This window comes from Bradyrhizobium sp. 195 (assembly GCF_023101665.1).
Lineage (GTDB): Bacteria > Pseudomonadota > Alphaproteobacteria > Rhizobiales > Xanthobacteraceae > Bradyrhizobium.
This window is the reverse complement of the sequence record NZ_CP082161.1, coordinates 5,407,077-5,517,101: the sequence shown is the minus strand read 5'-3', so window position 1 is coordinate 5,517,101 and position 110,025 is coordinate 5,407,077. Positions and strand designations below refer to the sequence as shown.

115 protein-coding genes, 3 tRNA genes and 1 pseudogene (2 of these 119 running past the window's edge) are annotated in these 110,025 nt (G+C 64.2%); 72 read left to right on the top strand and 47 right to left on the bottom strand.

Features of this window, described 5'->3' with window-relative positions; genetic code table 11:
- Positions 1 to 473: the 5' portion of a molybdopterin-containing oxidoreductase family protein gene (locus IVB26_RS25820; protein WP_247967973.1), read on the bottom strand. It extends 1,699 nt beyond the left edge of the window; 473 of the gene's 2,172 nt are visible here — the first part of the coding sequence; the start codon lies at positions 471 to 473; the stop codon falls past the left edge of the window.
- 195 nt (positions 474 to 668) lie between these two features.
- Here IVB26_RS25820 and IVB26_RS25815 point away from each other — a divergent pair, with 195 nt between their 5' ends.
- Positions 669 to 1,568, top strand: a complete 900-nt coding sequence (locus tag IVB26_RS25815) for a helix-turn-helix domain-containing protein (RefSeq protein WP_247967972.1) — start codon at positions 669 to 671, stop codon at positions 1,566 to 1,568.
- 191 nt (positions 1,569 to 1,759) lie between these two features.
- Here IVB26_RS25815 and IVB26_RS25810 read toward each other — a convergent pair whose 3' ends face one another.
- Positions 1,760 to 2,467, bottom strand: a complete 708-nt coding sequence (locus tag IVB26_RS25810) for a hypothetical protein (RefSeq protein ID WP_247967971.1) — start codon at positions 2,465 to 2,467, stop codon at positions 1,760 to 1,762.
- Positions 2,468 to 2,688: 221 nt separating this feature from the next.
- On the opposite strand from IVB26_RS25810, the gene IVB26_RS25805 reads away from it, so the two are divergent.
- On the top strand, positions 2,689 to 3,018 hold the full coding sequence (locus IVB26_RS25805) for a DUF6949 family protein (protein WP_128920939.1): 330 nt from the start codon (positions 2,689 to 2,691) through the stop codon (positions 3,016 to 3,018).
- A gap of 87 nt (positions 3,019 to 3,105) precedes the next feature.
- The gene (locus IVB26_RS25800) at positions 3,106 to 3,636 is read left to right on the top strand and encodes a gamma carbonic anhydrase family protein (protein ID WP_247967970.1); all 531 of its coding nucleotides are present in this window, start codon (positions 3,106 to 3,108) and stop codon (positions 3,634 to 3,636) included.
- 278 nt (positions 3,637 to 3,914) lie between these two features.
- Here IVB26_RS25800 and IVB26_RS25795 read toward each other — a convergent pair whose 3' ends face one another.
- Complete coding sequence (locus IVB26_RS25795; protein ID WP_246922284.1) at positions 3,915 to 4,079, bottom strand: hypothetical protein; 165 nt, start codon at positions 4,077 to 4,079, stop codon at positions 3,915 to 3,917.
- Positions 4,080 to 4,174: 95 nt separating this feature from the next.
- Between IVB26_RS25795 and IVB26_RS25790 the strand changes: the two genes are divergently transcribed.
- The gene (locus IVB26_RS25790) at positions 4,175 to 4,504 is read left to right on the top strand and encodes a hypothetical protein (protein ID WP_247967969.1); all 330 of its coding nucleotides are present in this window, start codon (positions 4,175 to 4,177) and stop codon (positions 4,502 to 4,504) included.
- Positions 4,505 to 4,608: 104 nt separating this feature from the next.
- Positions 4,609 to 4,959, top strand: a complete 351-nt coding sequence (locus IVB26_RS25785; protein ID WP_247967968.1) for a hypothetical protein — start codon at positions 4,609 to 4,611, stop codon at positions 4,957 to 4,959.
- 175 nt (positions 4,960 to 5,134) lie between these two features.
- Here IVB26_RS25785 and IVB26_RS25780 read toward each other — a convergent pair whose 3' ends face one another.
- From IVB26_RS25780 to IVB26_RS25755, 6 genes are all read right to left on the bottom strand, one after another.
- Complete coding sequence (locus IVB26_RS25780; RefSeq protein WP_247967967.1) at positions 5,135 to 5,629, bottom strand: hypothetical protein; 495 nt, start codon at positions 5,627 to 5,629, stop codon at positions 5,135 to 5,137.
- A gap of 178 nt (positions 5,630 to 5,807) precedes the next feature.
- A complete protein-coding gene (locus IVB26_RS25775) occupies positions 5,808 to 6,539 on the bottom strand; it encodes an aspartate/glutamate racemase family protein (protein ID WP_247973276.1) in 732 nt (243 codons plus the stop codon).
- Positions 6,540 to 6,556: 17 nt separating this feature from the next.
- A complete protein-coding gene (locus IVB26_RS25770; protein ID WP_247967966.1) occupies positions 6,557 to 7,435 on the bottom strand; it encodes an ABC transporter permease in 879 nt (292 codons plus the stop codon).
- 3 nt (positions 7,436 to 7,438) lie between these two features.
- Positions 7,439 to 8,398 (bottom strand): ABC transporter permease, encoded by a 960-nt coding sequence (locus IVB26_RS25765; RefSeq protein WP_247967965.1) that lies wholly within the window; start codon positions 8,396 to 8,398, stop codon positions 7,439 to 7,441.
- 4 nt (positions 8,399 to 8,402) lie between these two features.
- Positions 8,403 to 9,692 carry an ABC transporter substrate-binding protein gene (locus IVB26_RS25760; RefSeq protein WP_247967964.1) on the bottom strand — a complete coding sequence of 430 codons (1,290 nt, stop codon included), beginning with the start codon at positions 9,690 to 9,692 and terminating at the stop codon, positions 8,403 to 8,405.
- A gap of 42 nt (positions 9,693 to 9,734) precedes the next feature.
- Complete coding sequence (locus IVB26_RS25755) at positions 9,735 to 10,721, bottom strand: ABC transporter ATP-binding protein (RefSeq protein ID WP_247967963.1); 987 nt, start codon at positions 10,719 to 10,721, stop codon at positions 9,735 to 9,737.
- 268 nt (positions 10,722 to 10,989) lie between these two features.
- Between IVB26_RS25755 and IVB26_RS25750 the strand changes: the two genes are divergently transcribed.
- Positions 10,990 to 11,697: a GntR family transcriptional regulator gene (locus tag IVB26_RS25750; RefSeq protein WP_247967962.1), complete on the top strand. Its 708-nt coding sequence runs from the start codon at positions 10,990 to 10,992 to the stop codon at positions 11,695 to 11,697.
- 40 nt (positions 11,698 to 11,737) lie between these two features.
- Here IVB26_RS25750 and IVB26_RS25745 read toward each other — a convergent pair whose 3' ends face one another.
- Positions 11,738 to 12,673 (bottom strand): Bug family tripartite tricarboxylate transporter substrate binding protein, encoded by a 936-nt coding sequence (locus IVB26_RS25745; protein WP_247967961.1) that lies wholly within the window; start codon positions 12,671 to 12,673, stop codon positions 11,738 to 11,740.
- A gap of 255 nt (positions 12,674 to 12,928) precedes the next feature.
- Between IVB26_RS25745 and IVB26_RS43225 the strand changes: the two are divergent.
- A pseudogene (locus IVB26_RS43225) lies at positions 12,929 to 13,027 on the top strand (GntR family transcriptional regulator); the annotation flags it as partial.
- Between the two features lie 20 nt (positions 13,028 to 13,047).
- Here IVB26_RS43225 and IVB26_RS25740 read toward each other — a convergent pair.
- The gene (locus IVB26_RS25740; RefSeq protein ID WP_247967960.1) at positions 13,048 to 13,257 is read right to left on the bottom strand and encodes a hypothetical protein; all 210 of its coding nucleotides are present in this window, start codon (positions 13,255 to 13,257) and stop codon (positions 13,048 to 13,050) included.
- A gap of 360 nt (positions 13,258 to 13,617) precedes the next feature.
- On the opposite strand from IVB26_RS25740, the gene IVB26_RS25735 reads away from it, so the two are divergent.
- The 3 genes from IVB26_RS25735 (at position 13,618) to IVB26_RS25725 (ending at position 19,077) form a co-directional block, all read left to right on the top strand.
- Positions 13,618 to 15,150: a metal-dependent hydrolase family protein gene (locus IVB26_RS25735; RefSeq protein WP_247967959.1), complete on the top strand. Its 1,533-nt coding sequence runs from the start codon at positions 13,618 to 13,620 to the stop codon at positions 15,148 to 15,150.
- A gap of 427 nt (positions 15,151 to 15,577) precedes the next feature.
- Positions 15,578 to 17,332 (top strand): CYTH and CHAD domain-containing protein, encoded by a 1,755-nt coding sequence (locus tag IVB26_RS25730; protein ID WP_247967958.1) that lies wholly within the window; start codon positions 15,578 to 15,580, stop codon positions 17,330 to 17,332.
- Between the two features lie 197 nt (positions 17,333 to 17,529).
- Complete coding sequence (locus IVB26_RS25725; RefSeq protein ID WP_247967957.1) at positions 17,530 to 19,077, top strand: FAD-dependent oxidoreductase; 1,548 nt, start codon at positions 17,530 to 17,532, stop codon at positions 19,075 to 19,077.
- A 119-nt stretch (positions 19,078 to 19,196) separates the two neighbouring features.
- Here IVB26_RS25725 and IVB26_RS25720 read toward each other — a convergent pair whose 3' ends face one another.
- A complete protein-coding gene (locus IVB26_RS25720) occupies positions 19,197 to 19,820 on the bottom strand; it encodes a transglutaminase-like cysteine peptidase (RefSeq protein WP_247967956.1) in 624 nt (207 codons plus the stop codon).
- Positions 19,821 to 19,960: 140 nt separating this feature from the next.
- Here IVB26_RS25720 and IVB26_RS25715 point away from each other — a divergent pair, with 140 nt between their 5' ends.
- The gene (locus tag IVB26_RS25715; protein ID WP_247967955.1) at positions 19,961 to 20,164 is read left to right on the top strand and encodes a hypothetical protein; all 204 of its coding nucleotides are present in this window, start codon (positions 19,961 to 19,963) and stop codon (positions 20,162 to 20,164) included.
- Here IVB26_RS25715 and IVB26_RS25710 read toward each other — a convergent pair.
- From IVB26_RS25710 to IVB26_RS25700, 3 genes are all read right to left on the bottom strand, one after another.
- On the bottom strand, positions 20,151 to 20,762 hold the full coding sequence (locus IVB26_RS25710) for a PilZ domain-containing protein (protein ID WP_008140941.1): 612 nt from the start codon (positions 20,760 to 20,762) through the stop codon (positions 20,151 to 20,153). The two genes, IVB26_RS25715 and IVB26_RS25710, sit on opposite strands and share 14 nt — an antisense overlap.
- 69 nt (positions 20,763 to 20,831) lie before the next feature.
- Positions 20,832 to 21,998 (bottom strand): MFS transporter, encoded by a 1,167-nt coding sequence (locus tag IVB26_RS25705; protein WP_247967954.1) that lies wholly within the window; start codon positions 21,996 to 21,998, stop codon positions 20,832 to 20,834.
- A gap of 53 nt (positions 21,999 to 22,051) precedes the next feature.
- Positions 22,052 to 23,248 (bottom strand): MFS transporter, encoded by a 1,197-nt coding sequence (locus IVB26_RS25700; RefSeq protein ID WP_247973275.1) that lies wholly within the window; start codon positions 23,246 to 23,248, stop codon positions 22,052 to 22,054.
- A gap of 522 nt (positions 23,249 to 23,770) precedes the next feature.
- Here IVB26_RS25700 and IVB26_RS25695 point away from each other — a divergent pair.
- The 5 genes from IVB26_RS25695 to IVB26_RS25675 all read left to right on the top strand — a co-directional run bounded on the left by IVB26_RS25695 (position 23,771) and on the right by IVB26_RS25675 (position 28,305).
- The gene (locus IVB26_RS25695) at positions 23,771 to 24,922 is read left to right on the top strand and encodes a zinc-binding dehydrogenase (RefSeq protein ID WP_247967953.1); all 1,152 of its coding nucleotides are present in this window, start codon (positions 23,771 to 23,773) and stop codon (positions 24,920 to 24,922) included.
- Between the two features lie 3 nt (positions 24,923 to 24,925).
- Positions 24,926 to 25,408, top strand: a complete 483-nt coding sequence (locus IVB26_RS25690; RefSeq protein ID WP_247967952.1) for a DUF5680 domain-containing protein — start codon at positions 24,926 to 24,928, stop codon at positions 25,406 to 25,408.
- A 113-nt stretch (positions 25,409 to 25,521) separates the two neighbouring features.
- Positions 25,522 to 27,267, top strand: coding sequence for a serine hydrolase (locus IVB26_RS25685; protein ID WP_247967951.1), 1,746 nt, complete (start codon positions 25,522 to 25,524; stop codon positions 27,265 to 27,267).
- A 7-nt stretch (positions 27,268 to 27,274) separates the two neighbouring features.
- Entirely contained in the window at positions 27,275 to 27,688 is a 414-nt protein-coding gene (locus IVB26_RS25680; RefSeq protein ID WP_247967950.1) for a VOC family protein, read from the top strand.
- A gap of 104 nt (positions 27,689 to 27,792) precedes the next feature.
- On the top strand, positions 27,793 to 28,305 hold the full coding sequence (locus IVB26_RS25675) for a hypothetical protein (RefSeq protein ID WP_247967949.1): 513 nt from the start codon (positions 27,793 to 27,795) through the stop codon (positions 28,303 to 28,305).
- Between the two features lie 22 nt (positions 28,306 to 28,327).
- On the opposite strand, the gene IVB26_RS25670 is transcribed toward IVB26_RS25675, so the two are convergent.
- Positions 28,328 to 28,681, bottom strand: coding sequence for a cupin domain-containing protein (locus tag IVB26_RS25670; protein ID WP_247967948.1), 354 nt, complete (start codon positions 28,679 to 28,681; stop codon positions 28,328 to 28,330).
- A gap of 504 nt (positions 28,682 to 29,185) precedes the next feature.
- On the opposite strand from IVB26_RS25670, the gene IVB26_RS25665 reads away from it, so the two are divergent.
- Complete coding sequence (locus tag IVB26_RS25665) at positions 29,186 to 31,138, top strand: DEAD/DEAH box helicase (RefSeq protein ID WP_247967947.1); 1,953 nt, start codon at positions 29,186 to 29,188, stop codon at positions 31,136 to 31,138.
- Positions 31,139 to 31,212: 74 nt separating this feature from the next.
- Here IVB26_RS25665 and IVB26_RS25660 read toward each other — a convergent pair whose 3' ends face one another.
- Both IVB26_RS25660 and IVB26_RS25655 read right to left on the bottom strand, forming a co-directional pair.
- Positions 31,213 to 31,527, bottom strand: coding sequence for a hypothetical protein (locus tag IVB26_RS25660; protein ID WP_247967946.1), 315 nt, complete (start codon positions 31,525 to 31,527; stop codon positions 31,213 to 31,215).
- A gap of 122 nt (positions 31,528 to 31,649) precedes the next feature.
- Positions 31,650 to 32,156, bottom strand: coding sequence for a GNAT family N-acetyltransferase (locus tag IVB26_RS25655; RefSeq protein WP_247967945.1), 507 nt, complete (start codon positions 32,154 to 32,156; stop codon positions 31,650 to 31,652).
- 146 nt (positions 32,157 to 32,302) lie between these two features.
- On the opposite strand from IVB26_RS25655, the gene IVB26_RS25650 reads away from it, so the two are divergent.
- Positions 32,303 to 32,689, top strand: coding sequence for a COG4315 family predicted lipoprotein (locus IVB26_RS25650; RefSeq protein WP_247967944.1), 387 nt, complete (start codon positions 32,303 to 32,305; stop codon positions 32,687 to 32,689).
- A gap of 13 nt (positions 32,690 to 32,702) precedes the next feature.
- Here IVB26_RS25650 and IVB26_RS25645 read toward each other — a convergent pair whose 3' ends face one another.
- Together IVB26_RS25645 and IVB26_RS25640 are read right to left on the bottom strand one after the other, a co-directional pair.
- Positions 32,703 to 33,833: a DJ-1/PfpI family protein gene (locus IVB26_RS25645; RefSeq protein WP_247967943.1), complete on the bottom strand. Its 1,131-nt coding sequence runs from the start codon at positions 33,831 to 33,833 to the stop codon at positions 32,703 to 32,705.
- 150 nt (positions 33,834 to 33,983) lie between these two features.
- Positions 33,984 to 34,538 carry a PAS domain-containing protein gene (locus IVB26_RS25640; protein WP_247967942.1) on the bottom strand — a complete coding sequence of 185 codons (555 nt, stop codon included), beginning with the start codon at positions 34,536 to 34,538 and terminating at the stop codon, positions 33,984 to 33,986.
- Positions 34,539 to 35,053: 515 nt separating this feature from the next.
- On the opposite strand from IVB26_RS25640, the gene IVB26_RS25635 reads away from it, so the two are divergent.
- Both IVB26_RS25635 and IVB26_RS25630 read left to right on the top strand, forming a co-directional pair.
- A complete protein-coding gene (locus IVB26_RS25635; protein ID WP_247967941.1) occupies positions 35,054 to 35,830 on the top strand; it encodes a rhomboid family intramembrane serine protease in 777 nt (258 codons plus the stop codon).
- 192 nt (positions 35,831 to 36,022) lie between these two features.
- A complete protein-coding gene (locus IVB26_RS25630; protein WP_247967940.1) occupies positions 36,023 to 36,451 on the top strand; it encodes a CBS domain-containing protein in 429 nt (142 codons plus the stop codon).
- Between the two features lie 12 nt (positions 36,452 to 36,463).
- Here IVB26_RS25630 and IVB26_RS25625 read toward each other — a convergent pair whose 3' ends face one another.
- Positions 36,464 to 37,504, bottom strand: a complete 1,041-nt coding sequence (locus tag IVB26_RS25625) for a patatin-like phospholipase family protein (RefSeq protein ID WP_247967939.1) — start codon at positions 37,502 to 37,504, stop codon at positions 36,464 to 36,466.
- A 245-nt stretch (positions 37,505 to 37,749) separates the two neighbouring features.
- Here IVB26_RS25625 and IVB26_RS25620 point away from each other — a divergent pair, with 245 nt between their 5' ends.
- From IVB26_RS25620 to IVB26_RS25610, 3 genes are all read left to right on the top strand, one after another.
- Positions 37,750 to 38,823 (top strand): hypothetical protein, encoded by a 1,074-nt coding sequence (locus IVB26_RS25620; protein ID WP_247967938.1) that lies wholly within the window; start codon positions 37,750 to 37,752, stop codon positions 38,821 to 38,823.
- Between the two features lie 291 nt (positions 38,824 to 39,114).
- Entirely contained in the window at positions 39,115 to 39,396 is a 282-nt protein-coding gene (locus IVB26_RS25615; protein ID WP_247967937.1) for a hypothetical protein, read from the top strand.
- A gap of 1,067 nt (positions 39,397 to 40,463) precedes the next feature.
- A complete protein-coding gene (locus tag IVB26_RS25610; protein ID WP_247967936.1) occupies positions 40,464 to 42,926 on the top strand; it encodes a putative bifunctional diguanylate cyclase/phosphodiesterase in 2,463 nt (820 codons plus the stop codon).
- Here IVB26_RS25610 and IVB26_RS25605 read toward each other — a convergent pair.
- Positions 42,912 to 44,180 carry a serine hydrolase domain-containing protein gene (locus tag IVB26_RS25605; protein ID WP_247967935.1) on the bottom strand — a complete coding sequence of 423 codons (1,269 nt, stop codon included), beginning with the start codon at positions 44,178 to 44,180 and terminating at the stop codon, positions 42,912 to 42,914. The two genes, IVB26_RS25610 and IVB26_RS25605, sit on opposite strands and share 15 nt — an antisense overlap.
- A 63-nt stretch (positions 44,181 to 44,243) precedes the next feature.
- The gene (locus IVB26_RS25600) at positions 44,244 to 44,807 is read right to left on the bottom strand and encodes a nitroreductase family protein (RefSeq protein WP_247967934.1); all 564 of its coding nucleotides are present in this window, start codon (positions 44,805 to 44,807) and stop codon (positions 44,244 to 44,246) included.
- Positions 44,808 to 44,954: 147 nt separating this feature from the next.
- Between IVB26_RS25600 and IVB26_RS25595 the strand changes: the two genes are divergently transcribed.
- Both IVB26_RS25595 and IVB26_RS25590 read left to right on the top strand, forming a co-directional pair.
- Positions 44,955 to 45,257: a type II toxin-antitoxin system HigB family toxin gene (locus IVB26_RS25595; RefSeq protein WP_247967933.1), complete on the top strand. Its 303-nt coding sequence runs from the start codon at positions 44,955 to 44,957 to the stop codon at positions 45,255 to 45,257.
- A 10-nt stretch (positions 45,258 to 45,267) separates the two neighbouring features.
- The gene (locus tag IVB26_RS25590; protein WP_247973274.1) at positions 45,268 to 45,639 is read left to right on the top strand and encodes a helix-turn-helix domain-containing protein; all 372 of its coding nucleotides are present in this window, start codon (positions 45,268 to 45,270) and stop codon (positions 45,637 to 45,639) included.
- 6 nt (positions 45,640 to 45,645) lie between these two features.
- On the opposite strand, the gene thrS is transcribed toward IVB26_RS25590, so the two are convergent.
- Entirely contained in the window at positions 45,646 to 47,688 is a 2,043-nt protein-coding gene (gene thrS, locus IVB26_RS25585) for a threonine--tRNA ligase (protein ID WP_247967932.1), read from the bottom strand.
- Between the two features lie 181 nt (positions 47,689 to 47,869).
- Between thrS and IVB26_RS25580 the strand changes: the two genes are divergently transcribed.
- Both IVB26_RS25580 and IVB26_RS25575 read left to right on the top strand, forming a co-directional pair.
- Positions 47,870 to 49,039, top strand: coding sequence for an MFS transporter (locus tag IVB26_RS25580; RefSeq protein WP_247967931.1), 1,170 nt, complete (start codon positions 47,870 to 47,872; stop codon positions 49,037 to 49,039).
- Between the two features lie 90 nt (positions 49,040 to 49,129).
- Entirely contained in the window at positions 49,130 to 49,507 is a 378-nt protein-coding gene (locus IVB26_RS25575; RefSeq protein ID WP_247967930.1) for a hypothetical protein, read from the top strand.
- A gap of 55 nt (positions 49,508 to 49,562) precedes the next feature.
- Here the strand turns inward: IVB26_RS25575 and IVB26_RS25570 are convergent, their stop codons facing one another.
- Positions 49,563 to 50,879 carry an alpha/beta hydrolase gene (locus IVB26_RS25570; RefSeq protein ID WP_247967929.1) on the bottom strand — a complete coding sequence of 439 codons (1,317 nt, stop codon included), beginning with the start codon at positions 50,877 to 50,879 and terminating at the stop codon, positions 49,563 to 49,565.
- Positions 50,880 to 51,226: 347 nt separating this feature from the next.
- Here IVB26_RS25570 and IVB26_RS25565 point away from each other — a divergent pair, with 347 nt between their 5' ends.
- Both IVB26_RS25565 and IVB26_RS25560 read left to right on the top strand, forming a co-directional pair.
- Entirely contained in the window at positions 51,227 to 52,594 is a 1,368-nt protein-coding gene (locus IVB26_RS25565) for an APC family permease (protein WP_247967928.1), read from the top strand.
- Positions 52,595 to 52,596: 2 nt separating this feature from the next.
- On the top strand, positions 52,597 to 53,811 hold the full coding sequence (locus IVB26_RS25560; protein WP_247967927.1) for a hypothetical protein: 1,215 nt from the start codon (positions 52,597 to 52,599) through the stop codon (positions 53,809 to 53,811).
- Here IVB26_RS25560 and IVB26_RS43220 read toward each other — a convergent pair whose 3' ends face one another.
- Entirely contained in the window at positions 53,812 to 54,021 is a 210-nt protein-coding gene (locus IVB26_RS43220; protein WP_346732833.1) for a hypothetical protein, read from the bottom strand.
- Positions 54,022 to 54,114: 93 nt separating this feature from the next.
- Positions 54,115 to 54,453: a membrane protein insertion efficiency factor YidD gene (gene yidD / locus IVB26_RS25555; protein WP_247967926.1), complete on the bottom strand. Its 339-nt coding sequence runs from the start codon at positions 54,451 to 54,453 to the stop codon at positions 54,115 to 54,117.
- 247 nt (positions 54,454 to 54,700) lie between these two features.
- Between yidD and IVB26_RS25550 the strand changes: the two genes are divergently transcribed.
- On the top strand, positions 54,701 to 55,594 hold the full coding sequence (locus IVB26_RS25550) for a COG3904 family protein (protein WP_247967925.1): 894 nt from the start codon (positions 54,701 to 54,703) through the stop codon (positions 55,592 to 55,594).
- A 130-nt stretch (positions 55,595 to 55,724) separates the two neighbouring features.
- On the opposite strand, the gene IVB26_RS25545 is transcribed toward IVB26_RS25550, so the two are convergent.
- A complete protein-coding gene (locus tag IVB26_RS25545; protein ID WP_247967924.1) occupies positions 55,725 to 56,180 on the bottom strand; it encodes an iron-sulfur cluster assembly scaffold protein in 456 nt (151 codons plus the stop codon).
- Positions 56,181 to 56,422: 242 nt separating this feature from the next.
- On the opposite strand from IVB26_RS25545, the gene folE reads away from it, so the two are divergent.
- The 4 genes from folE (at position 56,423) to IVB26_RS25525 (ending at position 60,453) form a co-directional block, all read left to right on the top strand.
- On the top strand, positions 56,423 to 57,112 hold the full coding sequence (gene folE / locus IVB26_RS25540; protein ID WP_247967923.1) for a GTP cyclohydrolase I FolE: 690 nt from the start codon (positions 56,423 to 56,425) through the stop codon (positions 57,110 to 57,112).
- An 84-nt stretch (positions 57,113 to 57,196) separates the two neighbouring features.
- Positions 57,197 to 57,619, top strand: a complete 423-nt coding sequence (gene hisI / locus IVB26_RS25535) for a phosphoribosyl-AMP cyclohydrolase (protein ID WP_247967922.1) — start codon at positions 57,197 to 57,199, stop codon at positions 57,617 to 57,619.
- Positions 57,620 to 57,833: 214 nt separating this feature from the next.
- Complete coding sequence (locus IVB26_RS25530; protein WP_247967921.1) at positions 57,834 to 58,868, top strand: lytic transglycosylase domain-containing protein; 1,035 nt, start codon at positions 57,834 to 57,836, stop codon at positions 58,866 to 58,868.
- 418 nt (positions 58,869 to 59,286) lie between these two features.
- A complete protein-coding gene (locus IVB26_RS25525) occupies positions 59,287 to 60,453 on the top strand; it encodes a DUF2336 domain-containing protein (protein WP_247967920.1) in 1,167 nt (388 codons plus the stop codon).
- A gap of 237 nt (positions 60,454 to 60,690) precedes the next feature.
- Here the strand turns inward: IVB26_RS25525 and IVB26_RS25520 are convergent, their stop codons facing one another.
- The 3 genes from IVB26_RS25520 to IVB26_RS25510 form a co-directional block, all read right to left on the bottom strand.
- Entirely contained in the window at positions 60,691 to 61,269 is a 579-nt protein-coding gene (locus IVB26_RS25520) for an Hpt domain-containing protein (protein ID WP_247967919.1), read from the bottom strand.
- A gap of 27 nt (positions 61,270 to 61,296) precedes the next feature.
- Entirely contained in the window at positions 61,297 to 61,842 is a 546-nt protein-coding gene (locus tag IVB26_RS25515; protein WP_247967918.1) for a response regulator, read from the bottom strand.
- Between the two features lie 98 nt (positions 61,843 to 61,940).
- On the bottom strand, positions 61,941 to 62,720 hold the full coding sequence (locus IVB26_RS25510) for an NAD kinase (protein ID WP_247967917.1): 780 nt from the start codon (positions 62,718 to 62,720) through the stop codon (positions 61,941 to 61,943).
- A gap of 242 nt (positions 62,721 to 62,962) precedes the next feature.
- Between IVB26_RS25510 and IVB26_RS25505 the strand changes: the two genes are divergently transcribed.
- Entirely contained in the window at positions 62,963 to 64,531 is a 1,569-nt protein-coding gene (locus IVB26_RS25505; RefSeq protein WP_247967916.1) for a S10 family peptidase, read from the top strand.
- Here the strand turns inward: IVB26_RS25505 and IVB26_RS25500 are convergent.
- Together IVB26_RS25500 and IVB26_RS25495 are read right to left on the bottom strand one after the other, a co-directional pair.
- Positions 64,518 to 65,906, bottom strand: coding sequence for a serine hydrolase domain-containing protein (locus tag IVB26_RS25500; RefSeq protein ID WP_247967915.1), 1,389 nt, complete (start codon positions 65,904 to 65,906; stop codon positions 64,518 to 64,520). The two genes, IVB26_RS25505 and IVB26_RS25500, sit on opposite strands and share 14 nt — an antisense overlap.
- Positions 65,907 to 66,014: 108 nt before the next feature.
- Positions 66,015 to 66,557 (bottom strand): tetratricopeptide repeat protein, encoded by a 543-nt coding sequence (locus IVB26_RS25495; protein WP_247967914.1) that lies wholly within the window; start codon positions 66,555 to 66,557, stop codon positions 66,015 to 66,017.
- 251 nt (positions 66,558 to 66,808) lie between these two features.
- On the opposite strand from IVB26_RS25495, the gene IVB26_RS25490 reads away from it, so the two are divergent.
- The 4 genes from IVB26_RS25490 to IVB26_RS25475 all read left to right on the top strand — a co-directional run bounded on the left by IVB26_RS25490 (position 66,809) and on the right by IVB26_RS25475 (position 69,346).
- The gene (locus tag IVB26_RS25490) at positions 66,809 to 67,210 is read left to right on the top strand and encodes a His-rich protein BRANT (RefSeq protein WP_247967913.1); all 402 of its coding nucleotides are present in this window, start codon (positions 66,809 to 66,811) and stop codon (positions 67,208 to 67,210) included.
- Between the two features lie 211 nt (positions 67,211 to 67,421).
- Positions 67,422 to 67,856 (top strand): hypothetical protein, encoded by a 435-nt coding sequence (locus IVB26_RS25485; RefSeq protein WP_247967912.1) that lies wholly within the window; start codon positions 67,422 to 67,424, stop codon positions 67,854 to 67,856.
- Between the two features lie 286 nt (positions 67,857 to 68,142).
- Complete coding sequence (locus IVB26_RS25480; RefSeq protein ID WP_247967911.1) at positions 68,143 to 68,850, top strand: outer membrane protein; 708 nt, start codon at positions 68,143 to 68,145, stop codon at positions 68,848 to 68,850.
- A gap of 253 nt (positions 68,851 to 69,103) precedes the next feature.
- Positions 69,104 to 69,346, top strand: a complete 243-nt coding sequence (locus tag IVB26_RS25475) for a DUF6719 family protein (protein WP_247967910.1) — start codon at positions 69,104 to 69,106, stop codon at positions 69,344 to 69,346.
- Between the two features lie 27 nt (positions 69,347 to 69,373).
- On the opposite strand, the gene IVB26_RS25470 is transcribed toward IVB26_RS25475, so the two are convergent.
- Positions 69,374 to 69,628 (bottom strand): hypothetical protein, encoded by a 255-nt coding sequence (locus IVB26_RS25470; RefSeq protein WP_247967909.1) that lies wholly within the window; start codon positions 69,626 to 69,628, stop codon positions 69,374 to 69,376.
- 303 nt (positions 69,629 to 69,931) lie between these two features.
- Positions 69,932 to 70,291, bottom strand: a complete 360-nt coding sequence (locus IVB26_RS25465; RefSeq protein ID WP_247973273.1) for a hypothetical protein — start codon at positions 70,289 to 70,291, stop codon at positions 69,932 to 69,934.
- Positions 70,292 to 70,430: 139 nt separating this feature from the next.
- Here IVB26_RS25465 and IVB26_RS43035 point away from each other — a divergent pair, with 139 nt between their 5' ends.
- Entirely contained in the window at positions 70,431 to 70,556 is a 126-nt protein-coding gene (locus IVB26_RS43035; RefSeq protein WP_256468857.1) for a hypothetical protein, read from the top strand.
- Positions 70,557 to 70,559: 3 nt separating this feature from the next.
- On the opposite strand, the gene IVB26_RS25460 is transcribed toward IVB26_RS43035, so the two are convergent.
- The gene (locus IVB26_RS25460; protein WP_247967908.1) at positions 70,560 to 70,763 is read right to left on the bottom strand and encodes a hypothetical protein; all 204 of its coding nucleotides are present in this window, start codon (positions 70,761 to 70,763) and stop codon (positions 70,560 to 70,562) included.
- Positions 70,764 to 71,144: 381 nt separating this feature from the next.
- Here IVB26_RS25460 and IVB26_RS25455 point away from each other — a divergent pair, with 381 nt between their 5' ends.
- The 12 genes from IVB26_RS25455 to IVB26_RS25400 all read left to right on the top strand — a co-directional run bounded on the left by IVB26_RS25455 (position 71,145) and on the right by IVB26_RS25400 (position 82,862).
- Complete coding sequence (locus tag IVB26_RS25455; protein WP_247973272.1) at positions 71,145 to 71,858, top strand: class I SAM-dependent methyltransferase; 714 nt, start codon at positions 71,145 to 71,147, stop codon at positions 71,856 to 71,858.
- Positions 71,859 to 71,950: 92 nt separating this feature from the next.
- The gene (locus IVB26_RS25450) at positions 71,951 to 73,783 is read left to right on the top strand and encodes an outer membrane protein assembly factor BamB family protein (RefSeq protein WP_247967907.1); all 1,833 of its coding nucleotides are present in this window, start codon (positions 71,951 to 71,953) and stop codon (positions 73,781 to 73,783) included.
- A gap of 203 nt (positions 73,784 to 73,986) precedes the next feature.
- Positions 73,987 to 74,400 carry a GFA family protein gene (locus IVB26_RS25445; RefSeq protein ID WP_247967906.1) on the top strand — a complete coding sequence of 138 codons (414 nt, stop codon included), beginning with the start codon at positions 73,987 to 73,989 and terminating at the stop codon, positions 74,398 to 74,400.
- A gap of 144 nt (positions 74,401 to 74,544) precedes the next feature.
- Positions 74,545 to 75,414, top strand: coding sequence for an AraC family transcriptional regulator (locus tag IVB26_RS25440; protein WP_247967905.1), 870 nt, complete (start codon positions 74,545 to 74,547; stop codon positions 75,412 to 75,414).
- Positions 75,415 to 75,684: 270 nt separating this feature from the next.
- Positions 75,685 to 76,824, top strand: a complete 1,140-nt coding sequence (locus tag IVB26_RS25435; RefSeq protein WP_247967904.1) for an ABC transporter substrate-binding protein — start codon at positions 75,685 to 75,687, stop codon at positions 76,822 to 76,824.
- A gap of 99 nt (positions 76,825 to 76,923) precedes the next feature.
- A complete protein-coding gene (locus IVB26_RS25430; RefSeq protein ID WP_247967903.1) occupies positions 76,924 to 77,757 on the top strand; it encodes a branched-chain amino acid ABC transporter permease in 834 nt (277 codons plus the stop codon).
- Complete coding sequence (locus IVB26_RS25425; RefSeq protein WP_247967902.1) at positions 77,754 to 78,758, top strand: branched-chain amino acid ABC transporter permease; 1,005 nt, start codon at positions 77,754 to 77,756, stop codon at positions 78,756 to 78,758. The genes IVB26_RS25430 and IVB26_RS25425 overlap by 4 nt, the downstream gene beginning before the upstream one ends.
- Positions 78,755 to 79,501, top strand: a complete 747-nt coding sequence (locus tag IVB26_RS25420; protein WP_247967901.1) for an ABC transporter ATP-binding protein — start codon at positions 78,755 to 78,757, stop codon at positions 79,499 to 79,501. The genes IVB26_RS25425 and IVB26_RS25420 overlap by 4 nt, the downstream gene beginning before the upstream one ends.
- A gap of 61 nt (positions 79,502 to 79,562) precedes the next feature.
- Positions 79,563 to 80,195 carry an ABC transporter ATP-binding protein gene (locus IVB26_RS25415; RefSeq protein ID WP_246922116.1) on the top strand — a complete coding sequence of 211 codons (633 nt, stop codon included), beginning with the start codon at positions 79,563 to 79,565 and terminating at the stop codon, positions 80,193 to 80,195.
- A gap of 42 nt (positions 80,196 to 80,237) precedes the next feature.
- Positions 80,238 to 81,437, top strand: a complete 1,200-nt coding sequence (locus IVB26_RS25410) for a CaiB/BaiF CoA transferase family protein (protein ID WP_247967900.1) — start codon at positions 80,238 to 80,240, stop codon at positions 81,435 to 81,437.
- Between the two features lie 37 nt (positions 81,438 to 81,474).
- Entirely contained in the window at positions 81,475 to 82,215 is a 741-nt protein-coding gene (locus IVB26_RS25405; RefSeq protein ID WP_247967899.1) for an SDR family NAD(P)-dependent oxidoreductase, read from the top strand.
- A complete protein-coding gene (locus IVB26_RS25400) occupies positions 82,215 to 82,862 on the top strand; it encodes a glutathione S-transferase family protein (protein WP_247973271.1) in 648 nt (215 codons plus the stop codon). Before IVB26_RS25405 ends, IVB26_RS25400 begins: the two co-directional genes overlap by 1 nt.
- Before the next feature lie 153 nt (positions 82,863 to 83,015).
- Here IVB26_RS25400 and IVB26_RS25395 read toward each other — a convergent pair.
- Together IVB26_RS25395 and IVB26_RS25390 are read right to left on the bottom strand one after the other, a co-directional pair.
- Positions 83,016 to 83,090, bottom strand: a tRNA-Thr gene (locus IVB26_RS25395).
- Positions 83,091 to 83,256: 166 nt separating this feature from the next.
- A complete protein-coding gene (locus tag IVB26_RS25390; RefSeq protein ID WP_247967898.1) occupies positions 83,257 to 83,751 on the bottom strand; it encodes a hypothetical protein in 495 nt (164 codons plus the stop codon).
- A 283-nt stretch (positions 83,752 to 84,034) separates the two neighbouring features.
- On the opposite strand from IVB26_RS25390, the gene IVB26_RS25385 reads away from it, so the two are divergent.
- Both IVB26_RS25385 and IVB26_RS25380 read left to right on the top strand, forming a co-directional pair.
- Complete coding sequence (locus tag IVB26_RS25385) at positions 84,035 to 84,517, top strand: hypothetical protein (protein ID WP_247967897.1); 483 nt, start codon at positions 84,035 to 84,037, stop codon at positions 84,515 to 84,517.
- 43 nt (positions 84,518 to 84,560) lie between these two features.
- Positions 84,561 to 85,040, top strand: coding sequence for a hypothetical protein (locus IVB26_RS25380; protein ID WP_247967896.1), 480 nt, complete (start codon positions 84,561 to 84,563; stop codon positions 85,038 to 85,040).
- 78 nt (positions 85,041 to 85,118) lie between these two features.
- On the opposite strand, the gene rlmB is transcribed toward IVB26_RS25380, so the two are convergent.
- A complete protein-coding gene (gene rlmB / locus IVB26_RS25375; protein WP_247967895.1) occupies positions 85,119 to 85,949 on the bottom strand; it encodes a 23S rRNA (guanosine(2251)-2'-O)-methyltransferase RlmB in 831 nt (276 codons plus the stop codon).
- A gap of 206 nt (positions 85,950 to 86,155) precedes the next feature.
- Between rlmB and IVB26_RS25370 the strand changes: the two genes are divergently transcribed.
- Positions 86,156 to 86,241, top strand: a tRNA-Tyr gene (locus IVB26_RS25370).
- Positions 86,242 to 86,482: 241 nt separating this feature from the next.
- On the opposite strand, the gene IVB26_RS25365 is transcribed toward IVB26_RS25370, so the two are convergent.
- The 3 genes from IVB26_RS25365 to IVB26_RS25355 form a co-directional block, all read right to left on the bottom strand.
- Positions 86,483 to 87,514: an LLM class flavin-dependent oxidoreductase gene (locus IVB26_RS25365; RefSeq protein WP_247967894.1), complete on the bottom strand. Its 1,032-nt coding sequence runs from the start codon at positions 87,512 to 87,514 to the stop codon at positions 86,483 to 86,485.
- A gap of 96 nt (positions 87,515 to 87,610) precedes the next feature.
- The gene (locus tag IVB26_RS25360) at positions 87,611 to 88,591 is read right to left on the bottom strand and encodes an NADPH:quinone oxidoreductase family protein (protein ID WP_247967893.1); all 981 of its coding nucleotides are present in this window, start codon (positions 88,589 to 88,591) and stop codon (positions 87,611 to 87,613) included.
- Positions 88,592 to 88,647: 56 nt separating this feature from the next.
- On the bottom strand, positions 88,648 to 90,705 hold the full coding sequence (locus IVB26_RS25355) for an ATP-dependent helicase (RefSeq protein WP_247967892.1): 2,058 nt from the start codon (positions 90,703 to 90,705) through the stop codon (positions 88,648 to 88,650).
- 128 nt (positions 90,706 to 90,833) lie between these two features.
- Between IVB26_RS25355 and IVB26_RS25350 the strand changes: the two genes are divergently transcribed.
- Positions 90,834 to 91,424, top strand: coding sequence for a TMEM175 family protein (locus IVB26_RS25350; RefSeq protein WP_247967891.1), 591 nt, complete (start codon positions 90,834 to 90,836; stop codon positions 91,422 to 91,424).
- A gap of 15 nt (positions 91,425 to 91,439) precedes the next feature.
- Here IVB26_RS25350 and IVB26_RS25345 read toward each other — a convergent pair whose 3' ends face one another.
- Positions 91,440 to 91,814 (bottom strand): YciI family protein, encoded by a 375-nt coding sequence (locus tag IVB26_RS25345; protein WP_246927957.1) that lies wholly within the window; start codon positions 91,812 to 91,814, stop codon positions 91,440 to 91,442.
- A 197-nt stretch (positions 91,815 to 92,011) separates the two neighbouring features.
- Between IVB26_RS25345 and IVB26_RS25340 the strand changes: the two genes are divergently transcribed.
- Positions 92,012 to 92,209, top strand: a complete 198-nt coding sequence (locus IVB26_RS25340; RefSeq protein WP_247967890.1) for a hypothetical protein — start codon at positions 92,012 to 92,014, stop codon at positions 92,207 to 92,209.
- A gap of 24 nt (positions 92,210 to 92,233) precedes the next feature.
- Positions 92,234 to 92,437 carry a hypothetical protein gene (locus tag IVB26_RS25335; RefSeq protein ID WP_247967889.1) on the top strand — a complete coding sequence of 68 codons (204 nt, stop codon included), beginning with the start codon at positions 92,234 to 92,236 and terminating at the stop codon, positions 92,435 to 92,437.
- 10 nt (positions 92,438 to 92,447) lie between these two features.
- Here the strand turns inward: IVB26_RS25335 and IVB26_RS25330 are convergent, their stop codons facing one another.
- On the bottom strand, positions 92,448 to 93,161 hold the full coding sequence (locus IVB26_RS25330) for a substrate-binding periplasmic protein (protein WP_247967888.1): 714 nt from the start codon (positions 93,159 to 93,161) through the stop codon (positions 92,448 to 92,450).
- Positions 93,162 to 93,463: 302 nt separating this feature from the next.
- On the opposite strand from IVB26_RS25330, the gene IVB26_RS25325 reads away from it, so the two are divergent.
- Both IVB26_RS25325 and IVB26_RS25320 read left to right on the top strand, forming a co-directional pair.
- Positions 93,464 to 95,869, top strand: coding sequence for an ATP-binding protein (locus IVB26_RS25325; protein ID WP_247967887.1), 2,406 nt, complete (start codon positions 93,464 to 93,466; stop codon positions 95,867 to 95,869).
- 330 nt (positions 95,870 to 96,199) lie between these two features.
- Positions 96,200 to 96,273 (top strand) — tRNA-Gly (locus tag IVB26_RS25320).
- 263 nt (positions 96,274 to 96,536) lie between these two features.
- Here IVB26_RS25320 and IVB26_RS43030 read toward each other — a convergent pair.
- Entirely contained in the window at positions 96,537 to 96,659 is a 123-nt protein-coding gene (locus tag IVB26_RS43030) for a hypothetical protein (RefSeq protein ID WP_256468856.1), read from the bottom strand.
- Between the two features lie 101 nt (positions 96,660 to 96,760).
- On the bottom strand, positions 96,761 to 96,997 hold the full coding sequence (locus tag IVB26_RS25315; protein ID WP_247967886.1) for a hypothetical protein: 237 nt from the start codon (positions 96,995 to 96,997) through the stop codon (positions 96,761 to 96,763).
- Between the two features lie 169 nt (positions 96,998 to 97,166).
- On the opposite strand from IVB26_RS25315, the gene IVB26_RS25310 reads away from it, so the two are divergent.
- Together IVB26_RS25310 and IVB26_RS25305 are read left to right on the top strand one after the other, a co-directional pair.
- Positions 97,167 to 97,427, top strand: a complete 261-nt coding sequence (locus tag IVB26_RS25310; RefSeq protein ID WP_247967885.1) for a hypothetical protein — start codon at positions 97,167 to 97,169, stop codon at positions 97,425 to 97,427.
- Between the two features lie 64 nt (positions 97,428 to 97,491).
- Positions 97,492 to 98,781 carry a c-type cytochrome gene (locus IVB26_RS25305; protein WP_247967884.1) on the top strand — a complete coding sequence of 430 codons (1,290 nt, stop codon included), beginning with the start codon at positions 97,492 to 97,494 and terminating at the stop codon, positions 98,779 to 98,781.
- Positions 98,782 to 98,816: 35 nt separating this feature from the next.
- On the opposite strand, the gene IVB26_RS25300 is transcribed toward IVB26_RS25305, so the two are convergent.
- Complete coding sequence (locus tag IVB26_RS25300; protein ID WP_247973270.1) at positions 98,817 to 100,787, bottom strand: 4Fe-4S binding protein; 1,971 nt, start codon at positions 100,785 to 100,787, stop codon at positions 98,817 to 98,819.
- 179 nt (positions 100,788 to 100,966) lie between these two features.
- On the opposite strand from IVB26_RS25300, the gene IVB26_RS25295 reads away from it, so the two are divergent.
- From IVB26_RS25295 to IVB26_RS25250, 10 genes are all read left to right on the top strand, one after another.
- Positions 100,967 to 101,692, top strand: coding sequence for a biotin/lipoate--protein ligase family protein (locus IVB26_RS25295; RefSeq protein WP_247967883.1), 726 nt, complete (start codon positions 100,967 to 100,969; stop codon positions 101,690 to 101,692).
- 8 nt (positions 101,693 to 101,700) lie between these two features.
- The gene (locus IVB26_RS25290; RefSeq protein ID WP_247973269.1) at positions 101,701 to 102,183 is read left to right on the top strand and encodes a DUF6505 family protein; all 483 of its coding nucleotides are present in this window, start codon (positions 101,701 to 101,703) and stop codon (positions 102,181 to 102,183) included.
- Complete coding sequence (locus IVB26_RS25285; protein WP_247967882.1) at positions 102,176 to 103,183, top strand: DUF6352 family protein; 1,008 nt, start codon at positions 102,176 to 102,178, stop codon at positions 103,181 to 103,183. The genes IVB26_RS25290 and IVB26_RS25285 overlap by 8 nt, the downstream gene beginning before the upstream one ends.
- On the top strand, positions 103,180 to 103,692 hold the full coding sequence (locus IVB26_RS25280; protein WP_247967881.1) for a DUF3305 domain-containing protein: 513 nt from the start codon (positions 103,180 to 103,182) through the stop codon (positions 103,690 to 103,692). Before IVB26_RS25285 ends, IVB26_RS25280 begins: the two co-directional genes overlap by 4 nt.
- A complete protein-coding gene (locus tag IVB26_RS25275; RefSeq protein WP_247967880.1) occupies positions 103,689 to 104,297 on the top strand; it encodes a DUF3306 domain-containing protein in 609 nt (202 codons plus the stop codon). Before IVB26_RS25280 ends, IVB26_RS25275 begins: the two co-directional genes overlap by 4 nt.
- A gap of 132 nt (positions 104,298 to 104,429) precedes the next feature.
- Complete coding sequence (locus tag IVB26_RS25270; RefSeq protein WP_247967879.1) at positions 104,430 to 105,221, top strand: molecular chaperone TorD family protein; 792 nt, start codon at positions 104,430 to 104,432, stop codon at positions 105,219 to 105,221.
- Between the two features lie 30 nt (positions 105,222 to 105,251).
- Complete coding sequence (locus tag IVB26_RS25265) at positions 105,252 to 105,461, top strand: twin-arginine translocation signal domain-containing protein (protein ID WP_247523795.1); 210 nt, start codon at positions 105,252 to 105,254, stop codon at positions 105,459 to 105,461.
- A gap of 11 nt (positions 105,462 to 105,472) precedes the next feature.
- Positions 105,473 to 108,421 (top strand): formate dehydrogenase subunit alpha, encoded by a 2,949-nt coding sequence (locus IVB26_RS25260; protein ID WP_247967878.1) that lies wholly within the window; start codon positions 105,473 to 105,475, stop codon positions 108,419 to 108,421.
- 12 nt (positions 108,422 to 108,433) lie between these two features.
- A complete protein-coding gene (gene fdh3B / locus IVB26_RS25255) occupies positions 108,434 to 109,030 on the top strand; it encodes a formate dehydrogenase FDH3 subunit beta (protein WP_007592757.1) in 597 nt (198 codons plus the stop codon).
- A 36-nt stretch (positions 109,031 to 109,066) separates the two neighbouring features.
- On the top strand, positions 109,067 to 110,025 hold the 5' portion of the coding sequence (locus tag IVB26_RS25250; RefSeq protein WP_247967877.1) for a formate dehydrogenase subunit gamma. 43 nt of this gene lie beyond the right edge of the window; only the first 959 of its 1,002 coding nucleotides appear in the window; its start codon is at positions 109,067 to 109,069; its stop codon lies off the right edge, out of view.

The window sequence follows — 110,025 nt, the reverse complement described above, 5'->3', positions numbered from 1 at the left end:
ACGCCGGGGGTATGCCCGATCGTCATCATGTAGGCGGTGCATGAGGCGGAATCGCAGAACGTGCGCTCGAGCACCGTTGCGCCGAGCTTGTTGAAGAGGGGATCTCCGACGTTCAGTCCGTTGATGATGCCCTGGGTGCCCAGATAACTGTAGGGCAGGATCGCCTGCGCGCCGTGCTCGGCGATAGTGGATGTCCATCGCGATGCGATGGTTTCGAGGGCCTCGTCCCAGGAGATCGGTTGAAACTGTCCGGCGCCCTTCGGGCCGACCCGTTTCAGCGGATGGAGGACGCGCTTGTCGCTGTAGACGCGCTCCTCGTAGTTGTTGACCTTGACGCAGAGCCGTCCGCGCGTGAACGGATGATCGGGATTGCCGCGCACGGCAATCGCCTTGCCATCCTCGACCGTGGTCAGGATGGAGCAGGTGTCCGGGCAATCGTGGGGGCACGCGCCTATTACCGTGGTTCGGGCCATGGATCTCTCCGCCTCCTGATTCAAGACGGCGCCGAGCATGCGGCGCCCGGGCACGCCCTGGCTTTTCCAAACGTGCGGTGTTGTTGTCCCGGACTGCTCTCGGCCCGTGGACGGCTGGTCGGATCTCTGGCATGGTTATTGCCGGACTTAGCAATACCGTTGCCACCACGTCGCGCTATCTGGCGGAGATTCACGATGGGTATGCTTGGCAACTCTGTCGATAAATATGTGACCGGCAGAATGCTTCAGACGTCCAACGACCGGCGGTGGTCGCATCTCCTCGCCGAGCGATGGAGCCATGAGCCCGGCGACCTGCCACCGCAATTGCCGCGCGACACCGAGATCGCAATCCTGCTCCGTGGCAGCTCGGTCGTCGACCGCGAAGGCGCCGGCATGCGGCAGCGCACCTTCGGCAGAAAGGGCACCGTGTGGCTTTGCCCGGCCGGCATCCGTGAGGACTTCATCCGGGTCGAGAACCAGATGCAGGAATGTTTGCATCTCTTCCTTCCGGGCAAGCCGTTCGACGACACCATGCTCAGGGATCTCGACATCGATCCGTCGGGAATCTCGATCCGCTATGAGACCATCGATCAGGACATGTTCATCGAGCATGTCGCGGACCGGATCCTGGCCGAACTCGAACAGGAGACCTCCACCGGCCGGCTCCTGATCGAAAGCCTGGGGCGCGCGTTGTCAGCCCATCTGGTGCACAGCTACTCGGCCACCGCGGTCACGCTGCGGCAGTTCAATGCCGGTCAAAGGCCGCTCGACGCCAAACGGCTGTCGCGCGTGACCGAGTTCATCGATGCATCCGTCGAGCGCGATTTCACGGTCAAGGATCTGGCATCGGTGGCGTGCATGAGCCCGGCGCATTTCTCGCGGAGCTTCAAGGCGGCGACCGGAGTCGCGCCGCATGAATATGTCAGCCGTCAACGTCTCGATCTCGCCAAGCGGCTCTTGTCCACCAGCGATCGTCCGCTGGTCGATATCGCCTATGCCACCGGATTTTCGTCGCAGGCCAATTTCAATCGTGCGTTCCGCAAGTCGGCCGGGACGACGCCGAGCCTTTACCGGGCGCAGAAGCTCCGCGACTGACTCTCGCGTCGGCTGTGAAGGCGCTTCGTCGGCACCCCATGATGACATCATGCCCGTGTTTTGCCCGACGGGTCAAGGCATGATTCGAAAAATACGAAATAGCTTGATGCTGCCGATACTTGGCTACTGTGCATGGGGTTGTTTTCGCGGTTTTTGTTTTAGGTAGCTCGCGGCAGGGGCAGGTTGCCGGCTCAGCCCTTCGGCCCGCGCAGCTGCGCGGTCAGCTTGTCCATCGCATCCGCCACGTCACGCCATTGCGACAGCCAGCTGCGCGGAAAGCGGAAGGTGAGGTCGGCGCCGCCGATGCGGCGTTCGGACAGGCACATGCCGGGCGTCGCAGCATCGCGGGTGCAGCGTGCGGTCAGCACCGGGCTTGCAGCGGAATAGAGGTCCTCGCTGCCGTAAGGGGTGTCGGTGCGGAACATTCGCATCGTCAGGCCGTCCGCGGGCATCGCTGCGGCCTGGTCGAGGTAGCGCGGATAGATCGTGGCTGTCCGCTGTTCGGGGGCGAGCGCATCGTGATGGGCCGCGATCGACAGGAAGATCCGGTCGATCGATTGCACCGCCGCTTCCACCGTGTCGGCGGTCACGTGCTTCGGCGTGCCTGGCGGTTCCAGCGAGGGATAGAGGAAGTCGAGGTCGATGCGCTCCTGCGGTCCGGAGTGCCGCTGGATCTTCATGCGGATCGCGGTCGTCGGCAGGTTGAACAACGTGCCGCCGACGCTCACCGGCAGCTTGTCCGGGGCGTTCGCGCCGCGGGTGCCCCAGGTTGGCCACAGCAGATAGGCGACGAGCCCAACCGCGCATGCCGCGGCAATGCCGCCGAGCACGATCGGGACGACGTGCGCCCGGGTGCGGGTACGGGGGGACCTAAGGGGAGCTGCCGAAAACACCGTCATGAGCTAGCGCAAGTCGAGCCGGACGTCGGCCGGTGGCCGACGAATCAGCGGCGAATATGCCATGCGGCGGCGATTTCGCGCAGCGTTCCCGGCTGCGGGGAGCGGGGACGGCCCTGCGCGTGAGGGGCAGCGCTGTTAACCCTCCCTTAAGGATAATGTAGCGTTAACCAGCACTATTTGTCACAGGAAGGCCTCGCGTTGCGTAAGGGCGGACCGTTCCAATGACACCTGAAGCTCTCAATACCTTCTTCTCGATCTGCATTGGTTTCGCGCTCGCGGGCGCGCTCGTGAACGGATACCAGGCGCTGGCGCAGCGCCCCGCGGGCTTCGGCCTGTTGCAGGACGGCGTGGCGCCGAAGACCTTCGCGGCGGTGCCGTTCCTGGTGTTTGCCGCGCCCTTCATCATCATGCGCAACACGCTCCGTGGCATGCGGGTGGAAAGCCGCCGTGCCGAGTTCGTGATGATGGCGACCCTCATCGCCGGCTTCTGGAGCATGATGAGCGGCACTTTCTTCCTGATGACGCTGCGCGCGGCCGGCGTCCTGGGCTGACGCCCGGCAGGACCGTCCGGCGGGGGCGGCCTTTGCCTCTTCGCCGCCGTTTCGCTATGGCTGAGGTCGACGTGACAGGAGACCCCCATGGCGATCTACGAGCTCGACGGGCAGGCGCCCGACCTCCCCGCCGACGGCAATTACTTCATCGCCGAGACCGCCACCGTGATCGGCCGCGTGCGCCTGAAGCCGGGTGCGAGCGTCTGGTTCGGCGCCGTGCTGCGCGGCGACAATGAGTGGATCGAAATCGGCGAGGGCGCCAATGTGCAGGACGGCTCGACCTGCCACACCGATCTCGGCTTTCCGCTTCACATCGGCCGGAACTGCACGGTCGGCCACAACGTCATCCTGCATGGCTGCACCGTCGAGGAGGGCGCGTTGATCGGCATGGGCTCGATCGTGATGAACGGCGCCCGGATTGGCCGCAACAGCATCGTCGGGGCCGGTTCCGTCATCACCGAGGGCAAGGAATTTCCTGAACGTTCCCTGATCATCGGCTCACCGGCGCGCGTGATCCGCACGCTCGACGACGCCCAGGTCCAGAAGATGGGAAGCGCGGCCAAATTCTACGTCGCCAACGGTCCGCGCTTCACAAAGGGCCTGAAGCGGATCGGTTGACACATCGGCCGTCTCCCGGCCTCGCCGCCGGAACCAATCTATTGAAGAAGTTCGTTCGCTTCGCGCGCGGCACCGACACGCTGACCGTTGCGGAGAAGTCTACAGCAGCAGCTCGAGCCGATCGTCGACAACATCGACAATCCCGCGCGCGGCCGCCGCGTGATCTCGGCCCGTCGGGTACAGATCGGCGGTGCCCACGAAGAGCATGTTCGTGACCATGGTCGAGGACCGGACCGAGAAGATGGTGGCTGCCGTATAACTGCCACGGGAGCGGCGCGTCAGCGCCCCTCGGATTCGGCCGCTTCGATCGCACCTGCGGCCTTCTCGTGGCCGGCGGCCCACAGGGCATGGTCGTCGCTGCCGTCGAGGTAGGGATTGGCCTCAGCCGGAATGTTGTCGCGCGCGGCGCGTTCGCCCTCCGCAAAGGGATCGCGATCGGTCATGGTGATTTGTCTCCTCGGCTTTCAAGCTGACGCGACGGCATTTGTTCCGGAACTGGACTTCGCGGCGGCGGTTGACCGGTAAAGGAGAATTTCCGATGGCCGCATCGTCCGCAACCGCCTCAATCAAGGCCATGATCCTGATCTTCGCGCTCGCGGCGGTGCCGGCCGTCGCCTTCGCGCAGGCGACCGGCGGTTCTGCCGGATCGACCGGAGGCTCTACCGGAAGCTCTGCGGGGTCGACCGGAGGCGTCGCCAACTCGCCGGCTCCTCCGCCCGGCACCAACAGCCTCGGGACGGCTCAATCATCCGGGCCGGGCTCCGGCGTGACCACCGGCTCCGGCTCCGGTGGGGCTGCCGATGCCGCCGTCAACGCCGAGAATCGCATGCTCGACAAGAAGCTCAAGAGCATCTGCCGCGGCTGCTGAATGCTCGCGCGGAAGTGAGACAGTGTGGCTGTCCGGAATGCCCAAGTGACGTTAGCTTGGTCCTGCTTTGATGCGTGGAGCGTGTCCACGCGGAGGATCGAGTGATGTTGCGCAGGATGATGATGGTGGCGCTGGCCGTCGCGGCAATCGGGCTGTCGGCGCCGCAGGCGGCCCAGGCGCGGGGATTCGGACATGGCGGCTGGGGCCATGGTGGCGGCTGGGGCCACGGTGGCCATTGGCATGGCGGCGGCTTCTGGCCGGGTGTTGCAATCGGGGCGGGTCTCGCCGGCGCTGGCTATTACGGCGCCTATTATGGCTACGGCTCCCCGTATTACGGTGATCCCTACTACTATGGTACCGGATACAACGATGGCTATGGCGGCTGTTACGTCGCGCGAAAGCGCGTCATGACGCCGGCGGGCTGGCGTACCCGCCGCGTGGATGTCTGCGAATAGCGTCCCACTAAAAAACAAGGCCGTTGACGCAGTATACCGTCAACGACCTTGCCAGCCCCGGACATTGAAATCGGCTCACGCCATCCGGTGACCGCGAGCATCGCGCGGAATCATCCGGAGGAATGTGATCCAGTTCACAAGTGGCGAAATTAAAGGCCGGCTCCGTGGCGGCCGTTTAGCCGCGGGAGCGCTTGCGCGCGCTGGCATGGACGCGGTGCCGGGCCGGTTTCCTGCGGGTAACCGCGGGCGCTTCAACCTCGGTTGCTCGCGCGCTGGCAAACGATTGCCGCAGGCCGTCGATGGACTCGTTCAGCGATGCGACCTGCTCGGACAGACGCTTGGTGTCGGCCTGCTGCGCCGCCATCAGCCGCTTCATGGTCAGGAGCTGATCCTGCACCACCTGGAGCTGGTCGATCGATTCCTGCTGGGTCGCCTCCAGCCCCTTGGTCTTCTCGACGAGCTGCTCGGACGCCTGGGCGGTCCGCGCCTGGAGCTGCCGCGATGCCACCACCCGGTCGGGCTCGGGTGCTGCGCCGGTATAGGCCCGCCAGATCGCGATCGAGGTCACCCCCGCGATCAGGAGCAGGAGCGCTGCGGCGGTCAGCGCGATGGGCTGGGCGCCGAGACGGAGAAGGGGGTTGGACGGTGTGTCCTGTGCGAGATCGATCATCGCTGACAAAACCCAAATTGAAACTTGGTGAGTGGCGAAGACCGGCAGCCCTGAGGCCACCGGGGCGTCCCGAAAGCGTTACATTTCCGCAAGGAATGGGACCAAAAAGAGGCTGAGGGCAAAAAAACCAGTATTCAGCGGGCCTTGCGGCCCCCAAATGCCCCGACAGGAGCATGGTTCAGGGCTGAAATTGCGAAAACGGCCCGGAATAGGTTTTGGAGCGCGGCGCGGCATAGGGGCCGAGCCGGGAGGTCTTCAGGCCCAGCCGCACCAGTGATTCCGCCAGCGTCACCGCCGCAGCGACGCCGTCAATCACGGGCAGGCCGTGCGTGGCGGCGAGTTCGCTGGCGAGATCGGCCATGCCGGCGCAGCCGAGCACGATGGCCTCAGTGCGGTCGTCACGGATCGCGGCCGTGATCTCCGCGGAGATTTTTGCGAGCGCTTCGGTGTTGCGCTCCTCGAGTGCCAGCACCGGGACTTCGGCAGCACGGACGCGGGTGCAGCGTTCGGCCAGGCCATACTTCTTCAGATTGTGCTCGATCGGGACGATGGAGACGCTGAGAGTCGTCACCACGGCAAAGCGGGCGGCGACCAGGCTCGCCATGTGGAAGCCGGCTTCACCAATGCCGATCACCGGCGTCTTTGCGGCGGCGCGCGCGGCGTCGAGTCCGGTGTCGTCGAAGCAGGCGATGATGTGAGCGTCCGCGCCGTCGCGATCAGCCTCGCGGATGCAGCCGAGCATGCCGGGGACGGCGAAGGCTTCGTCGTAAAATCCCTCGATCGAGACCGGGCCCATCGTCGGCTGCCGCGCGTCGATCACCGTGCCAGGCAGGGCGATGCTGCGCGCCGCAGCGGCGATCTTCGCCGTCATCGACGCGGTGGTGTTGGGATTGACGATGTGCAGCCGCATCGGATCAGACAAGCCCCTTAGACGAGTCCCTTGCCGGCGTCCGAGCCCTTGGCCGCCTGGCGCTTGTTGAGCATGTGGATGGTGCCGAGCGCAAGGCTGATCACCGTGAACGAGACCGCCGAGATCACCGTGCCGAGCGCATAGATGTCAGGATTCGTCACGGTGGTGGTGAGGCCCTGCAGATCCAGCGGCAACGTATTCACCGCCCCGATCGCCTGGCTGGAGCGGGCGAGCTCGTCCCAGGACAGCGTGAAGCCGAACAGGCCGATACCGATCACCGAGGGCAGGATGATCGGCAGCACGACGTGACGGAAGGTCTGCCACGGCGTCGCGCCGAGATCGCGCGCGGCTTCCTCGAGCCGCGGATCGAAGCGGTTGAAGATCGCGAACATGATGAGCAGGCCGAACGGCAGCGTCCAGGTCAGGTGCGCACCGAGCCCGGAGGTGAGCAGGCCCATCGAGGTCTCGAAATTCTCGTTCCAATGCGCCTTGATCAGGTCGTCGATGATGCGGAATTCAAGCGAGATGCCGAGCGAGGTGATGATCGAGGGCACGATCAGGCTCGCGATCGCCGAGTAGAACAGGATGCTCTGCGCCTTGAACTTGCGGCGGAAGGCCATGCCGGCGGCGACCGAGAGCACGACGGTGACAGTCATGACGATGATGCCGAGCAGCAGCGAGCGGCGGAAGGCGGCGCCGAGATCGACGATGCCGGTGCCCTGGAACAGTTTCGCGATCCAGAAGGTCGACACGCCGTTCATCGGGAAGGTGAGGCCGCCCTGCGGCCCCTGGAACGACAGCACGTAGATCGCGATCATCGGGCCGTAGAGAAACAGCACATAGGCCGCGAAGAAGATCGCGAGCACGTAGAACGAGCGCGGGCGTCCTTCCTTCATGCTCTAGAGCTCCTTCTTGATGTCGACGATGCGCGACATCATGGAGATGATCAGGAAGGTGATGGCGAGCAGGATCACGGCGTTGGCTGCCGCCGCAGGGAACTGCAATGCGTTCACGCGCGTCTCGATGATCTTGCCGGCGGCGGCGATCTGCTGGCCGCCCATCACCCCGATCGTGATGAAATCGCCCATCACGATGGTGATGACGAAGATCGAGCCGATGACGATGCCGGGCTTGGCCAGCGGAATGATGACGTTGACGAGGGTCTGGAGGCCGGTGGCACCGGCGTCATAGGCGGCCTCGATCAGCGACTTGTCGATGCGCACCATGGAATTGAAGATCGGCACCACCATGAAGAAGGTGAAGAGGTGCACCAGCGCCAGCACCACGGAGAATTCGGAGAACAGCAGCCATTCCAGCGGATGGTTGATCAGCCCTGTCTTGACGAGGCCGGAATTCACCAGCCCGTTGCGCCCGAGCAGCGGGATCCAGGCGATCATGCGGATCACGTTGGAGGTCCAGAACGGGATCGTGCAGAGCAGCGACAAGCCCATCTGCCAGGTCTTGGACTTGACGTGGAAGGCGAGGAAATAGGCGACCCAGAAGCCGATGAACAGCGTGATGGCCCAGACCAGGAAGCAGAGCTTCAGCGTCTTCACATAGGTCTTTCCGATCGTGCAGAGATCGGGGAGCTGCGCGAGGCAACCCTCGAACGTGTCGGTGTAACCGCGGCCGGAGAAGGCCGGCAGCAGCTGGTATTCGTTGTAATCCCAGAACGAGACGATGACGACGAACACCAGTGGGATGAGGAAGAAGGCGAGGAACACCAGCATCATCGGCCCGGCCTGGAGCCAGGAGATGAAGGAGGGCGACAGGCGCGCCGCCTTTGCGGGGCGCGCCGTCTCCGATCCCCGGACGAGGTCCGGGGATGCCTGTTGCAGGATGTTCTCCGAGGTGTCCATCAGCTTACGCCGCGATGAACTCATTCCACTTGCGGACCATGTAGTCGTTCTCGTCCATCACTGCGTTCCAGCATGCGACGCCGCCCATGCGGTCCTCGTAGGAGCCGCCGTCGCGCACGGAGCCTGCCTTCTCGAGCAGCGAGCCGTCGGGCGCCTTGATGTCCTTCTCGGCCGGCTTGCCTTCCATCCAGTAGGCCCACTCGTAGGGCTCCATGTGCGCCTTCGCGGTGGAGAGTACGGCCGAGTAGTAGCCCTGGCGGTTGAGATAGGCGCCGGCATAGCCTGATAGAAACCAGTTGACGAATTCGTAGGCCCAATCGAGCTTCGCGCCCGACACGCCCTTGGAGACGCAGAAGCCGGAGGCCCAGGAGCGATAGCCTTCCTTCAGCGGCTGGAAGGTGCAGGCGATGCCCATCGATCGCACCTTCGTCACCGCCGGCGACCACATCGATTGAATGACTGTCTCGCCCGAAGCCATCAGGTTGACGCTCTCGTTGAAGTCCTTCCAGAACGCGCGGAACTGACCGGCCTTCTTGGCTTCGGTCATCACCTTCATGGTGAGATCGATCTCTTCCTTAGTCATGTTGCCCTTGTCGGCATATTTGTACTTGCCGGTGGCTTCCACGACCATCGCGGCATCCATGATGCCGATCGAGGGGATGTTGAGGATCGAGGCCTTGCCCTTGAACTCGGGATTGAGCAGCTCGGACCACGAGCTGATCGGACGCTTGATCAGGTCGGGGCGGACGCCGAGCGTGTCGGCGTTGTAGACGGTCGGGATCAGCGTGACGAATTCAGTCGCCGACGTCGCGAACTTCTTGGAGTCCTTGCCTTCGAGATAAAGCACCTTCCAGGGCGCGGTGCCCTGGCCGCCGATCTTCTTGCCGCCGGGCGTTTCTCCCTTGGTGAAGACGGGTGTGATGTTGTCGAACTGCTTGATCTTCTTGGCATCGAGCGCAAGGATGTTGCCCGACGGCACGATCTTCTTCAGCGAGAAATATTCGGTATCCAGCACGTCGAAGGAGTTCGGCTGGGTCATCACGCGCTTGGTGACGTCGTCGGTGGTCGCGGTGATGTATTCAAGCTTGATGCCGGTGTCCTTCAGACACTGCTTGGCGATATCGTCGCCCTCGTTCACGGCGGTGCCGAGATAGCGCAGCACCTTTGCATCGGCCGATTTCACGTAGGGAAAGCCGGTAATGGCGCCGGAGCCGGCGGCAAGGCCGGCAAGACTCGCAGTACCCTTGAGCAGGGTGCGGCGACTGAGGCCGTTTGTCCGTTTGGTCTCGCTCATGTCAGTCACTCCTCTGTTGCGCATTCCATCGATCGATCGGCGCTATTGCAGGCGTTGCGCCTTGGCGGGATCCCAGGTGGCCAGCACACGATCGCCCGGACGGAACGGGTGGACGTCGAAGGTGGCTTCGGGAACGTGGGAGAACAGGGCCGTGCCGTCGTCGAGCGTGAGCGAGACGGCGACATAGGAGCCCTGGTACTCGGTCTGGGTCAGCAGCGCCGGCGCGCCGAACGCACCATTGGTGAACGGCGCGATGCCGAGTTGATCGGCGCGCACGGCGATCAGGTTGCCGGCGTCGCTGAGCACGTTGTGGCCGCCGATGAAGCGCGCGACGAATTCGGTGCGGGGATGGTGGAAGATGTCGCGGGCCGTGCCCTGCTGCTCGATCCGGCCATGGTTCATCACCACGATGTGGTCGGCGAGCGCCATTGCTTCTTCCTGGCCATGGGTGACCTGGATGAAGCTGATGCCAAGCTCGCGCTGCAGCCGCTTGAGTTCACCGCGCATCCTCACCCGCAGGAACGGATCGAGCGCGGACAGCGGCTCGTCGAGCAGGAGGATCTGCGGCTCGGTGATCAGCGCGCGAGCGAGCGCGACGCGCTGCTGCTGGCCGCCGGAGAGCTGCGCCGGCAGCCGGCCCGCATAGGGGCTCATCGCCACCAGCTCCAGCAATTCGCCGGCACGCTTGTGACGCGTCGGCTTGTCGATGCCGCGCATCTTCAAGGCGAAGGCGACGTTGTCGATCACGCTCAGATGCGGAAACAGCGCGTAGGACTGGAACATCATCGCCGTGCCGCGCTCGGCCGGCGGCAAGTCGGTGACGTTCTGGCTGCCCAGGATGATGTCGCCCTCGCTGACTGCCTCGTGGCCCGCGATCATCCGCAGGGTCGATGTCTTGCCGCAGCCGGACGGGCCGAGCAGGCAGCAATAGGTGCCGGCCGGGATCTTCAAATTGACGGTGTCGACCGCCAGCGTCGTGTCATAGCGCTTGGTGACGGCGACCAGTTCGAGAGCGGAGGGAGTGGCCATGGCGTGTCCAAGGAGGGCGGTGCTGCCGCTCTCTCCGCAAGGTCCGTGCCAATCGCCTCGCCTGCTGGCCAAATTGCGAAACTGTGCAGCGGAGTCAGATCGTTAGATCGAATCCGACAGATCCGATCTCCCCGCCACGCGCGGGTCATCTGCACACAAAATGGGCGAAGATTGTATAAAGTTTCGCCTATGATTGGATACAGATCGTCGACTAACATTCGCATTCGAACCTCGTCGATCGAGCCTTCAAATCCAACCCCTCGACCCAATGGCCGCCAAGCCCCGCCCCAAATCCGACGCGCCCGATGCGAGCGATCGCGTCAGCCGCATCCGGGAGGGTGTGACCGCGGCGATCCTCGAGCATCGCCTGCTGCCGGGCACGAAGCTCGGCGAGGATGAGATCGGCGAGATCTACGGGGCGAGCCGTACGCTGGTTCGCACTGCGCTCCAGCAGCTCGCGCACGAGGGCATCGTCAACATCGAGAAGAACCGTGGCGCCTTCGTCGCGCGGCCGACGCCCGCCGATGCCCGCGAAGTCTTCGAGGCGCGCCGCCTGATCGAGCCCACCATTGTCGATCATGCCTGTGACGCGGTGTCGCCGGCCTGGCTCGATCGCCTCCAGCGGCATCTTGCCGAGGAGCGCGAGGCCGAGCTTCGCGGCGACGCCCGCGCCTCGGTCCGGCTCTCCGGCGAGTTTCACCGGCTCATTGCCGAGATGAGCGGCCACAGCATCTATCTCGGCTTCCTGAAGGAGCTGATCGCGCGCTCCTCGCTGATCATCCTGCTCTACCGCCGTCACGACACGCCGGCCTGCGGCACCGACCACCACGCCGGCATCGTCGCCGCGATCCGCAAACGCGACAGAGAAGCCGCGCGCGCGCAGATGCTGTCGCATCTGGACGAGATCGAGGCCGAGCTGTTCCTGAAGGATCCGGCCGCCGACGAGCTGCGGCTCGCCGACGTGCTTGGGGCGTGAGTTCAACGAGGCGTTCGCTTCGGGAGGGCTGCGACCAGAACTATTGCGGCTCCAATCCGAGAGTCTTGATCGATTCGAGCCAGATCGGCCCTTCCTTTTCGTAGAGCGCAACCGAGGATGCGCGATCCATTGCCGGCGAGTCCACTCCGAAGGCATCGAGCAGCTTCTGCACACGCTCCGTCTTGCCGCCTTCGACCATCAGCCTGGCGAGCAGTTCGATCCGGTCGGCCGGTGTAGCGGCGGGCGCCACCAGCGTGGTGAAGCTGGTGAGCTGGAAGACATTGCCGGTGACCCCTTGCTCGACGAATGTTTTGGTTTCGGGAAGCTTCTTCATGCGCACCGGCGTGGGCACGGCAATCGCGCGGCCAACACCGGTATCGAGGACCGGGAGCGCGGCCTGATAGCTGCCGACCGCCGCCTGGATGACCCCGGCTGCAAGATCCTGCCACATCGGCGCTTCGCCGCGGTAATGCACGATGGAAACGTCGAGGCCGAATTGCCGGTTGAGCTCGGCGACCGCAATGTGCGCGAACGAGCCGATACCGTAGGAGCCGGCCGTGACCTTGTTGCTGCGCGCATACGCGACGAACTCTTCGAGCGTCTTTGCGCCGGTCGCCGTATGGGCCACCAACGGCAGATGCCCGGAAGGCGTCACCGCGACGATCGAGAAATCCTTGTCCGGATCATAGGCCAGCGATTTCAGCAGCAGCCGGTTGCCGAGCAGGGTGGACGAGATCGTGTACATCAGCGTGTAACCGTCCGCCGGCGAATCCTTCACCGATTGCGCCGCCAGCGCACCGCTGGCCCCGGTTTTGTTTTCGACAATGACCGGCTGGCCGAGCTTCTGCGAAATATAGTCGCCATAGGCGCGGGCAAAGGCATCAGTGATCCCGCCCGCCGGCGTGGAGACGACGATCCTGATTGTCCGGGTGGGCCAGGCTTCGGCCCAGGCCGTTTCAGCCGCAGCCACCGTCATGCATGCAATTGCGGCAACCAGAATTCTCGCGGGTGTCCGCACGTCGGCTCCCCCTTTTTCCTCGTGTGATTGGGCGGCCGGCGGCCGCCGGACCGAGGTGTCACACGGGCGGGAGGGAGGGTCAAGAAATAGAAAAATCGTTTCATTCCGTGAAATGGCAAACTTCAGTCAGCTGCACGCGCGCCTTGCTTTTCGCCCAGCGCCTCGGCAAGTGCGAAAGCACTTTCTTGATCGGAGGCACGAAGCGACGCACGCCGTCTTCTGATGCTGTCGCATCTGGACGAGATCGAGGCTGAGCTGTTCCTGAAGGATCCGGCCGCTGACGAGCTGCGGCTCGCCGAAGTGCTTGGGGCGCGAGCGAGCCGCATAGCGGCCTATGACGATGAAGATCCTTCGTTTCGTCTGGCGATCTTCAGCACCAACAAACCAGCGCCAAGCACCAGGAAGAGAACGCCAAAGAAGGTCGTGCCGCCGGATTCGAAGGTCACGCCGATTGCGGTCAGCAGGCATCCTACGATGATTGCGAAGAGCCCGCCGAGCTTCTTGATCAGAAAGACATGTCCGTCACTCGTTTGTGCCACCATGTTACGCCTCATGCCTTGATGTGGGGCTGTTCTTCTCTCTTCCGTCCCATGATCCTTCGCAGCCCCTGCATGATCGTACTCCAGCGAAGGCGCATTGCAATCTGGCGTTGATTTCATCTTCGTCGTGGTCTGTTTTTGAATCGAGTTCGATTCATGCGCGACAGTGAGGCTTACACATGTGCCAAATATTCCCGCTGCATCGCGCTCGCGCCGCATCTCTTATGGAGCTGTATGGGAGAGCTGCAGAATCGCTCTTTGGTTGCAAATTGACTTTCTCGAGTTTGCGGAATCAACTGGCGCCGGAACGTCGAGTTCTAGAACGGAGCCGACACAGTTGAATCCGTTCTGCGGAGTGGTGCCATGGCGCGTGCTCTGAATGACGAACAAGAGACGGCCTGCGTCTCGACCGGCCGCCGGCCCGGTCCTGAGACGGTGGGGTTGCTGGTCGACGAGGCTCCGCGACGATTCCAGTCAAATCGCGGCGGAACCAACTCGCAGGTCTGTTTCGCGCCCGCCGCGTACCGAGTGGGCTGCTCCTTGCGCCGCACGGCGCAAAGGGGGCTCTTGCGGGCCGCCGCAGTGCTTGGCCTTGCCAGCGCGATCCTGGGCCTGCCGTCACCGTCCTCGGCACAGCAGGAGTCCACCGTCCTGTTCCGCAACGTCCGGATATTCGATGGCAAGGGTGGCTCGCTCTCCGCGCCATCCAGCGTCCTGGTCCGGAACAAGATCATCGAGAAGATCTCGGCCGGCGAGATGACCGCCTCCGCTCAAATAATCGACGGCGGCGGCCGCGTGCTGATGCCCGGCCTGATCGACGCGCATTGGCATGCGATGCTGGTGCGGCCCACACCGATGGCCGTGCTTGCGGGGGATGTCGGATACAACAATCTGCTCGCCGCCAGCGAAGCGACCGCGACGCTGATGCGTGGCTTCACCACCGTGCGCGACATGGGAGGGCCGAGCTTCGGCCTCAAGCAGGCCATCGACGAGGACCTCGTCGCCGGTCCCCGCATCTATCCATCCGGCGCGATGATCACCATCACCAGCGGTCATGGCGACTTCCGCCAGCTTTCGGACCTGCCGCGCACGATCGGTGGGATGCTCAGCCGCATGGAACGGATCGGCGGCAGCATGGTCGCCGACAGTCCCGACGAGGTCCGGGTGCGCGCGCGCGAGCAGCTCATGCAGGGCGCTTCGCAGGTCAAGCTCACTGCGGGCGGCGGCGTCGCTTCGCCGTTCAGCCCGCTCGATGTCTCCACCTTCACCGAGCCGGAGTTGCGCGCCGCCGTCGAAGCTGCCGACAATTGGGGGACTTATGTCGCGACCCACGCCTACACGCCGGTTGCGATCCAGCGCTCGATCGCAGCCGGCGTCCGATGTATCGAGCACGGTCATCTCATGGACGAGGCGAGCGCGAGGCTGATGGCTGAGAAGGGCATCTGGCTGAGCACGCAACCGTTTCTCGATCTCTCCGCTGCGGCGGCGCTCGGCCCCGCCGAGCAGGACAAGATGCGGCAGGTGGTTACCGGCACCGACCGCGTCTATGCCTTGGTGAAGAAGTACGGCATCAAAACAGCGTTCGGAACCGACATTCTGTTTTCGAAGGCGCTGGCGGATACTCAGGGCGCGATGCTTGCCGCATTGACGCGCTGGTACACGCCGGCCGAAGCGCTGACCATGGCAACGTCGGCCAATGCCGAACTGCTGAGCCTGTCGGGCGCGCGAAATCCTTACCCCGGCCGGCTCGGCGTGGTGGAAGAAGGCGCGCTGGCCGATCTCCTGCTGATCGACGGCAATCCGCTCGACAACATCAGAGTTGTCGAGGATCCCGCGAAGAATTTTGTGGTGATCATGAAAAACGGCAGGATTTACAAGAACACGCTGGCACACTGATGCGCGTCCGCGCGCCCGATCCGTCGAAAGCGAAGCGCTTCCGGTCCGATTTGTTGGGAACCGTCTTTTGCGACGCCAACCGTTGCGATCTCCGGGATGACGGGGTTGCATCGGACTTGTCACAAACTCCGCCCCGTCATCGGACCTGGCTTCTAAGCCCCTACAGAACCAGAAAGAATTTCTTCGGCCTTGAGCGAAGCCCGCTGGTGCGTACATCTCAGTTTCGGGAGCTGCGGGATTCGCCATCGATTCGATCGCTTGCCGGACCGGCTGCAATTTGAGTCGCCACGTCGCTGGATTGTGACAAACCTCGGTAGTGTTGCGCGCGTCGTATGCACGGATCACGCGTGCGACGTAACGACTGTTCTTTGCTTGCGGCTCCGGCTATATGCTGTCGCTCTGTCATCGAACTGTCATGTTACCGTAAATGCTAAAGTCAGATGCTACGCCGGCTCGCAAGACCCCGGGCGCGCCCGATGGGAATCCTGCCCCAAAGGACAACAAGAGAACGCAAGTCGCCGCCGGCTTCCTGAGGCAAATTGAGGACGGCGCGGAACCCGCGAACGTCGAGGGCGCTGTGAGTGATCAGACGCCATCGCAAGACGCGATCCTCGCGCCAACGCAGTCGACCGTGGCCGCACGGCCTGCCGGCGAAATCGAGCTCAAGCTCATCGTCGATGCCGATCGTATGGCGCATTTCAACGCCGCGCCTGTCATTGCGGCGCACGCGCGCAACAAGGGCTCGCGAAAACATCTCAAGTCGGTCTACTACGACACACCGGAACGCGCACTTCGGCGCAATGGCCTCAGCCTGCGCGTGCGCCAGAGCGGTACGCGCTTCGTGCAGACCGTGAAGACCGAGGTTGCTGACGATCCGCTCCGCCGTGGCGAGTGGGAGGCGAACGTGCCGTCGCTTGCGCCCGATCTCGCGCTGGCGATGCCCTTCATTCCGGAGAAGCTTCGCAGCTCCCTCGAAGCGCATCCGCTCGAGGCCGTCTTCACCGCCGACGTCCATCGCCACGCGCGGATGATCGACCTGCCGACCGGCACGGTTGAAGTCGCGTTCGACCAGGGCGAGCTGACGGCCGGCGATCGCTCGCTGCCGGTGAGCGAGATCGAGCTCGAACTCAAGAGCGGCAGCGCGAGCACGATCTATGAGGTCGCCTTGCTGCTTGCGGAGCAGGGGGCGGTGAAGCCGTCGATCCGCAGCAAGTCGGCGCGGGGCTTCGACCTTGCCGCCGACCGGGCGCCGGCGGCGCGTCGTCCGCGAAAACTTCGCCTCGATCCGTCGGTCACGCTCGATGAAGCCTTCGCGACCATCCTGCGCTCCTGCTTCCTTCATCTGCTGCAGTCGCGGCCGGCGGCCGAGGATGGCCGCAATCCGGAAGGCGTGCATCAGCTGCGCGTCTCGCTGCGCCGGCTGAGATCGGCGCTCGATCTGATGCAATCGGTCGGCGCGCTCAGTAATCTCGATGCACTGCGGTCGGAAGCAAAATGGCTGGCGCAAGAGTTGTCCGCTGCGCGCGACTGGGATGTCTTCCGGCTTGAGACCCTGCCGACGATCGCAAAAGCCTGTCCTGCGGTCGCAGGCTTCGATGCCCTCGGCCGGGCTGCGGCCACGGGCCAATCCGATGCCTATCGCAGGGCGCATCATGCGCTCGACGATCGCCGCTGCGCCGTGTTCCTGATCGGCCTCGGTCACTGGATCGAGACGCGGGGATGGCGCAACGATGTTGCCGCCGAAGATCTCGGCCAGCTCGGCGAGCCCGCCGTCAACTTCGCGCAGCGCATCCTGTCGGAGCAATACGCGAAGGTGCTCAAGCGCGGCCGCCGCTTCAAGTCGCTCACGACCCCGCAGCTGCACAGGGTTCGGCTCGCGACCAAGCGGCTGCGCTATCTCGGCGAATTCCTGCTACCGCTGTATGAGGACCGCAAGTCCACGCGGCGGTTCTCGCGCCGGCTTGCCGATCTGCAGGAAGAGCTCGGCGCCTTCAACGACATGGCGGTCACGACATCGCTGCTCGAGGGGCTCGATGCCGAGCCCGGCAGCGCCATTGCCGCGGCGGCGATTGCCGGCTGGCAGGCGCGGGCCTCCGTCGGCGTGCAGCCCGTCTTGCGAAGCACCTGGCGCGATTTCACCGGCGCGCGCGTGCCGTGGTCGCGGCAGACGCAGCAGGACTGATCGCGCATCCCAGAAGAGTTCCGGCCCGGCTTTGAGGGAAGCCTGGCCGCGCGAACCGGTCTGCGCAAGGGAATCTGACCGCGGCGCGCAACTGGTTCTCTTGTGACGACCGATCTATTGCAATGAAGTGTCGCTCGGCAGCGGCTGATAGGAACTCTCATCCTGTCGCCTCGTTTGCTGTGTCGAGGAGCACTGCCATGAATGTACGGGATGAGCACACCCGATCGCTCTGGATGGATGTTTCGGTTGCCGATGCGCCGGCGCTATCCGGGACGTTGAGTACAGACGTCGTCGTCGTCGGCTCCGGAATTGCCGGGCTGTCGGTCGCCTACGAGCTTGCGAGCCATGGACGCTCGGTCGTGGTGCTGGACCGCGGCGGCATCGGCAGCGGGATGACGGCGCGCACCACGGCGCATCTGGCTACCGCGCTCGACGACGGTTACGACGCGCTGGTGAGGGTGCGCGGCCTTGACTGCGCGCAACGCTATTACCAGAGCGTCGCTGCCGCGATCGATCGCGCCAAGGCCATCCAGAGCGCAGAACACATCGATTGCGATTTTCAACGCGTCGACGGTTATTGGGTGCAGGCGCCTGAAACCGCCACCTCCGAGCTGGACGCGGAATTGGATTGCTGTCGCAAGCTCGGAATTCCCGTTGAAAACTGCATCGAGCCAACCCCGTTCCATGCCAAGGGCCAGGTGCGTTCGCTGCGCTTTGCCCGCCAGGCACGCCTGCACCCGAGCAAATATCTCGCCGGTCTGGCGAACGCACTAGGCCGCCGGGGGGCGCGGCTCTACGCCGACACCTGTGTCGAGAGCATCCATCAGCGCCATGACGAGATGGTCGTGACGACCGCCTCAGGCTACGAGATCCACGCCGCCGACGTGGTGGTCGCGACAAACTCGCCGGTCAATGTGCAGGTGGCGATCCACACCAAGCAGGCGCCTTACCGCACCTATGCGTTCGCCGCCAAGATTGCGGCCGGCACGCTGGGCGATGCGCTCTACTGGGATACGCTCGATCCCTATCATTATGTCCGGCTGCAGCCGTACTCTGCCGACGAGGATATCGTGATCATCGGCGGAGAAGATCACAAATCGGGCGAAGCGAACGACGGCGCACAGCGCCTTGATGCGCTCGAGCGCTGGGCCCGCGAGCGGTTGCCGGCTTTGGGCGAGGTCACTCATCGATGGTCCGGCCAGGTGCTGGAGCCGGTCGATTTCGCCGGCTTCATCGGCCGCGCTCCCGGCGAAGAGCATGTCTTCATCGTCAGCGGCGATTCCGGGCAGGGGATCACGAACGGCCTCGTCGCCGGCCTCTTGGTGACGGATCTGGTCACGACGGGCGCGAGCCCGTGGGAAGAGATCTACGCCCCGTCGCGAAAGATTCAGAAGAACATCGGCGAGTTCATCAGCGAGAACATCACGCCGTTGAAGAATTTTGCGGAGTATCTTGCGGCGAGCGAGATCGCGAGCGTCGAACGGCTGCTGCCCGGCGAGGGGCGGCTTGTCCGCAGCGGCCTGAAGAAGATCGCGGCTTGCCGGGACCGCAGCGGACGTTTGCATCTGCACTCGGCCAGCTGCACCCATCTCGGCTGCGTCGTGCACTGGAATTCGCTCGAGCAGTGTTGGGATTGTCCCTGTCACGGGTCGCAATTCGCGCCCGACGGCACCGCGCTCAATGGCCCGGCGGTCGCGCCGCTGGGCGAGGCCGACAAACCCGCCAATCTTGAAGCGGCCGAGTAAGCGGCATTCCCCCAAAAAAGTTGCGCCCAGCCATTGGGGGATGGCTGGGCGCGCGCGAACCGGTCTGGGACGGGGAGGGGTGGGGATGTGACCGGGTCGCGTAACTCGTTATCTCGTTTCTAATCTCTTGCGCTGGCGGTGGAGACCGCCGGTCTGGTATCGCCGAGCGAGACCCAGATGTTGGGATCGCTCTGCGACTGGCGCTTGACGAAGCGGTAGCCGGTCTCGGTCCAGGCAACGACGTTCTCGTTCTGATTGTCGAGAACGAACTCGCCCTTGTCGGTCTTCACCGTCAGCACCGCGTGTCCTTCGCCCTTCTTGTCGCGCACGACGGTGATGAGCAGGGCCTCGCGCGGCCATCCGGCATCGATCAGCATCTTGCGCTTCAACAGCACGTAGTCTTCACAATCGCCGTAGCCGTCGGTCGGCAGCGACCATTTCTCGATCACGCCCCAGTGCTCCTGGTCGGTCAAAGGCTTGACGGTCTCGTTGACCCAGCGATTGACCTTGACGAGGTCGCGCCATGCGGCCTGCGACATCACGATGTCGCGTGCCTGCGTCGGTGCGCCCTGGCACTGGGCGGTATTGTCCGCACAGAACTCGACCCAGCCGATCGGCGCACGCGTGGTGTCGCCGAGGCTCGCGTAGAGCAGACGGCCTTCGCCGGCCTGCGCTGTCGCGCTGATCCCGAAGAGCATGGCGGCCAGCGCCAGCCTCTTCCCCTGTCCCCTGAAGTCAAACATTGCGGCCCCCGTTTCTTGTTGGGACCACATTTCGCATGGAGCTTTTGAGTTGCCGCTAAGTCAGCCAAGTCAAGTCGAGACGAATACAAGTAAAAGGCGCGGCGAATTCGATCTATACTTGAATCGAATTCTCATAAAATTTGAAACAACTGCAATTGATTCAAATTTTATCGATTAACGCGGAAATGCTGGCGGAGCGCCGTTTCCATGCGCAAACGGGCCGCGCGTTAACCCGCGTGGGGCCTCTCACCACGCACGAAAAAGGCGGCGTCCGCATCGCGGAGGCCGCCTTCGAGGCTGGAAATGCAGGCGTTTTGACGTCGTCGCGCTTTACCGCGCGGTAACGCTCTCTTCGAGTGTCTCGATCGGCTGCGCGTGGACGAACTCCAGGGCGAAGCCGTCTTCGAGGTTTCGGACCACGCGGCCCTGAACCCGGCCGAGCAAAACCGTCGATTTCAGCGGCGGCCGGTTCTCCGCGGCGATCGCGGCGCCCGACAGCGAGAGATCGATGATGCGGCAGGTCATCTTGGTGCCGTCCTCGAGGGTCAGCACGGCGATCGGGTTGCGCGGCACGATACGGTCGTGGCGGCGATCCTCGGGCAGGTTGAGGATGTCGCGGTTGGCGAGCCAGGTCAGCTGGGCCGCGAGCTTGTCACGCTTCCTGGGCGTGGCACCGATCGTCATGGCGAAGCCGTTGTCGATGATGCGGGTGATCTTGCCCTCGACCCGGCCGATATGATCGAGATAGGCGACCACGCGGTCGCCGACATTGCCGATGCCGGGGGCCAGCAGCGCCAGCCCGCCCGGCGACATGTTGATCACCTGGCAGGGGAATTCGCGGCGATCGGGCAGCATGTAACGGCCGAGCAGGTGCACTTTCACCCGCTGGAAACGCCGACGCTCCTCAGCGGCCGGAAGAAATTTTTTGTTCGCCAACGCCATTTTCAACACCCGACCCCCCGCCCGGGCGGAGTCCGGAACGACCCTAAGGTGCATAGGGTTAATGCCACGTTAGGATTGGATGCGGCGGAAACGGACAGACACGATGCGCTCGAAAAGCCACATCAAGGGCGGGCAGACCAGCACCGTCAGTGCGCCGACGTCGAGCGCGACCGCGGCACTTCCGGCCGATTTGGCGAGCCGGCCCGCCACCGCCGGGCCCAGCATCATCGCGGCATAGAAGAGTGTGTAGAACACACCCATCCCGATCGCCCTCGTCTCCGGCGCGAGCACGCGGGCGGCCAGGCTCATGATCGGGCCGGCCGGATGGCCGCCGATCAGGCCGATCAGGATGAGGATCATGATCACGGCGTCGGTCCGGGTCAGCCAGGCCAGCAGTCCGGCCACCATGAGGCTGGCCGCGCTCGCCAGCACCAGCGGCCGTTTGAACCGATCGGCCAGATACCCGCCCGCCGGCACCGAGATCACCGACAGCCACATCACGAGGCTGATCGCCGATCCCGCCGCCGCAATGCTCCAGCCGCGCTCGGTCAGCAGCGACGGACCGAACGAGAAGATCATCGCGAAGCCGACATTATAGAGACCCCAGATCATGCCCGCGACGATCACCGCCAGCAGCGCCAGGGGATCGAGCCGGCTGGAGCCGACCGCGCTGGCGGTCGTTGCAGGCGGGGGCTGATAGAGCGTGATCAGCGCGATGCCCATCGCCGTCAGCGCGCCGGCCGCCAGAAACACCGCGCCTGCGCCGTAGGCGGTGCCGATGGCCGGCAGCACCAGGAGCGAGATCGCAACGCCGGCCGGCCATGAGTTGACGAAGATTGCCATCGCGGTTGCGATCTCCTTACCCGCGAACCAATCGGTGGCCATCTTGGTGAGCTGCACCGTCAGCAGCACGCCGCCGGCGCCGGAGGCGAGCCGGCCGGCCAGCTGCCAGCCCCAGACGTCGGTCGTGGCCATCACGAGGCTGCCCGCCGTCATCAGCAACAGTGCGGCGATCGTCGTCGGCCTGTCGCCAAGAGTTCGGCCGATCGCGCCGCCCGGCAGCGCCAGCACGACGCCGGGCGTGAAGTAGAGCCCGATCAGGATGCCGATGTCGGCCAGCCCAACGCCAAAAGTCTGTTGCAGCAGCGGCGCGACCGCGGCCACGCTCTGGAATTGGAATGCGATGGTGAGGCGCACGATGAACAGGATCGCAAGAATGCCCCAGCGATTGCGCAACGCTTGATCTCCTCCAAGCCCTGTGTCGAGCGTGCGGTGGAGAGAGGCCGGAGTCAACCGGCTGTCGTCTTCCCCGCGCGCCGATACAGCAGACACAGCAGCGCCAGCAGCACCGCGGCCGACAGCCCGAGCGACCAGTGGATGCCGATCGCGGCGCCTGATAGCCCGACGGTGATGCCGCTGAAGGCCCGCATCCCGAGCCCCGCCATATTATAGAGACCGACGACGCGGCCGCGGATGTCGTGCGGCGCATTCAGCTGCACCAGGGCCTGTGCCATGGTGTTGAACGACAGCTCGAAGAACCCCGCACAGAACAAGAGCGCGATCGCAACCGGATAGATCGGCACCGCGGCGAAGCCGAGCAGCGCCACGCTCCAGAGCATCGCGAGCGTGATCGCGGTGCGCGGCGTGCCCTTGAGGCGTCCCCAGGATTCGAGCGCGATGCCCGCGAGCAGCGCCCCGGCGGCGTCGGCCGCGAGCAGCACGCTGTAGGAGACGCCGGGATCGCCATGGCCGAGATCGCCGGCGTAGCCCGGCATCTGGGCGTGATAGGCATTGCCGATCATGAATGAGGTGAGGCCCGCGAGCCACGTCATCGCCGTCAGCACCGGCTGGGTGCCGATCGCGCGCATCGTCAGCACGATATCGGCAAGGCCGCGCACGGCAAAGCGCCGCACCGCCACGCTGTTGTCGCGCACCGGCGCCCAGAACAGCCACAGCAGCATCGGCAGATAGAACAGCGTGTTGAAGATGATGCCGTGCGAGGTGCCGAGCGTCAGCATGATCACGCCGCCCACCGCGGGCCCGACCAGGATGCCGAGATAGCGCGCCATCGCATTCAGCCGCACCGCGCTCGGCAGGTCGGCGGGGCCGACGAGGTCGTAGAGCAGCAGCTGGTTCGGCGTCTGCCACAACACGCCGGCGCAGCCATGGATCACCAGCAGCAGCATCGCGTGCCACATCTGGATCGTGTCGGTGATGAAGAAGAAGCCCCATCCGGCGGAGGCCACGATGAACAGCAGCATGCCGCACTGGATGATGCGGCGCGGATCGAACCGGTCGGCGAGCCCGCCGACCGCGACCGAGAACAGCAGAAACGGCAACCAGTGCGACAGCACCGCAAAGCCCGCCAGCGCCGGTGAATGGAATTTCTGGAACACCACCCAATAGCTGATCACATGCTCGATATTGTCCGCCATCATCGCCAGCACATAGGCCATGAACTGGAGGCGGTACGGCACCGACTTCATCGCCGCGAACGAGCCGGACGCAGCGACGGGATTTTTGGGCAGGGGGTTCAAGGGATGACCTGGGTAAGACTATTTGCGGCCTTACACGTTCAGCGGCCGGCGCTCAAGACACTTGGGTGTGCGTGGGCATCTGCCATGCGCTGCCACTACAACCGCCGCCGTCATCCCCGCGCAACCGCGAAGCGGTTGTCGCTGGAGGTGCGCGCTCTCGCGCGCCTCGAAGGATGTGCCGCAAGCGCCTGGAGCCCATCCTTCGAGGCTCACCTCGCAATGCTGACGCATTGCAAGGCTCGCACCTCCAGCGACAACCGCTTCGCGGTTGCGCGGGGATGACGGCGGAGCTTGTGGCAGAGATCCGTAGCCCGGATGAGCGCAGCGATATCTGGGGCCGTCGCTCCCGCATGTCGCTGACGCTCATGCAGGGCTACGAGACTTGCGCTTGGCACGCGCACGCATCTCACATACGCTTCGCCTTACGCCCGCACCAACCATTCATAACAGACGGGCATCGAGGAAATCGCCATGCAACAGATCCGCGTCTGCACCCACGCTGGTCCCGGCTCGGAGCCCGTCATCCGCACCGTGCCGTGGCCGAAGGTCGGCAAGAAGGCCGCATTGATCAAGGTCGGCGCCTGCGGTGTCTGCGGCACCGATTTGCATATCCTGAAGGGTCACTGGCCGAAGCCGCTGCCCTGGCCGTTCACGCTCGGCCACGAGCTCGGCGGCGTCATCGTCGAATGCGGCGAGGAGTTCACCGAGGATTTTATGAGCAAGCCGCTCAAGGTCGGATCAAAAGTCATGATCCCGCCCTTGATGCCCTGCGGCCATTGCTATTACTGCATCCACTATCCCCAGACCGCCAACAAGTGCCTGACGCCGGTCTATTACGGCCGCTATCTCGGCTTCGACAAGGCGCCGCACATGTGGGGCGGCTGGGCTGAATATGTCTATGTCGATCTCGAGATGTTGCCGGGGACCAAGATCTACAAGCTGCCCGACGACATGTCGCTGCGGCTTGGCGCGCTGTCCGAGCCGCTGACCTCCTGCATCCGCGCCTTCAACCGCGCCAGCCGTGCCGGTGGTTTCAGCTGGGGTGATACGGTGGTGATTCAAGGTTCGGGCCCGATCGGCATTTTGGCGGTCGCAGCCGCAAGGGAGATGGGGGCAGGGCGCGTGATCTGCGTCGGTGCGCCGGAGGAGCCGCGGCTGAAGCTCGCGCGCGAGTTCGGCGCGGAGGCGACCGTGAACATCGAAGAGCTGAAGTCACCGCAGGAGCGCATCGCGCGCGTGCGCGAGATCGTCGGCGGCTTCGGGGCCGATCTCGTGATGGACTGCTCGGGCCACCCCACGGCGGGCCCCGAAGGCATCGAGATGCTGCGCGACGGCGGCACCTATGTCGAGATGGGCCAGTTCACCGACGCCGGCTCGATCGACACCTCCTGGCACCGCATCTGTACCAAGGACCTCAACGTGCTGGGATCCTGGGGCTTCACCGGCAACGACCTGCCGCTCGGCGTCGACATGCTGTATCGCACCGCGGGCAAATACCCGTGGCTGAAGATGCAGACGATCTATCCGTTCACGGAAGAAGGCGTCGCGCAGGCGGTGAGGGATGCGATGGCGATGAAGACGGTGAAGTCGACCATCGTGCCATGGCCGGAGCTGGTGGAGTAGAAGGTGCCATCGATCCCGCACGATCTCGCGGCGTTCCTGGTCGAGGCCAAGCGGCGCACCTATGCCGGCCTCGATGACGACGCGACCGTGGCGACGCCGTTGCTTGCCGGCTCAAAACAGCTCGAGCACCGCGCGCCGCCTTTTGCCTATCGCGACATTTATTTCGGGATGGGATTTTTCGTCGGGCAGGAGACCGTGTCGAAGGACGACCGCGTCATCTGGTCGATGAGCTACAGCGGCGGCGTCGGTGCGGAGATCAGGGATCGGGACACCTTCCTCGCGATCTACAAATTCCTGCGCCATGCGCTGCTCGGCGTGCGCGTCGAGCAGCCCTACCGGGGACCGCCCCTGTTCGAGCAGGCCGGCATGGTCTACCGCAACGAGATCGAAGGCGCGCTCAATCGTTTCCGCGGCGTCGAGACGATTGCGCGGCAGGACGGCACCAAGCTCTATGAGCTGCGCTATGGTGGCGGGCTGCTGCGATAAGTCTGCGGGTTCGCGCGACCCTAGCTTCAATTCTCTGCGAAAACGTTTGCCACGTGTTTCTATTCGACGTTGATGAGGTTATGCTGCGCACCTCGGAAGCATTCCCGTGTGCCATGAACATACCTGCCGATATCCCGCATTTCGCTCTCGCGTCTCTCATTCCCGACATCGATCGGCTCGCCGCGGAAGCGATGGCGGTCTGGAAGGTGCCGGGCGCCGCGCTCGCCATCGTCCAGGACGGCGCGGTCGTGCTCACGCGCGCCTATGGCCAGCGCGACGTCGAGGCCGATCTGCCGGTGACGCCGCATACGCATTTCGTGATCTGTTCGATCACCAAGTCGTTCACCGCCACCGCCGTCGCGTTGCTGCACAATGACGGCGTGCTCGACTGGAGCAAACCGGTCCGCGACTATCTGCCGGAGTTTCGCCTCTCCGATGCGGTCGCCACCGAGCGCGTCACCATTCGCGATCTGCTCAGCCATCAATCGGGACTGCCGCGGCACGATTGGGTTCATGTGCCGGGGGACCTCTCGCCGGCCGAGATGCTGCCCCCGATGCGGCACCTCGAGCTAAGCCGCGACATTCGCGCCGCCTGGCAATACAACAACCTCTGTTACAACGTTGCCGGTCTGCTGATCGAGCGGCTGAGCGGGCAGACCTTTGAAACCTTCCTGCGCAGGCGGCTCACGGATCGGCTCGGCATGACAGTGAGTTTTTCGCTGGACGATCTCGAAGCTGGGCCTGAGCCGGCGCGGCCTTACATGATCGACGTCAATACGCGGTTGCCGGCGTTGCGGCTGCCGATCCGCACCACGGCCGCCGGCGCCATCAACACGTCGGTGGTTGATCTGGCTAACTGGATGCGGCTGCATCTCGGCAAGGGCGAATTCGCTGGCGAGCGGCTGCTGCCGGAGGCGCTAATCGGCCAGCTGCACACGCCGCTGACGTTCGTCGCCAAGTCGGAGTTTTCCGAGTTCGGCCACGGGCACTACGCCCTTGGCTTCCAGACCAACGCCTATCAGGGCGAGCGCATCGTCTCGCACAGCGGCGGCTGGACCGGCTGGGGCTCGCTGATGACGCTGGTGCCGGACGCCGGCATCGGCGTGGCCGTGCTGACGAACCGCAGTCCAAGCGAGGTCACATCGATCCTGACCTGCTACATCATCGACCGGCTGCGCGGCCGAGAACCGGTCGATTGGCTCGCGCGCTTCAGCAAGATGCGCGACGACTTCATCGCTCAAATTCCTGCCAACAAGGCGGCGCGCGAGAATTCGCGCCACAAGGACACCAAGCCGGCGCACGAGCTGGCCGCCTATGCCGCCGACTACGCTCATCCCGCCTATGGCGTGATATCGATCCGCGAGCAGGACGGCACGCTGCGCTGGTCGTGGCGCGGCATGAGCGCGCCGCTGTCGCATCGGCATTTCGAGACGTTCATCACGCCGGAGATCATCGGCAAGCTCCACCCGGACAATGTGCCCATCACCTTCCACACCGATCGCGACGGCAATATCGTGCACCTGTCGGTGCCGCTGGAGCCGATGGTCAAGGACATCGTGTTCGAGCGCCGCGCCGCTGGCGATTGCATGGATCCTGCGTTTCGCGCGCGTTGCGCCGGGCATTTCAGGAGCGGTGGCGTGAACCACCACGTGAGTCTCGACGCTGACGGCCGGCTGATTCTGAAGCCCGACTTTCAGCCGGCCTATCGTCTGGAGCCGCAGCAGGGACGCAGGTTTCGTATCGTCGAGCTCGACGGTTTTGCCGTCGAGTTTCGAGGAGACGACGGCAAAATTGATCAGATCGTCTTTCATCAGCCGAACGGCGTCTTCGTCGCTGATCGCGTCGTGGAGCAGGAGTGATACCGCGATGCCACTGCAACCGGGCCAACCGTGCTCCCCCTTCCACGCCATCCGCGCGATCGACTACACCGTCATCTTCGTGCGCGACATGGCGGCGATGCGCAGCTTCTACGAGGGCGTTCTTGCCTTCCCGCTGTTGCGTGAGTTGTCGCCAAACTGGATCGAATACGGCATCGGCAGCAACACGCTCGCGCTCGCACGACCGAGCCGGACCGCGGCCGAGGCACCGACGCCGGTGGGGGCTGCCTCGCTGCAACTGGCGTTCAAGGTGTCCGCAGCCGAGGTCGATACATGCGCCGACGAACTGGTTCGGCAGGGCATTGCGCTGGTATCGCCGCCGACGAACCAAACGTTCGGACATCGCACCCTGTTCTTCCGCGACCCCGACGGCAATCTGCTGGAGATTTATGCGGAGATCTGAGCGGGAGCCGACGCCCAAAAAGTTCCATCTGATTTCCCCGAACTATTCACGCGGAGGTGAAACTTAGGCCCAAGTTCCGGCTTTCACTTCGCGGGAGAGGTGCCGTGAAGCGAATCCTGAAGCCACTTACTTACATCCTGGCTGCGATCTACTTCCTGGTGGATGCGGTTTTCATGGCCGTAGCGAAGCCGATCTCGCGCTGGATCGAGCGGCATTTCCAGTTCAGGCGATTGCGCGCCTGGATCAGGTCGCTGCCGCCATATCCGTCGCTGGCGCTGTTTTCCGTGCCCGTGATCATTCTGGAGCCGGTCAAGCCCGTGGCCGCCTACTTCGCTGCAACCGGGCAGGTCGTGAGTGGCGCCGTGACTTTCATTGTCGGCGAGCTGCTCAAGCTCGTGCTGGTCGAGCGCCTGTTCCATCTCACGCGCGACAAGCTGATGCGAATTCCCGCCTTTGCCTGGGTTTACGGAAAATACGCCGCGGCGAAGGCGTGGCTGCAAGCGACCGAAGCCTGGCGCGCCATCCGAGCGCTCGCCCGCGCGGTCAAGGACGGTGCTGCGCGTGCGAGAGCCAGGCTGGTTGGCAGCTTCAGTAGACTAGCGACCTCCAGGGATTAGGCCGCGCCAAGCGCGCTGCCTGCTATGCGAGCTTGCGCGCGGCTGCGGTTGCCTTGTCGCCCGTGTTTGGTGTGCCGGTGGGTTCGATAAGCATCAAGTGGACCTCCTCGCGCGCCACCGGGCGATGCTCGACCCCTTTGGGCACGACGTAGAGCTCGCCCGGACCGAGCGTCACGGTGCGGTCCCGCAACTCGATGTCCAGACGGCCTTTCAGCACCAGAAAGAAATCGTCGGTGTCGTCATGCTTGTGCCAGGTGAACTCGCCCTTCACCTTCACCACCATCACGTCGCAATCATTGAAGGTCGTGACCGTGCGCGGCGACCAATGATCTTCAAAGGTCGCGAGCTTGTCGGCAAGCGAAATGCTGTCGGCCATGTTTCTCTCGTGGGCGTTTCAGTTGGACAGGATTTGGGATCGAGGGACCGCCGCGACAAGACGCGCCTCGGGTTAATCAGGTGCGTGTGGCGGAGAAGGGGCTCGGTCATTCCCGACAGTGTTTCAACGTCGTCATTGCGAGCGCAGCGAAGCAATCCAGGGTCTTTCCGCTGGGGCAGTCTGGATTGCTTCGCTGCGCTCGCAATGACGGAGTGTATGGCGCGAGAGTCGATCTCTCTCGTACCCGGGCAGGATGCAAGGAGCCCAGCGTCAGACCCGGTCGCGCTTTACCTTAATCAAGGTGGTCGAAAAAGTCCGCTGCAACCTCTGGGACGCGGTTCTCTTTGCGAAGCCATGCATCATAGGCATGGTGATTTCCGAGCGCTTGGCGTAAAGAGCGCCCAGATCAAATCCAGCGTGCGGCCGGGCCGATTGCCCCCCACGCGAGCTCGGGCCCGCCGGTTCACCGTTTGCGCGCCTGAATTAACCAAGGTTCTCCATCCCGTGTCTTTTCCGGCCCTGACCCCGCCGCTCGCCCAAGCTTTGGCCGAGCGGAACTATGATTCACCGACCCCCGTTCAGCTGGCCGTGCTTGCGGACGATGCCAGCGATCGCGACCTCCTGGTTTCGGCGCAGACCGGCTCCGGCAAGACCCTCGCTTATGGCCTCGCCATGGCCAAGGATCTGCTCGGCGATGCCGAGCGGTTCGAGCAGGCAGCCGCACCGCTCGCCCTCATCGTGGCACCGACCCGTGAGCTCGCGATGCAGGTCCACCGCGAACTCGCATGGCTCTACGGGCATGCGGGCGGGCGCGTGGTCTCCTGCGTCGGCGGCATGGATCCGCGCCGCGAGCAGCGCGAGCTGGCGGCCGGCGCGCACATCGTGGTCGGCACGCCCGGCCGGCTCTGCGACCATTTGCGGCGCGGCCGTCTCGACATCTCGGAATTGAAAGCGGTCGTGCTCGACGAGGCCGACGAGATGCTCAATCTCGGCTTTCGCGAGGACATGGAGTTCATCCTCGAGACCACGCCGGAGACGCGCCGCACCCTGCTGTTCTCGGCGACGTTTCCGCGCGGCATCGTCGCGCTGGCCAAGCAGTACCAGCAGCAGGCGTTCCGGATCGAGGTCGCCGGCGACGAGGGCGGGCACGCCGATATCGAGTATCGCGCGATCCGGATTGCGCCCGCCGATGCCGAGCATGCCGTCGTCAACGTGCTGCGCTTCTACGAGGCGCCGAGCGCGCTGGTGTTCTGCAGCACGCGCGATCACGTCAGGCATTTGCAGGCGGCGCTGCTGGAGCGCGGCTTCTCCGTGGTCGCGCTCTCAGGCGAATTGACGCAGAACGAGCGCACCATGGCGCTGCAGTCGCTGCGCGACGGACGCGCCCGCGTGTGCGTGGCGACCGACGTCGCCGCCCGCGGCATCGACCTGCCGAGCCTCGACCTCGTCATTCATGCCGACCTGCCCAACGACGCCGAGGTGATGCAGCATCGCTCGGGCCGGACGGGGCGTGCGGGGCGAAAGGGGACGAGCGTCCTCCTGGTGCCGCCCGCCCGCCGGCGGCGTGCGGAGCTGCTGCTCAATCTCGCAGGGGTCGATGCGGCCTGGGGAACGGCGCCGCAGGCGGACGAAATCCGCAAGCTCGATCACGATCGCATGAAGGACGTGTTGTTCACCGAGGAGACGACGGCTGACGATCTGGCGTTGGCCCAGGCGCTATTGGCCGAGCGGTCGGCCGAGGATATCGCTGCGGCACTGGCGCGGCTTTACCGAGCGCGGCTGCCGTCGCCCGAAGACATCATCGATCCGGGCGAGCGCACGGGCAAGCCGCGCGAGGATCGCGGGCGCGACAGATTTCAAGGCGAAGGCGGCGACGATCGCGCCGCGAGACCGCGATCGAAATCCGGCAAGGCATCGTCGAAGCACGTCATGTCGGAGACCAGCGTCTGGTTCCGTGCCGCGATCGGACGACGCAAGAATGCGGAGGCGCGCTGGCTGCTGCCAATGATCTGCCGCCGCGGCGGCATCGACAAGCGCGACATCGGCGCCATCAAGATCATGGACACCACGACCGAGTTCGAGATTTCCGAGCGGGTCGCGGAGTCCTTTGCCGCAAAGGTCAAGCGTCCGGACAAGGAAGACAGCATCCGTATCGAGCCGATGGCGGACGCGCCGCAGCGACAGGAGCCGTCCGAGCCGCGATCCCATGCGCCGCGTCGCGAGAGGGACGATGGCGATCATCGCGAACGCCGCGACGAGCGTCCGCGCGAGGCCCGTGAATTCAAACCACGCGGCAAGCCACCCGGCGAGCGCGGACCGAGATTCGACGAGGCTCCTTCCTTTGGAAAGAAAAAGAAGCATCGCGACAAGCAGGCCCGCGCGGAGCCCTCGGTCACGCCGTGGCCGGTGAAGGGCGCGCCGGGAAAGAAGCCGAAGAAGAAAAAGCATCGCGGCTGAGCGGCCGCCGTTCAGGACGGCAATGATGCCGCCGGATTGCACCGGCGGCATCATCTGAAAGGTCAGGTGTGAGTTCAGCGGCCGCCACCGCCACCACCACCACCACCACCTCCGCCGCCACCACCGCCACCGCCGCCGGCATCACGCATGGACGAGCTGTAGCGGGGATCGGTCTGCTTCATGTAGGTCGGCGAGGTATCGTTGGCGAGGCGTGCGACGGGGCGGCGTGCGCGGCCCGGGGTCGACGACTCCGCGACGATGCCACAGCTTTCGAAGAAGGCGAATTGGCAGCCATCGGTTCGGTGTTGCGCCGCGTTGGCGCTTGTCGCGGCGAACGCGCTCGTCGCGACGCATGCAATCAAGGCAGCTTTCGACAATGTGAGCTTCATGGATATTCTCCAGCCTCGGTTTGGCGAGACCGGAACGGCTCGCACACACCTTCGACGGAGCCTGACCTGACCCGGTTCGAGGGCGCCGCTTCACGCCCGCGTGAGCCGGCCGGGGAGGGACGTTACGCCGCGGTAAGGTCGCGCAGCATGTATGTCGCGCCTTCGCCATAGGAGGCGAGCTTCGCGCGCAGGTCCGCGTCCGTCGTGGCGGGCCGAAAGCCGAGGCGCTCCCACAACGGCCGCGTCGCGTAGACCGAGACCAGTGCCAGCGTTGCGATGCCTGACGCGCGCGCCAGCTGCTCGATATCGGCGATATAAGCGCGCAGAACGCCGCCGCGAAAGTCCGGCAACACGGCGACGTCGTGGACATAGAGACAATCCGCATCGTCAGGCAATCGTGCGATGAAAGCGTCGAGCGGCGGAATCCGGTGCTGCTTCCAGGGATGCGAAAACCCGTAGCCGGCGATCGCATCGTCGGCGACAAGCACGCGGCAGCCATCGGGATAGAGCCGCATCTTCTCGGCGAACACCTCGGGCCTTTCAGGAAGCCCAGGATGTATCCGCGCCGCGATGGCGCTGATCGCGGCCAGGTCGGATGCGTGCGCGGCACGCCAATGCGGCTTGCTCATGTCTTTCCATCGTTCCGTCTCGGTCGGTCCAGTTTATTCCGCCGCGCCGGCGCGCGCAGCGAAAAATATCTTGGCCGCCGTCTCAGGAATACCAGGCCGCGCGCGGCGTCCTACCCATGCAAGCCAATTGCATGACAGGAGATATCATGACGTCCTCGATCCGCCTCGCGCTCACGCTCGCAATCTCGCTCGCGATTGTTCCCGCCGCCTTCGCCGCGCCGCCGACCAAGACGGGCAAGTCCGACAAGGGCAACGTGCTCACCGATGCCAAGGGCATGACGCTCTACACCTTCGACAAGGATGCGGACGGCAAGTCGGCCTGCAACGGTCCATGCGCGACGAACTGGCCGGTGCTGAAGGCCGAAGCGAGCGATGCGGCCGGCGACGGCTATACCATCATCACGCGCGACGACGGCTCGAAGCAGTGGGCCTACAAGGGCAAGCCGCTCTACACCTTCGCCAAGGACCAGAAACCCGGCGACGTCACCGGCGACGGCTTCTTGAACGGCGCCTGGCATCTGGCGATGCCGTAACGGCGCTCTGCCTTTATCTCGGATATTCGAGCTGCATCGCGACGAAGTCGGCCGTGCGCGGTCCATAGCGCGCGTCGATGGCGTGCAGCGTCTGGTCCAGCGCGCGCGCCGGCGGCAGGTCGACGACGGCCGGCGGGGTCTGCTTTGCCGGCCAATCGGCTGCGACCTTGTCCGGCAGGATGCGAAGACCGCTGCGGCTCGTCTGCGCTTCTGCCGTGGCCGCGAAGGTGAGGGCACGCGAGCGATAGGTGCGCGACCACGCATCGGCTACAAGCGCAAGCGACACCTCGTCGATGCTAGGCGTCAGCGCGATTCCGAGCTGCTCGCGGTTCCAGAGTGCGAGCGTGTTGGCGATCGCCGTCAGCGCGAAGGGGCGTGTGAACTGGAACGCCTCGCTGCGATGGCGGGCATCCCACTGTGCAAGACCGATCTCGCGGGCAACCGCCTCCGCCTTGGCGCGGCCGGCGATGGCCTCGACCAGGGTCAGGGCCATCGGCATGGAGGCGGTGATGCCGGTCGTCGTCGCAACGCCGCGGTCGACCACCAGCCTGCGGTCCGCGACATAGCGGATCGCGGAATGCTTTTGCAGATCGCGCACGGAATACCAGTGCGTGGTGGCCTGCCGGCCGTCGAGCAGCCCGGTGTTGGCAACGACCTTGGCGCCGACGCAGACGCCGATGACGATCGCGCCCTTGCCGGCCTGGCTCTTGATCCACTGCAAGGCCAGCGCATCGTCCTCGCGGCTCATCGCGGGCACGATGACATAATCGGCGCCTTCGGGATGTGAAGCATCAAACTCGGCGGTGGTCGCGTGCGGCTGCACTTTCAGCGCGGGATAGAGTGCGACGGGTCCAGGCTGCGTCGCCAATGTGAGGACGTCAGCGACATCGGCGCGCGCGAGGATGCCGTATGGCATCAGATAATCGGTCGTCTCGGTCATGTCGTTGATGCCGACGATGGCGATCAGCGGGCGTTTGCGCTTCGGCGGCTTCAAGGCCGCCAGCGTCGCCTCGGTCTCGTCCTTGGATATCGCAGGCGCGGTTCCTCGGGCCGGCGAGCCCGGCAGCAGGAACAGCCAGGTTCCGCCGATCACCGCCAGCAATGCCACGCAACCGACGCTCAACGCCAGAATGCGCCATATCATGATGATGTCCTCGTTGCTTTACGCGAGGCGGAAGCTAACCGCTGACAACGACATCAGGAATGACGCAGATCCGGCAAAAACGGTCATCCGCGCGCGCTGATGTGTCGCGCGGCGAGCTCGTCTCGCGCGATGCTGCGCGCGGGCGAGGGACTATCTCAGCCCCTCATACACCATCAGCCCGCGTGCGATCTGCAATTTGCGGATCGCGCGCGGCAAGAGCTTCTCCGGCTGGTGCAGATAGCGCCAGGAGGTGAGGGTGAAGGCTGAAAGCGCGCTGCATTCGTCGTCGAACGGCGCGAGCACGCCCGTCACGCTCACCGGCGTATGCGGGCGGGCGTTGAACGGCAGCAGCAGCAGCTCGAGATAGGCCTTGCTGCCGTCCTCGCGCGCGGCCGTGACGCCGGCGATCGCGCCTAACGCTTCGTCGGCGACGATGGTGGTGATCTCCTCGATCTCGCTGCGGCTCGCATCGTCGAACAGCGCCGCAAAGCTCTGGTCCTTGAGATCACGTCCCGTCAGCGCGCAGACGCGCGTGCCGGCGACGCGGAAGGGAAAGCCGAGATCGGGCTCGCAGGAGAGGACAAAAATGTCGCCGAGCAGGCCGCGAACCGCGGCCGGATCGATGTCGGCCCTGTCGGGGGCCCGCGCAGCGCCGCGCTTCTTGTCCCAATACGCGAAGAACGCGCGGCTCGACGGATGTTTCATGTCTGAACGCTTACCCCGGGGTGCAACCTTCGAAGGGACAGACCTGTCCCGCTTCAGTGCACCCGCGATCCCTTGTGTTGTTGTGCAGGAGGGGATTTGCAGCGTCCATGCCGCAGGCGCGTTTTTACCTCCCTTAAGGCCGTCTTTGCGTCGTTAACGTTAAGTTAACTATGCGCTTTGCACCTCGCGCCCCGCTGCTATGGTGGCCGCAGTCGCAAGCCTCGCCGCTTTCATCCAGGTTCTCGGCGGGGCCTGTACACAGGGCGTCAAACAGTTTGGTCACGGAGCCGCGGGGAGGGGTGGGGATACACCTTCATTCCTCCGGTACCGGAAAGGCCGACACGGACAGGCAGGGCTTTCCCAGGGCCCTGCCTTTTCCTTTTGTGCACTTGCGCAAGGCTGGCAAAGGCGACTATCTGCAAGCGTGTTGCCCCGGTCGCGCTGAAAGCGAAGCTGCCTTGGATTCCTCTCAAGATTCTCCGCCGCAAGGCCCTCAGCAAAATCCTCAAGCAGAGGTGCCGGCGGTCATCGAGGAGGCTCCGCGCGAGCCGGTCCTGACGCTGCCCACGGCGCTGACCGCCTATATCGTCCTGCTGGCCGTGATCCATCTGCGGGTGCTGCTGCCGCCGGAGATCGAGAACTGGACCATCGACGTCTTCGGCTTCATCCCGAAGCGCTACGATTCTTCGCTGCTTAATCTGGAGATTCCCGGCGGCACCGGCGCCAAGGTCTGGACCTTCGTCACCTATTCGCTGCTGCACGCCAATCTGACCCATCTCGGCTTCAACGTGCTGTGGCTGCTGCCGTTCGGCAGCGCGCTGGCGCGGCGTTTTGGCGCGATCAGGTTCTTCCTGTTTCTCGCGGTGACGGCGGCGGCCGGCGCGCTCGCCCATCTCGTCACCCATGAGCACGCGGTGGCGCCGATGATCGGCGCCTCGGCCTCGGTGTCCGGCGCAATGGCAGCCGCAATTCGCTTCGCTTTCGTCCGCGGCAGCTTCCTGTCGTTCAACCGTTCGGACGCCGATACCGCAGCAAAGGTTCCGGCACTGCCGCTGTCGCGCGCGCTGCGCGACGGGCGGGTGGTCGGCTTCCTGGCGGTGTGGTTCGGCGTCAACATCATTTTCGGCGTCGGTGCGATCGGCGTCGATTCCGAAACCACGAGCGTCGCCTGGCAGGCGCATATCGGCGGCTTCTTTGCCGGCCTGTTGCTGTTCGCCCTGTTCGATCCCGTGCCGCGCGTGCGAAGCGATGCTGCGGATGCGTCATCACAGGACGTTTCAGACCGTATTTGAAGCGGCGCTTGCGGCACGGCCCGAATTCATCCATCATTCGCGTGAAGAATGTTCCGAAGCGACAAGCCCATAGAGGCCGCGCTTCGCAAAGCGCACGAGCGTGAAACCGGCGCTGAAACTGTTAGTTGAAGACTCGAAGAACAAGTCCGGACCCGCCCGAAGGCGGACGGATCCGATTCTAGGGAGGCAACAATGACGGTACGTTCCATTCTCAACACCAAGGGTCACCAGATCATGAGCGTCGAGCCGGACGCGAAGCTGGCTGCCGCAGTCAAGCTGCTCGCCGACAAGAAGATCGGCGCGGTGCTGGTGATGAACCAGAGCCGGCTCGAAGGCATCCTGTCGGAGCGCGACATCGTCCGCGTGCTCGGCGAGCGCGGTGCGGGCGTGCTGGAGGAGCCGGTCGCCCAGGTCATGACCCGCAAGGTCGTGACCTGCAAGGAGACCGACACGGTCGCCGAACTCATGGAGATGATGACATCAGGCAAGTTCCGCCATCTGCCGGTGATCGACAACGGCAAGGTGGTGGGCCTCATCTCGATCGGCGACATCGTCAAGCGCCGGGTCCAGGAATACGAGTCCGAGCAGGAAGCCCTGCGCGACTACATCAAGACGGCCTGACGGGCATCCGCCTCACTCGTCCGCTTTTGGCGCGTGACCCGCGGGCGCCGGCGCGAGCACCTCGATCGCCTCCTGGATCGACTCCAGCGCGCGCTCGGTGGCGCGCGCACCGTGGGCGATCAGGTCCTCGTAACGGTGGAAGTCGAACCAGCCGAACTGGCCGACCCGCGGCGTGATCAGGAGGTCCGGCGGGTCGCCGGCGAGCCGAGCGCGCGTGATGCGGTCCTGCATGATGTTGAAGGCGTCGACCATCACCGAGGAGATGCCGGGCCGGCCGGCGCCGCCGAAGAATTCGCGCTTCATGGTCTTTTCGGGCGAGAACAGGCGCGGGAAACGCCGCTTGGCCGTCGGCTCTGCGGCGTCCGGCGCGACCGCGGTGGGCACGGCGCCATGCGCATGGATGGTCGTGGAATGGGTGAAGATGTCGCTGGAAAGATTTGCGGCGATGACGATTTCGGCGCCGAGCGCGCGGGCGGCGGAGACCGGAACGGGATTCACCAGTGCACCGTCGACCAGCCAGCGGTCACCGATCAGCACCGGCGCGAAGATGCCGGGCAGCGCGTAGGACGCGCGCATCGCATCGACCACACGGCCGCGCGTCAGCCAGATCTCGTGGCCGGTGCGGACCTCGGTCGCGACGCTCGCAAACTTGATCGGAAGGTCCTCGATCCGGACTTGTCCGATCGCCTCCTCGAGCCGGGTTGCAAGCTTCTCGCCGCCGAGCAGGCCGGAGCCGTTGAGGCGGATGTCGAGATAGCCGAGGATGTTGCGCATGCCTTGCAGGCTGCGCCCCCAATCTTCGAACGTATCGAGCCGGCCGGCCGCATGGAGGCCGCCGGCGACGGCGCCAATGGAGGTACCGACCACGACGTCGGGCACAATGCCGTTGGCAAGCAGTGTCCTGAGAATCCCGATATGGGCAAAGCCGCGCGCCGCCCCGCCACCAAGGGCAAGGCCAATCACCGGCCGGCGGATGCTGCCCAAGCCGACTTTTTCACCGGCTTTTTCGCCATTGGAGCCGTTCGCGCCCCGACCCTTCAAAATATCCAGCACCGAAAACCCTCCCACCCGGGCCAGCCCTCACACCAGAGTAGGCGCCGTATTTCAGCTCCGCCATAACCAGGGTGAAGCATGGTTTATACCGTTCGGGACGCAGGGGGCAGCAGTGTGGCGAGGGCCGGTCGTCGCCAGCCCAATCACGCAGGCGTCAACCGGGTTCCAAAGAACCTCCTGGGACCGTATTTCCTGGGGGGGGCAGAGGCTTGAATTTGCCGCGTTTTCGGTGAAAAGCAGGGGGCATGACACGCGGGGGTGACGGCATCATCGGATGGCGGCGCAGCGGCAGGCTGCTGCCGGCGCTGATCCTTGCTGCGTGCCTCGTTATCTCAGGCCAAAACGCTGCGCAGGCGCAGCTTTTCTCCGATCGTCCGCCGCCGGTGCCGCCGGCTTCGGTGCCCGACCCCGGCGGGGCCATCAATCTGGCGCCTCCCTCCGGGCCAGGCGCCGGTCCCCCGAGCCTGCCGCCGACCCTGATGCAGCCGACGACCCCAAGCATGCCGCCGCCTGCCGTCGCGACCGTGCCGCCGGCCGCCCCACTCAACGCGGCCGCGCCCGGACAGGGCGTGCTGTCGCTGACCGCGAAATACGGCAAGGACGCAGCCCCCATCACCAGCGGCCTGGTCTGGCGCGTGTTTGCCGACCTTCCCGATGAGAACGGCACCTTCAAGCTGATCCGCGAGGACCGCAACGCCACGCCCAACATCGTGCTGCCGCCCGGCAATTACGTCGTGCACGTCGCCTTCGGCCTCGTCAGCGCGGTACGCACCGTCAGCCTGAAGGCCGAGACCGACCGCGAATCCTTCGTGCTGCCGGCCGGAGGCCTGCGCATCGAAGGCCGGGTCGGCACCAGCCGCATTCCGCAGAACCAGATCTCGTTCGCGATCTACAAGGGCAGCCAGTTCGAATCCGGCGAGCGCGCCTCGCTGGTGCCGAACGTCGCCGCCGGCGACGTCGTGCTGCTGCCGGAGGGCACCTACTACATCATCTCCAACTATGGCGATGCCAATTCGGTGGTGCGCTCCGACATCCGCGTCCAGGTCGGCAAGCTCACCGACGTCACCATCACCCACCGCGCCGCCGTGATCACGCTCAAGCTGGTCAGCGACAGGGGCGGCGAGGCGCTCGCCAACACCGCCTGGTCGGTGCTGACCCCGGGCGGCGACGTCATCAAGGAATCGATCGGCGCCTTCCCGCGCGTGGTGCTCTCCGAAGGCGAGTACCGCGCCATCGCCAAGAACGAGGGCAAGGTCTACGAGCGCGGCTTCAACGTCGTCAACGGCGTCGACGGCGAGGTCGAAGTCGTCGCGCGGTAGGACGCGGGCCTCAGTATCGGCCGCGGCGATACGCCAGACTTCGCGCCTTGCACGATAGTTCTCAGCTGGCGCACGAACGTGCATCTCCCATTACCGCTGTCGCCACCACGCGCGCCTTTCTCCTTGTGCTCGGCTTCGAAGACTTTGTCAGCGCTACCAAACGGCTCTTGGGACGGACGAAAACACCACTAGCGAGGGCTTATTCCAGGCAATCGGGACTTGGCCACAAGCCGGTGCAAGATACGTATTTCCGATAATCAAATTCATTCTCTTTCCATCCTGCTGCGCTATATGTCGGGCATCCATCTAACGGAGGAGGCCGGAGCAGGCTTGTGCGTCTGCGAGACCGGCAAGGGGCAGGGGACCAAGCTCGGCGGCATGTTCGAAGTGATCCTCACCAGGCGCAAGCGGTTTGGCTGGCGATGGCAGGTGTGCGACCAGTCCGGCAAGATCTTTGCCGATGGTTTCGAGCGCACCCGGCCGTCCGCCAAATATCATGGCGAGCGCGCGTTGTTCTTCCTGTTGTCGCAGGCTTACTTGCGCAACCGCTCCGCCGCGTCCAGCGAGGACTAGCGGCGGTCCCAGCTCCGTAGCTCCGTAGCCCGGATGGAGCGAAGCGCAATCCGGGTGTCTCGTTCCGCACGGATGGAATCCCGGATTACGCTTCGCTTCATCCGGGCTACAACATATCGCGTTGCCTGACGGGCAAAACACCCAAGATCGCGGTCAACGCGCGGCGGCGAAAATATTCCACTTTACCGAAATTCGGAAATGACGTATGTGTCGCGGCAACCCGGCCCAAGGAAGAGGGGCGTATCGCGATCGTCACGAACGCGGGCCGGGCCGCGGTGGACGCAGGTGACATCGGCGCGATTGGTTTCGCAGGGCGGAGAGCCGTGAGCGAAACGTTTGCGCACACGACCGGTGTGATCGGCGTACGGCAAAATCGTGTGGTCCTGACGCCCGGGGTCTGTGCGTCAAGTCTCAGCGGTGATGTGGCGGCCCAACCGGGCACGCGCATCGATCATCCGCAAGGCGACGGGGGCAATAGTGCATCGCTCCCCGAGGAGAGCACGACATAAGCCGTCAAACCACTGCGCAGGGAAGGCCGGTTGTTTGGCTTCACCTGTATGCCGCTGTGCAATTTTTGCTACTGCTTTCGCACAGTGGACCGCGGGTGCCAGCCGGCGCCCGGTCTTCCCTGCGCTCTCTTTCATTTGAGGGTGAAGCGATGAAGCAAAGCTCGGGCGAATTGAGCCGCGAGGATGCGAAGCTGCGTCCGGGAGACGTAGGATGGGTAGAGCACTTGCGAAACCCATCATCTTTCAACAGGAAGGAGTGTTGATGGGTTTCGCTTCGCTCTACCCATCCTACGAGCTGTCGCGCGACACTCCCCCCGTTACGCGCCGAACGCAACTCTCAAGCCTCGGACGCCGCGCAGCAACACCAAGAGCAGTGCAGCGCGTGCGGGACGCGAGAAGCATCGCCTTCGCACGACCGTCATAGTCTCTAACGCGCACTAACCAACGCCCGACTTAAAACTGTCATAATCGCCAAATGGAACCCGCGCCTGCGCGCTTTTTACACGTCGTTAAGTGCGCCTGCATTGGATGCGGCGGGAAAGTGCGTTGGGGACTGCCATGAATGCCGCGAAGAAGATGCCGGGAAAACCGGCCGCCGAAATGTTTGACGACATCCCGGTGCTTCAGCGCAAATGGCGTGCCGCGCTGAGGCCGGGCGATCGGCTGCCGCGCTACGAGGATGTGATGCTCGGCAGCCTGGGACGGCTCGCCGATCACATCGCGCTGCTGAGGAACGACGACACGCTCGAACTGTCGCGCAGCGGACGCTACGTGCAGAAATGGCTGGGTGAGGAGCGCTGGGATATCCCCGTCGCCGAATTGTCGCCGGATTGCGCCACCGCGCTGTCGGAAGCCGCGACGATCGCGCTTGCCAACGGACAACCGCATCAGGCCAGCGCGCATTGCGTGCGCGACGGCATGGTGCGGACCTACGATGTGCTGGCGCTGCCGACCGCTTCGCGCTGGGGCGCCACGCTGGTCGGCGCCTATATCAACGAGCGCGGCACGCAGTACAATCTCCTGGACGCGATCTTCGCCTCGACCGACGACGCGGTGGTCTCGCTGGCGACGCTGCGCGACGCTGGCGGCAAGCCGTTCGATCTTCAGGTCGTGCATCACAACAACAGCGCGGGCGCGCTGCTGAAGGTTGCGACCGGAAGCCTGTTGTGGCGGCGAATTGGCGAGGGGACCACGCTGCTGGCCTTGCCCGAGATCATGGACTTCCTGCTCAAGGCCGTCGCGGGCGGCCGCGGCGAGCAGCTCGAGATCGAGAGCGAGGGCCGGCACCTCCGCCTCAGTGCCACCGCCTTCGCCGACGTGGTCTCGCTGACGATCTCCGATGTCACCGCGTTGAAGCGGCGCGACGCCTCGTTCCGCCTGCTGTTCGACAGCAACCCGATGCCGATGTGGGTGTTCGACGCGCAGACCAAGGAGTTTCTTGGCGTCAACGACGCCGCGGTCCAGCATTACGGCTACAGCCGCGCCACCTTCCTGCGCATGAAGCTGCATGAGATCTGGCCGGAGGACGAGTGGGACAGCCACGCTGAGGCGCTCGAACGCGTCGGCGATGCCTATCATTCCTCGCGCAACTGGCGGCATCTGCGCGCCGACGGCAGCGAGATCGAGGTGCTCACCTTCGGCCGCCGCGTCGCCTTCGACGATCGCGACGGCTATCTGGTCGCGGTGGTCGACATCACCGAACGGCGCAAGGCCGAGGCGCGCATCGCGCACATGGCGCACCATGATGGCCTCACCGACCTGCCGAACCGCGAATATTTCCAGGAGCGCCTGAAGCAGGCGCTCGAGCAAGTGGCGGGAAAGCGGGTCGGCGTGCTCTATATCGATCTGGACCTGTTCAAGAACATCAACGATTCCTTCGGTCATCCCGTGGGCGACCGCCTGCTCAAGCACGTCGCCGAACGCCTGACCAATGCGGTTCGCGGCGCCAATCTGGCGGCCCGGCTCGGCGGCGACGAGTTCGCGGTGATCCTTGCGGCGGACGTCTCGCCGAACGAGGCCAGCGCCTGCGCAGGCCTGCTGATCGACATGCTGAAGGCGCCCTATGATCTCGACGGTCAGGAGATGGTGATCGGCGCCAGCATCGGCATCGCGCTGTCCCCCGGTGACGGCACGACGCCGGAAGAGTTGATGCGAAATGCCGACATGGCGCTATACCGGGCGAAGTCCGACGGCGGCGGCGTGCATCGTTTCTTCGAGCGTGAGATGGACCTCCAGGCGCAGAAGCGCCGCGACATGGAGCTCGACCTGCGTCGTGCGTTCGCCAATGGCGAGTTCGAGCTGCACTACCAGCCGCTGGTGTCGATCGCTTCCGACCGCATCTCCGGCTTCGAGTCGCTGCTGCGCTGGCGTCATCCGGACAAGGGCATGATCTCGCCGGCGGAGTTCATCCCGGTCGCCGAGGACATTGGCCTCATCACCCAGTTGGGGGAGTGGGTGCTGCGCGAAGCCTGCGCCGAGGCCGTCAAATGGCCTGCCGACGTCAAGGTCGCGGTCAATCTGTCGCCGGCGCAATTCCGCAGCCGCAACCTGGTTCAGGTCGTGATCTCGGCGCTGGCGCAGTCCGGCCTGTCGCCGAGGCGGCTCGAGCTCGAGATCACCGAGTCGATCTTCCTGGCCGAGACCGATGCCAATCTCGCCATCCTGCACCAGCTCCGCGAGCTCGGCGTCAGCATTTCCATGGACGATTTCGGCACCGGCTATTCCAGCCTCAGCTACTTGCGCAGCTTCCCCTTCGACAAGATCAAGATCGACCGCTCCTTCGTCAAGGATCTGGCGCAGCGGCCCGATTGCGGCGCGATCGTGCGCGCGATCTCCGGGCTCGGTCGAAGCCTCAACATCACCACCACCGCGGAAGGCGTCGAGACCGAGGATCAGCTCGATTGGCTCCGCGCCGAAGGCTGCAACGAGGTGCAAGGCTTCCTGTTCAGCGCGGCGCGGCCTGCCGCGGAGATCGCAACGCTGCTCGCCGATTTCGGCCAGCGCGCCTCACGGGCGGCGTAGCCCCTCGGGGTAGCAGTCGTAGACCAGTGCCTTGAATGCGGGCGTGATGCGGCCGCGCTCGCTCTGGGTCTGCTGCATCATCACGTAGACCATGTCGAGCTTGGGATCGACGCCGAACAGGGTGCCGCTGCCACTGTCCCACTTCAACTCGCCGAGCGAGCCCGGCGGCGGCGGTTTCGCGTTGCCGGGATCGGTGCGAACCGCAAGGCCGTAGCCATAGCCGAAGCCATCACCCGGGAAATAGAAATAGTCGCGTCCGACGCCGGAGCCGGGTCCGACATGATCCGTCGTCATGGCCTTGAACGCGGCGGGGCTCAGATAGCGCTTGCCCTCGAACTCGCCGCCGTTCAGCAGCATCTGCGAAAAGCGCTGATAATCGGTGATGGTCGAGAGCAGGCCGCCGCCGCCGGACTGCCATTCGGGATGGTCGAGGCGGTCGCGTTCGGCCGCGAGCAGGATGAAATCGTTCGGCAGTGGCCGCGCCATCCGCGCCAGCTCGTCCTCGGTCGCCAGCGCGAATTTGGTGCTGTTCATGCCGAGCGGATCGAAGATGCGTGCTTTCAGGAATTCGTACAGCGTCTGGCCCGAGATGATCTCGATGACGCTGCCGAGCACGTCGGTGGAATGGCCGTACCGCCACAGCGTTCCCGGCTGCCGCGCCAGCGGCAGCTTGGCGATGCGATCGGCGAATTCCCTGTTGTTGAATTGGCCTTCGAAAATGTTGGCGGCCTTGTAGGCCTGCTCGACCCATTTGCCGCCGATATAGTCGTAGCTGATGCCCGAGGTATGCCGCAGCAGATCCTCGATGTTGACGGGATGGACGGGCGGCACGAGGTCGAGCTCGAGCTTGCCGTCGGGCAGGGTGACCTCGAGGCCGACCTTGGTGTCGGCAAACAGGGGGACGTATTTCGACACGGGGTCCGTGAGCGCGAGCCTGCCCTCGTCGATCAGCATCATCGCGCCAAGGCACGTGATCGGCTTGGTCATGGAGTGGATGGCGAAGATCGTATCGGGCGTCATCGTAAGGCCCGTCCTGGTGTCGCGCACGCCGAAGCTCTTCAGGTAGACCGGCTTGCCGTGCTGCTGCACCAGGATCACGGCGCCCGGCAGACGACCGCTTCCCACCTCGTTGTCGAAGAAGGCCGTGATGCGGTCGAGCCCTTCGGACGAGGGGGCGGGGATGTCGGCGGCCCGGCTTCGGGCCATCGCGCCGGCGAGCAGCGCGGCTCCGACCAGAAAATCACGACGCTTCATCCGGCCTTCCTCCCTCGGCGGGATCAAAGCCGCAAGACGTCGCAGGCGTCAACACAACATCGATTAAAAACGCGTCACGATTTCCGACAGGGACGGTCGCGGACGGTCTTCGCTGGGCTTGGTCGGCGTGCCGATATGGACGAAGCCGGCGAGCTTTTCGTCCGGCTTGAGGCCGAGTCCGTCGAGCACGTCCCGATCGAAGGAGAACCAGCCGGTCAGCCAGCAGGCGCCGTAACCGAGCGCGGTCGCGGCCGTGACGATATTCATGGCGCTGGCGCCCGCCGACAATTCCTGCTCGAACGCCGGCACCTTCGGATGCGGCTTGGTGAAGCTGACGATGCCGATCACCAGCGGCGCGTCGGTGAGGCGCTTGCGCTCGATCTCGATGTCGGCCGCGGGCGCGCCGGGATTCTTCCGCACAAAGACCTTCGCGATCACCTCGCCGGCACGCTGGCGGGCATCGCCCTCGAAGATGATGAAGCGCCAGGGCGCGAGCTTGCCGTGGTCGGGCACGCGCGCGCCGATGGTGAGGATCGTTTCGAGCTCGGCCGCCGAAGGGCCGGGCCCGGTCATCTCGCGCGGCTTGACCGAACGGCGGGTCTTCAGGAGTTCAATGGCATCGGGCACTGCGGAGTCCTTATGGCTTGGTGTTCTCGCCCGGAGATAGGCTCGGCAGAAGACGAATGGAAGGGATTTTAGAGGGATTATGAGGTCTGCTGGCGTTCCGGCAAGAAAGTTATGGTCCCAAGGTGGGACTATGCTAAGATGAATTGAATGAGGATCATAGCGCTCAGCACGATCAAGGCATTTCTCGATCGGGCAGGCGAGGTCTCCGATGCTCGTGAACCCCTGATGGCCTGGTTTCGGCAGGTAAAGCAGGCCGATTGGGCGAAGCCCGCCGACGTCAAGAGAGATATCCGAACCGCCAGTGTCCTCAAGGATGGCCGCGTCGCCTTCAACGTCGCCGGCAACAAATATCGGATCGTGGTCTGGATCAACTACCCATATCGCGTGGTTTATATCCGTTTTGTTGGAACACACCGACAGTACGACGCAGTCGATGCGCAAACTATTTAGGAGGTCGATGATGGAAATCGCGCCAATCAAGTCTAACCGAGACTATCGTCGCGTGCTCAAGGAGATCGAGACGTTGATGAGCGCGCGCCGGAACTCGCCTGAGGGCGATAGGCTGGACGTGCTTGTGACGCTCGTGGAGGCGTGGGAGCGGAAGCTCTACCGGCTGGACCTTCCAGATCCGGTCGAAGCCATCAAGTATCATATGGAACAGAGCGGTCTGCAGCCGAGGGACCTGATTCCCTTTATTGGCAGCCGCAATCGGGTTCACGAAGTGCTCAACCGGCGGCGCGAATTGACGCTCAGCATGATCAGACGTCTACATGAGGGACTCGGCATTCCCGCCGAGTCCCTCATCAAAGTTGGGCAAGATAGAGCCGCGTGAGCGCCGTCAGACGGCTTCCCGCATCCGCCGGACATCCGGCGGTGTCGCCTCGTCGACAAGGGCGGCGATCGCCTCGGCTGTCGTCATCACCTTCTGGCCGTCGCTGCCGAGGCGGCGGACCGAGACCGAATGCGTCTCGGCCTCTTTCTTGCCGACCACGAGCAGTGCGGGAATCTTGGCCAGCGAATGCTCGCGGACCTTGTAGTTGATCTTTTCGTTGCGCAGGTCGATCTCGACCCGCAGCCCCGCGCGCCGCGCCTGTTCCATCACCACCTTGGCGTATTCGTCGCCTTCCGAGGTGATGGTCGTGACCACCGCCTGCACCGGCGACAGCCAGAGCGGGAAGTTGCCGGCATAATGTTCGATCAGGATGCCGATATAGCGCTCCATCGAGCCGCAGATCGCCCGGTGCACCATGACAGGCGGTTTCTTGCCGCCGTCGTGGTCGATGTAGAACGCACCGAACCGCTCCGGGAGGTTGAAGTCGACCTGGGTGGTGCCGCACTGCCAGTCGCGGCCGATGGCATCGCGCAGCACATATTCGAACTTCGGCCCGTAGAAGGCGCCTTCGCCCGGGTTGATCTCGGTCTTGATGTGATTGCTCTGCGTCTGGATCTCGCGCAGCACCGTCGCCATCACGCGTTCGGCGTGATCCCACATCTCGTCCGTGCCGACGCGCTTCTCCGGCCGGGTCGAGAGCTTCACCGTGAGATCACCGGTGAAGCCGAAATCGGCGTAGGTCGACAGGATCAGGTCATTGATCTTCAGGCATTCCGCGGCGAGCTGGTCCTCGGTGCAGAAGATGTGCGCGTCGTCCTGGGTGAAGCCGCGCACGCGCATCAAGCCGTGCATGGCGCCGGAAGGCTCGTAGCGATGGACCACGCCGAACTCGGCGAGGCGCAGCGGCAGGTCGCGGTAGCTCTTCAGGCCATGCTTGAAGATCTGCACGTGACCGGGGCAGTTCATCGGCTTGAGCGCAAACCAGCGCTTGTCCTCGGCCTCGTCGCCGGCCGACTGCGCCGCGAACATGTTCTCGCGATACCAGCCCCAATGGCCCGAGGTCTCCCACAGCGCCTTGTCGAGGATCTGCGGCGCGTTGACCTCGCTGTAATCGCCGGTCAGGCGCCGGCGCATATAGGCGATCAGCTGCTGGAAGATGGTCCAGCCCTTCGGGTGCCAGAACACGACGCCCGGACCTTCCTCCTGGAAGTGGAAGAGGTCGAGCTCGCGCCCGAGCTTGCGATGGTCGCGCTTTTCGGCTTCCTCGATCTGCTTGAGGTAAGCGTCGAGGTCCTCCTGCTTGGCGAAGGCCGTGCCGTAGATGCGGGTCAGCATCGGATTGTTGCTGTCGCCGCGCCAATAGGCGCCGGCCACCTTCATCAGCTTGAAGGCGTTGCCGACCTTGCCGGTCGAGGTCATGTGCGGGCCGCGGCACAGATCGAACCAGTCGCCCTGGTAGTAGATCTTGATCGGCTCGGTGCCGGGAATGGCGTCGACCAGCTCGACCTTGAACGCCTCGCCCTTGTCGCGGAACACCTGCTTGGTCTTCTCGCGATCCCAAACCTCTTTCGTGAAAGGCTTGTCGCGCGCAATGAGCTCGCGCATTTTCTTCTCGATCGCGGCAAAGTCTTCCGGGGTGAACGGCTCATTGCGGAAGAAGTCGTAATAGAAGCCGTTCTCGATCACCGGACCGATGGTGACTTGCGTGCCCGGCCACAGCTTCTGCACGGCTTCGGCCAGCACGTGCGCGCAGTCATGGCGGATCAATTCGAGCGCGCGCGGATCGTCGCGGTTGACGAACTCGAGCTTGGCGTCGGCCTCGATGGGGTCGTTGAGGTCGGTGAGCACGCCGTCGAGCGCCATCGCGACCGTGCGCTTGGCCAGCGACGGCGAGATGCCCTTGGCGATGTCGAGGCCGGTGATGCTCTGGTCGTATTGACGCTGGGCGCCGTCTGGGAAGGTGAGGGTGACTTTGGCGGCGGGGGTCACGGGCTTCAGATTGGAGAGGCTGTACTGGAATCCGGACTCGGATTTCGGCTGGTCGGTCATTGCTTTACTCCTGAGGCTCACTCCTGCGAACGAGCGCAGGTAAGCGGGAACGAGCGATATATCAGGGGATTCGGCCTGCGCAATCCGGCAATTCCAAGAAAATCGGCGCAGAAAGCGGCGCGCGCGAACTATTTCCCGTGGGCCCTTTAACCGGCCGGACGACTGCTCTACATGCATCTGCATGGAAAGTGCACGCGCCCGGCGTTTCGCGCCAACCGCCCTGATGCTCGGCAATCTCGTCACCGGCTGCTCGGTGCTGGCCCCGGCGGGCATGCTGCCGGAGCTGGCGAGCGGGCTCGACGTCAGCATTCATGCGGCCGGGCTGCTGATCACCTTCGGCGCGGTGACGCTGTGCATCGGCTCGCCGCTGACGGCTTGGCTGACCAGTCGCATCGATCGGCGGACGTTGCTCACGACGACGCTGGCGGTGCTTGCGCTCGGCAATCTCGCCTCGGCCTTTGCGCCCGACTATGCGAGTCTGCTCGTCATCCGCCTGGTCATGCTCGCGGTCGGTGCGCTCTATACGCCGCAGGCCGCCGGCACGGCGGCGTTGATCGTGCCGGCGAAGCGGCGCGGCAGCACTATCGCCTATATCTTTCTCGGCTGGTCGCTGGCTGCCGCCGTCGGCCTTCCCCTGATCACCTTCATCGCCAGCCGCTATGGCTGGCGGGCGGCCTACGGTGAGATCGGCGCGCTTGGTTGTCTCAGCTTCGTGCTGTTGCTGCTGCGGCTGCCGGCGGGCCTGAAGGGCGCTCCGGTGGATTTGAAGACCTGGCGCGAGGTCGGGCGCAACAGGACGATTCTGCTGCTGCTTGCGGTCACCATGCTGCAAATGTCGGGGCAGTTCGTGGTGTTCACCTTCATGGGCCCGCTGCTCAACAAGCTCACCGGCGCCGGCCCCGATGCGATCGGCATGGTGTTCGCGCTCTACGGCGTTTGCGGCTTCCTCGGCGTCGTCATCGCCACCCGCATTGTCGACACCTGGGGTCCTTATCGCACCTCGCTGCTGTTCACCTGCCTGCTGCTTGCGGGGATCACGGGCTGGGCGCTCGGTGCGGGCACGCTTGCGTTCATGACGGCCGGGGTTGCTGTCTGGGGCCTCGGCTTTGCCTCGACCAATTCGATGCAGCAGGTGCGGCTGGTCGCGTCCGCGCCGGGGCTGGCGTCGGCGACCGTCGCACTCAACACCTCCGTGCTCTATATCGGTCAGGCGGTCGGCTCCGCGCTCGGCGGGCTGATGTTCGCCCGCGAGCTTCTGCATACGCTCGGCTTCGTTGCGGTCGGTTTCGTCGCGCTGGCTCTGATCCTGGTGATCCTGACCCGGCCCCGGCCCGCTGCCGCCACGGCCTGATCCCGTGTTTTCGTGGGCGCAAGGTGCTTGGCAAACCGCGCGCGGGAGCGCTAGAAGGCGAGGCATGGGGACCAAAGAGAGTTGACTGAGATGAGGATGATTCTGGCGGTTGCCGCGGTGCTCTATTCAGCCTCCGCGTTCGCGCAAGCCGACAAGCCACCGATGGTCGGGGACAAGCCGCTGGTGCAGGTCAAGCCCAAAGGCACCAAGGAGGCGGCGGCGAAGCCGGCCGCGGCGCCGAAGGGCAAGCCGCAGTCGGTCGCCGTGCGGCTGCAGGCCTGCCTCGAGATCGACGACGGTACCAAGGACCGCCTCAATTGCTACGACGGGGTGATGCCGCCGGCTCCGAAGCCGAAGCCTGCGAAGGCCAAGGGCTACGCCGATTGCCGGTTCTTCAAGGAAGAGGACGAGCGGCTGACCTGCTACAACGGCTTCGCCGAGAGCATTCCGAAGCTGCCGAAGAACTGAAGCCGAGCAGGCTCATGATCAGCCGCCGATCCGGCCCGCTGAGCAGCTCGCAGGCCTAGCGGCTCGAGGCGACGCGCGTGAGCGCCAGCGACGGCGTCGCCGCCATCTTCACCAGCACGTCCTTGAGCGGATCCCGCGTCCAGGCGCGGGTGACATAGTCGCGATGGGTGATGCCGTCGCCGGTCTCCACGAACACCACGCTGCCGGGACGGAGCGGTCCATCCATGTCCTCGGCGACGGTGATGCCCTTCTGGCGGAGCATGCTCATCAGCTCGCGGTCGCGCCGCGCGGTGTAACGGGTATAGGCGCTGACGAAGAAGCCGGTACGGTGGCTCTCGATCCAGGATGCGAACTTGTCCATTTCGCCATAGACGGCGTCGAGCAGCACGACGCCGCGGACGCGGTCGCTGATGCCGCCGACCTCCAGGCTCCAGGCCGTCGGCAGGAAGCCGCCGCTATAGCCGACGATCACGATCGGCATGTTGGCGAAGGCGCGCACGCTGTTGGGATCGCCGGTGACGCGGGCGAGGTGGTCGGCCGATTCCGCCATGAAGCGCTTGAAGCCGCCCGGTTGCCAGAACTTGCCGGCGCTGGAATCGGCGGCATCGACCGCCATCTGCGGGGCAAGCAGCACGGCATTGGCGCCGGAATCGGTGATCTGCTTGGGCACGAGCTGGCGATCACGCACGTCGCGCTCGAGCGTTGCGCCATTGCCGTGGAAGAACACCACGATCACGCCCGGCTTGCGCACGTCGAAATGCTCGGGCACGTGCATCAGCACGCGGCTGTCATTGTAGGTCTCGTCCTGCCAGAACACGCGACCGGAATAGCTGCGATGGCCGCGGCGATCGCCCTTGGAGATGTTGAGAAAGGGCGCGTCGGAGACGGGGTTGTTGCCGAAATAGGGAAAGGCCGACGACTTCATGCTGACGAGGGTCGTCAGGTCGTCGCGGGCCGGACGCTTGTAGGGGATCTGGGGCTCGAGCGAAGCGACCTTGTAGGGGGCCTGCTCGGGCGGCTGTTGCTGCACGGCGCGCTTGGGCGAGAAGTCCGACATCTGCCGTTGCAGGAGACTTTCGCTGGCCGAGGGGAAGCGCTCCCTAAATTGCGGGGCAGGGAAGCGATCCTCGAACGTGTCGCCGCTTGCGACTTGCTGATTGGTTTTCGCGACGACCTGATTGACCACTTGGACATTGGCCTGCGAGTTCGCCGCGAGCGCTGCCGGGTTCGGCGCCTTGCCGCATTGAACCAGCGTCAACGACAGCGGCACCAAGGCTGAGGTCAGGCCGATCCTGAGCGCACGACCGCGCCGACCGGACGGCGTCCGATCGGCACGACTGTCAGCTCTCATTTTCGGAACGGCCCCGACCATCCACCCATGACCCCAAGCGACGAACCCAAGTCACGAACCTAAGTCACGAACCATCGGCAATATCGAGACAATTGAGCCGATTGGCGTTTAGGCGACGTTAAGCGTCCGGAGAAACTTCCCCACATCCGGAACGCTCAAAAGGACCACGCAATCGTGTCCTGATTGTGGGGGATGAGAACGGGGTTTCCCGGGGCGTACGCAGCATTTTCGCCTTGGGTGTAGGAAAATGCGGTGCTCAAATACCCGTTGTCGTCGCCTCATTTAACCCTTGTTAACCCTGCTTGAATTGACTGGGCCAAACTGCACGATGCGCCCGCAAGGCAAGACGCCTGAGGTTAAGGACCCCGATGACGGCATCAGATGCGGGAACCGGACCCTGGACTGGCCGGCTGACCGGAAGCGGGACCGGGGTCTCGGCTCTGGTCGCAACCGCCATCGTCGTGGCCGACATGATCGGGGTCGGTGTCTTCACCAGCCTCGGCTTCCAGGTCAAGGATATCCCCTCCGGCTTCTCGATCCTGCTGCTGTGGACCGTCGGTGGCATCGTCGCGCTGTGCGGGGTGTTCGCCTACAGCGAGCTCGGGGCGATGTTTCCGCGCTCGAGCGGCGAGTACAACTTCCTCGGCCGTGCCTATCATCCGGCCTTCGGTTTTCTCGCTGGCTGGGTCTCGGCCACGGTGGGTTTTGCCGCGCCCGTCGCGCTCGCGGCGATGGCGTTCGGCGAATACGCCAAATCGGTCGTGCCCGATCTGCCGCCGATCCCGCTCGCGATCGCCGTGGTGTGGCTGGTCTCGCTCGTGCAATTGACCGGCGTCAGGCACTCCTCGACCTTCCAGCTGATCTCGACGATCATCAAGGTCGTGCTGATCGTGGCCTTCCTGGTCGCCGGCTTCGTCATCGCTGCCCCGCAACCGATCACATTCACGCCGCAGCCGGGCGATATCGCCCACATCGTCAGCGCGCCCTTCGCGATCGGGCTCGTCTTCGTGATGTACTCGTTCTCGGGCTGGAATGCCGCGACCTACATCATCGGTGAGATGAACACGCCGCAGCGGAGCCTGCCGCGCGCGCTGCTGGTGGGCACGCTGATCGTGCTCGTGCTGTATGTCGCGCTGAACGCGGTGTTCCTCTACTCCACGCCGGTCGGTGCGCTCGCCGGCCAGCTCGACGTCGCCAGTGTTGCCGGCAGCGCCATCTTCGGCAGCCTCGGCGGCCGGATCGTCGGCGCGATGATCTGCGTCGGCCTGATCTCCTCGATCTCTGCGATGATGTGGATCGGCCCGCGCGTGATGATGACGATGGGGGAGGACATCCCCGCCTTACGCGTCTTCTCGAAGCGATCGGCGAGCGGCGCGCCGGCCTATGCCATCCTGTTTCAGCTCGTCGTCGCCAATCTGCTGCTGTTCACGCGCAGCTTCGAGGCGGTGCTCGACTTCATCCAGTTCGCACTCTTGTTTTGCTCGTTCTTCACGGTCGCCGGCGTCATCAAGCTGCGCATCACCGATCCCGATTTGCCGAGGCCCTATCGCGCCTGGGGATACCCGTTCACGCCGCTCGTTTTCCTGCTCGTGACCGCGTTCATGATGTACTACCTGTTGACCGAGCGGCCGGTGCAGTCGCTCTCGGGGATGCTCGTCATGCTCTCGGGCCTGTTGATCTATGCTGTTTTCCGCAGGCGGCCGGTCGCCGCTGGCAATTCATCACATCGCGAATAGACATGTTTCGCCCCCTCAGAATTGCGGCCGCCGCTCTTGCCCTGCTGGCTGCGGCCGTCTCGTCCGCAAGCGCCGCCGACGTGACCTTCGATGACACCGCGCGCTTCCTTGCGGGCATGCAGCCCTCGGCTGACTCGCCGCTGGTGCCGCTGACCAGGGATCCGGGCTGGCAGCGCCATGCAAAGTTCTTCGACGGCGCCTTCGCCCAGCTCGAACAGCGCCAGCTCTCGAAGATCCGCAATTGGGCCGACGTCAATCTCGCCGCCCCCCGGCCGACCATGTTCTACCTGTTCAGCGGGCCCGATTTCCTTTACGCCAACACCTTCTATTCCAAGGCCAGCACCTATGTGCTCGGCGCGCTGGAGCCGGTCGGCGCCGTGCCCGATTTGACGCGGCTGCCGCGCGGCTCGGTGGGCGCGGCGCTCTACAATGTCGAGCGTTCGCTCGGCTCGATCCTGAGCTTCTCGTTCTTCATCACCAAACAGATGAAGGTCGACCTGCACGCCAACCAGGTCAACGGCACGTTGCCGATCCTCTATGTCTTCCTCGCCCGTTCCGGCAAGACCATCCGCAACGTCGAGATGGTCGCGCTCGACGACAAGGGCGGGGTGCATGTCGGCGACGACAATCCGGGACGGAACGCGACGCGCGGCGTCCGCATCACCTTTGCAGGCCCCGACGGCGAGACGCGCACCCTGTATTATTTCTCGACCGATCTTTCCAATTCCGGCGCGCGCGCCACGGGTTTCCTGAAATTCTGCGAGACGCTTGGCCCCGGCAACAGCCTGCTCAAGAGCGCGTCCTATTTGTTGCACTCCGGCAACTTCACCGTCGTGCGCGATTGGCTGCTCGCCAACAGTGCCACCATCATCCAGGACGATTCCGGCATTCCGCTCGCGAACTACAGCGCGCGGCAATGGCGGTTCTTCCCGTTCGGCCGCTATCTCGGGCCAATTGACGAATTCCCCGGCCGCCACCAGGCGCGCTACGCCGAATTGTTCACACGCGCCCAGCCGATCGATTTTGGCGTCGGCTATCGCTGGCGGATGCACGAGTCGAATCTGCTGCTGGCGGTGAGGGTGCCGGGCACCGAAACGGCGCCGGGCGGGGAGGCGACCTCGGCGGCCGAGCCGGCGCCAAAGCCGCCGCGTCCGAAGCGACTGCGTCCACCCGAGCCGATACCGCCACCGCCCGGGCGCTTCTACTGGCTCCGCTGATTACCAATGCACGCTCTGGCTCGGCACGATGAACGCCGTCGTGCTCGGCGGCGTCGCAAGGCTCGATGCCAGATACCAGCCCGAGCCGAGCACGAGCGCCAGCAAGGCGACGATCGCGAGCAGATCCATGGTTCTGGGGTCGTGGTGCCGCCTGGAGCCGGGATTGGGCCCGAGTCTGAAGTGAAGATGAGGGCTGATTTTCCAGCGCATTGTTGTTTCCTCCCCGGGGGAGCATCAAAACAACGCGGGACGGAAGGCCAAGGTTCCGCTCAGGCGATCGATGCGCAAGGCATCGCAGCAATCTCACGATGCATTGACGCCGCGCCAGCGGGCATAGCGCCATGGCAGATACCAGCGCGCGCGTTGCGGCGCGGTAAGCGGCACATTGTCGATGCCCGACGTGCCAAACGGATTGCAGCGGAGCAGCCGCGCGAGCGTCATCCAGCCGCCGGCCCAGAGCCCGAACCGTTCGATCGCCTCGTCGCCATAGACGGAGCAGGTCGGCAGGTGCCGGCAATTGTAGCCGACCAGAGGCGACAGCGTATGCCGATAGAGCCAGATCAGCGCACGGCCGAATCTGCGCGGGAGCCGAAGCGCCGCGTCGACCGGACTGGAACAATGCCCGCAGGCTGAATGCTTCATGTGCGCTGTGCTGCCACGTTAGGCGAGGTGTTGCACGGTTCCGGCGCAGGGAACTGTAAGCTGTTGTTTCCGCGCCATATTTTGCATGCTTTTTGGGAGCAGTGCAGCAAGTGCCTGTGGACGATCTGTATTCCCCCGGATACCATTTTTGTGACGTCCATGTGTAGAATCATACGCGTGTATGATGGACTCAGTGGGCGCTACCGGGGATTGTTGGGGACCTTTGGGGCTTGGGGAAGGAACCAGATTGAGACTTCTGAACTCCCTTGATCTTCGCGGCTGGTTGCTGGTGGGAACCGCCGTGTGTGGAGTCGTGCTGGCTGGCGCCGTCGCGACGCTCGGGTCGTCGGCCCGCGCCGGTGCTGCTCTCGAAGAGCGCAAGCTACCGATGAAGTTCAACTGGATCGCCTGCGAGCCGAACTGCCGCGGCTGGGTCAGTGCGGTGGGCATCATCACCGCCGATACGCCGAAGGATTTCGAAGAGTTTTCCCGTGGTCGCCAGCTCGGCGGTGCCACCGTGGTGCTCGATTCCAGCGGCGGTTCCGTCAATGACGCGATCACGCTTGGCCGACGCTTCCGCAATCTCGGGCTCTTGACCACGGTCGGCGTAAGCTTCCGCGCCGGGCAGTCCGCTCGTCCGGCGGTCGCGCCTGAGGCCTATTGCGAATCCATGTGCGTGTTCCTGCTGCTGGCCGGCAAGAAGCGCTACGTGCCGGAAGCCGCCCATGTCCGCGTCCACCAGATCTGGATGGGCGACCGCGCCGATGATGCCAAGTCGGCGAGCTACAGCGCGCAGGACCTGATGATCGTGGAGCGCGACATCGGCCGGCTCGCCAAATACACCTTCGACATGGGCGGAGCGGGCGACCTGCTGTCGCTCGCGCTCAGCGTTCCACCCTGGGAAGATCTGCATGAGCTGGACGCCGGCGAGCTCAAGCTCACCAATCTCGTGACGACAGATCTCGTTGCCGACGTGCTGCCGCACGTGGACATCTCCGCGCCGGCGATGGCGGAGCTTGCCCCGAAGACGCAGGCCCGGTTCGGCGTGGAACCGGAGCAGCCCGCCAAGTCGACCAAGACGGCGGAAGCCATCGTGCCGACCGGCGGTGTGGCCGCGCCAGCCCCGGCGGCGCCGAAGTAAGCTCTTCAATCTTGGCAGTCAGGCGCGCGTAGCGCGAACTGTGTTGCGCAATTGCGCACCTGAGAATCTCGAGCGCGACCTGGATTCCAGGTTCGATGCTACGCATCGCCCCGGAATGACGGGAGAGGTCTCAGCCCTGCGCCACAGCGGGCAGCTTGGCTTTGGCTTCGATCTGGCCGATGGCGTCAACCACGGCATCGAAGGTTAGAAGCGTCGAGGCGTGGCGCGCCTTGTAGTCGCGGACCGGCTCGAGGAACTTGATCTCCTCCCATTTGCCTTCAGGAGGCGCACCGTTCTCCTTCAGCATCTTGCGAACAGTTTCGCGTAACTCACGGAGTTCGCTCGCAGTCGAGCCGACGATCCGACTTGCCATGATGGATGAGGAGGCTTGGCCGAGGGCGCAGGCCTTCACGTCATGAGCGAAGTCGGTGACGGTGTCTCCAGTCATCTTGAGATCGATCTTGACGGTCGAACCGCACAGCTTCGAGTGGGCGGTGGCGGAGGCATCGGGGTCCGATAGCCGTCCGAGGCGCGGAATATTCCCGGCCAGTTCGATGATCCGCTTGTTGTAGATGTCGTTCAGCATGTGATGGAGTCCAGCACTTCCGCACCCGATCGGCCTTGGCGGGCGGCGTCCACGGTCCTATATAGGGTCGGAACTGGCGGAAAAACAGTCCAGCAGCGCGCCGGCGGCGATTTCCAACTGTGCGGCCGGCATTGCAGCCTGCGGACCCTTTGCGCCAAAACTGTTCTCTTCAGGCGTCCGGCGGCTTGGCCGCCCCGTCTGCCGGTGACACTCCGGCCGCGAGGCCGTCGAACGGAGTCGATATGGACGCTACAATCAAATCCATCCGCCCGGGCAAGCCCTCCGACCGGCAGCCCGAGAGCCGCGCGGCCGAGCTTGATCCTGCCGAATTCCTCGCGGCTGCCGTCCGCGCCGACCAGCCGCGCCCGGCGCGTGCAGAGGCGGAAGCAGCCGTGAAGACGCTGCTCGCCTATATCGGCGAGAACACCGAGCGCGAGGGCTTGCTCGACACGCCGCGCCGCGTGGTCGAGGCCTTCGACGAGCTCTATCAGGGCTATCATCAGTGCCCGGCCGAGGTGCTCGACCGCACCTTCGGCGAGACCGCCGGCTATGACGATTTCGTGCTGGTGCGCGACATCGAGTTCACCTCGCAGTGCGAGCATCACATGATGCCGTTCTACGGCAAGGCGCACATCGCCTATACGCCGGTGGAACGCGTCGTCGGCCTGTCCAAGCTGGCGCGCCTCACCGATATCTTCGCCCGCCGGCTCCAAACCCAGGAGCATCTGACGGCGCAGATCGCGGCTGCGATCGACGAAGTCCTCAAGCCGCGCGGCGTTGCGGTGCTGATCGAGGCCGAGCATACCTGCATGTCGGTGCGCGGCGTCGCCAAGCATGGCGCTTCCACCTTCACCAGCCGCTTCACCGGCATGTTCCGCGACAATCCGGCGGAACAGGCCCGTTTCCTGTCCCTGGTGCGAGGCACGCGCTGACCTCGCGGCGGTTTATTGTTTGAGCATGACCTTGTCGGAAAACCGCGGCGCACTTTTCCGGGTCATGCTCTAGCGAGGCTTGTTGTGTCCGCTCATTCCCATGAGATCGAGGAAGGCTTGTCCTTCCAGCCGCGGTTCGACGCGGCAGGGCTCGTGACCTGCGTCGCGACCGACATTGCCACCGGCGATGTGCTCATGGTCGCGCACATGAACGAGGAGGCACTGCGCAAGACGATCGCGACCGGTGAGGCCTGGTACTTCAGCCGTTCGCGCAATGCCTTGTGGCGAAAAGGTGAGACCTCAGGTCAAACCCAGCGCGTGGTCGAGATGCGTACCGATTGCGACCAGGACGCGGTCTGGATCCGCGTCGAGCAGGTCGGCGCGGCCTGCCACACCGGGCGGCGGTCCTGCTTCTACCGGAAGGTCGAAGGTGAGGGCGGCGGGGCGAAGCTGGTGTTCACCGATGCCGAGCGGCTGTTTGATCCCAGCGACGTCTATGAGAAGTAACTCGCTGTCATTCCGGGGCGCACCGCAGGTGCGAGCCCGGAATCCATTTAGCCGCGCGTGATGTCTTGCGATGGATTCCGGGCTCGCGCTCCGCGCGCCCCGGAATGACGACAGCGTCTAGTTAACCCCGCATTAACCATACCTGTCCCACGGTGAGACGACGGGCGCCGAATTGCCGGCGCCATTCAACGCCGCGCGGGGCGGGCACCTCATCATGTCGGTCGACAATTTCAGTGCCACGCAGACGGCCGGTCTCGATCCGTCGCGGGCGCGCGTCGCCGGTGCGATCAAGCAGGCCTCGAACGTCACCGGCGTCAGCTTCCAGTACATGCTGACCACCGCCAAGATGGAATCGGACTTCAATCCGACGGCCGGGGCCACGACGTCGTCCGCGCACGGACTCTACCAATTCATCGACCAGACCTGGCTCGGCACCGTGAAGGAAGCCGGAACCCAGCTCGGCTACGGCAACTATTCCGACGCCATCACCAGGACCTCGTCGGGCACCTACACCGTCGATGATCCCGCTATGAAGCGGTCGATCATGAAGCTGCGCGACGATCCCGATGCCGCCTCCGCCATGGCGGGCGCACTGACGCAGTCGAACAGCTTCAAGCTCACCGGCTTGCTCGGCCGCAGGCCGAGCGACAGTGAGCTCTACATGGCGCATTTCATGGGCGTCGGCGGGGCTGCAAAACTGATCGCCAATGCCGAGGACAATCCGCAAGCGGTCGGTGCGCGGCTGTTTCCGAACGCGGCGTCCGCCAATCGCTCGATCTTCTACGAGAGGGATGGCCGCGCCCGCAGCGTCTCCGAAGTCTATTCGGTGCTGGATGCGCGCTATGCCAGCGCGGCCAATTCGAAAACGACCCGCGGCGCGATGGCGATGTATGGCGGCACGCCGTCGACCACGGTCGCGAGCGCGAGCGGCGTGCAGCCCGCCGCGCCCGTCATCGACAACGCCGCCTATCTCCAGACCTTCCCGAACGCACGCGCGGTGACGCCCGTCAGTGCATCGGCGCCAACGACGCTCGCGGACAATGCCCCGAGCACGCCGGTGTTTCGTTCGATCTATCAGCCCGGTGATGCCACGCAGCCGGTCTCGACCACGGTGCAGAAATTATGGGGCAACAATGCCTCGCTCACCTCGGTCGCACCGGCGACCTCGGTCGCGTCAGCGACGCCGGATGTGCGGCCGCCGCAGCCACTCGATCTCTTCAGCGATCGCAGCGGCACGTTCTCGAGCTAGAACTCACTCTCGTGTCCCGGACGCGCTGCACTGCGTCCGGGCAGGAGATTGAGGTCATCGTGCGCAGCTACATCAGCACCGTCATTGCGAGCGCAGCGAAGCAATCCAGAAATGTATCCGCGAAGGGATTCTGGATTGCTTCGCTGCGCTCGCAATGACGGAGTATGGGCGAGAGCTCTCATCCGCTCGTGTCCCGGACGCGCTGCAACGCAATAGCGCGTCGAAGACGCGCGTAGCCGCGCTTATGGCGTTGCTGCGCTGCGTCCGGGGCACGCATCCCAGGCGGCTTTGTTCCCTTAACAAAACGTCAATTAAACCAGCCAGTTATGGTGAACGCTTTGTTAAGCGTCGTGGTTTATTTTGTGTTGCAGGTGACGAGCCGTCATCATTTTCGTTTGTTGTGTAAGCCGGAAGCAGCATGATTGTTCGGCAGTTCATCAATTGGATCAGGACGGCGCCGGCCGGCGAGCGGGCCGAGGCCACACGGGCGTTGGCCCGGGCCTGGCTGATCTCAGATCTTTCCACAGACGACCGCATCGCCGCCGAAGGCGCGCTCTTGATGCTGCTCGACGATGCCTCGCCGCTGGTGCGGCAGGCGATGGCCGAGGCTTTTGCGCGCAGCACGGATGCGCCGGCGTCGATCGTGCGGGCGCTGTCGGCGGATCAGCCGACCGTCGCGCTGCCCGTGCTCGAACATTCTCCGCTCTTGATCGACGCCGATCTCGTCGACATTGTTGCGACCGGCAATGACGAGGTGCAATGCGCGGTCGCCCGCCGCATCGCGCTGCCGGTCTCGGTCTGCGCCGCCATCGCCGAAGTCGGCTGCGCGGCGGCCGCGCTGGAGTTGATCGAAAATCCTCATGCCGAGCTTGCGCCGTTCTCGTGGAATCGCATCGTCGAGCGCCACGGCCATCTCGCCGCGATTCGCGAGGCGATGCTGGTGCTGGATGATCTGCCGTCCGCAACCCGGGCCGCGCTGGTGGCGAAACTCTCCGAGACGCTGGCGCAATTCGTCGTGGCGCGGAACTGGCTGAGCGCCGATCGTGCCGATCGCATCACGATCGAGGCGCGTGACCGCTCCACCATCAACATCGCGGCGCGCTCGCGCGGCGAGGACATGCAGGGCCTCGTGCATCATTTGCGCGTCACGGGCCAGCTGACTGCCGGCCTGATCCTGCGCGCATTGCTGTCCAGCAATCTCGATTTGTTCGACGCGGCGCTGGCCGAGCTCGCCGACCTGCCGCTGGCGCGCGTCACCGCGCTTCTGCACGATCGCGGCGGCAATAGCCTGCACGCGCTGCTCCGCCGCGCCGGGCTGCCCGAGGCGACGTTCGCGGCATTCCAGGTCGCGCTCGATGCCTGCCACGAGCAGGGCTTTGTCGACAGTGACGACGGCGCGGCGCGGCTGCGCCGGCGCATGGTCGAGCGCGTGCTCACCCATTGCGAGACCGACAGCGGCGCCACCGAGCCGCTGATGGTTTTGCTGCGCCGCTTCGCCACGGAGTCGGCGCGCGAGGAGGCAAGGCTGTTCTGCGACGAGCTCGCCACGGACGAGGACACCTACGACGATCTGATCGCGGCGTAACGAGATGCCGTAGGGTGGGCTAGGCGAAGCCGTAACCCACCAATTCTGTCTCTGCGGCAATCAAAGCGGTGGATTACGCTGCGCTAATCCACCCTACGATCTGATCGTGGGGATAGGCCCAGCCTACCAACCGCCGTCATTGCGAGCGCAGCGAAGCAATCCAGAGTCTTTCCGCGGAAAGACTCTGGATTGCTTCGTCGCAAGTGCTCCTCGCAATGACGGGGAGAGAGCTGGACCTCAGTCCACCGGCACGATGCTCGGCGCCAGGATCACCTCGAGATGCTCGGGGCGGTCGCGGTTGACATGGGCGAGATAGTCGTCGGCGACCTTGCGCAGGCGCCGGCTCAACTCGGCGGAGACGCTGATGCTGTCGAGCCTGGTGTTCTCGTGCACGATGGCGAGAATGGCGTTGATGTGGTGCGTGAACAGTTCGGCCGGCACCTTTTCGAGATCAGGTGCGTGCTCGATGACGCGGCACAGGCTCTCGGCTACCCCCGCCGCGGCCGGATAGCCGAAGGTTGCGGCGTCACCCTTGATGTCGTGGGCGGCGTGAAACAGCTCGTCGCGCCTTTCCTTGGTGAAGCCGTCATTCCGGACGGCGACATAGGCGGCCGACAGCCGGTTGACCTCCGTCGTCATCCAGTCCTTGAACTCGCCCGAAAGACCCGCGAGCGCCTGCTCGGCACGGGCGACTGGATCGTCCAGGTCCTTCTCTTCGACGCGGCGCAGAACCTTGCGCAGCGGGTTGGGCTGCGTGATGATTTGATGCGTGGCGAAGGCCTTGACCTCGATGTCCTTTGCGCTGTTCTTCGCCATGATGCCTGCCTCGTCGGGGACGTTGCGCTAGATGGAGGAACGGGCTTTGTCGAGCAGCGAGGGCTGCTGCAGCACCTCGTGCTTTTCGCCGACGCGGCGCTCGGGACCCATATAGGCGGAATTGGTGTTGCGGCGCCGGTCCGGCCCGAAATAGGACTTGGTCTTGATGAAGGGGCGGGGATTGGCGACCACGTTGAGGATGCGCTGATAGAGCCCCTTGGCCGAGATCGGCTTGGCCAGGAATTCGGTGACGCCGGCATCGCGCGCGACAGTGACACGGCGCTTCTCGGAATGACCGGTCAGCATGATGATCGGCGCGTAGGGGTTGCCCTTGGAGTCCGGCTGCCGGATCATCTGCGCGAGCTCGAGCCCGTCGAAGATCGGCATGGCCCAGTCGGTGATGACGATGTCGGGCACGTAATGGCTGTACATCTCGAGCGCGGTGGCGCCGTCCTCGGCCTCGTAGACTTCGCGCGCGCCAAAGGAATGCAGCAGCGTCCGCAGGATGCGGCGCATGTGCGGATTGTCGTCGCAGACGAGGAAGCGCAGCTTGTTGAAGTCGATACGGAACATGACGCCCGGGCCAAAACGGTCAACCTTCGTTAACCATATCGTGGCGGCGGTTAACGAAGGGTTGCGGACGCAGTGCCGGCGGCGGGCGGGCGATGGGTTTAGTAGCCGAACTGCTCGCGCAGGATGCGCTCTTCCAGGCTGTGGCCGGGGTCGAACAGCATGCGCATCGAGATGCTCTTGTCGGACAGGATCTCGACGCGCCGCACCCTGCGTACCTCCTCATGGTCGGCGACGGCCGCGACGGGACGCTTGTCGTCCTCCAGCACCTCGATCACGACATAGGCGGTGTTGGGCAGCAGGGCGCCGCGCCAGCGCCGCGGCCGGAAGGCGCTGATCGGGGTCAGCGCCAGAAGGGCGGCGTTGATCGGTAGGATCGGTCCCTGCGCCGACAGATTGTAGGCGGTCGAGCCGGCCGGCGTCGCCACAATGATGCCGTCGGCGATCAGCTCGGGCATGCGCTCGCGCTCGTCGATCAGGATCCGCAGGCGCGCCGCCTGGGAGGTCTGCCGGAACAGGTACACCTCGTTGATGGCGTGGTGCAGGTGAACACGGTCGTTGACGTCGGTCGCGCGCATCAGGAGCGGATTGATCTCCGATTCATGCGCCGTCTCGAGCCGCGCGCGCAGATCGTGCGGCGAATACTCGTTCATCAGGAAGCCGACAGTGCCGCGGTGCATGCCGTAGATCGGCTTTCCCGTGTGCATGTTCTGGTGCAGCGTCTGCAGCATCAGCCCGTCGCCGCCGAGCGCGACGACGACATCGGCTTCCTTCGGGGCGCAATTGCCATAGTCCCTGGTGAGCTGGCTGAAGGCGGCCTGCGCCTCGCTGCTCGGGCTGGCGACGAAGGCGATGCGGTCGTATCGCTGGGGCTTGGTCATGGCTTGTCGGGCAGGCCGCTGGCTGGAGGAAGTTCCGCCGGGCTCGTCTATACGAGGTGGGCCTCCATTGTCGAGGATGACCGGCGGTCAAGGCAAACGGGCGATTGTCGATCCAGAGAACAAAACGGGTTGATTTGAGCCAGCCCGGATCCGCGATCGACCGGCGATCCCGCAAACCGTCGCAATTTCGTACTAGCTTCGGAGGGCGCCGCGCTATTTACAGCCGGGCAAGGAGAACGATCATGCTCACGATCTGGTCGACGCTGCGAGGAACGGGGCTGGTGCTGGCCGTGTCCGCGGTCGCGCTCGCAAGCGTCGTGCGCGCGGACGATCCGCCGCAGCCGCGCTCCGAGGCGGCAGCGACGGCGGGGCAGAAGGGCGGTCGCGCCGGCAACGCACAAGGCGCGACGCAGGCGTCGCCCTCGGCGGCCGAGCCGCACCGTCTTCCGCCTGACGCGACCACGAAGCAGACGCTGGATCTGCCCGGCCGCACCCTCAACTTCGCCGCGACCGCCGGCTCCATCCGCGTGTTCGACGGCAAGGGCGAGCCACTGGCCGACATTGCCTATACGTCCTACCAACTCGACGGCGCCGACCGCGCCACGCGTCCGGTCACGTTCCTGTTCAATGGCGGCCCCGGCGCGTCCTCGGCGTGGCTCCAGTTCGGCGCGGCCGGTCCGTGGCGGCTGCCGCTCGATGGCGATGCGCTGTCGCCGTCGGCCTCGCCCGAGGTGAAGCCGAACGCGGAGACCTGGCTCGACTTCACCGATCTCGTCTTCATCGATCCCGTCAGCACCGGCTACAGCCGCTTCGTTGCGAGCGGGGAGGATGCGCGCAAGTCGTTCTACTCCGTCGACGGCGACGTCAACGCGATCGCGCTCGTGATCCGCCGCTGGCTCGAGAAGCACGACCGGCTGACCTCGCCGAAATATGTCGCGGGCGAGAGCTATGGCGGCATTCGCGGGCCGAAGGTGGTGCGCCAGTTGCAGCTCCAGCACGGCGTCGGCGTCAGGGGCTTGATCCTGGTGTCGCCGCTGCTCGATTTCCGAGAGTTCACCGGCACCAGCCTCCTGCAATATGTCGCGACCTTGCCGAGCTATGTGGCGGTGGCGCGCGAAGTCAAAGGGCCGGTCAAGCGCGCCGATCTCGCCGATGTCGAGGCTTACGCGCGCGGCGAATTCCTGGCCGACCTCGTCAAGGGCGCGGCGGACGAGGAGGCCACCAATCGTCTTGCCGACAAGGTCGCCGAGCTCACCGGCATCGACCAGGCGCTGAGCCGCCGGCTCGCCGGCCGCTTCGACGTCGGTGAATTCCGCCGCGAGTTCGACCGCAAGAACGGCAAGGTGACGGGACGCTACGACGGCTCCGTGCGAGGCTTCGATCCCTATCCGGATTCGAGCAGCTCGCGGTTCGGCGACCCCTCAGGCGATGCGCTGCAGGCGCCGCTGACGAGCGCCGCGGTCGACGTGCTCTCACGCAAGCTGAACTGGAAGCCCGATGGTTCCTATGAGGTTTTGAACGGCACTGTGGAAGGTCACTGGGATTTCGGCCGCGGCATCAACCCGCCGCAATCGGTGTCCGAGCTGCGCCAGATCCTCGCTACCGATGCGAAGCTGAACGTGCTGGTCGCGCACGGCCTGTTCGACCTTGCCACGCCCTATTTCGGAACGAAGCGGGCGCTCGATCAGATGCCGGCCTTCGCGACGCAGCGCGTGAAGTTCGTCGTCTATCCCGGCGGCCACATGTTCTATTCGCAGGGCGGCTCGCGGCAGGCGTTTCGCAGCGAGGTCGAGGCGCTCATTCGGGAGTAGGCCGCCGCTTGCGCGGCGGATACCGGCGTGCGATCTCGCGCGCCACGACTTTTTCCGGCTTCACATTGGCGCCCGCGATCCAGATGTCGCTGATCCCCCCGCGCTTGTCGCGGACCCGTCGCACCGGCTCGCCATGGCTGGAATAGCCGGCAGCCCAGGCGAGCTTGCCGGTGTCGCGGCCGGTGACCTCGATCTCGGCGGCATCCATGAACGGATTGACGAATTGCGGATTGGCGACCAGCACACTGTTGCCGGCTGGGACGAGGTCGGTCGCGCCCCAGATCGTCCACCAGCGCCCGGTCCAGTCGCGCACGCGCCGGTCCGGCGCGCCGCGGGTCTGGAACACGCGCAGGATCTGCATCGCGCCGTCCATCCAGAACGGCGCCGCGCCGTCGATGGAGTTGCTGAGGATGCTGATCGTGAGCTCGCAAGCGGGGATGGAGCAGGTCCGCGAGATGTAGCCCTGGAAGCCGCCGCTATGGCCGAACCAGTCCCAGCCGTCGGTCTTGCCGGCGTTAACGCCCAAGCCGTAGTGGGCCTCGAAGCTCTGCGGGATGCGCCAATGGTGCCGCGTCATCTCGCGGCGGCTCGCGGCCGACAACACGCTCTTTTTCGCATTGGGCGCGAGCTGCGCGAAGAAGCGGGCGGTGTCGCCGGCGGTCGCAACGAAGCCTGCGGCCGACGCCATCGCGTGCGCTTGATTGTCACCGGGGATCACGCAGCGCTCACCGAATGGCAGCTTTCGCGTGTGGCCGCGCGCGAACCGCGCGCCCTTGGGAAGCGGTGAGTCCGGCTCAGTCTCGCGCAGGCCCGCGGCCTCGACGATCTCGCGCTTGATCCAGACGGAATAGGGCTCCTTCGCAATGGCTTCGATCACGAGGCCGAGCAGGCCAAAGCCGTGGTTGGAATATTTGAAGCGCTTGCCGGCCTCGATCGCGGTCGGCAGCTTCAATTCCGCGAGCAACTCCTTCGCGTCGAGATAGGGACGGCGATCGATGAACTGGCCGGAATCGGCGCCGTCGCGCGTCAGCCCCGCACTGTGCGACAGCAACTGCGCGATCGTCGTCTCGCCGACGCGCGGATGCAGCCCGCTGACATATTGGCCGACCGTGTCATCGAGCCGGAGCTTGCGTTGCTCGCGCAGCTTCATGATGCCGGCCGAGGTGAAGCTCTTGGAATGGGAGGCGATCCGGAAGCGGTGGCGTGGGGTGAGCTTCTCGCCGGTGTCGAGATTGGCAAGGCCGAACGCGTGCTCGGCGACGACTTCGCCGCGATGGGCGAATGCGATGATGACGCCGGGCTGTTGGATTGTCGTCAGCTGGAATTCGATCCAGGAGCCGATGTAGTCGATCGCGGATCGCAGCCAATGGTCCATTGCACACCAATTTGCGAGGGGAAGGTTGGTGTGAGAGGCTAGCCGAGAAAGCGGAACGGGCACAACCGCAAGGTTGTGCCCGTTCGTTTCTGCGAAGATGCGATGTCTTCAGTAGACGAGCGTCGCGCCGGTCGGCTTGTCGAGCGCCGTGGCAAGCGAGCGATACTCGGAGCTGTCGGTGCCGGCGAGCGAGGCGATCTTGTTCAGATGATACTGCGCCTGTTCGCGGTTACCCTGCTCGAGCTGCCAAAGGCCGTAATACTGCCAGGTGCGGACATGGTTCGGATCGTCCTTCAGCGCCAGCTCGTAATAGACCTTCGACGACTGATAGTCGCCGAGCTTGCGATAGGAGTAGCCGATCAGATTGGCGACGTCGGCGACGTCGTCGCGCTTCAGCGACTTCAACTGTCCGATCGCCCCGCTGTAATCGTGGTTGTCGTAGATCGCAGTGTAGGCGGTGCGATAGGCGGCGAGGAATTTGGGATCGCTGACGGACGAGCTCTTCTTCTTGCCCTTCTTGGTCGAGGAGTCCGACTTCGGAGGCGACGAGGGCTCGTCACTGCCGGCGGCATAGGCGCTGGACAGTACCGGTGCGGCCGCCAGCGACATGGCGACCAGTCCCGGCACGACAAGCTTTGAGAGTTTGCGCATCTAAATTCTCCCGTATGGAACGTGGCGATCCTACACGATTGCCCAAAGACCGGAACACCCGTCCGGCAAAAACATTCCCGCTTCGCACGATCCGTCCGCCCCTGGCGCAGATGACAAACTTGTCATCGAGATGAACGGAAGCCTGCAATCGGCTTCAGACCGGGTTCAGTGCGCTTCCCCTAGGCTCCGACCTACGATCCAAGGGTAGGCGAGAGGGCGCCGCCTGGAGATCCTTCCAAGAGGAGACCACCATGCTGAAGACCATTTCCGCAGCCTTGCTCGCAGCCTCCGTGATCGCGGCCCCGGCCTTCGCCGCCGAGACCGGCAAGACCACCACGACCGCCCCGGTGATCAAGGCGGACCAGAGCCAGACCAAGGCCTCGACCACCGCTGGGAAACCCGAGGCTGGCGTCAAGGCCGACGCCAAGTCTGTCGACGCCAAGGTTGTCGACACCAAGCCTGGCGACGTCAAGGCTGGCGACGTCAAGGTGGATGCCAAGTCGAAGGCGATGAACGCCAACGCGGCCGTGCCGTCGGACGAGCACAAGACGGTGCGCAAGCATCGCCAACACCACAAGCATCTGTCGGCCAAGAAGTCGCAGAAGGCGCAGCCGGATCTGACCAAGCCGGCGACCATCGAGAAGCGCAGCTAACGACTGATCCTGCGCGGCGGCTTCCAAGCATTGCTCCGCCGCCGCGTCAGGGCGTCCCCGCCCGGCCCGCCGTCTCGGCGCCTCGCGCGAAAGCGCAAGACGCCGGCGGCGGGACGGTGCGTTCGTCGCAGGGCCGGCGGACGCGAATTCCCTTTGCGCAACCCAGAGGCTAGAACGTCTGCCGAGTCTGATCGAGCGGAGAGCGTGACCTGTGGGGCGATTGGCGAAACGTACGGTGCGCCTGGCATTGATCCTGGCCTTGCCGCTGGCGCTTGCGGCCTGTTTCGGGAGCGATGGTGACCGTCCGACCATCATCGGTGGCACGCAGGCCGGAGGGCCGCAGCCCTTTCCCGACAATTTCCGCAGCGACACGCTGGCCCTGATGCGCACTTATCTGAACAACCCCGTCGGCGTGCGCGAGGCCAGCATGGCCGACCCGGTCCAGCGCGAGGTCGGCGGCCGGCAGTTCTATGTGAGCTGTCTGCATTTCACCCCGCGCGAGAGCGATGGCAGCTACAAGGCCATGCGGGAGCGCGCGGTGATCTTCGTCAACGGGCGAGCGGACCGCGTCGTCGACCGGACCAGCGAGCTCTGTGCCGGCGCGGTTTACGCTCCCTTTCCGGAACTGGAAAAGATGACGCGGTAGCACAAGGCTCGTCTTCATCGCCTAGTGTTAGAACGACGATTGCCGGAGCTGCTGGATCACATTTCGGCGAGCTTTGAACGGGTGGTTTTGGCTTGCGACAAATCGTTACGGCAGGCCTTGCGCAGGCGACAGAAACAGTCGGCGCAGGGCGGCGGGACGGAACAAAATCGAATTGTTGCCACCCCGTCACAGTAGCGAACGATCAACGTTCCGGCATCGCCGCGAAGCAACCCAATTCACGCCACGTTGTTTCCTGAGTGTCGTAGATGAAAGAATGGGGATGACCATGAAATCGATTTTGCTGGGCGCAGTCGCTCTGCTCGCGCTGGCCGGATCGGCCGCAGCAGCCGACATGCAGCCGCGCCCTTATACCAAGGCGCCGGCCTATACGCCGCCGCAGGTGATCTATAACTGGACCGGCTTCTACATCGGCGGCCATGTCGGCGGCGCGTTTGCCGGCGACAGCAGCTTCCAGTCCAGCGACGCCCGCTTCCTGGGCGGCGTGCAGGGTGGCTTCGACTACCAGTTCGCGCCCAACTGGGTGGTGGGTATCGAGGCCCAGTATTCCTGGCTGCCGACCAACAACAACGGTGCGACGTTCCCGCTGGGCACGCAGGTGACCTCCAACACCGACCAGCTCGGGTCGGTGACCGGCCGCATCGGCTACACCTGGGGTCCGACGCTGCTCTACGCCAAGGGCGGTTACGCCTGGCGCAATGGCGGCCTGGGCGTCAATGTCGCCGGCGTGCCGCAGACCTTCACCGCCACCGGCAACAACAAGGACGGCTACACCGTCGGCGCCGGCCTCGAATACATGTTCGCGCCGAACTGGTCGGCCAAGGCCGAGTACCAGTACTATAATTTCGGCAGCACCACCTTCACCTCCGGTCCGGCCGACATTGTCGGCGTCCGCGGCCGGGAGGACGAGCATACCGTCAAGGCCGGTGTGAACTACCGCTTCGGCTGGGGCGGTCCGACAGCCTCGCGCTACTGACCGTTTCCCGCGAGATCACGTTCTGACAAAGGCCGGCTCTGCCGGCCTTTCGTTTGCCCGCCGGCCCCCCTTCGCCAGCCCGTGTTTGCAATGCGTGAACCATCTGGCGCGTCATTTGCAAGCAAACAGTCTAGCGCGCGCCTTCTCACGCGCGTCATGGGATTTGGGTAAAGCAAAAATAATTTTTGCCGCTTACGGAACTCGCGCTCCGGAACGCGTTATAGAGAATTACCGGGCTGGTGGGACGACGGACATGCGTATCTTGGTGTCGGCAGTGGTGCTCTCGTGCTTCGCCTGCCTGCCGTGCTCTGCACAGACAATCCTCAAATCCGAGCCTTTGATGCTGGCACCTTACGAGGTGGCTTTCGTCAAGGACGCGTCCTGTCCGTCGGGCAAGGTGCTGAAGGTCACCGGTGCCATCCGCGGGCTGCATCGCCGCAAGGCCTGCGTGGTGCTGGCTGGCGAGCAGGCCTCGCTGGCAGCCGCAACGCCCTGACCGTTTTGCGCTTCCGCCGGCAGAACCTCACGAATTCAGCTCAAGCTCCATCCTGGACTGGCGCTCGGCCTCAGCCTTGTTCTTGGCGGGGTCCTCGCCCTGGGCGACCCGGCAGGGCTTGATCTCGTACTCATTGTCGAGCACCCGGCGCGGCCCTGGGCGGTTCTCGTCGGCGCTGACGTCCACGACCAGGCCGCTCCGGTGCGCAAGCTTCCAGACGTCGGATTCGCTGGGATAGGCCTTGCTGATCTGGGCGTCGTTGCAAAACAAGGCGTAGGGCATTCTTCCCGCTCCCGGAAAGCGCGTTAACGACCTCATCCGCCGCCGGGTTCCGGACTACAGGCGATCACGAGGCCGTGATCGAAGCTGCCGGGTCCTGAGTCCTTAACGAGTCCTGAATCGCGAAAAAAAGAATCCCTGGGACTCGTTTGGCGGAATCAGCGGATGTTTTCCGCCATGACGAGCGACCTGAAGACCTCCTGCGGGCACATGCTCCTGCCGCTGACGCTGGCGCTATTCGGCGCCTGCGCGGCCAATCTTTGGCTGGTGTGGTCCTGGCTGTAGGCCCCCTTGACGGGAGGGCGCCTATTTTTTGGCCAGTGGGCCGGGGGCGTCGTGAATGGCGGCGCGCAATTTGGTCAGGGTTTCGGCACAATATTCCTCGCGCTCGCGCTCGAACCGCTCCTGATGCTTGCGGAAATTGGCGATGCGGGCCTGCATTTCGGCGCGGAAATCACTGCTCGCCCGCGGCGGCGAAAGCTGGATGGGCTGCGGCGGGGGCTGGGACGGCTTGATCTCGACTATGACGGCCTCGACCGCGACGGTTGCCGCCGGAGAATCCGACGGCGCGTCCGGCCGAAGGACGTCATCCTTCTTGCCGGTCACCGATTGGACAAAGGCCATTGTCTGCGCGATCAGTGCGTCGCGCTCCGTGATCCACTTCATGGTCCACCTCAGCCGTCCCATTCCAGCAAAGCGGCTGCGTCGAATCAAGGTCGTTTGCAGGGGGATTGCATATTTTTCCCGGTCGCCCGACATTAGGCGGATGGATGCCGAAGACGAACGGGTGGACGAAGCGGAGGGCTTGAGGCTCATCCGCGCGTTCCTGTCGCTGCCGCCCGAGAAGCGGGCGGAGGTGATCGCGTTCGTGGAGGAATTGGCGCGTGCCCATGGCCGGCCCGAGGAGGGCACGGAGGCATCGCCGAGGTGAGCGCTATCGCTGGCGCGGGTTGACGTTGAGTTCGAACGGCGCGCCGACCACCCGAACCGGTGTCTGAGCGGTAGCGTCGATCGCCATCCTCTCGGCGGCCGGCTTCTCCGGCGCGGACCCAAGAACTGGTTCACGTACGGGGTCGAACAGCGCCAAGGTGCCGGCCAAGGCGCCACAGCACAGTGTCACCGTCGCCAGCAGAAACATGTTTCGGTTTTCTTCCCGGATGCGCATGGATTGAGAACGAACAACGCACGTCCTTGGTTCCGATCCGGTTCTGTTTTCGGGGCGCCGATGCCGTCTATTGCGCCAGCAGAAATCCCATTGCGATGGCGAACAGCACGGCCGTCATCACGACGGCCGTCACCGCACCGGCGGCGATCCTGGCTTTCTCTTTGGCCGTGGTGGAGCGCATTGGACGGCATGTTAGCTCATGCTGAGCTCAGGTCCAGCTCGTGACGTCCGCGCCCCGGTCAGGCGGCGAGTCTTGTCTTGAAGAACCGCGTGACGCTGGAGCAGGCGATTTCGGATGTGACGCGCGCGCTGTATAGTTTGCCCGCGCCGGAATATCGACTCGCGTCCCGTCCGATGATCGCCAACCGTCCACCCGTGCTCGCCCACGAGCGTTTCCTCGCCGACCGCGACAATTTCGCGGGCCTCGATCTCGCCGCGCGGTTCGAGCGGATCGAGCGGACCAACCTTTGGGGCGCTGCCAGCTCGGTGTCGGGCCTTGGCTCGGAGGAGACTGCCACGGCTGCGATCCGGGAGGCGCTTCCGCCCTTGCTGCAACGGCTCGGCGCGCGCTCGCTGCTCGATGCGCCCTGCGGCGATGCGGGCTGGATCGGACGCATCAAGCTCGATCTCGACTACATCGGCATCGACATTGTGCCGTCGCTGATCGAGACCAACAACCGGCGTGTGGCGGGCGGCGAATTGGCCGGCCGATTCCTGGTCGCCGATATCACGCGCGATGCGCTGCCGCGGGCCGATCTGATCCTGTGCCGGGACTGCCTGGTGCATCTGAGTTTTCACAACATCGCCCGCGTCATTGCGCGCTTTCGCGAGAGCGGCGCGCAATTCCTGCTCGTCACGACGTTTCCGGAGTGGGAGGACAACCGCGATTGCGAGGATGGCGACTGGCGCGCGCTCGACATGACCAAGGCGCCGTTCAATTGGCCGGCGCCGCGCGCGTTGATCGACGAGCGCTGCGAGGAGGGCGTTGGCGGCTGGCGCGACAAGAGCCTCGGGCTGTGGCGGCTGGACGAGTTGCCGGATCGCGCCCGCACGGCCACGGACGTGTGAGCGCTGCGGGCGTAACGTCCATTGCGTCCGTGATCGCCCCGGCGATAGACTTGTGTGGCGACCCGTATCGCGGTGACCTGCCGGAGCCCACCATGCGAGCACGTGCTGTCTTCGCCGCGATGTTGGCCTGGTGCAGCGCGCCGGCACTGGCCCAGCAGGACGGCGCCGCGCTCTACACCACGCATTGCGCCCAGTGCCACGATGGCGATGCCCAGAGCCGCGTACCGAGCCGCGGCGCCATGCAGGCGATGTCGTTCGATCATGTGCTGACGGCGCTGACCTCGGGCGGCATGGCGGCGATGGCGAAAGACCGCAGCGACGCGGAACGCCGCGCGATCGCTTCCTTCGTCACAGGCAAGATGGCGACTGGCGTAATTGCAGCCGACGCGGACGGCCGCTGCGCGCAGCAGGTGAGCGGCTTTCCGCAGGCCCTCGACGGTCCGCGCTGGAACGGATGGGGCGTTGATGCCGGCAACAGCCGCTTCCAGCCAGCCGACATGGCGGGGCTGACCGCGGAACAGGTGCCGCGCCTGCGGCTGAAATGGGCCTATGCCTTTCCCGGCGCCTCGGTATCCTTTGCGCCGCCCACCATCGTCGGCGGCATGCTGTTCGTCGGCGGCACTGATCGGAAGGTGCACGCGCTCGACGCGCGAAGCGGCTGCACGCTGTGGACGTTGGCGCTTGATGCGGCGGTGCGCGCCGCGATCAGCTTTGCACAGCTTCCGGGCTCCGATCAGTTCGCGATCTTCTTCGGAGATTTGCGCGCCAACGCCTATGCCGTGAACGCGCTGACCGGCGCGCTGATCTGGAAGACGAAGGTGGAGGAGCATGCGGCCGCGCGCATTACCGGCGCGCAGGTGCTGCATTCCGGCATGCTCTACGTGCCGGTGTCCTCGATCGAGGAGGCCGCCGGCTCGCAAGCCTCTTACGAATGCTGCACCTTCCGCGGCAGCGTGGTGGCGCTGGACGCCGCCACTGGCAAGACGATCTGGCAGGCGTATACGATTCCGGAAGTGCCGCATCCGACCGGCAAGAATGCCAAGGGCACGCAGCTCTTCGGTCCGTCCGGTGCTGCGATCTGGTCGGCGCCGACGATCGATGCAAAGCGCAATGCCGTCTATGTGGCGACGAGCAATTCCTACTCGAACCCGCCGGCCGCGACGGCCGATGCGATCCTCGCTTTCGAGCTTGCGACCGGAAAGCTGCTCTGGAAGCAGCAGGCCACGCCCAACGACGCCTTTGTCGTCGCCTGCTTCACTGCAGACAAGACCAATTGTCCCGACGAGCACGGGCCCGATCACGATTTCGGGCAGTCGCCGATCCTCGTGGCCTTGCGCGACGGCCGGCGCGTGCTCGCCATCGCGCAGAAATCCGGCGTCGTGCACGCGCTCGACCCCGACGATGGCGGCAAGATCCTGTGGCAGACCCGGATCGGTAAGGGCGGTCCGCTCGGCGGCAGCGAATGGGGCTCGGCCGCGGACGGAGACCGCATCTATGTCGCCAATTCCGACCTGCGCTTTACGCGCGACGGCACCCGGCAACTCGATCCCACACAAGGTGGCGGCCTGTTCGGTCTCGACCTCGCCAGCGGCAAGATTGCGATGGAAGTGCCGCCGGTTGACTGCGGCGACCGTCCGCAATGCAGCCCCGCGCTCTCTGCGGCGGTGAGCCTGATCCCGGGCGTCGTGTTCTCCGGCGGCGTCAGCGGTTTTCTGCGTGCCTACGCCACGGACGGAAAGCTGTTGTGGGAGTTCGACACCGCGCGGGATTTCAAGGCCGTGAACGGGGTTCCCGCCCGTGGTGGCGCGATCGACGGCCCCGGGCCCGTCATCGCCGGCGGCATGCTCTACACCAATTCCGGCTACGGCCAATGGAGCGGCGTCGCCGGCAACGTGCTGCTGGCGTTCGAGGTGGCGACGGAATGAGTGTCGCCGCCGCGTGCGGGGCGCGCTGCCACGCGTCTTTGAGGCGAGCACCGCTGCCTCCTCGTCATTGCGAGCGCAGCGAAGCAATCCAGAGTCTTTCCGCGGAAGCAGTCTGGATTGCTTCGCTGCGCTCGCAATGACGGAGGGTGAGCGACAGCATTGCCTCTTCAACTCCATCGGGCCGTCAAGGGAGAGTAAATTCGATGATCGATGCCAGATGCAGCTGCGGTGCTCTTGCGCTGTCGCTTCCGGGGCCATCGCGGCTCGTCGTTGCCTGTCATTGCCTAGACTGTCAGCGACGAACCGGCGCGCCGTTCGGCGTCGGTGCCTTCTATCCGGTTGAGGCCGTTACAATCTCAGGGACGCCGAAGCCCTACGTTCGGACAGCTGCAAGCGGCGGCAACGTCCGCAGCTATTTTTGTCCTGACTGCGGCTCAACGGTCTATTGGCAGGCCGACAATCTGCCCGGGATGATCGGCGTTGCCGTTGGCGCCCTCGCGGATCCGGACTTTCCGGCGCCGATCAGATCGGTGTTTGAGCAGTCAAGGCATGGCTGGGTGGAGATATCAGGCGCCGATCACTTCCATCAAGGCAGCGCGCCAAAGCCTGCGAACTGAGACCTGAGCGTCGAACTCATGCTGCTCTGTTGCGCTTGGGAAGAGTCCGAAAGGACCATACTGCGGTGCACCATGAAAGGGCCTCGCATTTCCTTCCATTCTGTGCATTCTATATCGGAACTCACTCTCGAATAAGGGTTTGGGATGGAAACCATCGGTGACAACTACGTTCGGCTGGTTGGCGGCGATCTCGTGTCATCCATCATCACCGATACGCCGAGCATGCGGATCGAAGTTCTTCGCAGGGAGACGGTCGGGCGCATGCATTGGCATTTTCGCCAGCCTGAGCTGTCATTGTTCTGGTTCGGCAAGGGGACCGAACGTCTGAGAGCGACGATTGACGGGCGTCCGGTCGAGCGCCGATTCCCGGGAAAATCGAAGCTCGCAATCTTTCCTGCCGCAATCGAGATCGAAGGTGAGTGGAACGTCGGACCAACCCTCGACTACACCGTGGTGTTTCTGAATCCATCTTTCGTGGGCGAACGCCTGCAGCACGCGATCACGAACTGCACAATTGCTTTCGAGCACGATGGATTGACGCGTGGCCTCGCCGAACTTTGCCGCGAAGCGGCCTCGCCTGACAATGTCTTCAGCCTCATGGCGGAGGGGTGGTCGATCCAGGCGCTGGCTCACATTTCTCGCATCAGCGACCGAAGTCAGCAGCCATCCATCAAGGTGCGCGGTGGTCTGCCGGGCCGAAGCCTACGGTGTGTCGAGGAGTATGTGCGCGAGAACCTTACCCAGCCGATATCTCTCGCAGAACTTTCCGAAATCGCCGGGTTGAGCAAGCGGCACTTCCTGCGCGCATTTCAGGAAAGCGTCGGCGTGACGCCGTACAATTACGTTCTTTCGCTTCGGATCGACGAGGCAAAGCGACGGCTGTCAGAAACGGACGACAGTATTGTCGATGTGGCCCTTGCGGTCGGTTTCAATGACGCCCAGCATTTCTCGACAAGTTTCAAGAAGGCGGCCGGCATCACTCCCTCCTCGTTCCGTCGGCGTTACCTGTCATAGGCAATGCCCCGCTCTGAATGCGCCGTCCGCTTCCGGGACTAAATGGCGCTTTTCCGGAAGCGGTGGCGCTATCCTGCAAGTCAGGATCAGCTTCGCCATCTAACACTCTCCCATAAAAATCCACGCAGACCACAGCCGCCTGGCCGTGGCTCAAGCGGGAGTTTCCGGGCGTAACCACCCGGCACAAGGGAGAGCGGAATGACAATTTCTTTCAAGGGATATGCGCTCATTGGTTTCGCCGGAGCGATCGGTCTCGCGGCATCGGCCGCCGTGCCGACGCACGCGCAGGAGAAGGGCGCCATCAAGATCGGCCTGATGCTGCCGTACAAGGGCGTCTATGCGGTTCCGGCGGAAAGCATTGATCGCGGCTTTCAAATCGCATTGGAAGAGTTCGGCAACAAGAGTAACGGTCGGCCCATTGAGATTGTCCGCGCAGATGACGAATTGACGCCCAGCGTGGGCGTTCAGAAATTCAACAAGTTCGTTCAGTCGGACAAGGTCGACCTGGTTGCCGGTGTCGTCGGCTCGAATGTCGCGATTGCAATCTCGGAACTTGCCGACAAGAACAAGATGCCGACGGTGTTCGTGAACGCCTTTGCGGACGAGATCACCGGTAAGTTTTGCAGTCCATACATAGCGCGCACGTCGTTCAGCGCCAACGGCTTTGAATACGCCTCCGGCAAGTACTGGGCGGGCAAGGGGGTCAAGACCGCCGTGACGATGGGGCCTGATTACTCTGCGGGCCGCGCATTTATCGGTGGGTTCAAACGCGGCTTTGAAGACAATGGCGGAAAGGTGATCGAGGAAATCTGGACGCCGTTCCAGAAGACAAAGGACTACAGCGCCGCCTTGACGCAGGCCGCCAACTCCGGCGCCCAAATCATCTACGCATTCTATGCAGGCGCGGAAGCAATCCAAGTCGTCAAGCAGCACGCCGATTTCGGTCTGCGAACCAAGATTCCGTTTATCGGCGATCACTGGGTTTATGACGAGGCGTTGTGGCCCGCGCTCGGCGATCTGGCGCTCAATGCTCAGCACGTTGCCACGCACTACCCTAGCATCGAAACCGAGGTGAATCAGAAATTCGTGAAGGCCTATAACGCGAAGTACAAGCAGGATCCCGACGTGAGCGCAGCACTTGGCTACGACAACGGCAAGGCGATCATGCTCACCCTCCAAAAGCTCGACGGCCAGATGCCGGAAGACCGCGCGAAGTTCATTGCGACGATGCGAGACCTGACCTTCGATTCGCCGCGCGGAAAGATCAAATTCAATGCCCAGAACAGCGCGTTGCTCGAGAAGGTCTACGTCGTCGAGGTCGTCAAGGGTCCCGACGGCAAGATGCAGCGCAAGCCCCTGGACCAGTTTCCGGGTGCTGGCGATCTGCCAGGCTGCACGAAATCGTTCTGATCCGAGCCGAACTTCGCCCGGCGGAGCTCGCGTTTCCTCGAATTTGGGTGAAGCATGCAGCCTTTCCTGATTCAACTTCTCAATGGCGTGCAACTGAGCATGTTGGTGTTCCTTCTCGCCGTCGGCCTGACGCTGATCTTCGGGTTGATGAACATTCTCAATTTGGCTCACGGCGCTTTCTTTACGATGGGGGCCTATTTCGGGTTGGTTGTCGCCAACAAAACAGGTTCATTCTGGCTTGCGCTGCTGATAGGTCCGCTGCTGCCGTTCGCGGCCGGCTTCGTCCTGCAGTTCTTCGTACTGCAGCCCCTGGCTCAGCGCGGTCGGTCGACGCACCTCGATCTCGCGCTGCTGACGTTCGGCCTGCTGTTCGCAACGGCCGGGGCAGTCGAATATATCTATGGATCGGCATTTCACAGCATTGTCACGCCAGATCTCCTGAAGGGCCGTGTCGCCCTGCTGGGAATTGAGTACCCGATCTATCGCCTGTTCATCACCGCGGTCGGCATTGCCATCGCCATCGCGCTCGTCCTGGTGATCGATCGCACGCTGGTCGGCGCCACGCTGCGGGCCGGGGTCGACAACCGCGAGATGGTCACGGCGCTCGGCATAAACATCAATGTCCTGTTCGCGCTGGTATTCGGGTTCGGCTCCGCACTTGCCGGATTTGCCGGGGTCGTCTCGGCCCCTGTCATGAGCATCTATTCCAGCATGGGCATCGGAATTGTCGTCACGACTTTCGTGGTCGTGGTGGTGGGTGGCCTCGGCAATCTCAAGGGGTCGTTCTACGCCTCGCTGATCGTCGGCATGACGGATACGTTCGCGCAGGCCTACCTTCCGGAAGCCGAGCTGTTTGCGATTTATATCCTTCTGATAGCCGTGATGATCTTTCGTCCGCAGGGTCTTTTTGGCGCGGTCGGGAGGGTTGCATGAGCGCAGATGCCATCCTCTCGAGCGAAGAGGGAGTTGGCGCGCTGAAGCGGTTGGCGCCTCCCGTTTCACGTCGCGCATACGCTGCGTTGTTCGCGCTTTTTACCGTTGGCTTATGCGCGCTGCCGTCGTTCGTATCTGGCTATGTCACGACACTGGCAGTCGAGGTCATGATCGCGGGAGTATTTGCGTCCGGCATCAATCTTCTGACCGGATACACGGGTCTCGTATCCCTGGGGCAGGCGATGTTTCTCGGGTTTGGTGGATACGGCATCGCGATCGGAACAGCCTTGTTGGGGTGGCCGCTGTGGATCTCTGCCCCGGTCACGCTTGTGGTCGTGGCCGCGATTGCGGCGGCAATTGGCGCGATTTGTACCCGGACGCGTGGCGTTGAATTCCTCCTGATCACACTGGCATTCTCGCAAATGTTCTATGGGGCGGCAATCAAGCTGCGTTGGACCAACGGGTCGGACGGCATGACGGGAATTCCGCGTCCCGATCTGTCGCTGCTCGGTGTGAGCGCGGACAACCCGACCGTCTTCTATTACTACGTACTTGTTGTCGCCGTTCTCTCCCTGCTGATGTTGTGGCGGATCGTAACGTCGCCGTTCGGCAGCGTTCTCGTCGGCATCCGTGAGAACGAGCGTCGCATGATGTCGATGGGATATGCTGTCGCCAACTACAAGATCGGATCCTTTGCGCTGGCTGCCGTGATTTGCGCGGTGGCGGGCATTCTTCAGTCGCAGTACACCTACTTCGTCAATCCCGATGCGATGAGCTGGCAGATGAGCGGTGAGGGCGTGCTGATGGTCATCATCGGCGGCGCCAATGTCATTCTCGGACCGTTTGTGGGAGCCGCGGTCTTCGTCGTGGTCAAGCAGGCGCTGAGCATGATTACCGAAGAGTACAATCTGTTCTTCGGCATCTTCTTCATGCTTGTGGTTGCGTTTTTCCGTGGCGGCGTTCTAGGCTCCATCAGCACGCTGATCGGAAAACGGCAATGAGCGCGCTCGAAATCAGGAACCTGCGCAAGGCCTTCGGTGGGCTACAGGTCATCAGTGACCTCGATCTGAAGGTGCCGTCAGGGCAGCGGCATGCTGTGATCGGTCCCAATGGCGCCGGCAAAACCACGCTGTTCAACATCATCACGGGATGGCAGCCACCGACCAGCGGTGAAATTCTCATTCAGGGTATTCCGGTGCAGCAGGGTCGGCCCGACCTCGTCACGCGAGGCGGTCTTTCACGCTCCTTTCAGAAGAACATGCTGCTTGAGAGTGTCACTGTCCTCGAGAACCTGCGCGTTGCATGCCAGGCATTTGATGCGTCGCGGCATTCCGTGTTCCGGTCCTGCTGGTCGTTTGCCGACGTTGTTCGAAAAGCGCACTTCGCGGCCGAGCAGATGCATCTGGACACGGTGCTGCACCGGAACGTCAACGAACTGTCCTATGGACAGAAACGTCAACTCGAAGTCGCGATCGCACTATGTGCGGAGCCGAAGATCCTGCTGATGGACGAGCCGGCGGCTGGAACGTCGCCTGACGAGCGCGCCAGTCTGATCAAGCTGATCAACGGCTTGTCGCCCGAGTTGACCATTCTGCTCGTGGAACACGACATGGACGTCGTGTTTGCGATCTGCGACATCATCACGGTGCTGAGTTACGGCAGGGTGCTCGCAACAGGGACGAAGGACCAGATCCAGTCCAATCCTCAGGTGATCGAGGCTTATCTGGGGCAGCACCATGCTTAAGGTCGAGCATCTTCACACCTACTATGGCGAAAGCCATATCCTGCAAGGCGTTGATCTCTCCGTGGCCGGCGCGCAGTGCGTGGCGGTGCTCGGCCGCAACGGGGCTGGCAAGACGACGACGCTGCGCTCGATATTGGGGCTGACGCCGGCGCGGCGTGGCCGCGTCGTCTTCAATGGAATCGATATCACACGGCTGCCGACACATCGGATCGTGAAATCCGGCATTGCTTTCGTGCCGGAGGATCGCGGCATCTTCCCGACCGTGACTGTCGAAGAGCATCTTGCCATTGCCTATGGCGCGTCGAAGCACCGGCCCCGGCGTAAGCCCATGGAGTATGTGTTCGAAATCTTTCCCCGCCTCGCCGAACGGCGCAAGAGTCTCGGCGGGCAACTGTCCGGCGGCGAGCAGCAAATGCTGGCCATTGGGCGGGCGCTGGTGGCTGGGCCTGATCTGATGATTCTCGATGAACCCAGCGAGGGCCTGGCGCCGGTGATCATCGAGAAGCTCGAGGCCGTGTTCAAGGACATCAAGGCATCCGGAACGCCCATTCTGCTGGTGGAGCAGAACTATCACCTCGCGACCCAGCTGGCTGATCATGTCTACGTGCTCAGCCAGGGGCGGGTTCAATTCGCCGGCGACACGCAATCGCTGATCGCAAACGACGATATCAGGCGCACGTATTTGAGCGTGTGACATTGAAGCTGAAGACGAAGCATCAACGGAGGAAGTGAAGACATGCCAGGGCCTTTGAGTGGAGTGCGCGTCCTGGATCTGACGGCGGTGGTGTCGGGTCCATATGCGACGATGTTTCTGGCCGATCAGGGCGCGGATGTGCTCAAGATCGAGCCGACCAGCGGCGACGGCACCCGCCGGAGCCGGACGCTGATTGACACGGCCGGTGAATTCTCGGCGCTGTTCGTATCGTGCAATCGCGGCAAGCGCTCCCTTTCGATCGATATCAAAAGCGAGACGGGCCGTGAGGTGCTGGCCAAGCTCGCCGCGCAGGCGGACGTGCTGGTGCAGAACTTCCGTCCCGGCACGATGGAGCGCCTCGGGCTCGGCCACGAGCAGCTGCGCAAGAAGTATCCGCGGCTGATTTATGTCTCGATCAGCGGAGTCGGCGACAGCGGGCCGTATGTCAAGAAGCGCGTCTATGATCCGATCGTCCAGGCGCTGTCCGGTTTTGCCGACATCCAGTCGCAGCCGGTGACCAATCGCCCGCAGATGATCCGCACCATCGTTTGCGACAAAACAACTTCGGTGTTCACGGCGCAGGCGGTGTCGTCGGCGCTGTATGCCCGCGAGAAGACCGGGCAGGGCGACCACATCCAGGTCGCGATGCTGGACGCCATGATCTCGTATCTGTGGCCGGAGGGCATGATGCAATACACGGTGGTCGGCGCCGAGGCCACAACCACCGACCCCAACGACCGTCCGGACCTCGTGTTCAAGACGCTCGACGGCTATATCACCTGCGGCACGATCTCGGACTCGGAATGGCAGGGCTTCTGCAAGGCGTCGGGCGATCCGAAGCTGGCCGAGGACGAGCGGTTTGCCACACCGGGGGCGCGCTTTGTAAACGCCACCGCGCGCATCAACAAGATGCAGGAATACATCGCAAAGCACACCACGGCTGAGTGGCTGAAGCGGCTCGACGAGAACGACGTGCCGTGTTCGCCGATCTTGCGCCGCGGCGAGATCGTCCAGAACGAACAGGTTGTGGCGCGCGGCCTGATCGAGGAGTTCGACCAGCCGACGGTGGGGCGGGTGCGGCAGCCGAAGCCTGCGGCCATCTTCGAGGTCAACAAGGCCGTCATCGGTGGTCCGGCGCCACGGGTAGGTGAACACTCGCGCGTCGTACTGCGCGACCTCGGCTACAGCGACGTCGCGATCGACGCCATGATTGCTGGCAAGGCGGTCAGGGCTGCCGGGTGACGAGACGAGCGGTTCGGTTTCTGGAGATTGAACAGTGATGGAAAGAATGAAAGTCGCACTTCTTGTTGGCGCAGGCGATGCCATAGGCGCTGCCGTGGCGCGGAGATTCGCAAAGGGCGGTTACTCTGTCTGTGTCGCGCGGCGCGATGCTGCCAAGTCGCAGGGGCTTGTCGATTCGATGAAGGCGGAGGGACACGATGTCCGCGCTTACAGCGTCGATGCGCGCAAGGAAGAGGAAGTTCAGAAACTGTTCGCGGATGTCGAGAGAGATGTCGGTCCGATCGAAGTTTGTCTCTTCAACGCTGGATCAAACGTGAACAAGCCATTGCTGGAGACAACGGAGAAGCTGTTTTTCAAGGCCTGGGAACTTGCTTGCTACGCAGGCTTTCTCGTGGGCCGTGAGGCGGCGAAGCACATGTCCACACGTGGACGGGGTACGATGCTTTTCACCGGCGCAACCGCTAGCGTTCGGGGCGGAAAGGGCTTTGCAGCATTTTCGGCGGCGAAGTTCGGCTTGCGGGCCGTCGCCCAAGCGATGGCCCGTGAGCTTGGACCGAAGAACATTCATGTCGTCCATCTTTTGATCGACGCGGGCGTTGATAGCGAAGCCATCCATCAGCGCATGAAGGCGGCAACTGGAATCAGCGCCAGCGAAATTCCACCCGATAGCCTAACCAAAACGACGTCCATCGCCGAAGCGTACTGGTTTGCTCACCAACAATCCAGAGACGGCTGGACTCACGAACTCGATCTGCGTCCATCGGTGGAGAGGTGGTGATGACGGACGGTCTTATCCTGTGGGGTGTCGGCACGTCACGCACCATTCGGGCGCATTGGGCGCTTCATGAGCTCGATCTTCCGTACATGTCGCGTCCGATCCTTCCGCGATCGGGAGAGACCAAGACGGTGGAATATACGGCGCTGAATCCGCGCCAGAAGATTCCGCTTTTGCAGGACGGAGACCTGACCATTGGAGAAAGCGCAGCGATCGTAGCCTATCTCGCCAACAAGCACCGGACGTCCGATGGCGACCTCGTTCCGAATTGCCCGAAGCTTTACGCCAAGTGGCTTGAGTGGTGCTTCTTCATCGTAACCGAGCTGGATTCAGCGAGCCTGTATGTCATGAGGCGGCACGGCACCATCAAGGGGCTGGCGCATATCTACGGCGAAGCTCCTGAGGTGGTGACCAAGGCGGCTGAGTATTTTCGCGCGCAACTCCGCCATGTCGATGTTGCCCTGTCCGACGGCCGTCAATACCTCATGGGAAACCAGTTCACCACGGCCGACATATTGCTGACGACCTGCCTGACATGGGCGAACGAATACGGCGTCGGCATCTGCGACAGTGCCGTTCCCTATCTTGAGCGCGTCACCTCGCGTGAGGGATATCGGAGAGGGGAGAGGGCAAATACCGCGGAGATCTAGGGCGAGAAGGGAAATCGTCGGGCAATCGATCTTCGAGGGCCGTAATCCGAAAAGCGTCGCCGCCTGAAATGTAGCTCCTTGTATCCCCAAAGCGCGTAAACGAATTGCGCGGAAACAGCCGGGCTACATTTTGCGGTAAGCCGTCGTAAGCACTGGTGCCGGCTGAGGGGATTGAACCCCCGACCTTCGGTTTACAAAACCGCTGCTCTACCGCTGAGCTAAGCCGGCGACGCTGGAACAGGGGCAGGTCCCCGGCAGGTTACCGGGAGCTGTCTATCCGTGCGCGTCGCAATACCAGACTTGATCGGAAAGTCCAGAACCCGCGCTTCCCGCCGCAAGACATGAATCAGGCGGCCCTGGGGCCGCCTGACGTGTCGCATTCGAGGTGGGCCGCTTACTGGCAGATGTGCCGACGGCCGTCCGCGCCCTTGAACCAGGTGCCGGGCGTACAGACGAAGCCGTTACGCTGCGCGTAGGTGCGGGTATCCCAGCCGCGATTGTCCCAACCGCGGTTGTCCCACGAATTGTCGTAGGCATAGGAATTGTCCCAGGCGCGGAACGGTGCGGAGGCGATCGCGCCGGCGGTGCCGATCGCGGCGCCGGCTACGCCGGCCGCGACGTCGGTCGGCCAGAAGCCGGTGCGGCTCCTGTTCCAGTCGTTATTCCAATCGCCATTGGCCTGACGATAGGAATTGGTCTGACGATAGGATGCGCGGCTATGGCGATAGCCGCTATCGGTGTACGGGTTTCCTGGGCCGAGGTTCTGGCAGTTGGCGTTGGGGAATTGCGCCGAGCAGCGGCCGGGATTGGTGACGACGGCCTGCGCCATGGCAGAGCCAGCCAGCATGGTCGCCGCAATCGCCGTGGCCCCGAGAAGCTTGATGTTCATGGTTGTTGGCTCCCGTTTTGTTGACGGGGGCTAAATGCCGAAGGCGCCGGACGTTCCGGTGAAACCGGTGGATTTTCGCGAGCGAATGGTCAAACGGATGTGAGCGCGCGGCGCGGTTCCGTGCGGCGGCGCGATGCGGCGTTAACGCTTTGCTAGCTCGTTTTGCAGCATTTGAGCGGCGCGCAATCCTTACACATTAGGCTTACCGGAAGTTGGTGAGCGGGCCTTAACCCTCTGTGCGCGGTGTTCGGTTAGGTTGCCGCCGCATAACCGGGGTCCCCTCATGCGTGCTGTGGCGCTCGCCGCCTTTCTGATCGGATTGCCTGCGACGGCATTTGCCGGCGGCTTCGATGTCGTCGTGCCCGGCCGTCCCGGCGTGCCGATCATCATCAACAACATCGATGCGTCCTATACCGTGGTCGAGGGTGTCTGGGGCCTGGGCAAGAACCAGCAGGTGCAGCCCACGATCTATGGCGGGCGCTATATCGCCGAGCGGCAACCCGAAGACGTCGGCCATTATTATCCGACGCTTGGCCTGCGGCCCGGCTACGGCCGGCTCGAGGTCGACCCGCCCGCGAACCGCAAATTGCCCAAGCCCGCCGAGAGCTATCACCAGAGCTGGGGCGCGCAATCGGCGCCGCTGCCGCCGCAGATGGATGTGCCGGTCGATCCGCCGCCGGTGATCCTCGCCCCTGAGATCAACGATCGTCCGCGGCCACCGCGACCGCGGCCGCACACAGAGATACCCGGCAGACCGCCGGGTTAAGAAACGTCAAAATCCAACAAACAAAATTCAACAGGAGAGAGTAATGCGTCAGATGATTTCCGGACTGGTCGCGGCGGCTGCCGTGATGTTTGCCGCGACCGCGCCGGCCGCGGCCTGCGGCTTCAACCCATGCCAGCCGGTTGCGCCGGTCTATTCCGGCTGCAACACCGGTTGCGGCGGCTACGGTTATGGTGCCGGCTATGGCGCCTATGAGCGTCTCGCCGAGCCGACCACGCAGTATTATTACGTCAACCAGGGCCCGACCTACACCGGCCCGGGCGCGTTCGCGCCGTATCCGACCTACCGTGAAGACGCGGTCGTCGCGCCCGCCAATTACGGTTATGGCTATCGCGCCGCCGTGGCTCCCTATCACCGCCCGCACTACCGTCCGTACCGCTATGGCTACGGCCCGCGCTACGGCTATCTGCCGCGTACGCATTACGGCTACGGTCCGCGCTACGGCTACGCCCACCGCCACGCGCCGTACTACGGCGGCCACCGCGTGCTGCGTCGTTACTACTGATCTCTGATCGGTTGAGTTAGCGAAGCGCTCGTCCGCGATGCGGACGGGCGCTTTGTTTTTTGATGTGAAGCGAAGCCGCTACCGCTTCATCAGCCCCAGCCGGCTCGCGCCGACATAGAGCGAGAGCACGGCGGCGTTCGAGACGTTGAGGCTCTTGATCTCGCCGGGCATGTCGAGCCGCGCCACGACGCTGCAGGTCTCGCGGGTCAATTGCCTCAGGCCTTTTCCTTCGGCGCCGAGCACGAGCGCGAGCGGCTCGCGCAGTGCGACGTCCGAGAGGTCCTCGCTGCCTTCGCTGTCGAGGCCGACGGTCTGGAAGCCGAGTTCGTTCAGCGTGGTGAGCGCACGCGCGAGGTTTTGTACGGTCACCATCGGCACGAGTTCCAGCGCCCCGGAGGCGGCCTTCGCCAGCACGCCGGTCGCTTCCGGACTGTGGCGCGCGGTGGTGACGATCGCCTTGACCGCGAAGGCGGCCGCCGAGCGCAGGATGGCGCCGACATTATGGGGGTCTGTGATCTGATCGAGCACCAGCACCATGCCGTCCTGCTTCAGGGTTTCGATATCAGGGGAGGGCAGGGGATCGGCCTCGGCGAGCAGGCCCTGGTGCACGGCATCGGGCGACAGCAGGCGGTCGATCTCCTGGGGCCGGACGATCTCGGGGGTGACGCGGGTCTCGATATTTTCGTCCGCAAGCCGCTTCGCGGCGTTCTCGGTCAGCGTCAGCTTGCGGATCCGTCGCTCCGGATTGGCCAGCGCCATGGTGACGGTGTGCCAGCCATAGAGGATGACAGGCCCGTCGGGGTGCGAATCACGGTCGCGCCGGGCCGGCCGGCCTGCCGATTTCCCGGGCCTGTTGAAGGGCTTAGCCCCGCCGCGGGGACCCCTGGGGGTGAATTTTCGATCCTTCATGGGCTCGCTTGTGTCACGGGTCCCGGAATATGGCAATTTGGCTGGCTTCAGGGGCGATTTTAGCTGTTCGCCTCGGTTGACTTTGCCCCACCGCATCGCCCATAAACGCGCCCGGTCGCGCCCCCATCCGGGCTGTCGCGGCCTTCACGTTCCATGGCCGTTTTCGGTCGCCGGCAAGGTCCGGCCCGATTGTGCTGCCGTCGAGCGGGGGAGTGTCCCGAGTGGCAAAGGGAGCTGACTGTAAATCAGCCGCCTCATGGCTTCGCAGGTTCGAGTCCTGCCTCCCCCACCAGCCTTCGCTCGCTTCGCGAGCTACGGCTAGGCAAGCCAGCACAAATGTCCGTGGCGCGAAGTGAGCGAAGGCTGTCACGCCGTAGCCCGCAGGGCGTAGGCGGACTGGTTCTAGACGTGAGTCACCCCATCGCTTCGCGAGCTACGGCTAGGCAAGCCAGCACAAATGCCCGTGGCGCGAAGTGAGCGAAGGCTGTCACTCCGTAGTCCGCAGGGCGTAGGCGGACTGGTTCAATCGTAGCTCACCCCATCATCTCCCGCACCATCGGCACCACCTTCCGCCCATAAAGCTCGATGCTCTTCATCAGCTTCTCGTGCGGCAGGGGACCCGCCGAATACTTCAACTGGAACCGCGAGATCCCGAGCGCCTTCGCCGTCTTCGCGATCTTGCGCGCGACGGTCTCCGGCGAGCCGGCATAGAGCGAACCGTGCTCGGCTTCGTTGACGAATTCGTCGCGGCCCATTGGCGGCCAGCCGCGCTCCTTGCCGATGCGATCGCGCATCGCCTTGTAGTCGGGCCACAGCTGCTCGCGCGCCTCTGCGTCCGTCTCAGCGATATAGCCGGGCGAGTGCACGCCGATCGGCTGCGCCGGGCGACCGAATTCCTTGGCGGCGCGGTGATGGAGATCGACGAAGGGCGCAAAGCGCGCGGGATCGCCGCCGATGATCGCGAGCATCAGGGGCAAGTCGTAATGCGCGGCGCGCACCACCGATTGCGGGCTGCCGCCGACGCCGATCCAGGTTTTAAGCCGGCCGTTCTCGACCGGCGGATAGACCAGCTGGTCCCGCAGCGGCGGACGCAGCTTGCCTTCCCAGGTCACCGGCTGCTGCGACAAGAGTGCCGCGAAGAGATCGAGCTTCTCCTCGAACAGCTCTTCGTATTTGCGCAGGTCGAAGCCGAACAGCGGAAAGGATTCGGTGAACGAGCCGCGGCCGAGGATCACCTCGGCGCGTCCGTTCGACAGCGCATCGAGCGTGGCAAAGCGCTGGAACACGCGGATCGGATCGTCCGAGCTCAGCACCGTCACGGCCGAGCCGAGATGGATGCGCTTGGTCCGCGATGCGATCGCAGCGAGCACGGTCTCCGGCGAGGAGATCGCGAAATCAGATCGGTGATGCTCGCCGAGGCCGATGAAGTCGAGGCCGAGCTCGTCGGCCAGCACGGCTTCGTCGACGACGTTGCGGATCACCTGCGCATGCGGAAGTATCGCGCCTGAGGCGTCCCTGGTGACGTCGCCAAAGGTATCCAGGCCGAATTCGAGCGGAGCGGTCATTGATGAGGTCTCTGCGGGGAGGATCGGGCAGACTTAATGGACCGCGGCCGCGCGACAAGTCGGCTTTCGGAAATGCTCAGTTTCCGTTTGTGCGTTCTATTTCGAGATTCGCACGACCATCTTGCCCAGCGCCCCGCGCGTCTGCATGGTCCTGAACGCTTCCCGGAAATCGTCCAGCGCGAAGACGCGACCGACCACGGGCTTCAGCTGGCCGTCGGCGAGCCAGCCCGTCAACTGCGACATCAGGCGCTTCTGCACGTCGGGTTCGCGCACCGGAATCTGCGCGAGGTCGACACCGAGCAGGGCGCCGCCTTTCAGCAGCGGCAGATTGAACGGCAGTGCGGGGATAGCGCCGGCGGCAAAGCCGACCACGAGATGGCGCCCGCGCCAGGCGATGGATCGAAAGGCCTGCACCGAGATCTCGCCGCCGACGGGATCGAAGATCACGTCGGCACCATGTCCGCCCGTCAGCTCCTTGAACCTGTCGCGCCAGTCGGCCTGCATATAGTCGATCACGGCGTCGGCTCCGTACGCCTGCGTGAATTCGCGCTTTTCCGGCGTCGATGCAGCTGCGATCACCCGCGCGCCGAGCAGCTTGCCGATCTGGACGGCCGCAATTCCGGTGCCGCCGGCCGCACCCAGCACCAGCAGCTGTTCGCCTTCGACCAGCATGGCGCGGGCGCTCAGCGCATAGAGCGCGGTCAAATAGTTGGCGCGAAACGAGGCGGCGACCTCGGCCGCAACGCCGTCGGGCAGGGGATGGAGCGCGGCGGGGGCAACGACGATCTCCTCGGCAAGCGCGCCCGACCGCGTCATGCCCATCACGCGCATGCCGGGTTGATAGCCGCCGGGGGCGCCGGGCGCCTCCGTCACCACGCCTGCGAACTCCGTCCCGGGAATGAAGGGTAGGGGATCCTTGGTCTGATAGCGTCCCTCGATCTTCAAACCGTCGACAAAGCCGATCCCGGCAGCTTCCACGCGGATGCGCAATTGCCCCGGCTCCATCGACGGGGGCGGAACGTCCTTCAGCTGGATCTGATCGATGGGGGCGTATTGCTCGACGACGACGGCTTTCATGTCGGACCTCTGTTGTTCCAGCTATCCTGGCACGTCCCGACGCTGCCCTCTTGCGTCTACCGCCACATCCCGCGCATTCGCGCGCCGATGTCGATCTTCGGCCCTTGCGCCGCGGCGCGGGCCGCGCCGGCGGCGGCCTTCGGCCAGGCGGTGCGCTCGAACAGGTGGACCAGCTGCTCCGGGATGAAGCGGGTGCGCGAGGCGTAGACGTGGCGGTCGCCCTTGGCGGCCTGGCCGTGGGTGAAGAAACGCTGGGGCACGACGAGGTGCAGGTCGTCCTTGGCGCGCGTCATCGCGACGTAGAGCAGACGGCGCTCCTCTTCCAGTTCGGCGCTGGTGCCGGCGCCGAGATCGGACGGCATGCAGCCGTCGACGACGTTGAGCACGAACACCGATTTCCATTCCTGGCCCTTGGCGGAGTGGATGGTGGAGAGGATCAGATAATCCTCGTCGCGCAAGGGCGGACCGGATTTGTCGCTGGTCGCATCCGGCGGATCGAGCGTGAGCTCAGTCAGAAACTTTTCGCGCGAGGCATAGCCGCTCGCGATCTGTTCGAGCTGCATCAGATCGGCGCGGCGCGTCTCGGAATCCTCGTGGAGGCGATCGAGATGCGGCTCGTACCAGAGCCGCACGCGCTCGAGATCAACAGGCCATTCCGAATAGCGCAGGTTCTGGGTGGTGCGGACGAAGTCGGTCCAGTCCGCGCCGGTGCGTGGCGGCACCGGCAGCTGGCCGAGCGCGGCGAGCGGATCGGTGCTCTCCGCCAAATGGTCGAGCACGCGCTGCGCCGTCGCGGGGCCGATGCCCGGCAACAGATGCAGGATGCGGAAACCGGCGACGCGGTCGCGCGGATTTTCGGCAAAGCGCAGCAGCGCCAGAACGTCCTTGACATGCGCGGCGTCGAGGAATTTCAGCCCGCCGAACTTGACGAAGGGAATGTTGCGCCGGGTCAGCTCGATCTCAAGCGGGCCGGAATGCGAGGACGTCCGGAACAGCACCGCCTGATGCTTGAGCAGCGCGCCTTGCTCGCGGTTCGCCAGCACCTCTTCGACGATGTAGCGCGCCTGGTCGGCCTCGTCGTGCACGGTGACGAGCTGCGGCTTGTGCGACGCGGCGCGGTCGGTCCAGAGGTTCTTGGTGAAACGTTCGCGCGCAAGGCCAATGACGCCGTTGGCGGCCGCCAGCACAGCTTGGGTCGAGCGGTAATTGCGGTCGAGCGTGATCATCTCGGCGCGGGGCGAGAAGCTCTGCGGGAAGTCCAGGATGTTGCGCACGGTGGCGGCACGGAACGAGTAGATCGACTGCGCGTCGTCGCCGACCACGGTGAGCCCGCGTCCATTCGGCTTCAGCGCCAGCAGGATCGAGGATTGCAGGCGGTTGGTGTCCTGGTATTCGTCGACCAGCACGTGATCGAAGCGGCCGCCGATCTCTTCCGCGATCAGCGCATCGCTCATCATCTGCGACCAGTAGAGCAGGAGGTCGTCATAATCGAGCACGTGCTGCGCCTGCTTGGCCTCGACATAAGCCGCGAACAGGCCTTTCAGCTCGGACGTCCATCCCGCGCACCAGGGATAGTGCTGCCCGAGGACCTTCTCGATCTCCATCTCGGCGTTGACGCAGCGCGAATAGATCGAGAGGCAGGTGCCCTTGGCGGGAAAGCGGCTCTCGGTCTTCGACAGGCCGCGCTCGTGCCGGACCAGGTTCATCAGGTCGGCAGAGTCCTCGCGGTCGTGGATGGTGAAGGCGGGATCGACACCGATCCGCTCGGCATATTCGCGCAACAGACGTGCGCCGATGCCGTGGAAGGTGCCGGCCCAGGTGAGGGCATCGCGCATGATCGTGGCATTGTTCTCGCCCAGCACCTTGCGGGCGATGCGCTCGACCCGGCCGGCCATCTCGGCCGCGGCGCGGCGCGAAAACGTCATTAGCAGTATGCGGCGCGGGTCGGCGCCGGCGACGATCAGATGCGCGACCCGGTGGGCCAGCGTATTGGTCTTGCCGGAGCCTGCTCCTGCAATGACGAGCAGGGGGCCGCCCACAGTCGCGCCCTCGGCCACGCCATGCTCCACGGCGCGGCGCTGCTCCGCATTGAGCGTGTCCAGATATGTTGCCACGAATCGCCCCGGTGAAAGGGTGAGAGTCGGCGATCCCGCTGCGAATCGCAATGCGGCTGGACGAAACCGGCTTTAGGATTTAGGGGGAAAGAAAGCCCAAGGTTCCAGTTTCGAAAAGCGCACCCGGCATGACCGAGCTCAAGCCCGACCAGTTCGAGATGCGGCGGCTGGAATCGCTCAGCAACACCATTTTCGGTGTCGCCATGACGCTGCTGGCCTATGACTTGCCCAAGGCCGCGGTGTTCACCGGCGCGCCCGGCTGGCGCGACCTTGCCCATGTCTATTCCGGCAAGCTCGCCGGCTTCGCGCTCAGCTTCATCATCGCCGGCGTGTTCTGGATCAGCCATCACCGGCGGCTGGCGCGCCAGCCTGTCGGCAGCCGTGGCGCGGTGATCCTCAACCTGTTCTTCCTGCTCTCGATCGTACTGCTGCCGGTGACCAACGGCCTCTACACCAATTACGGCATGAGCAGCGCGGTCGCGGTGCTCTACGGCCTGCACCTCACCGCGATCGCCGGCCTCAATGCCTGGCTGTGGTGGACCATTCTGGGCGGCTGGCGCCAGGAGATGATGGCCTCGCTGTTTCCGCTCCTGGTGTTCATTCCGGGCACGATCGTGGCGGCATTCGCGCCGCATATCGCGCCCTTCGTGTGGTTCATCGCCTTCGGCGGGCTCGTGATCCAGCGCTTCACCATCGCGCGGCCCAAGCCGGACGCGTAAGCGCCATCTCACCCCCTATGTCGCGCCGAACCCGTCGGCCGGCACGTAAAGCTTGACCGGACGGATTTCGTAGACCGCGGTCGGATTGACCGCACGCAGCTTCCGCGCCGCCGCGATCGCCTCCTCCTCGGTGGCGCATTCCATCAGGTGAAAGCCCAGAAGCTGCTCCTTGGTCTCGGCAAACGGGCCGTCCAGCACCATGCCCGCGCCGGGGCCACGCAAGGTGCGGGCCTTTCGGGTCCCATCCAGACGGGCCGCCGGCCCAAACTGGCCGCTGGCCCGCAAGGGTGCCTGAACCTCGATGACTTTGGCCACGACCGCGGCGTCCTGCTCGGGCGTCCAGGACATGACCTCGTCTTCCACGTGATAGGCCAGGATGGCGTAAAGCATCGTCACCTCGTTGTTTTTCTGCACAGATCCAAAGGACGCAGCACCGCAGGCGGTGCCGACAATCCCGAAGCAAAATATTGCGTGGCCCGCAAGCGATGAAACCGTCCTGAAACCCGATTGCGCCCCTGCCGTGTGAACGCCGCCGGAACCGGTCGCGACTGATGACCACAACAACAAGATTTTCGCTGGAGGCGGCAATGTCGGGTCACACCACCAAGATCGTTTGCAAGATCATCTGCGACGCGCGTCGGGCGGGACAGTCGGAGCTGGCCGATCTGCACGACCAAAGCGGCCATCACCGCTATTACGGCAGCTCGGCCGAGAATGGCGGCGAGCGCATCGTGGAAAGCCGGCGCGGCAAGCGCCCGCGCAAGCTCGGTATCTGCGGCTTCTGAAGTCGTACGAGACGGTTTTCCAATATGGATCTCCTGCAAATATCGATCGCGGCGATGCCGTTCCTGCTCGCACTGATGAGCCGGACGGGGAAGGCCATTGTGCCGTGTCTGCTGACGAGCCTCTTCACGGTGCTGCTCGGCGCGGAGCCTCACCGCGCGGTCGTGGCCTGGTGCGTCGGCATGCTGATTGCAGCCGTGGCGTTCCGCGAGCGGCTTCGCGCGGGCTGACCGGCGGCCGTTACGGGGCGCTCAAGACCTGCTTGACCAGGGCTTCGCGCAGCGCCGCCAATTCGCCGCTCGCCTCCATCTGGGCGATCACCTTGCCCACCTTCGGCACCAGATCGCGATGGCGTTCGTGCAGGTAATGGTAGATGTGGATGCGCTCGAGTGGCGGCGAGAGCGGGTGAATCCTGGCCTGCAGATTGAGTTTCCTCACCGCAGCGAGCCCGCTGAAGAGGTCGGTGACCATCACGTCGAAACGGTCGGCGTCGAGCATCCTGACCATGTTGTCGAGGCTGGTGGTCGCGGTAACGCGGTCCATGCCGCGCGTGCCCGCTTCCGACGAGCCGACACCACGGACGATGCCGATGCTGTAGTCCCTGATCGAATCCCAGCCGGCGATCGCAAACCGGAGTTTGGTCGCGAACACCGCGGGCTCGATGTAGTTGATCGCCGGTGTGACCTGGACCAGCGTCGGATAGTCGCGCGAGAGTGTTCCGATCCGCTGGATCTCGCCGTCGACCTCGCCGTCGCTCGACAGCGCGAGCGCACGCTTGCCGGGGACGTCCTCGAATTCCAGCCTGATGTTGAGCTTGGCATAGACAGCCCGCAGCATCTCGCCGCCGACATATTGATCGGGGATGTCGGCGATGCGCGCCAGCCGGATCAAGTCCTGCGCCTGGGAGGGCCCGGCTGCGAGCAAGGACAGGAAGGCGACGATCAGCCGCCACACGAGGCGTCTCCTTCGGCCTTGCATTGCTACCACTGGATTCGGGCGCCGCCTCGATCTACCGGGAGTAGGCGCCTGCGCGGGCCGCAACGATTACCGCTCGCCCGCCATGCGAGCGACTTCGGACTCTCACCGATGTCATTCTATCACGCGCAGTGGTAGTTTGCGCGGGAATCCTGCTGCCGGGCGCAAGACAGGGTGATTGCGCGCATCGGGCGACGAGGCAGGCGTCTCGACTGTTGGAAAGCGCGAGACTCCAAGCTGTGGCCGGTGCAGAGAGCCGCCATTTCCGGGGGGCGTGGTGCATGGCCAACGCAGGCGACGAGGATCCCAAGCGCAGCTGCGCCATCGCGCCGGCTGCTGCGAAGCCCGATCTGACCGGCATCGGTGCTACGGTTGCGCCCACGATATTCGCATCATTGCTGTCGCGGCTCTTCAACTGGTCGCGCAGCGGTGTCGGGCCGCGGCTCCTCGCCGCCGTGCTGTTGTTCTCGTCGGTGGTGACGCTGACGCTGACCGCGCTGCAGCTCTATCTCGATTATGATCGCGAGGTTGGACTCATCGAGACGCGGCTCGACGAGATCGGCCGCAGCACGACCGGCAGTCTCGGCGAGAGCCTGTGGAATCTCGACCAGAACCAGCTCAAGCTCCAGCTCGACGGCATCCTACGGCTGCCCGACATCCGCGCCGCCGAGGTGCGCGAGATTGCCGATCGTCCCAATCCGATCCGTCTTGCCGTCGGCGAGCCGAGCACCCGCTCGGTCGTGACGCGCGACTTTCCCTTGAACACCACCATACAAGGGAACGCACGCGAGATCGGCGTGCTCCATGTCGAGGCCACGCTGAGCGATATCTATCGGAATCTGCTGAACCGCGCTCTGGTCATCCTGGCAAGCCAGGCGGCAAAGACATTCCTCGTCTCGCTGTTCATCATCTACATGGTCCATCTCCTGGTGACGCGGCATCTGGTGGCCATCGCCGAGTTCGTCAGCAAGTACAGCCTGACGCGGCCGCCGCCGCCTTTGCGCCTGGACCGCCGGCGGCCCTACGATGCCGACGAGCTGGACAAGGTGATCGAGGCCTTCAACGCGATGTGCGCCAACCTCCAGCGGGCCTATGGCGAGCTGCGCGAGGCCAATGCCAACCTCGAGCGCGACCTGGCCATCCGTCGGCGCGCCGAAGCGGACGCATGGGCGAGCGAAGAGCGTTTCCGCGACTATGCCGAGACGGCATCCGACTGGTTCTGGGAGACCGGGCCGGACCACCGGTTCACCTACATCTCCGACCGGTTGACTTCCTTTGGCATGGATCCGAAAGCGCGGATCGGCACGCGTCGCACCGATAGCGCGCTCGACCGCGATGCCGAGCCCGAGAAATGGCGCGCGCACCTGGCGACGCTGGACCGTCACGAGCCGTTCCGCAAGTTCGAATATCGCGGGCGCGACATTACCGGGCGGATGCATCATTTCAGCGTCAACGGCAAGCCGGTCTTCGACGCCGACGGACGCTTCATGGGCTATCGCGGCTCCGCGACCGACCTCACCGCGCAGCACGAGACCGAGGAGCGGCTGCGCCAATCCCAGAAGATGGACGCGATCGGCCAGCTCACCGGCGGCGTCGCGCACGATTTCAACAACGTGCTCACGGTCATCACCGGCACCATCGAGATCATCCGGGAGGGGCTTGCGGACAAACCCGAGCTCGCCGCGATCGCGCAGCTGATCGACGATGCGGCCGCGCGCGGCGCGGAGATCACCTCGCAGCTCCTGACCTTCGCGCGCCGCCAGCCGCTGGAGCCGCGCGAGATCGACGTCAACGCCCTGGTGGTCGAGACCGCGAAACTGCTCAAACCGATCCTCGGCGAGCACATCGAGATCGAGACGCACCTCGCCGACGATGCCTGGTCTGCGATGGCGGATCCCTCACAGCTGTCCTCCGCGATCGTCAACCTCGCCGTCAATGCGCGCGACGCGATGCCGGGCGGTGGCAGGCTCACCCTGGAGACTGCGAACCGCGAACTCGAAGGCACGGGCGGCGACGGCGACGGCGTGCGCGGCGCCTTCGTGATGGTCGCCGTCAGCGATACCGGTCACGGCATTCCGGCCGACATCCGCGAGCGCGTGTTTGAGCCGTTCTTCACCACCAAGGGCGTCGGTCGTGGCACAGGACTGGGGCTCAGTATGGTCTACGGCTTTGCCAAGCAGACCGGCGGCATGGTGGCCATCGAGAGCGAGGAGGGGCGCGGCACGGCGGTGCGGCTGTTCCTGCCGCGGTCGAAGGGCGAGGCGCCGGCCAGGCTGGCGCCGGTCCAGCCGCTCGCCAAGACACGCGGACACGAGACGATCCTCGTGGTCGAGGACGATCCGCTGGTGCAGGGCTATGTCATCGCCCAACTCGGCAGCCTCGGCTATCGCACGCTCGTGGCCGGCGACGGCGCTTCGGCGCTGGCGCTGGTCGACCAGGGCGCGAAATTCGATCTCTTGTTCACCGATATCATCATGCCCGGCGGCATGAACGGGCGGGAATTGGCCGACGCCGTCCGGCTGCGCCGGCCGGGCGTGAAAGTGCTCTACACCTCGGGCTACACCGATGACGCCATCGTCCACGAAGGGCATCTCGACCCCGGCGTGGCGCTGCTCGGCAAGCCCTACCGGAAATCGGAGCTGTCACAGAAGATTCGCGAGGTGCTTGCAGGCGAGCCGCCGGCCTGAGCCGTGCGATCGACGAAAAAGGCGCGGCGGGGAGGCCCCGTCGCGCCCGATTTCTTGCTCGCTGGTCCAGGGCCGAGAGCGCCCCGATGCCAAGCCCTTATCCAGAGCTCAGCGGGCGATCCCAGCGAGGTGACAGCGCTTGGTAAAAGACACTGGATCACCTCCTTTCGTTGGTTTCGGAAGATCTCAATATAGGCGGCATTGCCGCCGCTGTTAAGGGGCGCCGGGTTCCGGAAGGAACCACGGCGGCGCGCAAGACGGGGAAGACGCCGCAAAGCTGCCTCCCGGGCAGTTGAGACCGCCGCCCGGCCGTGTTAGGGAGCCCATCACGCGGGTGTAGCTCAATGGTAGAGCAGCAGCCTTCCAAGCTGAATACGAGGGTTCGATTCCCTTCACCCGCTCCAGCGTTTTCAATGGCTTAGCACGTCAAAGTCTTTTCATTCTGACAAGCGGCGCGTTCTCATATTGACGAACGTTCACTTTCCCCTCGCTTGTCTTGCACGCGCTTGATACGTTTCATTCGTGCATCTTGCTTGGCTTCATCGTCGTCATGCAGATAGTGCGCCATGGCGGCCGTCGAGGACCACTGACCCTTCTTCATCAGTTGCGTTTAGTCGGCCCGGAAGTGCTTCCTTCTGTCGTGCCGCCGTCTCTTTCGGGAGCGGTCTTACAAGCGCACACCGGTTGTAGCAAACGCTTGGGCAACGGGCTCCTGCACCTGATCCAGGACCGCCATCGCTGCAATTGCGATCACAATGGCTGCAGCGCAGCCGAGCAGAAAAGCCTTCATGCCAAACTCCATCACTTTCAATCCGCACGCATCTTACGATGCCGCTTCCTGCGGGCAATCGTGACTAACGATGCAGAGTTCGCCCGCCGTTCCTGCCGACTCTAAGGGCTCTTGAAAACCGGGTCGATTGGAAATGCATCGCCGATCAAGCCCAACGATTGAAGGTCGGCGCTGTGCAATTCCACTTCCAATATGGCGAGGAGCAGCGCGAGCACGACGACCGTGAGGATGAGGAGAGGCGAGGCTTCCCGTGCGGCTGGATCTGGGGCAATCAAGTGCACGCGCACGGCGCGTAGCCATGAGATCACCCGCAGCAATGGCCTCGACTGCTCCTGCATGCCGTTTTCCTTGACATGACGAGCAAAGACGTGACCAACCAAAGCTAGGACTCGCGCCGCAGCCATTCAAGGGAAGAATGCCGACGACGGGCGAACTGACGCAGCGCGCGCTGAGGAACGGATATCGATCCTTGCTCGTTGAAGCTCGAGCTCCAAAGGAGGATTCGCCGTGAAGGCACTGACATCCATCCTATGCCTGGCAGCGGTCGCAGCCTTCGACAGTGCGCTCGCCCAGTCCGGACAGACAGGGCCGCCTGCGACACAGACCCAGCCCGAACAGAAGGGCCAACCGCAGCCACAGGGTTGGACGGGCCCAATCAATACGGGTTCGGGTGGCGCGCCCGCCGAAAGCCCGCAAGGCCAGAGTCCGCCCGGGATGCAGGCGGCGCCCGAGGGCTCGTCCAAGAAGGTCGTGGCACCGGAGAAGTAGACGTGGTGCCGCCGGAGCTTTATTTCAGCGCAGCCATGGACGTGACCAAGTTCGGCAGAGATTGATGGGATGGGCTTCGTGCGCCTGGGCCATTGCAGCCCTCCTGGAGATTGTCGCTGCGTCAGCGGCGGACGCGCAGCTTGCGGGCCATGGCGGCCCCGTCCGGGCGCTCGCTATTTCGGCTGACGGCGACAGCCTGTTGTCGGGCAGCTTCGATACGTCCGCCATCCGCTGGTCGCTGCAGACCGACGCCGCGGGCGAGGTGCTGCGGTATCATGCGGATGCCGTCAATGCCGTTGCGTTCCTGCAGGACGGCCGCATGATCACCGCGGGCGCCGACGCTCGGCTTGCGGTGTGGACGGCAGGCCGCCAGCAGCCCGATCAAGTCCTGGAAGGACATACCGGCCCGGTCGTGGCACTCGCCGTGGCGCCGGACGGATCGACGCTCGCCTCGGCGTCGTGGGACCACAGCTTGCGGCTCTGGTCCCTGGCCGATGGCGCGGTCCGCGTGTTTCAAGGCCACACGCAGAATGTGAACGGCGTCGCCTTCGCTCCGGACGGCATGTCGCTCGTGAGCGTCGGCTACGATCGTGCCTTGTGTATCTGGCGCTTGCCGGAAGGCCGCCCTGGAACGGTGGAACTGCCGGCGCCATTGAACGCGGTCGCCATCGCGCCCGATGGCGAGATCGTCGCGGCAGGGGCGGACGGCAAGCTGCGCATGCTGACGACGGACGGAAAGCCGGCCGGCGAGGTGGCCGCCGGCGCGGCACCGATCGTCGGCTTGGCGCTTTCAGACGATGGGACGCTGATCGCCGCCGCAGGCATCGGCGGCACGGTTGCCATTGTGGAGCGCAAGTCCCGGAGTGTGTTGAGGACACTCGTGGGGCCCAGCTTCCCGGTCTGGTCGGTCGTCTTCCTGCATGATGCAGCAACGATCGTGACCGGAGGTGCGGACGGAAAGATCCGGCGTTGGAATGTGCAGAGCGGCGAGCCGGTCGGTTCAAATCTGTTCGGGACATCAGCGGGTCCGCTGGCCGCCTATGCGGGCGATCATGGCGCCGAAATCTTTCGCGCCTGCGTTGCCTGTCACACGCTGTCGGCCAACGAGGCGCAACGTGCGGGGCCGACGCTTGCCGGATTGTTCGGCCGGAAAATCGCCTCGCTTCCCGGCTATCGGTTTTCCGAGGCCCTCAAGACGATGGATATCGTCTGGACCCCCGAGACCGTCGCAAAGCTGTTTGAAGTCGGGCCTAACGCCTACACGCCGGGAACCAAGATGCCGGAGCAGCGCATCGGATCGGCCGAAGACCGCCGCGCATTGACCGACTTCCTGGCCCGCGCGACCTCGCAATAGGTGAGGACTCGAATGCCACTGAGGAGCGTTCGCGCTCAGGTCTTGGTGTCCGGCCGGCGCAAATAATCCTCAGTGGTTCGGGGCGGCTCGCGTTCCGGCACGCCCTCGAACGGATCGAACTGCTGTTCACTCATCACGATCACGCGGCAATCCGCGCACATCCTGATGGCGTCGAGGCGCTTGTCGCCGGCCGGATACATCCAATGCCGGCCCTCGAGCTTGGCCGCGATGCGGTCAATCGTGCTCTTCACGCCGAACGCCGTGCCGCAGCGGACGCAAAGCGCAGGCTCTTCCTCCTTGATCACAATCGCGGGCGCGCGGCCGGCGTGGAAATTGATCTGGGGCTTCAGCGTGATGACCTTCTCGGGACAAGTGCTCTGGCAGAGGCCGCATTGCACGCAGGCATCTTCGACGAACTTGAGCACCGGGCGGTCGGGATCGTCGCGGAGTGCGCCGGTCGGGCAGACGGAAACGCAGGACAGGCACAGCGTGCATCCACCGGTATCAACGCTCACTGCGCCAATCGGAGCGCCCTGAGGCAGGGCAATGACGTCGACCGGCTTCGGCGCGAGGCGATGCAGTTCGCCGAGCGCGAAGCGAAGCAGGTCGCGCCGCTTGCCGACGGTCTTGAACGTCGCTGGCGTCTTCACGCCGGCAAGTCTCTCGATGCCTCGCAACTGCTCCAGCAATGAATCCGGATCGTCGGTTTCGATCGCAGCGACCCGGGGCCCTTCAAATCCGAGGCCCGCAAGGATGGTCGCTGCCATGTCGATCGTTTGCCTCAGCCCGGTCACGTCATGCCGCGGCTTGCCGCGGAGCAAGAACCGGAACGCGGCTGCTCCATAGGCAAAAGCACCGATGACAGCCTCAAGCCCGACCTGCGTCACCTCGTTGACGGCCAGAGGGATGACCTCGGCAGGCAGACCCTCGTCGTGACGGGCGAGCGCGTCGATCAGCGGCGTGCCATGCTGGCCCTCGTGCAGCAACAGGACCGGGTTCGATCCGCCGGCCCGGTCGTAGGCGAGCAGCATGGCGCGGATGGTCTGAAGCTGGGTGTCCGCAGGCGGCAACGCGTAGGACGCCGCGCCAGTCGGACAGGCGGCGGCGCATTGGCCGCAGCCGGCGCAAATTTCCGCATTGATGGCAACGTGATCACCAGCCGGTGTGATCGCACTCGTGGGACATAAATCGAGACAGCGATGGCAGCCGGTCAGGTTCGAGCGCGAATGGGCGCAAAGGTTGGGTGTGAATTCGACATATTTTGGCTTATCGAAACGTCCGACGAGATCGCGCGCGCTCAGGACGGCGCGGAGCATGGCACTCGGGTCCTTTGGGTCGGCCCGCAGGTAACCGTCGCGCAGGTCATGCGCTGGAAACAGCGGTCTCTCTCCCGATAGGTCAAGGACGATGTCGCAATGCGAGGTGGCGCCGTTGCGTGGAGGTTCAAAGACGTAGTGATCGCGCGAGGAGGGATGTGGGCGAGCGTAATCGTCGATCGTGAGCTCGAAACCGCCAAAATGTCCTCTGGCGTTCCGGATCGTTCCCTTCACGACCGGGAAGGGCGTTGCCAAAGGCGATATAGTCTCGCCAGGCTCACTCAGTATGACCGTCACATCGAGATGATCCGAAAGTAGCCGCCCGGCTTCGATCGCCGTCTCGTCCCGGCCATAGATCAGGATGACCCCGTCGCTCTCAAGCGTGACCAGCGGATAATCGGGGGCCTGCACGGCGCTCGCTGCGAGCAGCGCCGCCATTTTGGGGCCCGCTTGCGCGCCTTCGGTCGACCAGCCTGCCGTCTCGCGAATGTTCACGAAAGCCATGGGCGCGCAACGCTCGCCGGCCTCCTCCGCAAACAAGGACCGCTGATACGTGCAGGCAACGGTCAGAGGGCCCTCTGCCTTCGCGCCTGCGCGAAAATGGTCGAGCTCGGCGCCGCACAGGTGACGAAAACTCTTGATGTCGTCATTGCCGCATCCGCGCTGGATCGCGGTCACGTCAAGCCGCATCGTGTCTTCGCACGAGCAAATCAGGATGGTCTTGGCCGGCGGCTCCAGGTTCATTCCTCCCGAGACGGGCGACGAATGACGGACTCGCGCCAATCCTTTGCCTCGTATAAATATTGTCAATCGGGAAAAAGGGGAAAGTGGAGGACGGCCTGCGGTCGATTCCAACCAACCACGCTTCCATGGCGGAACCCATCCAATTGCCGCCACCCTTTACGTTGGTCCGGTTGCGCGAGAGCGGAGATGCCTTTGCCCATGCATGCCGCATTGCACCCGAAAGCGGGCCCGGCACGCTAGTCTATGTCGGCCGGTTTGATCTTGCCGAGTTCGCGGTGGTGCTGGAGCCGGCCGAGCCGCTGATCACCGCGCGCCGCGCCTTCTACGCCGGCATGGTTGCCCTGACGGACGCCCTGGGTGCCTATGCGCCGCCGACCAAGGCGGTTGCGATCGATTGGCCTGATGCGGTGAGGATTGACGGCGGGCTGGTCGGCGGGGGACGGCTGGGGTGGCCCGCGTCCGCGGAGGAGGATGAGCCGCCGGACTGGCTCGTGTTTGGCGCCATGATCCGGACGGTCATGATGAACGATCACGATCCCGGTGTTCATCCGCTCGCCTCCGCCCTTGATGAGGAAGGGTTTGGCGAGGCCGGCGCGGTACAGCTGACCGAGAGCTTTGCGCGACACCTGATGCGGGCGACCGATAGCTGGCAGGTCGATGGATTCGACAGCGTCGCGCGTGACTATCTCAGCCGCATCCCTCGCGAGCGGCAAATGGTTCGACGCATCGATGATCGCGGCGATCTGCTCACGCGGCGCTCCGGCTCTGACACGACTGAGCGGGCAGGCCTAGCTAAGGCGCTCGCCACGCCATCCTGGCTCGATCCAAAGCTCGGAGGGCCAGCGTCGTGAAAAAGGCGGTGAAGCTTCTGCGCACCATCGCGCTCGATGCCTCCGATACCTTCGTGTTCGACGCGCCGGCAATCTCAGGCGAATGGGCGGTCTCCGGCGCCTTCCGCTTCTGCGATCAGGATCCGGCGAAACTTAGCGGAAAGGCGCGGGCCGCCTTCCGCAGCGGCTTTCTCGGCGTGCGATCCTGGGGGTGGTCGACGCTGGCGCAGATTGTTCCGGCGACTGAGGATGATTGCCAGGCGCTGATCGAACTGCTTGCCAGGCAACTCGTTGATCTCTTCGGCGCACCGGACATCGCAATTGCGAGGACCGCTGCGGAAGAGGAAGTCACCTTTGCGCAGTCGCTCTGCACGCATCCGATCAGCTCGCTGATTGCGGTCCACCGTTCGGCGCGCGACGGCGACGTCCACGAGGCCTTCCGGAAGCTGCAACTGCGGGAAGGGCAGCGGCATGGCAAGGCATTCTCGTTCATGGAAATTGAGGATGAATGATTTCTGGATCGCATGCGGCCATCATCTGCTCGATCGCGACGAGAGCGGCCGGCTTTGCGTCACCGACGAATTCTTGAAGGCTTATTTTGTCCGCCCCGAGCTGATGCCGCCGAAGGACGCGTGTCCGGTCGAACGAAGACTGCATCGTGAGTTGCTTGCTGATCCGCGCCGGGTCGTCGTAGCCGACGAGGTCGCTGCGATCGCCGATGAGGACGCGCGGGAGAACTGGCGCTTGGTACTGGGGTTTCGCGATCTCGTGTTGCGGCACCCGACGCTCGAAGCCGCGTATCTCGCGGCCCTGCGCTCGCGGTCAAACGACCTGCCGCCGCTGTTCATCGATCAGCTCGTGCACGTGATCTTGCGCAATGCGCTTGATGACAACGAGGATCCGTTCGTGCTGCGCGCCGCCGAGCTGTTCTTCCGGCCGCAGCGTATCCTACCGCATGAACAGGCCTTGCTGCTTGGCGATGAAGAGGTCGTCGGCGGTCGCAGCCCGACGCCTGTCTTGTCGCTGATCTCGATGCTGGGCACCAAGACGGACGCGCAGCTCGACGTGTTGAGCGAGGACAATGCCGAGAGCTATTGGGACCGCAGCGACCAGTTCGATATGGCTCTCGATCTCACCGCGGGTGGGCGAGGGGCGCGCGCGCTGGCGCAGGCCATGACACGCTGGGTCTCCCATCTGCTCGGGATCGATGTTGCCATCGAACCGCTGACGGAACGATGCGAGGTGCAACTGACCTGGTATATCGGGTTGGACGCTGACGCCACCAGGATGGGCGATCGGCTTTGGCACGGCGAGGAACTTGACGAGCCCAGCGCAGGGCGAGTGCTTTCGCTGTTTCGCCTGACCTTTTCGGATTCTCGGCTCGCCATCGAGACCCTGCAGGGCGAGCCGGTCTATCTGATCCTGGCGACGACAGCCGATCAGAAGCTCCGCATGAAACCGCAAAATCTGTTGACGGGACTCCCGATCAGGTGTCTGGAAGCCATCTCATGAGCGCAGCCCTGCCAATCTTGCGTATCCCCGTCGGCATCGTCGTCGAACGGCGCAAGGCGGAGTCGCCTTGGATCGATTTCATCTGGCGAAGCGCCGCCGTGTTGCCGGACGAACCGAATACGAAGCCCTGGACAATCTTGCGCGAGCAGGAGGGCAACACCTTGTTTTATGCCGGCAGCGCAACGGTCGACCTGTACGTGTCGGAAACCGCGCGTTACCGCGACAATATTGCATCCGGAACGCCGAGCATCTGGGTGGTCTTGAGCCCATCCGAGGGGGCCTGGCCTTATGGCATCGCCGCCGCGACCGCTGATCCCGCGGAAGGAGAGGGGTTTACCGAGGCCGCTGACAATCTGGTTGAAGCCGTGCCGATGCCCGAGGCGATGCGCGAGGTGATTGAAGGCTTCGTTGCCGAACACCACGTCGAGAGAGAGTTCGTCAAACGCGAGCGACGGCGCGCCGATCCGGAGGCGCTGGCGCGTCGGCAGGATGAAGGCGGGCAAGAATGACTGAGGAAGAGTTTCTCGCACGTTGGTCGCGCCTTAAGCGCGGGTCAAAACCGGATGCTCCGCTAGCGGAAATAGCCGGGCCGGCCGATGAAGCCGCGGTGCCATCCCCGGCGGCCGAGGCCGAACCGGAGGTGGATCTCGGCAGCTTGCCGTCGATCGATGCGATCGCGGCGGGGACCGACATCACCGCGTTCCTGCGCAAAGGTGTTCCGCAGGACTTGATGCATCTGGCTCTTCGCCGCGCCTGGACGGCCGATCCGGCGATCCGCGATTTCGTGGGGCTGGCCGAGAACGCCTGGGACTTCAACGATCCGACTGCCATGCCGGGGTTCGGACCGCTCGATTGCTCGCAGGCCGAGTTGGCCGCCTGGGTCGACCGGATCGTCGGCGGCCTGCGTAACGCCGCAGAGCCACAGGCTGACGTGCTGACGCAGCTGCAGGAATTCCCGGATGTTCCGAACGCGGATGTTGTGCAATCCGCCGTGCTTACGGAGAAGCCTGATGAAGCGGTCCTCACGGAGATCGCAACTCCCGCTGCATCGCAACCGACGATGGAAGCCAGCACTGTTCGGCGCCGCACACACGGCGGTGCCCTGCCTCGCTAGGGTTGCGACCAAAGGCTATAGCCATAACCTATGGGTCGGCAATTGACCGCCTGCGGAACCAGGTCTACGCTTCGCTAGCGCTTTGTTACGCAAGCAAAATCAGTCACTCGGGTCTCGTGCAAGGAGGTCCCTATGCGTGACGTCGGGCTTGATCGTGCCATTAACGCCGCAGGCGGCGTGGCCCAGCTTGCGCGCAAAATAAGCATCAGCCAGCCCTCGGTTTCGAACTGGAGCAAGATACCCGCGCGGCGGGTCATGGCGGTGGAAGCGGCAACGGGCGTTCCCCGCGCCGAGCTGCGGCCTGATCTTTATCCTGATCAACATCACGAGCGCACGGTAGCGCGAGACAGCATCGATCCGATCGATATCGCGCGGGCGCAGGAATATGACCTTCTCGCCGCCTTGCTCGCGGCTGCGCCGTCGAAGAGCTTGCTCGACCGGCTTGCCGGTTTGAGCGGAGACGGAACCCCGCTTGGCCAGGCTCACGCCAGCTTGGCGGAAGCCGCTTCGCACGCGAACGCAGCTCAGGTTGAGCGCGAATATTTCGACCTCTTCGTCGGCCTCGGCCGCGGCGAGTTGCTGCCTTACGCCTCCTACTATTTGACCGGCTTCCTCAACGAACGGCCGCTGTCACGTTTGCGAACCGATCTCGCGGCGCTCGGCATCGCGCGCGCCGAGGGCAATAGCGAACCCGAGGATCATGCCGCCATCCTCTGCGAGATCATGGCCGGAATGGCTGACGGCCGCTTGGAAGCGCCGTTCGTTGCGCAGCGTGCGCTGTTCGACAAACACGTTTCATCCTGGATGGGACGTCTGTTTGCGGACATGGAGCACGCGGCGAGCGCAACGTTCTATCGCACGGTCGGCACGCTCGGCCGCCTGTTTATCGAGATCGAGAGACGAGGATTTTCGTTCGCCAAGTGACCAAGCCAAGGGTGGTCCGGGAGAGATGCGATGAGCGATGAAAAAAAAGCGATCGTTGGACGGCGCGACTTTCTCCGCAAGGTTGGCATCGGCACCGTTGGCGCTGGCGCCACGCTGGCGACGCCGCTAGTCGGCTCTGCGCAAGCCGACAGCGAGAACAACGATGAGAAGCGCAAGGCGCGCTACAAGGAATCCGATCACGTAAAGGCCTATTACCGCGTCAACCGCTATCCCGCCTGAGGGAGGCTGCCGTGCTTATCAAGCGAACAGATCAGCATTCCGGATCCGAGCGCCGTGGCTCGGTCGCGGACACCCTGGCAAGTCAGACCGGCGGTCTCGATCGCCGCGCCTTCCTGCAAAGGTCCGGTCTTGCGGCTGGCACGCTCGCGGCACTCGGCTCCATGCCGGTTTCCGGCGTGCGCAAGGCCGAGGCCGCCGTGGCCGGTCCGCTGGCCGCGGGTGCCACTGTGAAGAAAAGCATCTGCACTCATTGTTCCGTCGGATGCACGGTGACAGCGGAAGTGTTGAACGGGGTCTGGATCGGCCAGGAGCCGACCTGGGAGTCCCCCATCAATCGCGGATCGCATTGCGCGAAGGGTGCTTCCGTACGCGAGCTGGTGCATAGCGACCGGCGTTTGCGCTATCCGATGAAGCTCGTGAACGGGCAATGGACGCGCGTCTCCTGGGAGACTGCGATCAACGAGATCGGCGACAAGATCCTCGAGGTTCGCGAAAAGTCGGGACCCGATTCCGTTTATTGGCTCGGATCGGCCAAGATGACCAATGAAGGCTCATATCTGTTCCGCAAGCTCGGGGCGTTCTGGGGCACCAACAACACCGACCATCAGGCACGTATCTGTCATTCAACCACGGTTACCGGCGTCGCCAACACCTGGGGCTACGGCGCGATGACCAACAGCTACAACGATATCCGCAATGCCAAGACCCAAATGATCATGGGCGGCAATCCGGCCGAGGCGCACCCGGTTTCGTTGCAGCATCTGCTCGAGGGCAAGGAGCTGCAAAAGGCCAACTTCATCGTCATCGACCCGCGCATGACGCGCACCGCTGCGCACGCGACGGAATACGTGCGGATGCGTCCAGGCACCGACATTCCGGTGCTCTACGGCATGATGTGGCACATTCTCCAGAACGGCTGGGAGGACAAGGAATTCATCCAGCAGCGTGTCTACGGCTTCGATGATCTCCGCAAGGAAGTGGAGAAATGGAATCCGCAAGAGGTCGAGCGCGTCACCGGCATTCCCGGCGAACAGCTCAAGCGGGTCGCCAAGTTGTTCGCGACCGAGAAGCCGTCGACGCTGATCTGGGCCATGGGCCAGACCCAGAAGACCGTCGGCACCGCCAATGTGCGGGCGAGCTGCATCCTGCTGCTCATGACCGGCAATGTCGGTGGACCGGGCATGGGCGCCAACATCTTCCGCGGCCACGACAACGTGCAGGGCGCGACCGACGTTGGGCTCGATATCGTGACGTTGCCGTTCTACTACGGCCTTGCCGAGGGTGCGTGGAAGCACTGGTCGCGGGTCTGGGACGTCGACTACGAGTTCTTGAAGTCGCGCTTCGATGACAAGAAGATCATGGAAACGCCCGGCATTCCGCTCACCCGCTGGTTCGAGGCAGTGACGTTGCCGAAGGATCAGGTCGCTCAGAAAGACAATGTGCGGGCGGTGTTCGTTCAGGGACATGCCAGCAATAGCATCACGCGCATTCCGGAGTCTCTCAAAGGCCTGAAGGCGCTGGACCTGCTTGTCATTGCCGATCCCCATCCAACGACCTGGGCATCGCTGGCGGTCGAGGCCGGGCGCAAGGACGGTGTCTACATCCTTCCGGTGGCCACGCAATTCGAGTGCAAGGGATCGCGCGTCGCTTCGAACCGCTCGCTGCAATGGGGCGAGCAGATCGTCAAACCGATCTTCGAATCGAAGGACGACCTCGAGGTCATCTATCTGATGGCCAGGAAGCTCGGCTTCGCCGACCAGATGTTCAAGAAAATCAAGGTCGAGAACAATCTGCCTGAAGCGGAAGACGTGCTGCGCGAGATGAATCGCGGCAGCTGGTCGACTGGCTATTGCGGGCAATCGCCCGAGCGGCTCAAGGCGCACATGAAGAACCAGGCGAAGTTCGACATGCTGACGATGCGTGCGCCCAAGGACGATCCCGAGGTCGGCGGCGATTATTACGGCCTGCCGTGGCCGTGCTGGGGCTCGCCGGAAGTCCGGCATCCCGGCACGCCACTGCTCTACAACACCAATCTCGCGGTGATGGACGGCGGCGGCACATTCCGGCCGCGCTTCGGCATCGAGCGCGAGGAGAAGCTGCCCGACGGCACCACGCGCAAGGTCAGCCTGCTGGCCGACAAATCCTACTCCAAGGATTCCGAGATCCAGGACGGCTATCCCGAATTCACCTTGGCGAGCCTGAAGAAGCTCGGCTGGGACGCCGACCTCACCGAAGCGGAGATGGCCACGATCATGAAGGTCAATCCGGCCAATCCGGATTCGGTGTCGTGGTCGCTCGATCTCTCCGGCGGCATCCAGCGGGTCGCGCTCAAACACGGCTGCGTGCCGTATGGCAATGGCAAGGCACGCATGAACGCCTTCGGCCTGCCTGATCCGATTCCGGTCCATCGCGAGCCGATCTACACGCCGCGTGTCGACCTCGTCGAGAAATATCCGACGCTGCCCGATGCCAAGCAATTTCGCATGCCCAACATCGGCTTCTCGGTGCAGAAGGCTGCCGTGGAGAAGGGGATTGCCAAGCAGTTCCCGCTCATCCTTTCCTCGGGCCGTCTGGTCGAGTATGAGGGCGGCGGCGAGGAGACGCGCACCAATCCGTGGCTTGCCGAACTGCAGCAGGACATGTTCATCGAGATCAATCCGGCCGATGCTGCTGATCGCGGCGTCAAGGATGGCGGCTGGGTCTGGGTCACGGGTGCCGAGAACAATTCCAGGGCGAGGATGAAGGCGCTCGTCACCGAGCGTGTGGGCAAGGGCGTAGCCTGGATGCCCTTCCATTTCGGCGGCTGGCTGGGAGGCAAGGATCTTCGCAGCGCCTACCCGAAGGGGACCGATCCGATCGTGCTCGGCGAAAGCGCGAATACCATCACGACCTACGGATATGATCCCGCGACGGGCATGCAGGAGCCCAAGGTCACGCTTTGTCAGATCGCGGCGGCATAGGGAGCAACGACGATGGCACGTATGAAATTCCTCTGCGACGCCGACCGTTGCATCGAATGCAATGCCTGCGTCACCGCCTGCAAGAACGAGCATGAGGTGCCCTGGGGCATCAACCGGCGCCGCGTGGTCACCATCAATGACGGCAAGCCGGGCGAGCGCTCGATCTCGATGGCCTGCATGCACTGCACCGACGCGCCCTGCGCGGCCGTGTGCCCCGTGAACTGCTTCTACACCACCGCTGATGGCGTGGTGCTGCACTCCAAGGACCTCTGCATCGGCTGCGGCTATTGCTTCTACGCCTGTCCGTTCGGCGCCCCGCAATATCCCAAGGTCGGCAACTTCGGCTCGCGCGGCAAGATGGACAAATGCACCTACTGCGCCGGCGGCCCCGAGGCCGACGGCAGCAAGGAGGAATACGAGAAGTATGGCGCAAACCGGCTGGCGGAGGGCAAGCTGCCGCTGTGTGCCGAGATGTGCTCGACCAAGTCGCTGCTCGCCGGTGACGGAGAGATCATTGCCCAGATTTACAAGGAACGTGTGATGAAGCGCGGTTACGGCTCCGGCGCGTGGGGCTGGAAGACCGCGTATCGCGAGACGATCGAGTCCTGACGCGGACGGCAGAAGGACGCGATACGGGAGGCGCAGATGGCGTCATTTGGAAGATTCGTAAGCTTGCTGTTTGGTGTAGGTGCGCTGCTTCTGGTGCTCACGGCGGTTCCTGCGAGTGCCCAGCAGGTCAATCCGACCGCGAGCTCCGTCAAGGAGCAGCAACTGCTGCAGGAACTCAATCGGATCCAGGGCCGTGTCAGCATTCCGGATCAGAGGTCGGGCGTGCTCGAGCAACCGCAGGGGCGCGAGTGGCGGGAGTTTCGCAATGTCACGCTGCGCTGGATCGGCGGCGTTGCGATTGTCGGCATGCTGGCTGTGCTCGTGATCTTCTATCTCACCCGTGGCATGGTGCGGCTCGAAAGCGGGCGGTCGGGACGCACGATCGTGCGCTTCACCGTTTTTGAGCGTTTCGTGCATTGGATGACGGCCACCTGCTTCATCATCCTCGCCATCTCGGGTCTGAACATCACCTTCGGGCGGCCGCTGTTATTGCCTCTGATGGGATTTGAAGCCTTCTCCGAATGGTCGCAATGGGCGAAGTATGCCCACATCTATCTAAGCTTCCCGTTCACCATCGGCGTCGTCCTGATCTTCCTGATGTGGATCGCGGGAAATATCCCGAACAAGGTGGACGTTGGCTGGATCAAGCGGGGAGGGGGCATTGTCGGCCATGATCATCCGCCGGCATATCGCTTCAATGCCGGCCAGAAGATGATCTACTGGATCGTCGTGATCGGCGGCGGCCTCGTTGCCGCAACGGGATACGCGCTGATGTTCCCGTTCTACATGAGTGGCATCGAAGGCATGCAGATGGCCCAGATCATCCACTCCGTGGTGGCTGTATTATTCGTGGCCGCAATGATCGCGCATGTTTACATCGGCACGATCGGGATGGAGGGGGCTTTCGAGGCCATGGGCTCGGGTGAGGTCGACCTCAACTGGGCGCGCGAACATCACAGGCTTTGGCTCGACGAGCAGATGGCGCGAACTGGACC

Bases quoted from the DNA above. Each gene is read 5' to 3' on its own strand.
- IVB26_RS25815 (WP_247967972.1), top strand. From the start codon at position 669: ATGGGTATGCTTGGCAACTCTGTCGATAAATATGTGACCGGCAGAATG.
- IVB26_RS25810 (WP_247967971.1), bottom strand. From the start codon at position 2,467: ATGACGGTGTTTTCGGCAGCTCCCCTTAGGTCCCCCCGTACCCGCACC.
- IVB26_RS25805 (WP_128920939.1), top strand. From the start codon at position 2,689: ATGACACCTGAAGCTCTCAATACCTTCTTCTCGATCTGCATTGGTTTC.
- IVB26_RS25800 (WP_247967970.1), top strand. From the start codon at position 3,106: ATGGCGATCTACGAGCTCGACGGGCAGGCGCCCGACCTCCCCGCCGAC.
- IVB26_RS25795 (WP_246922284.1), bottom strand. From the start codon at position 4,079: ATGACCGATCGCGATCCCTTTGCGGAGGGCGAACGCGCCGCGCGCGAC.
- IVB26_RS25790 (WP_247967969.1), top strand. From the start codon at position 4,175: ATGGCCGCATCGTCCGCAACCGCCTCAATCAAGGCCATGATCCTGATC.
- IVB26_RS25785 (WP_247967968.1), top strand. From the start codon at position 4,609: ATGTTGCGCAGGATGATGATGGTGGCGCTGGCCGTCGCGGCAATCGGG.
- IVB26_RS25780 (WP_247967967.1), bottom strand. From the start codon at position 5,629: ATGATCGATCTCGCACAGGACACACCGTCCAACCCCCTTCTCCGTCTC.
- IVB26_RS25775 (WP_247973276.1), bottom strand. From the start codon at position 6,539: ATGCGGCTGCACATCGTCAATCCCAACACCACCGCGTCGATGACGGCG.
- IVB26_RS25770 (WP_247967966.1), bottom strand. From the start codon at position 7,435: ATGAAGGAAGGACGCCCGCGCTCGTTCTACGTGCTCGCGATCTTCTTC.
- IVB26_RS25765 (WP_247967965.1), bottom strand. From the start codon at position 8,398: ATGGACACCTCGGAGAACATCCTGCAACAGGCATCCCCGGACCTCGTC.
- IVB26_RS25760 (WP_247967964.1), bottom strand. From the start codon at position 9,692: ATGAGCGAGACCAAACGGACAAACGGCCTCAGTCGCCGCACCCTGCTC.
- IVB26_RS25755 (WP_247967963.1), bottom strand. From the start codon at position 10,721: ATGGCCACTCCCTCCGCTCTCGAACTGGTCGCCGTCACCAAGCGCTAT.
- IVB26_RS25750 (WP_247967962.1), top strand. From the start codon at position 10,990: ATGGCCGCCAAGCCCCGCCCCAAATCCGACGCGCCCGATGCGAGCGAT.
- IVB26_RS25745 (WP_247967961.1), bottom strand. From the start codon at position 12,673: ATGACGGTGGCTGCGGCTGAAACGGCCTGGGCCGAAGCCTGGCCCACC.
- IVB26_RS25740 (WP_247967960.1), bottom strand. From the start codon at position 13,257: ATGGTGGCACAAACGAGTGACGGACATGTCTTTCTGATCAAGAAGCTC.
- IVB26_RS25735 (WP_247967959.1), top strand. From the start codon at position 13,618: ATGGCGCGTGCTCTGAATGACGAACAAGAGACGGCCTGCGTCTCGACC.
- IVB26_RS25730 (WP_247967958.1), top strand. From the start codon at position 15,578: ATGCTAAAGTCAGATGCTACGCCGGCTCGCAAGACCCCGGGCGCGCCC.
- IVB26_RS25725 (WP_247967957.1), top strand. From the start codon at position 17,530: ATGAATGTACGGGATGAGCACACCCGATCGCTCTGGATGGATGTTTCG.
- IVB26_RS25720 (WP_247967956.1), bottom strand. From the start codon at position 19,820: ATGTTTGACTTCAGGGGACAGGGGAAGAGGCTGGCGCTGGCCGCCATG.
- IVB26_RS25710 (WP_008140941.1), bottom strand. From the start codon at position 20,762: ATGGCGTTGGCGAACAAAAAATTTCTTCCGGCCGCTGAGGAGCGTCGG.
- IVB26_RS25700 (WP_247973275.1), bottom strand. From the start codon at position 23,248: ATGAAGTCGGTGCCGTACCGCCTCCAGTTCATGGCCTATGTGCTGGCG.
- IVB26_RS25695 (WP_247967953.1), top strand. From the start codon at position 23,771: ATGCAACAGATCCGCGTCTGCACCCACGCTGGTCCCGGCTCGGAGCCC.
- IVB26_RS25685 (WP_247967951.1), top strand. From the start codon at position 25,522: ATGAACATACCTGCCGATATCCCGCATTTCGCTCTCGCGTCTCTCATT.
- IVB26_RS25680 (WP_247967950.1), top strand. From the start codon at position 27,275: ATGCCACTGCAACCGGGCCAACCGTGCTCCCCCTTCCACGCCATCCGC.
- IVB26_RS25670 (WP_247967948.1), bottom strand. From the start codon at position 28,681: ATGGCCGACAGCATTTCGCTTGCCGACAAGCTCGCGACCTTTGAAGAT.
- IVB26_RS25660 (WP_247967946.1), bottom strand. From the start codon at position 31,527: ATGAAGCTCACATTGTCGAAAGCTGCCTTGATTGCATGCGTCGCGACG.
- IVB26_RS25655 (WP_247967945.1), bottom strand. From the start codon at position 32,156: ATGAGCAAGCCGCATTGGCGTGCCGCGCACGCATCCGACCTGGCCGCG.
- IVB26_RS25650 (WP_247967944.1), top strand. From the start codon at position 32,303: ATGACGTCCTCGATCCGCCTCGCGCTCACGCTCGCAATCTCGCTCGCG.
- IVB26_RS25645 (WP_247967943.1), bottom strand. From the start codon at position 33,833: ATGATATGGCGCATTCTGGCGTTGAGCGTCGGTTGCGTGGCATTGCTG.
- IVB26_RS25640 (WP_247967942.1), bottom strand. From the start codon at position 34,538: ATGAAACATCCGTCGAGCCGCGCGTTCTTCGCGTATTGGGACAAGAAG.
- IVB26_RS25630 (WP_247967940.1), top strand. From the start codon at position 36,023: ATGACGGTACGTTCCATTCTCAACACCAAGGGTCACCAGATCATGAGC.
- IVB26_RS25620 (WP_247967938.1), top strand. From the start codon at position 37,750: ATGACACGCGGGGGTGACGGCATCATCGGATGGCGGCGCAGCGGCAGG.
- IVB26_RS25615 (WP_247967937.1), top strand. From the start codon at position 39,115: ATGTCGGGCATCCATCTAACGGAGGAGGCCGGAGCAGGCTTGTGCGTC.
- IVB26_RS25610 (WP_247967936.1), top strand. From the start codon at position 40,464: ATGAATGCCGCGAAGAAGATGCCGGGAAAACCGGCCGCCGAAATGTTT.
- IVB26_RS25605 (WP_247967935.1), bottom strand. From the start codon at position 44,180: ATGAAGCGTCGTGATTTTCTGGTCGGAGCCGCGCTGCTCGCCGGCGCG.
- IVB26_RS25595 (WP_247967933.1), top strand. From the start codon at position 44,955: ATGAGGATCATAGCGCTCAGCACGATCAAGGCATTTCTCGATCGGGCA.
- IVB26_RS25590 (WP_247973274.1), top strand. From the start codon at position 45,268: ATGGAAATCGCGCCAATCAAGTCTAACCGAGACTATCGTCGCGTGCTC.
- thrS (WP_247967932.1), bottom strand. From the start codon at position 47,688: ATGACCGACCAGCCGAAATCCGAGTCCGGATTCCAGTACAGCCTCTCC.
- IVB26_RS25580 (WP_247967931.1), top strand. From the start codon at position 47,870: ATGGAAAGTGCACGCGCCCGGCGTTTCGCGCCAACCGCCCTGATGCTC.
- IVB26_RS25575 (WP_247967930.1), top strand. From the start codon at position 49,130: ATGAGGATGATTCTGGCGGTTGCCGCGGTGCTCTATTCAGCCTCCGCG.
- IVB26_RS25570 (WP_247967929.1), bottom strand. From the start codon at position 50,879: ATGGTCGGGGCCGTTCCGAAAATGAGAGCTGACAGTCGTGCCGATCGG.
- IVB26_RS25565 (WP_247967928.1), top strand. From the start codon at position 51,227: ATGACGGCATCAGATGCGGGAACCGGACCCTGGACTGGCCGGCTGACC.
- IVB26_RS25560 (WP_247967927.1), top strand. From the start codon at position 52,597: ATGTTTCGCCCCCTCAGAATTGCGGCCGCCGCTCTTGCCCTGCTGGCT.
- IVB26_RS43220 (WP_346732833.1), bottom strand. From the start codon at position 54,021: ATGCGCTGGAAAATCAGCCCTCATCTTCACTTCAGACTCGGGCCCAAT.
- yidD (WP_247967926.1), bottom strand. From the start codon at position 54,453: ATGAAGCATTCAGCCTGCGGGCATTGTTCCAGTCCGGTCGACGCGGCG.
- IVB26_RS25545 (WP_247967924.1), bottom strand. From the start codon at position 56,180: ATGCTGAACGACATCTACAACAAGCGGATCATCGAACTGGCCGGGAAT.
- folE (WP_247967923.1), top strand. From the start codon at position 56,423: ATGGACGCTACAATCAAATCCATCCGCCCGGGCAAGCCCTCCGACCGG.
- IVB26_RS25530 (WP_247967921.1), top strand. From the start codon at position 57,834: ATGTCGGTCGACAATTTCAGTGCCACGCAGACGGCCGGTCTCGATCCG.
- IVB26_RS25525 (WP_247967920.1), top strand. From the start codon at position 59,287: ATGATTGTTCGGCAGTTCATCAATTGGATCAGGACGGCGCCGGCCGGC.
- IVB26_RS25520 (WP_247967919.1), bottom strand. From the start codon at position 61,269: ATGGCGAAGAACAGCGCAAAGGACATCGAGGTCAAGGCCTTCGCCACG.
- IVB26_RS25515 (WP_247967918.1), bottom strand. From the start codon at position 61,842: ATGTTCCGTATCGACTTCAACAAGCTGCGCTTCCTCGTCTGCGACGAC.
- IVB26_RS25510 (WP_247967917.1), bottom strand. From the start codon at position 62,720: ATGACCAAGCCCCAGCGATACGACCGCATCGCCTTCGTCGCCAGCCCG.
- IVB26_RS25505 (WP_247967916.1), top strand. From the start codon at position 62,963: ATGCTCACGATCTGGTCGACGCTGCGAGGAACGGGGCTGGTGCTGGCC.
- IVB26_RS25500 (WP_247967915.1), bottom strand. From the start codon at position 65,906: ATGGACCATTGGCTGCGATCCGCGATCGACTACATCGGCTCCTGGATC.
- IVB26_RS25495 (WP_247967914.1), bottom strand. From the start codon at position 66,557: ATGCGCAAACTCTCAAAGCTTGTCGTGCCGGGACTGGTCGCCATGTCG.
- IVB26_RS25490 (WP_247967913.1), top strand. From the start codon at position 66,809: ATGCTGAAGACCATTTCCGCAGCCTTGCTCGCAGCCTCCGTGATCGCG.
- IVB26_RS25480 (WP_247967911.1), top strand. From the start codon at position 68,143: ATGAAATCGATTTTGCTGGGCGCAGTCGCTCTGCTCGCGCTGGCCGGA.
- IVB26_RS25475 (WP_247967910.1), top strand. From the start codon at position 69,104: ATGCGTATCTTGGTGTCGGCAGTGGTGCTCTCGTGCTTCGCCTGCCTG.
- IVB26_RS25470 (WP_247967909.1), bottom strand. From the start codon at position 69,628: ATGCCCTACGCCTTGTTTTGCAACGACGCCCAGATCAGCAAGGCCTAT.
- IVB26_RS25465 (WP_247973273.1), bottom strand. From the start codon at position 70,291: ATGAAGTGGATCACGGAGCGCGACGCACTGATCGCGCAGACAATGGCC.
- IVB26_RS25460 (WP_247967908.1), bottom strand. From the start codon at position 70,763: ATGTTTCTGCTGGCGACGGTGACACTGTGCTGTGGCGCCTTGGCCGGC.
- IVB26_RS25455 (WP_247973272.1), top strand. From the start codon at position 71,145: ATGATCGCCAACCGTCCACCCGTGCTCGCCCACGAGCGTTTCCTCGCC.
- IVB26_RS25450 (WP_247967907.1), top strand. From the start codon at position 71,951: ATGCGAGCACGTGCTGTCTTCGCCGCGATGTTGGCCTGGTGCAGCGCG.
- IVB26_RS25445 (WP_247967906.1), top strand. From the start codon at position 73,987: ATGATCGATGCCAGATGCAGCTGCGGTGCTCTTGCGCTGTCGCTTCCG.
- IVB26_RS25440 (WP_247967905.1), top strand. From the start codon at position 74,545: ATGGAAACCATCGGTGACAACTACGTTCGGCTGGTTGGCGGCGATCTC.
- IVB26_RS25430 (WP_247967903.1), top strand. From the start codon at position 76,924: ATGTTGGTGTTCCTTCTCGCCGTCGGCCTGACGCTGATCTTCGGGTTG.
- IVB26_RS25425 (WP_247967902.1), top strand. From the start codon at position 77,754: ATGAGCGCAGATGCCATCCTCTCGAGCGAAGAGGGAGTTGGCGCGCTG.
- IVB26_RS25420 (WP_247967901.1), top strand. From the start codon at position 78,755: ATGAGCGCGCTCGAAATCAGGAACCTGCGCAAGGCCTTCGGTGGGCTA.
- IVB26_RS25410 (WP_247967900.1), top strand. From the start codon at position 80,238: ATGCCAGGGCCTTTGAGTGGAGTGCGCGTCCTGGATCTGACGGCGGTG.
- IVB26_RS25405 (WP_247967899.1), top strand. From the start codon at position 81,475: ATGGAAAGAATGAAAGTCGCACTTCTTGTTGGCGCAGGCGATGCCATA.
- IVB26_RS25400 (WP_247973271.1), top strand. From the start codon at position 82,215: ATGACGGACGGTCTTATCCTGTGGGGTGTCGGCACGTCACGCACCATT.
- IVB26_RS25390 (WP_247967898.1), bottom strand. From the start codon at position 83,751: ATGAACATCAAGCTTCTCGGGGCCACGGCGATTGCGGCGACCATGCTG.
- IVB26_RS25385 (WP_247967897.1), top strand. From the start codon at position 84,035: ATGCGTGCTGTGGCGCTCGCCGCCTTTCTGATCGGATTGCCTGCGACG.
- IVB26_RS25380 (WP_247967896.1), top strand. From the start codon at position 84,561: ATGCGTCAGATGATTTCCGGACTGGTCGCGGCGGCTGCCGTGATGTTT.
- rlmB (WP_247967895.1), bottom strand. From the start codon at position 85,949: ATGAAGGATCGAAAATTCACCCCCAGGGGTCCCCGCGGCGGGGCTAAG.
- IVB26_RS25365 (WP_247967894.1), bottom strand. From the start codon at position 87,514: ATGACCGCTCCGCTCGAATTCGGCCTGGATACCTTTGGCGACGTCACC.
- IVB26_RS25360 (WP_247967893.1), bottom strand. From the start codon at position 88,591: ATGAAAGCCGTCGTCGTCGAGCAATACGCCCCCATCGATCAGATCCAG.
- IVB26_RS25350 (WP_247967891.1), top strand. From the start codon at position 90,834: ATGACCGAGCTCAAGCCCGACCAGTTCGAGATGCGGCGGCTGGAATCG.
- IVB26_RS25345 (WP_246927957.1), bottom strand. From the start codon at position 91,814: ATGCTTTACGCCATCCTGGCCTATCACGTGGAAGACGAGGTCATGTCC.
- IVB26_RS25340 (WP_247967890.1), top strand. From the start codon at position 92,012: ATGTCGGGTCACACCACCAAGATCGTTTGCAAGATCATCTGCGACGCG.
- IVB26_RS25335 (WP_247967889.1), top strand. From the start codon at position 92,234: ATGGATCTCCTGCAAATATCGATCGCGGCGATGCCGTTCCTGCTCGCA.
- IVB26_RS25325 (WP_247967887.1), top strand. From the start codon at position 93,464: ATGGCCAACGCAGGCGACGAGGATCCCAAGCGCAGCTGCGCCATCGCG.
- IVB26_RS43030 (WP_256468856.1), bottom strand. From the start codon at position 96,659: ATGAAGGCTTTTCTGCTCGGCTGCGCTGCAGCCATTGTGATCGCAATT.
- IVB26_RS25315 (WP_247967886.1), bottom strand. From the start codon at position 96,997: ATGCAGGAGCAGTCGAGGCCATTGCTGCGGGTGATCTCATGGCTACGC.
- IVB26_RS25305 (WP_247967884.1), top strand. From the start codon at position 97,492: ATGGGATGGGCTTCGTGCGCCTGGGCCATTGCAGCCCTCCTGGAGATT.
- IVB26_RS25300 (WP_247973270.1), bottom strand. From the start codon at position 100,787: ATGCGGCTTGACGTGACCGCGATCCAGCGCGGATGCGGCAATGACGAC.
- IVB26_RS25295 (WP_247967883.1), top strand. From the start codon at position 100,967: ATGGCGGAACCCATCCAATTGCCGCCACCCTTTACGTTGGTCCGGTTG.
- IVB26_RS25285 (WP_247967882.1), top strand. From the start codon at position 102,176: ATGAATGATTTCTGGATCGCATGCGGCCATCATCTGCTCGATCGCGAC.
- IVB26_RS25280 (WP_247967881.1), top strand. From the start codon at position 103,180: ATGAGCGCAGCCCTGCCAATCTTGCGTATCCCCGTCGGCATCGTCGTC.
- IVB26_RS25275 (WP_247967880.1), top strand. From the start codon at position 103,689: ATGACTGAGGAAGAGTTTCTCGCACGTTGGTCGCGCCTTAAGCGCGGG.
- IVB26_RS25270 (WP_247967879.1), top strand. From the start codon at position 104,430: ATGCGTGACGTCGGGCTTGATCGTGCCATTAACGCCGCAGGCGGCGTG.
- IVB26_RS25265 (WP_247523795.1), top strand. From the start codon at position 105,252: ATGAGCGATGAAAAAAAAGCGATCGTTGGACGGCGCGACTTTCTCCGC.
- fdh3B (WP_007592757.1), top strand. From the start codon at position 108,434: ATGGCACGTATGAAATTCCTCTGCGACGCCGACCGTTGCATCGAATGC.